108 protein-coding genes, 2 tRNA genes, 1 other RNA gene, 2 pseudogenes and 1 riboswitch are annotated in these 112,382 nt (G+C 67.1%); of the genes and pseudogenes, 67 read left to right on the forward strand and 46 right to left on the reverse strand.

Annotated features, from left to right (window positions below; translation table 11 throughout):
• A pseudogene (locus tag EEB19_RS16610) lies at positions 1-296 on the forward strand (mammalian cell entry protein); the annotation flags it as partial.
• Positions 297-407: 111 nt separating this feature from the next.
• Positions 408-481: transfer RNA gene (locus EEB19_RS16615), tRNA-Met, on the forward strand.
• A gap of 80 nt (positions 482-561) precedes the next feature.
• On the opposite strand, the gene EEB19_RS16620 is transcribed toward EEB19_RS16615, so the two are convergent.
• Together EEB19_RS16620 and EEB19_RS16625 are read right to left on the reverse strand one after the other, a co-directional pair.
• The gene (locus EEB19_RS16620) at positions 562-1,068 is read right to left on the reverse strand and encodes a hypothetical protein (protein ID WP_187588252.1); all 507 of its coding nucleotides are present in this window, start codon (positions 1,066-1,068) and stop codon (positions 562-564) included.
• 61 nt (positions 1,069-1,129) lie between these two features.
• Positions 1,130-1,399 carry a DUF4235 domain-containing protein gene (locus tag EEB19_RS16625; protein ID WP_187588254.1) on the reverse strand — a complete coding sequence of 90 codons (270 nt, stop codon included), beginning with the start codon at positions 1,397-1,399 and terminating at the stop codon, positions 1,130-1,132.
• 95 nt (positions 1,400-1,494) lie between these two features.
• Between EEB19_RS16625 and EEB19_RS16630 the strand changes: the two genes are divergently transcribed.
• Entirely contained in the window at positions 1,495-2,106 is a 612-nt protein-coding gene (locus tag EEB19_RS16630) for a pyridoxamine 5'-phosphate oxidase family protein (protein ID WP_187588256.1), read from the forward strand.
• Between the two features lie 12 nt (positions 2,107-2,118).
• Here the strand turns inward: EEB19_RS16630 and EEB19_RS16635 are convergent, their stop codons facing one another.
• Positions 2,119-3,261 (reverse strand): serine hydrolase, encoded by a 1,143-nt coding sequence (locus EEB19_RS16635; protein ID WP_187588258.1) that lies wholly within the window; start codon positions 3,259-3,261, stop codon positions 2,119-2,121.
• A gap of 104 nt (positions 3,262-3,365) precedes the next feature.
• On the opposite strand from EEB19_RS16635, the gene EEB19_RS16640 reads away from it, so the two are divergent.
• From EEB19_RS16640 to crcB (EEB19_RS16660), 5 genes are all read left to right on the forward strand, one after another.
• Positions 3,366-3,614, forward strand: a complete 249-nt coding sequence (locus tag EEB19_RS16640) for a DUF2630 family protein (protein WP_187588260.1) — start codon at positions 3,366-3,368, stop codon at positions 3,612-3,614.
• 121 nt (positions 3,615-3,735) lie between these two features.
• Complete coding sequence (locus EEB19_RS16645; protein WP_187588262.1) at positions 3,736-5,616, forward strand: propionyl-CoA synthetase; 1,881 nt, start codon at positions 3,736-3,738, stop codon at positions 5,614-5,616.
• Positions 5,617-5,632: 16 nt separating this feature from the next.
• Positions 5,633-6,130 carry a DUF6790 family protein gene (locus tag EEB19_RS16650; RefSeq protein ID WP_187588429.1) on the forward strand — a complete coding sequence of 166 codons (498 nt, stop codon included), beginning with the start codon at positions 5,633-5,635 and terminating at the stop codon, positions 6,128-6,130.
• 40 nt (positions 6,131-6,170) lie between these two features.
• A complete protein-coding gene (gene crcB, locus EEB19_RS16655; RefSeq protein ID WP_187588264.1) occupies positions 6,171-6,671 on the forward strand; it encodes a fluoride efflux transporter CrcB in 501 nt (166 codons plus the stop codon).
• Positions 6,668-7,033 carry a fluoride efflux transporter CrcB gene (crcB, locus tag EEB19_RS16660; protein ID WP_187588266.1) on the forward strand — a complete coding sequence of 122 codons (366 nt, stop codon included), beginning with the start codon at positions 6,668-6,670 and terminating at the stop codon, positions 7,031-7,033. The genes crcB (EEB19_RS16655) and crcB (EEB19_RS16660) overlap by 4 nt, the downstream gene beginning before the upstream one ends.
• A gap of 81 nt (positions 7,034-7,114) precedes the next feature.
• Here the strand turns inward: crcB (EEB19_RS16660) and EEB19_RS16665 are convergent, their stop codons facing one another.
• Together EEB19_RS16665 and EEB19_RS16670 are read right to left on the reverse strand one after the other, a co-directional pair.
• Positions 7,115-8,338 carry an acyl-CoA dehydrogenase family protein gene (locus tag EEB19_RS16665; RefSeq protein WP_187588268.1) on the reverse strand — a complete coding sequence of 408 codons (1,224 nt, stop codon included), beginning with the start codon at positions 8,336-8,338 and terminating at the stop codon, positions 7,115-7,117.
• 40 nt (positions 8,339-8,378) lie between these two features.
• Positions 8,379-9,773, reverse strand: a complete 1,395-nt coding sequence (locus EEB19_RS16670) for an acyl-CoA dehydrogenase family protein (RefSeq protein WP_187588270.1) — start codon at positions 9,771-9,773, stop codon at positions 8,379-8,381.
• Positions 9,774-9,921: 148 nt separating this feature from the next.
• Here EEB19_RS16670 and EEB19_RS16675 point away from each other — a divergent pair, with 148 nt between their 5' ends.
• Positions 9,922-10,407, forward strand: coding sequence for a DUF2752 domain-containing protein (locus EEB19_RS16675; protein ID WP_262365718.1), 486 nt, complete (start codon positions 9,922-9,924; stop codon positions 10,405-10,407).
• Between the two features lie 61 nt (positions 10,408-10,468).
• Entirely contained in the window at positions 10,469-11,128 is a 660-nt protein-coding gene (locus EEB19_RS16680) for an MBL fold metallo-hydrolase (protein ID WP_187588272.1), read from the forward strand.
• Between the two features lie 48 nt (positions 11,129-11,176).
• On the opposite strand, the gene EEB19_RS16685 is transcribed toward EEB19_RS16680, so the two are convergent.
• Together EEB19_RS16685 and hisN are read right to left on the reverse strand one after the other, a co-directional pair.
• Entirely contained in the window at positions 11,177-11,572 is a 396-nt protein-coding gene (locus tag EEB19_RS16685; protein WP_187588274.1) for a VOC family protein, read from the reverse strand.
• 112 nt (positions 11,573-11,684) lie between these two features.
• A complete protein-coding gene (gene hisN, locus EEB19_RS16690) occupies positions 11,685-12,506 on the reverse strand; it encodes a histidinol-phosphatase (RefSeq protein WP_187588276.1) in 822 nt (273 codons plus the stop codon).
• 221 nt (positions 12,507-12,727) lie between these two features.
• On the opposite strand from hisN, the gene EEB19_RS16695 reads away from it, so the two are divergent.
• From EEB19_RS16695 to EEB19_RS16730, 8 genes are all read left to right on the forward strand, one after another.
• Positions 12,728-13,126: a hypothetical protein gene (locus tag EEB19_RS16695; protein WP_187588278.1), complete on the forward strand. Its 399-nt coding sequence runs from the start codon at positions 12,728-12,730 to the stop codon at positions 13,124-13,126.
• Positions 13,127-13,195: 69 nt separating this feature from the next.
• Positions 13,196-14,311, forward strand: coding sequence for a peptide chain release factor 2 (gene prfB, locus EEB19_RS16700; protein WP_187588280.1), 1,116 nt, complete (start codon positions 13,196-13,198; stop codon positions 14,309-14,311).
• Positions 14,298-15,254, forward strand: coding sequence for a mechanosensitive ion channel family protein (locus EEB19_RS16705; protein WP_187588282.1), 957 nt, complete (start codon positions 14,298-14,300; stop codon positions 15,252-15,254). Before prfB ends, EEB19_RS16705 begins: the two co-directional genes overlap by 14 nt.
• Positions 15,254-15,754 (forward strand): hypothetical protein, encoded by a 501-nt coding sequence (locus EEB19_RS16710; RefSeq protein ID WP_187588284.1) that lies wholly within the window; start codon positions 15,254-15,256, stop codon positions 15,752-15,754. Before EEB19_RS16705 ends, EEB19_RS16710 begins: the two co-directional genes overlap by 1 nt.
• Positions 15,755-15,819: 65 nt before the next feature.
• Positions 15,820-16,506, forward strand: coding sequence for a cell division ATP-binding protein FtsE (ftsE, locus tag EEB19_RS16715; RefSeq protein WP_187588286.1), 687 nt, complete (start codon positions 15,820-15,822; stop codon positions 16,504-16,506).
• Positions 16,507-16,572: 66 nt separating this feature from the next.
• Complete coding sequence (gene ftsX / locus EEB19_RS16720) at positions 16,573-17,481, forward strand: permease-like cell division protein FtsX (protein ID WP_187588288.1); 909 nt, start codon at positions 16,573-16,575, stop codon at positions 17,479-17,481.
• 61 nt (positions 17,482-17,542) lie between these two features.
• On the forward strand, positions 17,543-18,016 hold the full coding sequence (smpB, locus tag EEB19_RS16725) for an SsrA-binding protein SmpB (RefSeq protein ID WP_187588289.1): 474 nt from the start codon (positions 17,543-17,545) through the stop codon (positions 18,014-18,016).
• 4 nt (positions 18,017-18,020) lie between these two features.
• On the forward strand, positions 18,021-19,292 hold the full coding sequence (locus EEB19_RS16730) for a glycoside hydrolase family 27 protein (RefSeq protein WP_187588291.1): 1,272 nt from the start codon (positions 18,021-18,023) through the stop codon (positions 19,290-19,292).
• 24 nt (positions 19,293-19,316) lie between these two features.
• On the opposite strand, the gene EEB19_RS16735 is transcribed toward EEB19_RS16730, so the two are convergent.
• Positions 19,317-20,132, reverse strand: coding sequence for a tyrosine-protein phosphatase (locus tag EEB19_RS16735; RefSeq protein ID WP_187588293.1), 816 nt, complete (start codon positions 20,130-20,132; stop codon positions 19,317-19,319).
• A gap of 444 nt (positions 20,133-20,576) precedes the next feature.
• Here EEB19_RS16735 and EEB19_RS16740 point away from each other — a divergent pair, with 444 nt between their 5' ends.
• The 8 genes from EEB19_RS16740 to ssrA all read left to right on the forward strand — a co-directional run bounded on the left by EEB19_RS16740 (position 20,577) and on the right by ssrA (position 29,572).
• The gene (locus EEB19_RS16740) at positions 20,577-21,860 is read left to right on the forward strand and encodes an amidohydrolase family protein (protein WP_187588295.1); all 1,284 of its coding nucleotides are present in this window, start codon (positions 20,577-20,579) and stop codon (positions 21,858-21,860) included.
• A 5-nt stretch (positions 21,861-21,865) separates the two neighbouring features.
• A complete protein-coding gene (locus EEB19_RS16745) occupies positions 21,866-22,672 on the forward strand; it encodes an ATP-binding cassette domain-containing protein (RefSeq protein WP_262365719.1) in 807 nt (268 codons plus the stop codon).
• Between the two features lies 1 nt (position 22,673).
• Entirely contained in the window at positions 22,674-24,635 is a 1,962-nt protein-coding gene (locus tag EEB19_RS16750) for a YhgE/Pip domain-containing protein (RefSeq protein ID WP_187588297.1), read from the forward strand.
• 126 nt (positions 24,636-24,761) lie between these two features.
• Positions 24,762-26,171: a glutamate decarboxylase gene (locus tag EEB19_RS16755; RefSeq protein ID WP_187588299.1), complete on the forward strand. Its 1,410-nt coding sequence runs from the start codon at positions 24,762-24,764 to the stop codon at positions 26,169-26,171.
• A 77-nt stretch (positions 26,172-26,248) separates the two neighbouring features.
• Positions 26,249-26,905, forward strand: coding sequence for a hypothetical protein (locus EEB19_RS16760; protein ID WP_187588301.1), 657 nt, complete (start codon positions 26,249-26,251; stop codon positions 26,903-26,905).
• A 21-nt stretch (positions 26,906-26,926) separates the two neighbouring features.
• Positions 26,927-27,985 carry an AraC family transcriptional regulator gene (locus EEB19_RS16765; protein WP_187588304.1) on the forward strand — a complete coding sequence of 353 codons (1,059 nt, stop codon included), beginning with the start codon at positions 26,927-26,929 and terminating at the stop codon, positions 27,983-27,985.
• 73 nt (positions 27,986-28,058) lie between these two features.
• Positions 28,059-29,093 carry a linear amide C-N hydrolase gene (locus EEB19_RS16770; RefSeq protein WP_187588306.1) on the forward strand — a complete coding sequence of 345 codons (1,035 nt, stop codon included), beginning with the start codon at positions 28,059-28,061 and terminating at the stop codon, positions 29,091-29,093.
• 107 nt (positions 29,094-29,200) lie between these two features.
• Positions 29,201-29,572, forward strand: a transfer-messenger RNA (tmRNA) gene (gene ssrA, locus EEB19_RS16775).
• A 123-nt stretch (positions 29,573-29,695) separates the two neighbouring features.
• On the opposite strand, the gene EEB19_RS16780 is transcribed toward ssrA, so the two are convergent.
• Positions 29,696-30,307, reverse strand: coding sequence for an alpha/beta hydrolase (locus EEB19_RS16780; RefSeq protein ID WP_187588308.1), 612 nt, complete (start codon positions 30,305-30,307; stop codon positions 29,696-29,698).
• Positions 30,308-30,393: 86 nt separating this feature from the next.
• Here EEB19_RS16780 and pgm point away from each other — a divergent pair, with 86 nt between their 5' ends.
• From pgm to EEB19_RS16800, 4 genes are all read left to right on the forward strand, one after another.
• On the forward strand, positions 30,394-32,034 hold the full coding sequence (gene pgm, locus EEB19_RS16785; protein WP_187588310.1) for a phosphoglucomutase (alpha-D-glucose-1,6-bisphosphate-dependent): 1,641 nt from the start codon (positions 30,394-30,396) through the stop codon (positions 32,032-32,034).
• Between the two features lie 55 nt (positions 32,035-32,089).
• Entirely contained in the window at positions 32,090-32,830 is a 741-nt protein-coding gene (locus EEB19_RS16790; RefSeq protein ID WP_187588312.1) for a thioredoxin domain-containing protein, read from the forward strand.
• 118 nt (positions 32,831-32,948) lie between these two features.
• Positions 32,949-33,021 (forward strand) — tRNA-Ala (locus EEB19_RS16795).
• Between the two features lie 81 nt (positions 33,022-33,102).
• A complete protein-coding gene (locus EEB19_RS16800) occupies positions 33,103-33,699 on the forward strand; it encodes a DUF1707 domain-containing protein (RefSeq protein WP_187588314.1) in 597 nt (198 codons plus the stop codon).
• A 75-nt stretch (positions 33,700-33,774) separates the two neighbouring features.
• Here the strand turns inward: EEB19_RS16800 and EEB19_RS26970 are convergent, their stop codons facing one another.
• From EEB19_RS26970 to EEB19_RS16815, 4 genes are all read right to left on the reverse strand, one after another.
• Entirely contained in the window at positions 33,775-34,524 is a 750-nt protein-coding gene (locus tag EEB19_RS26970; RefSeq protein WP_262365720.1) for a DUF1214 domain-containing protein, read from the reverse strand.
• 41 nt (positions 34,525-34,565) lie between these two features.
• Positions 34,566-35,159 (reverse strand): DUF1254 domain-containing protein, encoded by a 594-nt coding sequence (locus EEB19_RS26975; RefSeq protein WP_262365721.1) that lies wholly within the window; start codon positions 35,157-35,159, stop codon positions 34,566-34,568.
• Between the two features lie 147 nt (positions 35,160-35,306).
• Positions 35,307-36,005, reverse strand: a complete 699-nt coding sequence (locus tag EEB19_RS16810) for an alpha/beta fold hydrolase (protein ID WP_187588316.1) — start codon at positions 36,003-36,005, stop codon at positions 35,307-35,309.
• A gap of 142 nt (positions 36,006-36,147) precedes the next feature.
• Positions 36,148-36,483: an Lsr2 family protein gene (locus EEB19_RS16815; RefSeq protein WP_187588318.1), complete on the reverse strand. Its 336-nt coding sequence runs from the start codon at positions 36,481-36,483 to the stop codon at positions 36,148-36,150.
• Positions 36,484-37,497: 1,014 nt separating this feature from the next.
• On the opposite strand from EEB19_RS16815, the gene EEB19_RS16820 reads away from it, so the two are divergent.
• The 6 genes from EEB19_RS16820 to EEB19_RS16845 all read left to right on the forward strand — a co-directional run bounded on the left by EEB19_RS16820 (position 37,498) and on the right by EEB19_RS16845 (position 43,251).
• Complete coding sequence (locus EEB19_RS16820) at positions 37,498-38,418, forward strand: rhodanese-related sulfurtransferase (protein ID WP_187588320.1); 921 nt, start codon at positions 37,498-37,500, stop codon at positions 38,416-38,418.
• A complete protein-coding gene (locus tag EEB19_RS16825) occupies positions 38,415-39,479 on the forward strand; it encodes a GTP-binding protein (RefSeq protein ID WP_187588322.1) in 1,065 nt (354 codons plus the stop codon). Before EEB19_RS16820 ends, EEB19_RS16825 begins: the two co-directional genes overlap by 4 nt.
• 166 nt (positions 39,480-39,645) lie before the next feature.
• Positions 39,646-40,857 (forward strand): N-acetylmuramoyl-L-alanine amidase, encoded by a 1,212-nt coding sequence (locus EEB19_RS16830; protein WP_262365722.1) that lies wholly within the window; start codon positions 39,646-39,648, stop codon positions 40,855-40,857.
• 64 nt (positions 40,858-40,921) lie between these two features.
• Entirely contained in the window at positions 40,922-41,875 is a 954-nt protein-coding gene (locus tag EEB19_RS16835; protein ID WP_187588324.1) for an SDR family oxidoreductase, read from the forward strand.
• A complete protein-coding gene (locus EEB19_RS16840) occupies positions 41,872-42,645 on the forward strand; it encodes a fructosamine kinase family protein (protein WP_187588325.1) in 774 nt (257 codons plus the stop codon). Before EEB19_RS16835 ends, EEB19_RS16840 begins: the two co-directional genes overlap by 4 nt.
• A 15-nt stretch (positions 42,646-42,660) precedes the next feature.
• Positions 42,661-43,251 (forward strand): nucleosidase, encoded by a 591-nt coding sequence (locus EEB19_RS16845; RefSeq protein ID WP_187588437.1) that lies wholly within the window; start codon positions 42,661-42,663, stop codon positions 43,249-43,251.
• Between the two features lie 61 nt (positions 43,252-43,312).
• Here the strand turns inward: EEB19_RS16845 and EEB19_RS16850 are convergent, their stop codons facing one another.
• From EEB19_RS16850 to EEB19_RS16865, 4 genes are read right to left on the reverse strand one after another with little or no spacing between them, the layout of a single operon-like run.
• Positions 43,313-44,362 (reverse strand): DUF6542 domain-containing protein, encoded by a 1,050-nt coding sequence (locus EEB19_RS16850; RefSeq protein WP_262365723.1) that lies wholly within the window; start codon positions 44,360-44,362, stop codon positions 43,313-43,315.
• A gap of 34 nt (positions 44,363-44,396) precedes the next feature.
• Complete coding sequence (locus tag EEB19_RS16855; protein ID WP_187588327.1) at positions 44,397-45,593, reverse strand: DNA recombination protein RmuC; 1,197 nt, start codon at positions 45,591-45,593, stop codon at positions 44,397-44,399.
• Between the two features lie 59 nt (positions 45,594-45,652).
• The gene (locus EEB19_RS16860) at positions 45,653-46,249 is read right to left on the reverse strand and encodes a methylated-DNA--[protein]-cysteine S-methyltransferase (RefSeq protein WP_187588329.1); all 597 of its coding nucleotides are present in this window, start codon (positions 46,247-46,249) and stop codon (positions 45,653-45,655) included.
• On the reverse strand, positions 46,246-47,877 hold the full coding sequence (locus tag EEB19_RS16865) for a DNA-3-methyladenine glycosylase 2 family protein (RefSeq protein ID WP_262365724.1): 1,632 nt from the start codon (positions 47,875-47,877) through the stop codon (positions 46,246-46,248). Before EEB19_RS16865 ends, EEB19_RS16860 begins: the two co-directional genes overlap by 4 nt.
• A 119-nt stretch (positions 47,878-47,996) precedes the next feature.
• Between EEB19_RS16865 and EEB19_RS16870 the strand changes: the two genes are divergently transcribed.
• The 3 genes from EEB19_RS16870 to ychF all read left to right on the forward strand — a co-directional run bounded on the left by EEB19_RS16870 (position 47,997) and on the right by ychF (position 50,920).
• Positions 47,997-48,359: a hypothetical protein gene (locus EEB19_RS16870; RefSeq protein ID WP_187588333.1), complete on the forward strand. Its 363-nt coding sequence runs from the start codon at positions 47,997-47,999 to the stop codon at positions 48,357-48,359.
• Between the two features lie 202 nt (positions 48,360-48,561).
• Positions 48,562-49,746: an AI-2E family transporter gene (locus tag EEB19_RS16875; protein ID WP_262365734.1), complete on the forward strand. Its 1,185-nt coding sequence runs from the start codon at positions 48,562-48,564 to the stop codon at positions 49,744-49,746.
• A 94-nt stretch (positions 49,747-49,840) separates the two neighbouring features.
• A complete protein-coding gene (ychF, locus tag EEB19_RS16880) occupies positions 49,841-50,920 on the forward strand; it encodes a redox-regulated ATPase YchF (RefSeq protein ID WP_187588337.1) in 1,080 nt (359 codons plus the stop codon).
• Between the two features lie 182 nt (positions 50,921-51,102).
• On the opposite strand, the gene EEB19_RS16885 is transcribed toward ychF, so the two are convergent.
• Positions 51,103-53,181, reverse strand: coding sequence for a P-loop NTPase fold protein (locus tag EEB19_RS16885; protein WP_187588339.1), 2,079 nt, complete (start codon positions 53,179-53,181; stop codon positions 51,103-51,105).
• A 477-nt stretch (positions 53,182-53,658) separates the two neighbouring features.
• Here EEB19_RS16885 and EEB19_RS16890 point away from each other — a divergent pair, with 477 nt between their 5' ends.
• From EEB19_RS16890 to EEB19_RS26985, 7 genes and pseudogenes are all read left to right on the forward strand, one after another.
• Positions 53,659-53,898, forward strand: coding sequence for an AbrB/MazE/SpoVT family DNA-binding domain-containing protein (locus tag EEB19_RS16890; protein ID WP_187588341.1), 240 nt, complete (start codon positions 53,659-53,661; stop codon positions 53,896-53,898).
• Positions 53,895-54,317, forward strand: coding sequence for a type II toxin-antitoxin system VapC family toxin (locus EEB19_RS16895; RefSeq protein WP_187588343.1), 423 nt, complete (start codon positions 53,895-53,897; stop codon positions 54,315-54,317). The genes EEB19_RS16890 and EEB19_RS16895 overlap by 4 nt, the downstream gene beginning before the upstream one ends.
• A 386-nt stretch (positions 54,318-54,703) precedes the next feature.
• Positions 54,704-55,240 carry a putative immunity protein gene (locus EEB19_RS16900; protein ID WP_187588345.1) on the forward strand — a complete coding sequence of 179 codons (537 nt, stop codon included), beginning with the start codon at positions 54,704-54,706 and terminating at the stop codon, positions 55,238-55,240.
• Between the two features lie 4 nt (positions 55,241-55,244).
• Entirely contained in the window at positions 55,245-56,270 is a 1,026-nt protein-coding gene (locus EEB19_RS16905; protein ID WP_187588347.1) for an arabinofuranosidase, read from the forward strand.
• A 167-nt stretch (positions 56,271-56,437) separates the two neighbouring features.
• A complete protein-coding gene (locus tag EEB19_RS16910; RefSeq protein WP_262365725.1) occupies positions 56,438-57,448 on the forward strand; it encodes an alpha/beta hydrolase family protein in 1,011 nt (336 codons plus the stop codon).
• 221 nt (positions 57,449-57,669) lie between these two features.
• Positions 57,670-57,783 (forward strand): annotated as a pseudogene (locus EEB19_RS26980) (AraC family transcriptional regulator); the annotation flags it as partial.
• 394 nt (positions 57,784-58,177) lie between these two features.
• Positions 58,178-58,399, forward strand: a complete 222-nt coding sequence (locus tag EEB19_RS26985) for a GyrI-like domain-containing protein (protein WP_262365735.1) — start codon at positions 58,178-58,180, stop codon at positions 58,397-58,399.
• A 37-nt stretch (positions 58,400-58,436) separates the two neighbouring features.
• Here the strand turns inward: EEB19_RS26985 and EEB19_RS16920 are convergent, their stop codons facing one another.
• Positions 58,437-60,044: a DASS family sodium-coupled anion symporter gene (locus EEB19_RS16920; protein ID WP_187588349.1), complete on the reverse strand. Its 1,608-nt coding sequence runs from the start codon at positions 60,042-60,044 to the stop codon at positions 58,437-58,439.
• Between the two features lie 157 nt (positions 60,045-60,201).
• On the opposite strand from EEB19_RS16920, the gene EEB19_RS16925 reads away from it, so the two are divergent.
• The 3 genes from EEB19_RS16925 to EEB19_RS16935 all read left to right on the forward strand — a co-directional run bounded on the left by EEB19_RS16925 (position 60,202) and on the right by EEB19_RS16935 (position 62,579).
• Positions 60,202-60,543, forward strand: coding sequence for a DUF1801 domain-containing protein (locus EEB19_RS16925; protein WP_187588351.1), 342 nt, complete (start codon positions 60,202-60,204; stop codon positions 60,541-60,543).
• 101 nt (positions 60,544-60,644) lie between these two features.
• The gene (locus tag EEB19_RS16930) at positions 60,645-61,949 is read left to right on the forward strand and encodes a sensor histidine kinase (protein ID WP_187588353.1); all 1,305 of its coding nucleotides are present in this window, start codon (positions 60,645-60,647) and stop codon (positions 61,947-61,949) included.
• Positions 61,950-61,952: 3 nt separating this feature from the next.
• Positions 61,953-62,579, forward strand: coding sequence for a response regulator transcription factor (locus tag EEB19_RS16935; RefSeq protein WP_187588355.1), 627 nt, complete (start codon positions 61,953-61,955; stop codon positions 62,577-62,579).
• Between the two features lie 146 nt (positions 62,580-62,725).
• Here the strand turns inward: EEB19_RS16935 and EEB19_RS16940 are convergent, their stop codons facing one another.
• The 5 genes from EEB19_RS16940 to EEB19_RS16960 all read right to left on the reverse strand — a co-directional run bounded on the left by EEB19_RS16940 (position 62,726) and on the right by EEB19_RS16960 (position 67,734).
• A complete protein-coding gene (locus EEB19_RS16940; RefSeq protein WP_187588357.1) occupies positions 62,726-63,613 on the reverse strand; it encodes a formate/nitrite transporter family protein in 888 nt (295 codons plus the stop codon).
• A 128-nt stretch (positions 63,614-63,741) separates the two neighbouring features.
• Positions 63,742-64,974, reverse strand: coding sequence for a cyclopropane-fatty-acyl-phospholipid synthase family protein (locus EEB19_RS16945; protein ID WP_187588360.1), 1,233 nt, complete (start codon positions 64,972-64,974; stop codon positions 63,742-63,744).
• A 144-nt stretch (positions 64,975-65,118) separates the two neighbouring features.
• Positions 65,119-65,472: a Fe-S protein gene (locus EEB19_RS16950; protein ID WP_187588362.1), complete on the reverse strand. Its 354-nt coding sequence runs from the start codon at positions 65,470-65,472 to the stop codon at positions 65,119-65,121.
• A gap of 13 nt (positions 65,473-65,485) precedes the next feature.
• Entirely contained in the window at positions 65,486-66,250 is a 765-nt protein-coding gene (locus EEB19_RS16955; protein ID WP_187588364.1) for a class I SAM-dependent methyltransferase, read from the reverse strand.
• 62 nt (positions 66,251-66,312) lie between these two features.
• A complete protein-coding gene (locus tag EEB19_RS16960; RefSeq protein WP_187588366.1) occupies positions 66,313-67,734 on the reverse strand; it encodes a diacylglycerol kinase family protein in 1,422 nt (473 codons plus the stop codon).
• Between the two features lie 149 nt (positions 67,735-67,883).
• Between EEB19_RS16960 and cynS the strand changes: the two genes are divergently transcribed.
• Both cynS and EEB19_RS16970 read left to right on the forward strand, forming a co-directional pair.
• Positions 67,884-68,336 (forward strand): cyanase, encoded by a 453-nt coding sequence (cynS, locus tag EEB19_RS16965; RefSeq protein ID WP_187588368.1) that lies wholly within the window; start codon positions 67,884-67,886, stop codon positions 68,334-68,336.
• 172 nt (positions 68,337-68,508) lie between these two features.
• Positions 68,509-69,933 carry an amino acid permease gene (locus EEB19_RS16970; protein ID WP_262365726.1) on the forward strand — a complete coding sequence of 475 codons (1,425 nt, stop codon included), beginning with the start codon at positions 68,509-68,511 and terminating at the stop codon, positions 69,931-69,933.
• 5 nt (positions 69,934-69,938) lie between these two features.
• Here the strand turns inward: EEB19_RS16970 and EEB19_RS16975 are convergent, their stop codons facing one another.
• The gene (locus EEB19_RS16975; RefSeq protein WP_187588370.1) at positions 69,939-70,868 is read right to left on the reverse strand and encodes a saccharopine dehydrogenase; all 930 of its coding nucleotides are present in this window, start codon (positions 70,866-70,868) and stop codon (positions 69,939-69,941) included.
• A 151-nt stretch (positions 70,869-71,019) separates the two neighbouring features.
• On the opposite strand from EEB19_RS16975, the gene EEB19_RS16980 reads away from it, so the two are divergent.
• Positions 71,020-72,435, forward strand: coding sequence for a cytosine permease (locus EEB19_RS16980; RefSeq protein WP_187588372.1), 1,416 nt, complete (start codon positions 71,020-71,022; stop codon positions 72,433-72,435).
• A 49-nt stretch (positions 72,436-72,484) separates the two neighbouring features.
• On the opposite strand, the gene EEB19_RS16985 is transcribed toward EEB19_RS16980, so the two are convergent.
• Complete coding sequence (locus EEB19_RS16985) at positions 72,485-74,053, reverse strand: PucR family transcriptional regulator (protein WP_187588374.1); 1,569 nt, start codon at positions 74,051-74,053, stop codon at positions 72,485-72,487.
• Between the two features lie 88 nt (positions 74,054-74,141).
• On the opposite strand from EEB19_RS16985, the gene EEB19_RS16990 reads away from it, so the two are divergent.
• Entirely contained in the window at positions 74,142-74,657 is a 516-nt protein-coding gene (locus tag EEB19_RS16990) for a nucleoside deaminase (protein ID WP_262365727.1), read from the forward strand.
• Positions 74,654-75,625 (forward strand): isopenicillin N synthase family oxygenase, encoded by a 972-nt coding sequence (locus EEB19_RS16995; protein ID WP_187588376.1) that lies wholly within the window; start codon positions 74,654-74,656, stop codon positions 75,623-75,625. The genes EEB19_RS16990 and EEB19_RS16995 overlap by 4 nt, the downstream gene beginning before the upstream one ends.
• Before the next feature lie 156 nt (positions 75,626-75,781).
• Here EEB19_RS16995 and EEB19_RS17000 read toward each other — a convergent pair whose 3' ends face one another.
• Together EEB19_RS17000 and EEB19_RS17005 are read right to left on the reverse strand one after the other, a co-directional pair.
• On the reverse strand, positions 75,782-77,101 hold the full coding sequence (locus tag EEB19_RS17000) for a S1C family serine protease (RefSeq protein WP_187588378.1): 1,320 nt from the start codon (positions 77,099-77,101) through the stop codon (positions 75,782-75,784).
• Between the two features lie 176 nt (positions 77,102-77,277).
• Positions 77,278-77,994 carry a guanylate cyclase gene (locus EEB19_RS17005; protein ID WP_187588380.1) on the reverse strand — a complete coding sequence of 239 codons (717 nt, stop codon included), beginning with the start codon at positions 77,992-77,994 and terminating at the stop codon, positions 77,278-77,280.
• A gap of 35 nt (positions 77,995-78,029) precedes the next feature.
• Between EEB19_RS17005 and EEB19_RS17010 the strand changes: the two genes are divergently transcribed.
• Both EEB19_RS17010 and EEB19_RS17015 read left to right on the forward strand, forming a co-directional pair.
• Positions 78,030-78,215 carry a hypothetical protein gene (locus EEB19_RS17010; RefSeq protein WP_187588382.1) on the forward strand — a complete coding sequence of 62 codons (186 nt, stop codon included), beginning with the start codon at positions 78,030-78,032 and terminating at the stop codon, positions 78,213-78,215.
• The gene (locus EEB19_RS17015) at positions 78,212-79,267 is read left to right on the forward strand and encodes a PHP domain-containing protein (RefSeq protein ID WP_187588384.1); all 1,056 of its coding nucleotides are present in this window, start codon (positions 78,212-78,214) and stop codon (positions 79,265-79,267) included. Before EEB19_RS17010 ends, EEB19_RS17015 begins: the two co-directional genes overlap by 4 nt.
• Before the next feature lie 124 nt (positions 79,268-79,391).
• Here EEB19_RS17015 and EEB19_RS17020 read toward each other — a convergent pair whose 3' ends face one another.
• Together EEB19_RS17020 and EEB19_RS17025 are read right to left on the reverse strand one after the other, a co-directional pair.
• Positions 79,392-80,216, reverse strand: a complete 825-nt coding sequence (locus EEB19_RS17020; protein WP_187588386.1) for an ABC transporter permease — start codon at positions 80,214-80,216, stop codon at positions 79,392-79,394.
• Complete coding sequence (locus EEB19_RS17025) at positions 80,213-81,136, reverse strand: ABC transporter ATP-binding protein (protein ID WP_262365728.1); 924 nt, start codon at positions 81,134-81,136, stop codon at positions 80,213-80,215. Before EEB19_RS17025 ends, EEB19_RS17020 begins: the two co-directional genes overlap by 4 nt.
• 124 nt (positions 81,137-81,260) lie before the next feature.
• Between EEB19_RS17025 and EEB19_RS17030 the strand changes: the two genes are divergently transcribed.
• From EEB19_RS17030 to EEB19_RS17045, 4 genes are all read left to right on the forward strand, one after another.
• Positions 81,261-82,424, forward strand: coding sequence for a histidine kinase (locus EEB19_RS17030; protein ID WP_187588390.1), 1,164 nt, complete (start codon positions 81,261-81,263; stop codon positions 82,422-82,424).
• A complete protein-coding gene (locus EEB19_RS17035) occupies positions 82,421-83,080 on the forward strand; it encodes a response regulator transcription factor (protein WP_187588391.1) in 660 nt (219 codons plus the stop codon). The genes EEB19_RS17030 and EEB19_RS17035 overlap by 4 nt, the downstream gene beginning before the upstream one ends.
• Before the next feature lie 115 nt (positions 83,081-83,195).
• A complete protein-coding gene (locus EEB19_RS17040; RefSeq protein ID WP_187588447.1) occupies positions 83,196-83,576 on the forward strand; it encodes a hypothetical protein in 381 nt (126 codons plus the stop codon).
• A gap of 23 nt (positions 83,577-83,599) precedes the next feature.
• Positions 83,600-83,663, forward strand: a riboswitch (guanidine-III (ykkC-III) riboswitch).
• A gap of 13 nt (positions 83,664-83,676) precedes the next feature.
• Positions 83,677-83,991, forward strand: a complete 315-nt coding sequence (locus tag EEB19_RS17045) for a multidrug efflux SMR transporter (RefSeq protein ID WP_187588393.1) — start codon at positions 83,677-83,679, stop codon at positions 83,989-83,991.
• Between the two features lie 34 nt (positions 83,992-84,025).
• Here EEB19_RS17045 and EEB19_RS17050 read toward each other — a convergent pair whose 3' ends face one another.
• Together EEB19_RS17050 and EEB19_RS17055 are read right to left on the reverse strand one after the other, a co-directional pair.
• Positions 84,026-84,451: an acyl-CoA thioesterase gene (locus tag EEB19_RS17050; RefSeq protein ID WP_262365736.1), complete on the reverse strand. Its 426-nt coding sequence runs from the start codon at positions 84,449-84,451 to the stop codon at positions 84,026-84,028.
• A gap of 171 nt (positions 84,452-84,622) precedes the next feature.
• Complete coding sequence (locus EEB19_RS17055; protein WP_262365729.1) at positions 84,623-85,357, reverse strand: hypothetical protein; 735 nt, start codon at positions 85,355-85,357, stop codon at positions 84,623-84,625.
• Between the two features lie 131 nt (positions 85,358-85,488).
• Between EEB19_RS17055 and EEB19_RS17060 the strand changes: the two genes are divergently transcribed.
• Complete coding sequence (locus tag EEB19_RS17060; protein WP_187588453.1) at positions 85,489-86,700, forward strand: cation:proton antiporter; 1,212 nt, start codon at positions 85,489-85,491, stop codon at positions 86,698-86,700.
• A 106-nt stretch (positions 86,701-86,806) separates the two neighbouring features.
• Here the strand turns inward: EEB19_RS17060 and EEB19_RS17065 are convergent, their stop codons facing one another.
• The 4 genes from EEB19_RS17065 to EEB19_RS17080 form a co-directional block, all read right to left on the reverse strand.
• Positions 86,807-87,130: a transglycosylase family protein gene (locus EEB19_RS17065; protein ID WP_187588395.1), complete on the reverse strand. Its 324-nt coding sequence runs from the start codon at positions 87,128-87,130 to the stop codon at positions 86,807-86,809.
• Positions 87,131-87,406: 276 nt separating this feature from the next.
• Positions 87,407-88,045 (reverse strand): endonuclease, encoded by a 639-nt coding sequence (locus tag EEB19_RS17070; protein ID WP_187588397.1) that lies wholly within the window; start codon positions 88,043-88,045, stop codon positions 87,407-87,409.
• A 117-nt stretch (positions 88,046-88,162) separates the two neighbouring features.
• Positions 88,163-88,357: a YbdD/YjiX family protein gene (locus tag EEB19_RS17075; RefSeq protein WP_187588399.1), complete on the reverse strand. Its 195-nt coding sequence runs from the start codon at positions 88,355-88,357 to the stop codon at positions 88,163-88,165.
• Entirely contained in the window at positions 88,354-90,681 is a 2,328-nt protein-coding gene (locus EEB19_RS17080; RefSeq protein WP_187588401.1) for a carbon starvation CstA family protein, read from the reverse strand. The genes EEB19_RS17075 and EEB19_RS17080 overlap by 4 nt, the downstream gene beginning before the upstream one ends.
• Before the next feature lie 111 nt (positions 90,682-90,792).
• On the opposite strand from EEB19_RS17080, the gene EEB19_RS17085 reads away from it, so the two are divergent.
• Positions 90,793-93,096 carry a glycoside hydrolase family 3 C-terminal domain-containing protein gene (locus EEB19_RS17085; RefSeq protein ID WP_187588403.1) on the forward strand — a complete coding sequence of 768 codons (2,304 nt, stop codon included), beginning with the start codon at positions 90,793-90,795 and terminating at the stop codon, positions 93,094-93,096.
• An 11-nt stretch (positions 93,097-93,107) separates the two neighbouring features.
• Here the strand turns inward: EEB19_RS17085 and EEB19_RS17090 are convergent, their stop codons facing one another.
• Positions 93,108-94,475, reverse strand: coding sequence for a cytochrome P450 (locus tag EEB19_RS17090; RefSeq protein ID WP_187588405.1), 1,368 nt, complete (start codon positions 94,473-94,475; stop codon positions 93,108-93,110).
• A 106-nt stretch (positions 94,476-94,581) separates the two neighbouring features.
• Here EEB19_RS17090 and EEB19_RS17095 point away from each other — a divergent pair, with 106 nt between their 5' ends.
• Both EEB19_RS17095 and EEB19_RS17100 read left to right on the forward strand, forming a co-directional pair.
• The gene (locus tag EEB19_RS17095; protein ID WP_187588407.1) at positions 94,582-95,226 is read left to right on the forward strand and encodes a TetR/AcrR family transcriptional regulator; all 645 of its coding nucleotides are present in this window, start codon (positions 94,582-94,584) and stop codon (positions 95,224-95,226) included.
• A 14-nt stretch (positions 95,227-95,240) separates the two neighbouring features.
• Positions 95,241-96,074 (forward strand): enoyl-CoA hydratase, encoded by an 834-nt coding sequence (locus EEB19_RS17100; RefSeq protein ID WP_187588409.1) that lies wholly within the window; start codon positions 95,241-95,243, stop codon positions 96,072-96,074.
• Here the strand turns inward: EEB19_RS17100 and EEB19_RS17105 are convergent.
• The gene (locus EEB19_RS17105; RefSeq protein WP_262365731.1) at positions 96,069-99,308 is read right to left on the reverse strand and encodes a BTAD domain-containing putative transcriptional regulator; all 3,240 of its coding nucleotides are present in this window, start codon (positions 99,306-99,308) and stop codon (positions 96,069-96,071) included. The genes EEB19_RS17100 and EEB19_RS17105 overlap by 6 nt on opposite strands.
• A 133-nt stretch (positions 99,309-99,441) precedes the next feature.
• On the opposite strand from EEB19_RS17105, the gene EEB19_RS17110 reads away from it, so the two are divergent.
• Positions 99,442-100,263: a hypothetical protein gene (locus EEB19_RS17110; RefSeq protein WP_262365732.1), complete on the forward strand. Its 822-nt coding sequence runs from the start codon at positions 99,442-99,444 to the stop codon at positions 100,261-100,263.
• Here the strand turns inward: EEB19_RS17110 and EEB19_RS17115 are convergent.
• The 5 genes from EEB19_RS17115 to EEB19_RS17135 all read right to left on the reverse strand — a co-directional run bounded on the left by EEB19_RS17115 (position 100,227) and on the right by EEB19_RS17135 (position 107,120).
• Positions 100,227-101,372 carry an acyl-CoA dehydrogenase family protein gene (locus EEB19_RS17115; RefSeq protein ID WP_187588413.1) on the reverse strand — a complete coding sequence of 382 codons (1,146 nt, stop codon included), beginning with the start codon at positions 101,370-101,372 and terminating at the stop codon, positions 100,227-100,229. The genes EEB19_RS17110 and EEB19_RS17115 overlap by 37 nt on opposite strands.
• A 101-nt stretch (positions 101,373-101,473) precedes the next feature.
• Entirely contained in the window at positions 101,474-102,709 is a 1,236-nt protein-coding gene (locus EEB19_RS17120; protein WP_187588415.1) for an acyl-CoA dehydrogenase family protein, read from the reverse strand.
• Positions 102,710-102,912: 203 nt separating this feature from the next.
• Positions 102,913-103,209: a YiaA/YiaB family inner membrane protein gene (locus EEB19_RS17125; RefSeq protein WP_187588417.1), complete on the reverse strand. Its 297-nt coding sequence runs from the start codon at positions 103,207-103,209 to the stop codon at positions 102,913-102,915.
• 48 nt (positions 103,210-103,257) lie between these two features.
• A complete protein-coding gene (locus tag EEB19_RS17130) occupies positions 103,258-104,589 on the reverse strand; it encodes an AI-2E family transporter (protein WP_187588419.1) in 1,332 nt (443 codons plus the stop codon).
• A gap of 143 nt (positions 104,590-104,732) precedes the next feature.
• A complete protein-coding gene (locus EEB19_RS17135) occupies positions 104,733-107,120 on the reverse strand; it encodes an acetyl-CoA acetyltransferase (protein WP_187588421.1) in 2,388 nt (795 codons plus the stop codon).
• A 186-nt stretch (positions 107,121-107,306) separates the two neighbouring features.
• Here EEB19_RS17135 and EEB19_RS17140 point away from each other — a divergent pair, with 186 nt between their 5' ends.
• The gene (locus EEB19_RS17140) at positions 107,307-107,822 is read left to right on the forward strand and encodes a hypothetical protein (RefSeq protein ID WP_187588423.1); all 516 of its coding nucleotides are present in this window, start codon (positions 107,307-107,309) and stop codon (positions 107,820-107,822) included.
• Between the two features lie 171 nt (positions 107,823-107,993).
• Here the strand turns inward: EEB19_RS17140 and EEB19_RS17145 are convergent, their stop codons facing one another.
• Entirely contained in the window at positions 107,994-109,235 is a 1,242-nt protein-coding gene (locus EEB19_RS17145; RefSeq protein WP_262365733.1) for an HNH endonuclease signature motif containing protein, read from the reverse strand.
• A gap of 715 nt (positions 109,236-109,950) precedes the next feature.
• Here EEB19_RS17145 and EEB19_RS17150 point away from each other — a divergent pair.
• Positions 109,951-111,153 (forward strand): acyl-CoA dehydrogenase family protein, encoded by a 1,203-nt coding sequence (locus EEB19_RS17150; protein ID WP_187588425.1) that lies wholly within the window; start codon positions 109,951-109,953, stop codon positions 111,151-111,153.
• Positions 111,154-111,163: 10 nt separating this feature from the next.
• Here EEB19_RS17150 and EEB19_RS17155 read toward each other — a convergent pair whose 3' ends face one another.
• Positions 111,164-111,631, reverse strand: coding sequence for a hypothetical protein (locus EEB19_RS17155; RefSeq protein WP_187588427.1), 468 nt, complete (start codon positions 111,629-111,631; stop codon positions 111,164-111,166).
• Entirely contained in the window at positions 111,624-112,256 is a 633-nt protein-coding gene (locus tag EEB19_RS17160; protein WP_187588456.1) for an RNA polymerase sigma factor, read from the reverse strand. The genes EEB19_RS17155 and EEB19_RS17160 overlap by 8 nt, the downstream gene beginning before the upstream one ends.
• Positions 112,257-112,382 lie beyond the last annotated feature (126 nt).

Genomic DNA, 112,382 nt, shown 5'->3' on the forward strand with positions numbered 1-112,382 from the left:
ACAATCCGGCGGCGTGTACGCGTGGTTATGAGAGCACCAATGCGATGGTGCAGAAGATGAAGCGTGAGGATCCGTCGTTCGACATCCGTTACGACGACTTCCCGTTCAACACGAACGCGAAATGCACTGTACCGGTGGGTAACCCGACCGGTGTGCGGGGGGCGGCACGTGCGCCGTTGTCGAATCCGGACTATGCGCAGCCGTGGGATTCCACTCCGAAGAAGGACCCGGACAAGCTCAACCTCAACCCGCTGGCCCAGCAGCTCGCGGCATTGATGGGTGTGCACGAGAAGTGATCTCCGCAGGTGCGCAGGTGTCCGCGGTCACACTCGTTTTCGCAGGTCGTCGGCGGTATGGGAGGCGATTTGCATCCGCCGCGAGCGTGTGTGTAACGTTGTGTTCACCAACGCGGGGTGGAGCAGCTCGGTAGCTCGCTGGGCTCATAACCCAGAGGTCGCAGGTTCAAATCCTGTCCCCGCTACGAGGAAAGGCCCTGACCGGCAACATCAAGCCGGTCAGGGCCTTTCGCCTTCTTCAGGGTCTCAAGTCTCTGCTTCCCGCTCAGCGGATCGTGTCGCTGTCGCGCCGCGGCGTCATCGTCACGAACCACGCTTCCTGCACACCGAGGATGACGATCAGGCAGATCAGCAGTCCCTCGAACTCGATCGGGGTCAGAGCCAGTCCGATGGCCTCCGACAACCCCGGCCAGACGGCTCCCAGTGCGACTGCCAGGTAGAGGGGTACCCCCACCACCGCGAAGACCCACGGCAGGACCGTGGACGCCGTGAGACGGGCGAATTGGTTGGCCAGCAGCGCAACCCCGATGGCACCCAGGACGCCCGCCACCGCGAACGCGAACCGCCAGATGGCCGCGATGTCGGGAGCGACTTGTGCGAGCAGGGATACCGCGGCCGGGATGACGAACTGCAGGGACACGAGGTAGGCCATGGTTCGGCCGGGACCGGTGGAACCGTTCAGGTCGTCGCGGTCCTTGATCGCGACCCACCACAGCCCGAGCAGCGTGAAGTTCGTCGCGGCGACGACCCCGTAGAAGGCGGACTGGTCCATGGACCGACGATAATCCGCGCCGGCGTCGGCAGATGGGTGTTCCCTGATCAGAGCCGGTTGATCACTGCGGATCCTCGTGGGTCACGGCCCGATAGCCCTGTGCCCCGGCCCGATCGATCGCGGCGCGGACCAACCCGAAGATCAGGCCCTGCAGCGCGGCCCCGGCGAGAACCTCCGCGGTGCTGCGCTGGAGGTCCTTCGGGTCGGGCACGTCACGGTCGTCGGTGATGCGCTTCCAGACCTGGCCGAAGGCCGCGCCGGCGACGACACCGCCGAGCACGCTCGTGGCGATCGACAGCGGCTTGTACAGGGCTTTGGACGTTGTGCTCATGCTCGGCGGGTACCCGAGCCGACCTCGGGCAAACCGGATCGGGCTCGTCACCAGGTGGTTGTGGTCCACGCCGACGGTGATGCCACCATGGAGGCGTGGAGATCACGACCCCCGAGCAGTTGCGTGAGATCGTCGGCCATCCGCATCCGACGGTCGTCGAGAAGGTCCGTCCGGCGTTGCACCGTGTGCACATCGCGTGGCTGAAGGCCTGTCCGATGGTCTTCCTGGCCACCTCGGACGCCGAAGGACGACTCGACGTGTCCCCGAAGGGAGACCCGGCGGGCAAGGTCGTGCACGTCGTCGACGACCGTCGCATCGCGATCCCGGAACGTCCGGGCAACAAACGCGTCGACGGGTACCTGAACGTCCTGGAGAATCCCCATGTCGGGACGATCGCGGTGATCCCGGGGCGGGGCGACACCCTACGTGTCAACGGCGCCGCGCGGATCGTCGACGACGCCGACTACTTCGACGATCTCGCGGTGAAGGGTCAGCGTCCGATCCTCGCACTCGAGGTGGAGGTCGACGAGGTCTTCTTCCACTGCTCCAAGGCCTTCCTGCGATCGGACCTGTGGCGTCCGGACACCTGGACCCCGGACGCGCTGCCCAGCACCGCGAAGATCACGAAAGCGCTGCTGCCCGAACTCGACGAGGACGAATTGGAGAAGGCCTTCGAGGAGACCGAGTTCCGGAAGTGGCTGTACTGAGCCGCAGCACGCTCAGCCGACCACCGGCACCTCGACCCGATGGCCGGGAAACAGCATGCCGCTGATGTCGCGCAAGATCACGTTGACCGCGGGCTCGGTGCCGATGCGCTTGTCGGTGTTGACCGCCAGCACGATGCTCGACCGCAGACGCGGGTGGTACACGGCATACGTCTCGTAGCCGAAGATCTCGCCGTTGTGGCCGAGCCAGCCGCTGTTCTCCTCGATGCCGAAGGTGTAGTGCCAGGTGGCGGTGTTGTCGCCGATCGGCTTCCACCGCAGCCGTTCCGCCTGCAGACGGGGTCCGACGAGCGCGCCGGTCCCGAGGAGCCGCACCCATCGGGTGAGGTCGCCGATGGTGGAGACCATCTGCCCGGCCGCATTCCCGTAGCTCGGATTCCAGTCGGTGGAGTCGGTGATCGGGCTCCCCGGCAACCACGCGGTGTGTCCGTCGGTGTGCGCTCCGCGGAAGCGATTCGTCGTCGGGTAGTAGGTGTTGGTCAGGCCGTACGGTCGCAGGATGCGGTTGCGAAGCGACACGGCGAACGGTGTGCGGTCCACGTTCTCCACGAGCCGACCCAGCACGACCGTGTTCGCATTGGAGTACGACGAACTCGCCCCCGGCGCGAACTCGGGACCCAGCGCGTAGGACGCCGAGAGCAGCTCGTTGGTCGTCCAGTTGCGATATGGGTTCGCGAACAACGCTTTCCGCAACGCAGGGCTACCCAGGTACTCGCTCAAGCCCGCGGTCATGTCGCCGAGCATCCGGACGGTGATCGATGATCCGCCGGGTACGCCGTCGACGTACCGGGCGATCGGGTCGTCGAGGGCGACTTTGCCCTCGCGCACCAGCTGCAGCACGAGAGTGGTCGTGAACGTCTTGGTGATGCTGCCGATCCGGTGCTGCAGGGTCGTCGACATCGGACGCGGCGGACGATCGGCCGCGAAGCCCTCGGCGGTCGACCACCGGCCGGCCGGGCCCGCGACCTCCACCAGCGCACCGGGGATCTCGCCGCGGGCGATCTTGTCCAGGAGGTAGAGGCGTACCTGGGTCGCCGACGCCGGCGCCGCGACAGCGGGTGCGCACACCGACACGGCGAGAGCGCCGACCACCATGAGCGCGGTCAGGGCGGCCGGCCACCAGACCTTTCCGATCATGACGCTCAGTGTGAACCGGACCGCCACGACCTGTCCGGGGTTCGGCGGAACGATCCGGATGCATCGCGGGGCCCGCCGTCGCCGCGCGGACTACCGTGGGAGACATGGCCACGGACAAGTCCATCCACAAGCACATCACCGAACTGATCTCCGAGGAGCACGAGCTCCGCGAGAAGCTCGGCCGCGGCGAGATCAGCCGGGCGGAGGAGAACAGCCGACTGCAGGAACTCGAGGTCTCACTCGACCAGTGTTGGGATCTGCTCCGGCAGCGGCAGGGTCGACGCGACGCCGGGGCCGATCCCGACGATGCATCGGTGCGTCCCGCCGACGTCGTCGAGAAGTACCTCGACTGACTCGACGCCCGCTGCGGCCGAAGCAACGCCGTGGCAACGGTCACATCGTTAACCTCGAATCGGAACACGGCACCGCCGGATGCGGACGCACGGGCGGCGAGCGAGAGGGATGGCGTAGACGATGGGTCGATACGGCGATGCTTTTGCGCAGGCACGCGATGATCGGGAGACGTTCTGGCTCGACGCCGCCGGAGCCATCGACTGGGTGGCACCGCCGAGCCGCGCCCTCGACGACAGCGCGGCCCCGTTCTACCGCTGGTTCCCCGACGCCACGCTGAACACCTCGTACAACGCGCTCGACCGGCACGTGGACGCCGGACACGGAGACCGCGCCGCCCTCATCTGGGACTCGGCGATGGTGGGGCAGACCCGGACCTACACGTACCGGGAACTGCTGGATGAGGTCTCGCGATTTGCCGGCGTCCTGGCCGCCCACGGGGTGGGCGCAGGCGATCGGGTCATCATCTACATGCCGATGATCCCGGAGGCCGCGGTCGCGATGCTGGCCTGCGCGCGGATCGGTGCCGTGCACTCGGTGGTGTTCGGTGGGTTCGCCGCGCCGGAGTTGGCCACCCGCATCGACGATGCCGAGCCGGCCGCCGTCGTCACGGCCTCGGGTGGGCTCGAGCCGGGTCGCGCCGTCGAGTATCTGCCGATCGTGTCGCGGGCGCTCGAGCTGGCGGAGACGCCGCCCTCGATCGTCATCGTGAAGGATCGGCCCGAGATCGCCGGTCGGGCGGACGATCACGACGGCTGGTCCGACTGGGACACCGAGATGGCGCGAGCCGAACCCGTCGGGCCGACGACAGTGGCGGCCACCGATCCGCTCTACATCCTCTACACCTCCGGCACCACCGGGAAGCCGAAGGGCGTGGTGCGCGACAACGGCGGTCATGCCGTCGCGCTGGCCTGGTCCATGGGCAACATCTACGGCATCTCACCCGGCGACGTGTGGTGGACCGCATCGGATGTCGGCTGGGTCGTCGGGCATTCCTATATCGTGTACGCGCCGTTGCTGATCGGCGCGACGACGGTGATGTACGAGGGAAAGCCGGTCGGCACACCGGACGCCGGGGCGTTCTGGCGGGTCATCGCCGATCACCGGGTCAGTGCCCTGTTCACCGCGCCCACCGCGATCCGGGCCATCCGCAAGATGGACCCGGAGGCCGCCGAACTCGCGAAGTACGACACGACGACCCTGCGCGCGCTCTTCGCCGCGGGCGAGCGGCTCGACCCGGACACCTTCGAGTGGGCCGGCTCGGTCCTCGGTGTGCCCGTCGTGGACCACTGGTGGCAGACCGAGACCGGCTGGGCGATCGCGGCGAATCTGCGTGGTCTGGAGGCGATGCCGATCAAGGCGGGATCCCCCACGGTGCCGGTACCGGGCTACCGGGTGGGGGTGGTCGACGCCGAGGGCGCAGTCCTCGGGACGGGGGAGGAAGGCAGCATCGTCATCGAGTTGCCGTTGCCGCCGGGCACTCTCGCGGGTCTGTGGCGGGACGAGGAGCGGTTCCGCAAGTCCTATCTCTCGGCCTTCGACGGGTATTACCTGACCGGGGACTCCGGGTACATCGACGCCGACGGCTACATCTTCGTGCTCGGCCGCTCGGACGACGTGATCAACGTTGCCGGACACCGATTGTCGACGGGTAGCATCGAAGCCGTCGTCGCTTCGCATCCGGCGGTCGCAGAGTGCGCGGTCATCGGCATCCACGATGACCTGAAGGGCCAGCGGCCCAGCGGCTACGTCGTACTCAAGGCCGGTGCCGATATCGACGCCGACACCCTGCGAAACGAGCTGGTGCGGATGGTGCGGGACGAGATCGGTGCCGTCGCCACGTTCCGCGACGTCACCATCGTGCCCGCCCTCCCGAAGACACGATCCGGCAAGATCCTGCGAAAGACCATGCGGCAGATCGCCGATCACGAGGAGTACACGGTGCCCTCGACCATCGAGGATCCCGATGTGCTGAGCGACCTGGCCGAGCAGCTCGGGCGGTGACCCGGTGCCCGGTTCGATGTCGCCGGCGACCGGGGCGGATCGGGTGCTGCGCCTGTCGATCCGGCTGATCCCGTTCGTCGGACTCCTCGGCACCGTGGTGTCGACGCTGATCGACGCGATGACACCGGGCGGCCACCTCGGGCGGGATCTGTTGGAGAACTCGATCCTGTGGATGATCGGCATTCAGGGCTGGATGACCGGATGCGGTCACATGTTCTTCGGCGTCCCGATCGCCGAGTCGATCGGGTGGCCGGCGCGGACGCCCTGGCAGTGGGAGGTCGGTCTCGCCAGCCTCGCCACGGGCGTCCTGGGCGTGATGGCGAGCGGCTTCGACGACGACTTCGCGCTCGCGACGATCATCGCGTTCGCCGTCTTCTATCTGGGCGCGGCCCTCGGCCACGTGCGGGACATGGTGGTGCGCCGCAACTTCGCGCCGGGCAACGCCGGACCGATCTTCTTCTTCGACGTGATCGTGCCCGTGTACCTGATCGTGTTGTTCGTCGTCGTCACCTGAGGGCGCCGGGCAGGTAGGGTGACGCCGATGGGAGGGACCGATGGCGGCTGATCACGACCGAGCGCACGGCCCCGGCGACGACCGCCCTGCGCTGCCCGTCGATCCCGACACGCCGCCGCGGCCCCTGCATCGGCAGCCGGCGGCGTTGGTGTGGGTCTTCTGCGGAGGCATCGTCGGCACGGGGCTCCGCTACATGATCGAGGAGGCCTGGCCGACGACCAGCGGTGCGTGGCCCTGGGCCACCTTTGCCGTCAATCTGTGCGGCGCGTTCTTGTTGGGAGCGCTGCTCGCCGGCCTCGCGCACCTCGGTTCCGATGAGGGGTGGCGGCAACGGACAAGGCTGCTCGTCGGAACGGGTGTGTGTGGATCGTTCACCACCTACAGCACTTTCGCGCTCGAGATCTCACTGTTGGGACGGGACGGCGCCGTCCCCACCGCGATCGCCTACGCGGTGATCAGCGTGGTCGGGGGCGTCGTGGCTGCGTGGTCGGGGATCGTGCTGGCGGATATCGGCTTCCGTCGTCGAGAGGTGACCACGTGACAGTGATCGCGGTGATGCTGGCAGGTGCGTTCGGCGCGGTCGCCCGATTCGTCGTCGACGGGGCGCTGAAGGGCCGAGGCCCGACGACGTACCCGTGGGCGACGCTGCTCATCAACGTGACGGGGTCGCTGCTGCTGGGAGTGCTCGCCGGTCTGGTGATCTTTCATTCGGCGCCGAACGAGTGGAAGACGATCATCGGGACCGGATTCTGCGGTGGATACACCACGTTCAGCACGGCGAGTTTCGAGACGGTCCGACTGGCCGAGGGCAGCCGGGTGCGATCGCTGGCCTATGCCCTGATGTCCGTGTCGGGCAGTGTGATCGGTTGCGCAGGCGGCTTGTGGTTGTCCTACCTGGTGTGATCCGTCCGACTTCACAGACATAGCGGGAACCGTCGTATGACGACGGTTCCCGCTATGTCTGTGAGAGAGGTTGTGGCAGTGCTACTTCAGCTCGGCGCTGCTCTTGTTCAGCACCCGCCGCGCGATGATCAGCTGCTGGATCTGCTGCGTGCCCTCGAAGATGTCGAGGATCTTCGAATCGCGCGCCCACTTCTCGACGAGCAGGCGCTCCGAGTAGCCCAGCGTGCCGGTGAGTTCGACGACCTTGTTGGTGATGTCGGTGCCGGTGCGTCCGGCCTTGGCCTTCGACATCGACGCCTCGAGTGAGTTCGGCTCCTTGTTGTCGGCCATCCACGCCGCCCGCATCGTGTGCAGATACGAGGCCTCGAAATCGGCTTCCATCCGGATGAACTCGGCTGCGGCGGCGTGCTGATCGGCCGCCGGACGGTCGTAGTCGATCTCGATGCCCGCCTCGTCGAGGATGCGGCGCAATTCCTCCAGCGCCGCGCGGGCCACACCGACCGCCATACCCGCGACCATCGGACGCGTGTTGTCGAAGGTCTGCATGACCCCGCCGAAACCCTTCTTGGTGTCGACCTCGGGAGAGCCCAGCAGGTTGTCCTTGGGGATGCGGCAGTTCTCGAATCGGATGACCGCGGTGTCGGAGACCCGGATGCCGAGCTTGTGCTCCAGCCGGACCACCTCGACCCCCGGATGCTCACGCGGGACGACGAAGCTCTTGATCGCGGCGCGACCCAGGCTCTTGTCGACCGACGCCCAGACCACGATGTGGGTGGCCCGCGACCCCGCGGTGACGAAGATCTTCTCCCCGTTGAGGACGTACTCGTCCCCGTCGAGGGTCGCCGTCGTCGACACGGCGGCCGAGTCCGAACCGAAACTCGGCTCGGTGATCGCCATGGCGGCCCACACCTTGCCGAAGCGTTTCAGCTGATCGTCGGTGGCCACCGCGGCGATCGCCGCGTTGCCGAGTCCCTGGTAGGGGATGGTCAGCATCAGGCCGACGTCGCCCCATGAGGTCTCCATCGTGTTGATGACCGACTGCATGTTGCCGCCGTTGGCCACCGCGCCCTCGGGACGGGGCTTGTCCGAATTCTGTTGGCTGCGACCACCATCGGCGCCGGCGCCGGCCTGACCCGCCTCGGCGAGTCCGTCGTACAGGCTCGCCAGCGTGTCGAGCTCGACCGGGTAGTCGTGCTCGCGCAGGTCGTATTTGCGCGAGATCGGACGGAAGATCTCGGCGGCCGCCTGATGGGCCTGATCGATGGTGACGTTGAGTTTCTTGGGGAGCTCGAGATTGATGCTCATGGTCTGTTCCTCGTCTGAGTCGGCGTGATGTTCCGGTCGCCTAGAGGACGACGATGCCTTCGCCGATGCCAGCGCCGCGCAGGTCGCGGTACCACCGCTCGACCGGGTGCTCCTTGGTGAAGCCGTGGCCGCCGAGGAGTTGCACCCCGTCCAGACCGATCTGCAGACCCTTGTCGATGGTCAGCTTGCGGGCGAGGGCCGCCTCGCGGGCGAATGACAGACCCTGCTCTGCGCGTGCGGCGCCGCGCAGCGTCACCAGACGGATGGAGTCCACCTCGGTGGCGATGGTGGCGACCATGAAGGCCACCGCCTGACGGTTGGAGATCGGCTCGCCGAACGCCTCGCGCTCGTTCACGTAAGGGATGACGTAATCGAGAACGGCCTTGGCGGTACCGGCGGCCAGTGCCGACCAACCGAGCCGCGACAGCCGCACGACATCGCGGTACGCGGCTGCGGCCGAGTCTCCCTCGGCCCCGCCGAGCAACGCCGACGACGGCACCGCGACGTCCTGCAGCAGCAGGCGTCCCATGCCGGCGGCGCGCACGCCCATGCCGGGATCGGCCTCCACGATCAGGCCCTTGGTGTCGGACTCCACGATGAACAGCGCCGGACGCCCGTCGAGCTGGGCGCCGACGATGAACAGTTCCGACGACCCGGCGGCGGGCACGAACGACTTCACGCCGTTGAGGCGGTATCCGCTGGGCACGCGGGTGGCCTTGGTGGCGAGGTCGAACGCGTCGAACAGTGGCTTGGGTTCGGCGATGACGACCGCCGACTGTGGCACGTCCTCGCCGGCGAAGTCCGGCAGGTAGGTGCGCTGCTGCTCGTCGGTGCCGAAGTTCGTCAGGGTGGTCGCGACGCCGCTCGGGGCGAGCAGGGGAAGTGCGAGTCCCATGTCGCCGTAGGCCATCGCCTCGGCGACGAGCGCATTGGTGACGACGCCGCGTTCGGTGGCCGCGCCATCGAAGTCCTCGGGCACGTTGATCATGGTGATGCCGAGTTCCGCGGAACGCTTGAGGATGTCCTCCGGCGTCGCGGCCGCGTGATCGGCGTCGTAGGCGGCCGGTCGCAGGATCTCGACGGCGAACTCGCGCACCGTCTCGGAGATCATCTGCTGCTCGTCGTCGGGGTGGAGGTTGAAGTAGTCCTTGGGTGCCGTCGTCAGGCGCTTGGCCTGACCTGACCCACCACCCTGCGCGGCCTTGAACGCGCGGTTCGCCGCGCCCAGCGTCTGGAATCCGGTCTTGGTGCCCTGGTAGGCGATCCGGTTGATCGGTTCACGGATCTTGTACTTCTCGGCGAACTCGGAACCCGTCACGGTGGTCAGCACGCGCATCGCGGTGCCGATGAAGTTCCGGGGGTGCGGGTTGCGGCCGACGGCGGAGGTGTCGCGCGGTTCGGTGTGCCGCGACTCGGTCTGTGAAGTCATGATCACCAGCTGTTTCTCGGGCGGTTCGGGTCACGTCGTCGTGAGCGATGACTCGATCTTACTCGGTAGTAAGAACAGACCTTACTATCCGGTAAGGAGCTTGTCACGCACTCGACGGACGCAGGTGTCGAGCGCGACCATCTACGCTGGTCAGGTGACGGCAGATCGGGAGGTGGCGCCGGTGTCGGGGACATCATCCACCATGGCGCCGCGGACCCGAGTGGACGGTCGGCGGAACGCGCTCGCGGTGGCCGGTGTCGGGGTCGCGGCGCTCGTCGCGGCAGCGGCGCTGTCGCCCGCGGTCGTCGCGAACGGACCGGAGCTGTGCCCGTTCGCTCGGATGACCGGATTGCCGTGCCCGGCGTGTGGGCTCACGCGCAGTTGGGTGGCCCTCGCCCACGGTGACCTCACGGCGTCGTTCACCGTCAATGCCTTCGGCCCGCTGTTCCTGATGGCGACGATCATCGTCACCGTCGGTGCCGTCGCGGAACTGGTGACGGGCCGGCCGATCCTGGCGCAGATGCGCCGCGCGATCGCGAACCCGGTGGGGCTGTCCGTACTCGTGGTGTGGTTCGGCTACGGCATCGTCCGGGCGGTCGACGCGGCCGCCGGGTGGGGTCTGTTCCCATCGATCGTCTGACGCGACACGTGCGGACACGCCGGACGTGACGTCGGCGGTCCGGGGGAGCAGAGTGGGGCACATGCAGATCACACACTTCGGTCACTCGTGCGTCCTGGTGGAGATCGACGGCACCAGGATCTTGTTCGACCCGGGCAACTTCTCGCATGGTTTCGAGGGCGTCACCGGCCTCGACGCCATCCTTATCACCCACCAGCATCCTGACCACTGCGACGTCGAGCGGCTGCCGGATCTGGTCGCGGCCAATCCCGATGCCGTGCGCTATGCCGATCCGCAGACCGCGGCGCAACTCAACGGCGACGACGTCGCCGGTCCGTGGACGACGGCGAACGCTGGTTCGCATGCCCAGATCGGTGCGGTGACAGCACGATTCACCGGCGGACGGCATGCCGTCATCCATCCGGAGATCCCGGTGATCGACAACGTCGCATACGTACTCGACACCAAGTCGATGACCGGACGGTTCATGCATCCCGGCGACTCGTTCTACATCCCGTTCGAGAAGATCGACGTGCTGGCGCTGCCGTCGGCGGCGCCCTGGATGAAGCTGAGCGAGTCGGTCGACTACCTCCGTGCCATGTCACCGCGGATCGCGGTGCCGATCCACCAGGCGATCCTGTCCGACGCCGGCACCGGGATCCACTACGGCCGGTTGTCGGACATGAAGGCGCCGTCGACCGAGCTGGTGGTGCCCGAGAAGGAGTCGGCGACCGAGGTCTGATCACCCGGTCGACGTCGACGTCGCGATGGTGCTGGGTGGCTGGCGACGTCAGGCCGGCGGCGCGAAGAACTCGAGGGCGATGTTGTCCGGGTCGCGGAACGAGATGCCGGATCCATAGTGCGCGTGCTTGATCCCGCTGTGGGCTATGCCGAGGTCGTCGAGTTTGCGTGTCCAGCCCTCGAGCTCGTCCCGGCCGACGGTGAACGCGATGTGGTCGAGGCCGGTGCGGCGCTCGTCGAACGTGTCGTCCGGGCCCGCGGTGGAATGCGTGTGCAGGCCGAAGAGCATCCCGCCGTCGAGCGCGAAGACGGTGTGGTGGAAGGTGCCCGATTCCTCATCCTCGTCGAGCACCGGCCCGGCGTCGAAAAGTGCTGCGTACCAGCGGGTGCTGGACTCGAGGTCGGTCACCGTCACGGCTACGTGGGTGAGTGCGGGAAATGCCATGGCGCCACTCCTTTGTCGCTGCTTGTGCTCGCCCCGGACTACGACCATAGGCGTCGACGGGCGCGCGCAGAACTCCCCGAACGGACAGGATCGCCCCGCGTGGGCGATGTCCTCAGTGCGGGGACGCCGCGGTGCTGAGGGCGTCCAGGGTGACGGCGTGGAGGCGGCCATTGGTCGCGACGGCGCTGCCGGCGCCGGGGCCCTCGGTGCCGTCGAGACCGGTGAACCGGCCGCCCGCCTCGCGGACGAGGATGTCGAGCGCGGCGAGATCCCACAGGGAGACCTCGGGTTCGGCGGCGATGTCCACGGCTCCCTCGGCCACCAGGCAGTAGTTGTAGAAGTCGCCGTAACCGCGGACGCGCCAGACGGCGTCGGTCAGTGCGATGAAGTCGTCGCGGAGGCCGCGCTCCTTCCAGCCCGACAGGCTGGAGAACGCCAGGCTGGCCGACGCGACGTCGGAGACCCCGGAGACCGACAATCGCCGGGGCATCTCCTGGCCGTCGAACGTCGCGAACGCACCGAGGCCTTCGGCGGCCCACCATCGGCGTCGGAGTGCCGGTGCCGATACGACGCCGACCCGTGGCACACCGTCGACCAGCAGCGCGATGAGTGTGGCCCACACCGGGACACCACGGACGAAATTCTTGGTGCCGTCGATCGGATCGACAACCCACTGCCGACCGGTCAGCGCCACCTCGCCCCCGAACTCCTCGCCGAGGACCGCGTCGTCGACCCTCCGCGCGGAAAGTCGTTGGCGCACCATGGTTTCGCAAGCGAGATCGGCGTCGGAGACCGGGGTCAGATCCGGCTTGTCGTCGACCCGGAGGTCGACGGCGCCGAATCGTTGCATGGTCAGCGCGTCCGCCGAATCGGCGAGGGACAGAGCGAGTTCGAGATCGTCGGAGATCCCGGTCGGCTCGTGGTCGTGGGGCATGCGGGTAGGTTAGCGTCCTCCGGCTCGGGACCGGCCGTGTGTCGGCTGATCGCGGCCGACCCGCAAGACCGCCCCGATGAGCGCCCTCGCAGAGGCGCCGCGCACAGATCGTCGACGGCTCCCGTACAGCGGGTGCATATCGGGGGTGCATATCCGGGAAGCATGTGCCAGCGCATCGCGAACGCCCGGAATGTCCGGACCGGCCCGGTAGGCTGACCGTCATGTGGCTTGCCGTGGCGTTCACCGTGATCCTGGCTGCGCTCGTCGTCGCGCTCGTCGTGCAATGGCAGCGTGGGCGCAATCCCCGGCCCCTCGACGGCACGCGGGCGGCGGCGTTCGTGCAGGGCACCTTCACGATCACCGGCGTCAGCGACCGCCCCGATCAGGGGGACAGCAAGGGAGAGCGCTTCTGCACCATCTCCGGCACCATCGTCGGACCCCAGACCAACCCCGCAGAGGTATACGGCACCCTCGTGCTCGGCGACAGCGACCCGTGGCCGCAGGTCGGCGGCGATCTTCCGGTGGTCTACAAGCCCGGCAAGGCGACCTCGACATGGCGGTTCGGAGAGCTGCCGCCCGTCGATCCGACGATCCCTCCGGGGCCGGTTCCGCCCGCCTGACCCGGCCGGACCCCGTGCGCCAGGACAGGCGCACACCTCGTCCGTTTCGCGGCGGTAGTCTTGAACACCGTGCATCCCGACGTAATCGCAGATCTCGAATCCATCGGCACCACCTTGACCACGGTCGAGAAGGTGCTCGACCTCGACGAGTTGCGTCGTCGTATCGACGAGCTGGAGATGCAGGCGTCGGACCCGGACCTCTGGAACGATCAGGAACACGCGCAGCGCGTGACGAGCGAGTTGTCGCACGCGCAGTCGGAGTTCCGCAAGGTCAGCGAACTGCGCCAGCGCCTCGACGACCTGCCGGTCCACTATGAGCTGGCCGAGGCCGAGGAGGGGGACGACCGCACCGCCGCGCTGGCCGACGCCGACGCCGAGCGCGAGTCGCTGCGGACCGACGTCGAGGCCATGGAGGTCAAGACCATGTTGGCGGGCGAGTACGACTCGCGGGACGCCCTGGTCAACATCCGATCCGGCGCCGGCGGGATCGACGCCGCCGACTGGGCCCAGATGTTGATGCGGATGTACATCCGATGGGCCGAGAAGCACCACTACGGCGTCGAGGTCTACGACACGTCCTACGCCGAGGAGGCCGGCATCAAGAGCGCGACCTTCACGGTGAAGGCGCCGTACATGTACGGCACGTTGTCGGTCGAGCAGGGCACCCACCGGCTCGTGCGGATCAGCCCCTTCGACAACCAGGGGCGTCGTCAGACCTCGTTCGCCGAGGTGGAGGTGTTGCCCGTGGTCGAGACCACCGACCACATCGATGTCGACGAGAACGACGTCAAGGTCGACGTGTACCGGTCCTCCGGTCCGGGCGGTCAGTCGGTCAACACCACCGACTCCGCGGTCCGGCTGACCCACCTCCCGACGGGCATCGTCGTGACCTGCCAGAACGAGAAGAGCCAGCTGCAGAACAAGGCGTCGGCGATGCGCGTCCTGCAGGCCAAGCTGCTCGAGCGCAAGCGCCAGGAGGAGCGGGCGGAGCTCGACGCGCTGAAGGGTGACGGCGGGTCGAGCTGGGGCAACCAGATGCGGTCCTACGTGCTGCACCCGTACCAGATGGTCAAGGATCTGCGCACCAACGTCGAGGACAACAACCCGAGCGCGATCCTCGACGGCGACATCGACAAGTTCATCGAGGCCGGCATCCGTTGGCGGATGGCCGATGCCGATGCATGACGCGTCGACACTCGCCTTCCGAGACGGTGCGACCGAGGCGGTGCTGGGCCGTTTCTACGTGTGGATGGCCACCAACGGCCTGGAGATCCTCATCTGGATCCTCGGCGGGCTGCTGGTCATCCGGTTCATCCGATGGGGCGCAGAGAAGTACGCCTCTCGCGTCGAGTCCCAGTTCCACAACAGTGACCTGATCGTCCAGACCGAGGACGCCAAACATCGGCGGGCCCTCGTCGATGTGGTGGCCTGGACGCTGATCGTGGTGGTCGCGGTCATCGTGATCATCCGCATGCTCGGCATCCTCGGTGTACCCATCACCGGTCTGACCGGACCCGGCGCCGTGATCGGTGCCGCCCTCGGTTTCGGCGCGCAGCGTGTCGTGCAGGACGTGCTCGCGGGCTTCTTCGTCGTCGCCGAACGCCAGTACGGATACGGGGACGTCGTCAGTCTGACGGTGACCGGCAACGGGGAGGCCGACGGCACCGTCGAAGACGTCACCCTGCGCATGACCAAACTGCGAACCGGTGACGGTGAGGTGATCACGGTGCCGAACGGTCAGATCATCAAGGCCACCAACCTCTCCAAGGACTGGGCGCGCGCCGTGGTCGACGTGCCCGTGCCCGCCGAGGCCGACATCGGACTCGTCAACGAGACCCTGGATCGGGTCGGCACCGAGTTCTTCGAGAAGCCGCGGTGGCACGATCTCCTCCTGGACGCCCCGTCGCCGCTCGGTGTGATCGACCTCGAACTGGACTCGGTCACGGTGCGCATGGTGGCCCGGACCCTGCCCGGCAAGCAGTTCGAGGTCAGTCGCGCCCTGCGTATCTCGATCGTCCGTGCCCTCGCCCGCGAGGGGATCACGGTGGCTCCGGGTCGCGACGCGCAGGCCGGTGGCGGACCGCCGGCCACGCTGGCCGATCAGGGCGCCCGGGACGGTGATCAGTGATGGCCGACGAACCCACGACGCAACCGACTCCGGCGAACCGCCCGCCGGCCGACCAGCAGCCGACGACCGGTCCGCAGCCGACGGCGGAACACCAGGTCCCACGGCATCGCGAGTGGCGGCACATCTACAAGACCCGGATTCGGACCAGTACCGCGATTCTCGTCGCGGTGTTCCTCGCCTCGATGGTCCTCTACGGCTACACGTCGCAGCGATACGGCGTGGTCGCCCCGCCGCCGACGCCGGTGCGCACCACGCAGACGCCGACGACGACCGAACCCCCGACGACCTCGTGGTCGAGCTCGACCACGACGACCGAGACCTCGTCGTCGACGACGGACTCGTTCGAGGATGAGCCCGGCGCCCCGGGCGAGGAGGGCGGGACCCAGGGCACGGGTCGACAGACCACGACCACCACCACGGCCACCATCCCGGGTCTGCCCGGAGTGCCGCTGCCCAACTTCGGCGGAACGCAGACGACGTCGCCCGTGCCCACCCGCTGACCGTCGCGACATGCGGCTTTGTACCTGAGCGGATGTCTCAGGCGCCGTGGTTACACTGGCTTCTCGTGATCAAGCTGGAGAACGTCACGATGAAGTACAAGGCTTCCAGCCGACCGGCCCTGTCCGATCTCTCCCTCGAGGTCGACAAGGGCGAGTTCGCGTTCCTCATCGGACCGTCCGGCTCGGGCAAGTCGACCTTCTTCCGTCTGCTGCTGAAGGAGGACAAGCCCACGTCGGGGCAGGTCTACGTGGGTGACTTCCACGTCAACACGCTGAGCGGTCGGATGGTGCCGAAGCTGCGGCAGTCGATCGGATGTGTGTTCCAGGACTTCCGGCTGCTGCAGCAGAAGTCGGTGTCGGAGAACGTCGCGTTCGCGCTCGAGGTCATCGGCAAGTCGCCGTCGACGATTCGGCGGATCGTCCCGGAGGTGCTCGACTACGTCGGGCTGGCCGGCAAGGCCGACCGGATGCCCTACGAGTTGTCCGGTGGCGAGATGCAGCGTGTGGCCATTGCGCGGGCCATCGTCAACCGGCCGTTGCTGCTGTTGGCCGACGAGCCGACCGGAAACCTGGACCCGGAGACCAGCGAGGAGATCGTCGACGTCCTCGACCGGGTGAACCGTCGCGGCACGACCGTCGTCATGGCCACCCACGACCGTCACATCGTCGACGCGATGCGTCGGCGGGTTCTCGAGTTCGACAACGGCCGGCTCGTCCGCAATGACCCGCAAGGCGTGTACGGCATCGGCTGAGCACGGTCCGGCCGACGGCCCGCACCCGACTCCTTCGCACTCGACTTCTAGGAAGCGCACCCACCCATGCGAGCGAACTTCATCATCAGCGAGGTCCTCAACGGCCTGCGCCGCAATGTGACCATGACGATCGCGATGATCCTCACGACGGCGATCACGCTGGGCATGTTCGGCGGCGGTCTGCTCGTCATCCAGATGGCCGACAAGAGTCAGAAGATCTTCCTCGACCGTGTCGAGATGCAGTTCTTCATCAACGACTCGGTCTCCGACGCCGACCCGAACTGCCGGCAGGCGCCGTGTTCGGTGCTGCGGACAGAGATCGAGAACCATCCCGGTGTGGGGTCGGTGACCTTCATCGACCGGGAGGAAGCCTTCGAGGCGGCCAAGCAGACGTTCAAGGACAATCCGGACATCGCCGACAACATCCGCGAGGGCACGATCCCGGCTTCGCTGAAGGTGCGGATGTCCGATCCCGATCAGTTCGGGGCGGTCCTCGACGAGTTCAAGGACCGCAAGGATCTCGGTGTCGACGGCGCGCTCGATCAACGAGAACTCGTGAAACGCATCTTCAGCGTCCTCGACGGAACCCGCAATGCCGCGTTCGCCGTCGCGTTGGTGCTCGCGCTCGCGGCGATCCTGCTGATCGTGAACACCGTGCAGATCGCGGCGTTCACGCGACGGACGGAGGTGTCGATCATGAGACTGGTCGGCGCTACCCGGTGGTACACGCAGTTGCCGTTCCTCCTCGAGGCCGTCGTCGCCGCGATCATCGGCGCCTTCCTGGCGATCGCGGGTCTGTTCGCGGCGAAGGTGTTCTTCTTCGACAACGCATTGCGTGATCTGTACGGTGTGAACATCCTGGCGCGGATCGGGGTCTCCGACGTCTTGTTCGTGTCGCCCTTCCTGCTCCTCGGCGGAATTCTGTTGTCAGGGATCACGGCATATGTGACGCTTCGGGTGTATGTCCGGGAATGACGATGTTCGTGGGTGATCCGGGACGAACCGGGACCGTGGTGGACGAGGAGGAGGTGTGTGCATGACCAAGGAGAAGGGGCGGTCGGTGATCGCGACCAACCGCAAGGCGCGGCACAACTACGCCATCCTCGACACCTACGAGGCCGGGATCGCGTTGGTGGGCACCGAGGTGAAGAGTCTGCGCGAGGGCAAGGCCTCGCTCGCCGACTCGTTCGCGACCGTCGACGACGGTGAGATCTGGCTGCGCGCGTTGCACATCCCCGAGTACGGCAGCGGCTCGTGGACGAATCACGCTCCCCGGCGCAACCGGAAACTGTTGATGCACCGGCGCGAGATCGACAATCTCATCGGCAAGATCCGCGACGGCAACCTCACCCTGGTGCCGCTGTCGATGTACTTCAACGACGGCAAGGTGAAGGTGGAGTTGGCGCTCGCCCGCGGCAAGCAGGCGCACGACAAGCGTCAGGACATCGCCCGCCGCACCGCGCAGCGTGAGGTCGCCCGAGAGATTGGCCGTCGCGTCAAGGGCATGTGATCCGGTGCGCAGACCACGGCCTCGACGACGACTCCTCGGCGCTCTGCTCGCCGCGGTGACCCTGCTCGCCATCGCGGCCTGCACTCCCGATCCCGAAGCGCGGATCGGAGGAGAGGGCACGGCGATCGACGGTCTGCCGCCCACGCCGCCGATGGGATGGAACAGCTGGAACACCTTCGGATGCAACGTCACCGAGCAGATCGTCCGTGAGCAGGCGGATGCGCTGGTGTCGAGCGGGCTGCGCGACGCCGGATACCGCTACGTGATCGTCGACGACTGTTGGACCGCCGATCGCCGCGCCGACGACGGCACCCTGCAGGCGGACCCGCGACGATTCCCGTCCGGCATGGCCGCACTCGGCAGGTACCTGCACGACCGCGGTCTGCAGTTCGGCCTGTACTCCGGCGCGAGCGACAAGACCTGCGCGCAGTTCGTCGGCAACCATCCGGGGGCGACGGGCAGCAAGGGCCACGAGGTCACGGATGCGCAGACGTTCGCCGACTGGAAGGTGGACTATCTGAAGTACGACTGGTGCTCGGGCGATTCCGACCACGATCGGCAGGTCGAGTCGTTCACCGCGATGCGTGACGCCATCCGCGACACCGGGCGTCCGATGGTCTACAGCATCAATCCCAACAGCGGGGTGAGCGGATCGGTGCCGGGAACCGAATACGACTGGGGCGGAGTCGCGACGATGACCCGGGCCACCAACGACATCGCCGCCGCATGGGCGACGAACGCGGACCCGTCGGGATCGCAGGGGATCGTCGAGATCGTCGATGCCGTCGCGCCGTTGGCATCCCGGGTGCGCGCGGGGTCGTTCAACGATCCCGACATGCTCGTCGTCGGGGTCGACAGCCGCCCGGGACTCACGATGGCCCAGCAGCGCACCCAATTGTCGATGTGGGCGATGATGGCCGCGCCGCTGATCGCCGGCAACGACCTCACGCGCATGTCTTCGCAGACCCTCGCGCTGCTCCGCAATCGGGCGATCATCGACATCGACCAGGACCATCGGGTCAGTGCGGGCGCGCCCGTCGGTGACGACATGGAGGTGTGGACCCGTGCGATCGGGGACAAGGGACTCGTCGTGTCGATGACAAACCGGGACGACCACCCGAGGACCATGTCGGTGTCTTTGACGAGTCTCGGGCTCTCGGGCGACGACACCGTCACCGCGGTCGACGCCTGGACGGGTCGTCGATATCGGGCCGCCAAGGGCGAACTCGCGGTCGACGTCGGGGTCAACGACACCGTGCTGCTGCAGATCGTCTGAGGCCTCCGGGGCGCCCCGGAGGGGTCACGCTCCGACGAGATGATCCCGACGGAGATCCTGCACATCCGTGGCCGACAGATCGAGGCCGTCGTGCACGTACTCGCTCATGCCGCCGAACGCCGTGTCGGCCTCGGCGAAGGCCGCATCCAGGTAGCTCCGGTCCACACCGAGGAGTGCGCGCAGGACGGAACGATCACCTCCCGCCGCGGCGAACTCGACGAACACCGGCTCCAACGCGGGGAGCAGTTGCTCGTTGGTCAGCAGGTAGTCGCGATACACGTCATCGCGCGACACACCGAGAATGCTCAGGAAGGTCGCGGCCGCCCAGCCCGTCCGGTCCTTGCCGGTGGTGCAGTGGAACAGTGACGGTCCCGGATGGTCGCCGAGCAGACCGCGGAACAGCGCCCGATAGGAGGTCAGGGCACTGTCTGTGGACACCAGACTGCGATAGGTGTCGGCGATCAATGCGGCAGCGCGACCGTCGCCGAGCGAGTCGTCGATCGAGGCCACGGCTGCCGGGTCATGGAGCAGCGAGGGCAGATTCGCCGGAACGGCATCGCCCTGATCGGCGAGGACGTCGAGGTGGATGTCGTCGACGCCGTCGAATGTGGGATCGGGTGCGGCACTGCGTTCTGCCGCTGTCCGCAGGTCGTAGATCGTCCTGATGCCCAGGCCCGTGAAGGCTTCCCGATCCGTGTCGTCGAGCCGGTCGAGTTCGGTGGATCGGAACACGACGCCGGACCTCACGCGCCGACGGTCCGCAGTGATCCACCCGCCGAGGTCGCGCAGGTTGGGAAGCGTGGCCAGCGTGACGGTCTGGCGTTCGGTGTGCTCATCCACCCGGCCATGCAATCAGATGGGTCGACCGGCCGAGGTGTCGCTGTGACGAGGTGGGGGAATGTGGCACGAGTCTGCCGTTCCGATGGCACGAAGGTGATCACGGGGAGCCGTCGAGGCAGGGATTCGAGGGTGTGACACGTAGGCGAAAAGGCAAAATCGAGACACCTCAACCGCAAAATCGTGTCAATTCCGGTGTCACAAATCTGAGCGTTCGTCCATGAGATGTTCGGTCGATTCGGTCGCACGATCGAGCATTCTCGGCCATTTCGTCGCGATATGCGCGAACTCGGATGTCTCTGTGTTATTGTGCCGCGCCGCGTTTCCGTGAGCCTCGATCGGCACCCGAAAACGTGAACAGCGCAAAAGATCTCGGGACTTTGGTCCCCAACCGGATGGGGATTGCGGAGGTCGACAATCCGGGACATGCGACGTTAGCTTTTGCACATGAGCAGCACATCCACCGCGGGCAAGCGACTCGTCATCCGAAATGTCGCCGTGTTCGACGGCATTTCCGATCAGGTCACCGAGAATTGTGACGTCGTCATCTCCGGCGCCACGATCACGGCGGTGTCGACGTCGCCGGTGGGTGATGAGCCCGGTGTCGAGACCACCGAGATCGACGGTCGGGGAAAGTTCCTCATGCCCGGAATGAGTGACGCCCACGTCCATCTGATGGGCAATGCCAACAACTATCTGGACTTCGTCATGGGGCCGACGGGACTCCTGTTCGCGAACACGATCTCCGAGGCGAAGCGGATGCTCCACCGCGGCTTCACGTCGGTGCGCGACATGGGCGGGGACACCGCGCCAGTGAAGACGGTCATCGACCGGGGTGACTTCGAGGGACCGCGGATCTTCCCGAGTCAGGCGATGATCTCGCAGACCTCGGGTCACGGTGATTTCGCCTTCGTCTACGAGACCCCCTACGAGTTCGGTGGGGGTCCCAGCCGGACCGATTCGATCGGATTCACCCGGACCGCCGACGGCGTCGAGCGGGTTCTCACCGCCGTCCGCGAGCAGCTGCGCAAGGGGGCGTCGCAGATCAAGCTGACAATCGGTGGTGGTGCCGCGTCGATGTATGACCCGCTCTACACACTGCAGTTCACGCCGGACGAGATGCGGGCGGCCGTTCAGGCCGCCGAGGACTACGGCACGTATGTCGCGACGCACGTGTACACGGTCCCGGGTATCACCCGCGCGATCGAGGCGGGTGTCCGGTCCATCGAGCACGGCCATCTGGCCGACGAGGCGACGGTTGCGCTCATCGGGGAGAAGGGCATCTGGCTGTCGATGCAGCCGTTCGCCGAGGACGACCATCACTACCCCGACCCCGATCGCGCCGGCAAGAACACCCAGATCTGCAACGGGACCTCCGACGTCTACGGCTGGGCCAAGAAGCACGGCGTGAAGACCGCATTCGGCACCGACCTCTTGTTGGAGCCGGAATCGGCTGCGCGACAGAGTGTCATGGCGGCGCGGCTGGGGGAGTTCTACAGCAACGTCGAAGCGCTGACGATGCTCACGTCGGGCAACGCGTCGTTGTTCGAGATGGCCGGTGAGCGCAACCCCTACGGCAGCGCTCGTCTGGGCGTGATCGCCGAGGGTGCCTGGGCCGATCTGTTGATCTTCGACGGCAACCCGGTCCAGGACATCTCCGTGATCGCCGATCCCGAGAAGAACCTCGAGCTGATCGTCAAGGGCGGCTCGATCGTCAAGAACACCCTCTGATCGCGATGGACGTGCGCGAGACCCCCGGCGACGACTCCGTCGGCGACGACGCCGTGACCGGCCCGATCCCGGCAGTGCACACCGCACCCACTCCGTCGGTGCACACCGGCGATGTCGATGACCTCGTGATCGAGGCGATCGACATCGGTGTCCGGGCGACGTGGGGTCACATCTACGGTCCGACCTCTCTCCGCGTCCGCGCCGGAGGGGTGACCGTTCTCGTCGGTTCCGGCGGGCGCGGCCGGACGGCACTGCTGCTCACCCTGGCCGGCCGGATGGCACCGTCCTCGGGAACCTTGCACGCCTTCGGTCGTACCGATGACGCCCGCCATCTCTTCTCCCAGGCGGCGATCGCCGACGTCGACGAGGTCGATGGCATCGACCAAACGATTCGCGTCAGCGACGTGGTGACCGAGCAGATCCGTTGGGCTGCACCGTGGTACAGGTGGGTCCGACCGTCACGGCCCGCCGACCTCGAGCGGCTGTGCCGCCCGGTGTTCGGCGACCTCGCGCTGCCGAGCATGGACGCCTACGTCGAGGAGCTGCCCGAGCTGACGAGTGCACTGTTTCGGATCGCGATGGCCAACGTCCGACGGCCACCGTTGCTGGTCGTCGGCGGGGTCGACCGACTCACCCGGATCGAGAGCGCCCACACACTGCTCGCGCGACTCGTCGCACTGGGCCACGAACAGACGGTGATCACCGCCGACGTCAACGGAGTGTTCCCCGATCTCGGTGTGCGCGACGTCATCGAGGTCCATCACCTGACCGACGACGAGTTCGTCCGGCTCGAACAACAGGATCGGAACTGACATGCTTGCCGCTTTCTCACCGGGCAGCGACTTCAAGCGCTACTACCGCGGCCGCATGCCGCGGCTCGCCCTGGCCGTCATCATCGTGATGCCGCTGCTCTACGGCGCGCTGTACCTGTGGGCGTTCTGGAATCCGTTCAACGCGGTGGACAAGATCCCGGTCGCACTCGTCAACGCCGACCAGGGCGCCACAGTGGCGGGCAAACCACTCGACGCCGGTGAGCAGGTGGCGCAGGGGCTGATCGAGTCGAAACAGCTCGACCTCCATCTCGTGTCGGCCGAGGAGGCACGCGACGGCGTCGCACACGGCAAGTACTACTTCTCGATCACCCTGCCAACCGATTTCAGTGCCGCCGTCGCATCGCCGACGGGCTCGGACCCACGATCCGCCGAACTGATCTTCACCTACAACGACGCGAACAACTACCTGTCGACGGTGATGGGGCAGGACGCGGCGGAGCAAGTCGTGAACAAGGTGGGCGCCCAGGTCGGTGCGCAGACGTTCGACATCGTGCTCAACGATGTCAGCGGATTGATGCCCAAACTCAAGCAAGCGCAGGACGGGGTCAACGAGCTCAACGACGGCATGCAGACCGCGAACACGGGCTCACACGAACTGGCGACGAACCTGGTCACCGCCAAGGACGGCGCGGGCGAACTCGCCGGCGGTCTCACCCAGCTCGACACTGCCGTCACCTCGGCCACCGACCCGATCCTCAACGCGCTGAACAATTCCGGCGGTGGACTGTCGCCGGCCGAACTGAACACCACCGTGCAGCGTCTGAGCTCCACCACGTCGACGCTCAACGACCAGCTCGCTGTCGCGAGCAACACCCAATCGCAGGCCAGTCGGGTCGTGTCAGGCGTGGTCTCACAGTTGCGCGCGAACCCGGACCCGAACGTCCGACGGCTGGCGGATGCCCTGGCCCCCGCCCAGAGCTTCTTGACGACTCAGGGGCTCGGGCCGGACGCGAACAATCAACTGACGCAGGTGCGTGCAGATTCCCAGGTGCTGTCCCAGCAACTCGGCAACCCGCAGAGCCCGGCCCGAATCGCCCTGTCCCTCTTCGAGAGCGGCACCCTGCGCAACGACATCATGGCCGCCCGCGGCGCCGCCGACGAACTCAGCTCCGGCGCATCACAATTGAGTACCGGACTGGTCGAGCTCAGCAACGGGGCGAACCAACTCGCCGCCGGGACCACGCAGCTGGCGTCCGGCACCCAGGAACTCGCCACCCAGGTGGACGAAGGGGTGAAGGCCGTACCGCAGTGGTCCCAGAACCAGAAGAACGCGCTGGCCAACACGCTCTCACAGCCGGTGGCGCTCACCGAGGACACGCTCAACGAGGCGAAGACCTTCGGGACCGGGTTCACCCCGTTCTTCTTCGGCCTCGCGCTGTTCGTCGGCAGCATCATCGCGTGGATGTTGTTCACGCCGTTGCAGTCACGACCGATCGCCCAGGGACTGAGCTCGCTGCGCGTGGTGCTCGCGTCGTACGCGCCGACGTTCTTCGTCGGGTTCCTGCAGGCCGCGCTCCTGTACCTGGTCGTGGTGTTCGCCGTCGGCCTGCGACCTGCCCATCCCGTGGCCACCTTCGGGTTCATGCTGTTGATGGTCGCGGTGTTCCTCGCCATGATCCAGATGTTCAACGCCCTGTTCGGGCCTGCTGTCGGCCGCGTCGTGACCTTGGCGTTCCTGATGATCATGCTGACCTCCGCCGGCGGCATCTATCCCGTTCCGACGACGACGCTGCCGTTCCAGTACATCCACTGGGTGGACCCGATGACCTACACCGTGACCGGGCTGCGACAACTCACGCTCGGCGGTGTCGATCACAGATTCTGGATCGCGCTGGCGGTCCTGGTCGGCCTGACAGTGGTCTGCCTCGCGGTCTCCACCTGGGCGGCGAGACGCAATCGGCAGTACAACATGGACCGGCTCTACCCGCCGGTCGAGGTCTAGGAGGCCGACCGCCACGACCCGACTCACCGGACCGATCCCCGACATATCGACCCACACGTCCTTACCGTGATCGGTGACCGATCGCGATCCATCCCCAACGACCGTCGACCCGCACGAGGAGCAGACATGTCCGACCGCACGCACACCAATGCCCGACACACCACGAACATCGGTGAGACGCTTTCGCTGAACCCGGTGTTCGTCCGGCCGGGGGAGTCCACCGAGCTGCCGAAGTTCACCATCCCGGACGGCATGAGCCTGCCCGAGACGGCGTATCAGATCGTGCACGACGAGGCCATGCTCGACGGCAACGCGCGACTGAATCTCGCGACGTTCGTGTCGACGTGGATGGACGACGAGGCGCGCAAGCTCTACGCCGAGACCTACGACAAGAACATGATCGACAAGGATGAGTACCCGCAGACGGCGGCGATCGAGGACCGGTGCTGGAAGATCATCGCCGATCTGTGGCACGTCCCCGATGTCGAGAACTCGATCGGGACGTCGACGATCGGGTCGTCGGAGGCGGCGATGCTCGGTGGTCTGGCGCTCAAGCGGCACTGGCAGGCGCGGCGCAAGGCCGAGGGCAAGTCGATCGAGAAGCCGAACCTGGTGCTGTCCACCGCCGTTCAGGTGTGCTGGGAGAAGTTTCTGAACTACTTCGAGGTCGAGCCGCGCTGGGTTCCGGTCAGCGAGGAGCACTTCATCTTCGACGGCCACGACCTCGACAAGTATGTCGACGAGAACACCATCGGAGTGGTCGCCATCCTGGGCGTCACGTACAACGGACTCTACGAACCGGTCAAGGAGATCTCCGAGAAGCTCGACGAGATCCAGGAGAAGACCGGCCTCGACGTCAAGATCCACGTCGACGGCGCGTCCGGCGCGATGATCGCGCCCTTCTGCCAGCCGGACCTGGAGTGGGACTTCCGGGTGCCGCGCGTCGTCTCCATCAACACCTCGGGGCACAAGTACGGACTCGTGTACCCCGGTCTGGGCTGGATCATTTGGCGGGACACCGAGGCACTGCCCGAGAGCATGATCTTCCACTGCAGCTACCTCGGTGGGGACATGCCGACCCTGGCGCTCAACTTCTCGCGGCCCGGAGCGCAGGTGCTGTTGCAGTACTACAACTTCCTGCGACTCGGCCGCGAGGGTTACCGTCAGGTCCAGCAGGGCTCGCTCGATGTGGCGCAGTATCTCTCGGCGCGTATCGGCGAGATGGGGCCGTTCGATCTGGTGAGCAAGGGCGACACCATCCCGGTGTTCGCGTGGAAGCTCAAGAACGGCTACACCGACAAGTGGACCCTGTTCGATCTGTCGGATCGCCTGCGCATGAAGGGGTGGCTCGTCCCCGCGTATCCGATGGCCGATGATCTCGCGGACATGACCTTGCAGCGCATCGTCGTCCGCGCCGGGCTGAGTCACGACCTCGCCAACGCACTGTTGCGCGACATCGAGAGTGAGATCGCGTTCCTCGACAACCTGGAGGCGCCGATGCCGCGCGAGGGCACCGGGTCGCACTTCCACCACTGAGGGATTCTCGGGTCGGCGGGTCGTCATGACGACGATCCGCCACTCGTCGACGCCGGCCGCCGGAGGAGGAACCACCGATGAGCATCGCAGACGCCCCGGATCGTCGGCTGGGTGTGCTACTGACCCCCACGTTGCGGAAGCAATGCTGGGGCTTCATGATCGGGTCGGCTCTGTTCGCGCTCGGCGCGGCACCGGGGTTCGGCCACTGGGCCGGGGCGGCGGCGTCGAATCTCTGCTACTTCATCGGTGCGTGGTTCTTCACCGCGGCCGGTCTGGTGCAACTTCTGCTCAGCGGGGATCGGACGGTCGCCGTGCCCTATGGGACGGGTCGCATGGTGCGTGCCGAATGGCTTTGCGCCGCCTCGCAATCACTGGGGACGGTGCTGTTCAATGTCAGCACCACCGCGGCCATCGCGGCGCACTCCATCCCGGCCGAACGACATCTGGTCTGGAGCCCGGACGCCGGTGGGTCGATCGCGTTCCTGGTCAGCGGCGTTGTCGCCTATGTCGCCTTCTACCGGACGACCGGAACGTACTGGGCTCCACGGCAAGCTGATTGGTGGTCGGTTCAGGTCAACTGGATCGGCTGCGTGGCCTTCGCCGTGTCGGCGATCGGCGCCTACATCACCCCGGCCGGGGTCACGGTCGACACCGTCATCGCGAACGTCGGTACCTTCGTCGGCGCCCTCTGCTTCTTCGTGGCCTCACTCGTCGTCCTGCCACGACGGTCCTGACGCCACCGGAGGATTGTCGTGATGTCGCAGCAACGCCCCGACGACCGGCCGAACCGGCTCAGTACGGGACTCGTCGCGCAGTGGCGATCACGACTGGGTTCTCAGATCGGCGCTCGCGCACCCGATCCGCCGTTCCAACGTTGTGGGGTCGACGGTATGGCCGACTACAACCCGCTCGTCGAACTGAGTGCCGACGAACCGGACGAGTTCGGTGCGATGATGTACGCGCGCACCTTGTCGAAGGTGACCACCTACTGCGCCCTCCACACCCCGCTGCGGCTCGAGCGCACGTCGGAGCTGGTGCGCGATCGGCCGTATGAGAACCTCGTCGTGTTGGTGAGCTCCCTGCGCGGCCACACGACGGTCCGTCAGGGCACACGCGATTTCGCCTATCTCCCAGGTCAGCTGGTGTTCGTGAACTTCGCCGTCCCGTACAGCCATTACTGCGATTCGGTCACCGACCCGATGGGCCTCATCATCCCGATCGATCTGCTCGGTCGGCAACGGCACACCGCGGAGCGCGCCCGACGACCGGTCGCCTCACACACGTTGCTGTCGCGCGCGGCCGCCGGTTTCGTCACCCGGTTCGCGGTGGACACGGCTATCTCCGTCGCACCCGCACCGCCCCTCGACACCGAGCTCGCGGCGGTCGACCTCATCACCGCGGCCCTGGCCGAACTCAACTTCGAGAGCTATCGCCTCGAGGACAACGCGCTGTTCGTTCACGAGGCGGCGATGGACCTCATCGAACGACACCATCGGGATCCGGAGTTCTCCCCGGACGTGATCGCTGAGGAACTGCATCTGAGTCGCCGGCAGGTGTACCGCAACTTCGAGAAGGCCGGGGAATCGGTCGCCGGACTCATCGCGGCGCGCCGTGTCGAGACGGCGCGCGAAATGCTGGCGCTCGATCCCGACCTGTCGATCGGAGAGGTGGCGGTGGCGGCCGGGTTCCCAACCGTCGCCACGTTCCGCAACCGGTTCCGGTCGCACTACGGCGTCGGTCCCCGAGAGTTCCGCAAACTCGTCGAGGAGGGCGGCGTCGACCCGGACCCGATCCCCGGGGACGGGGATCGGTGACGGGCTCATGGCATCCCGACGATCTGGAGCTCACGGACATGTCGAGAAACATTGTCGAGAAGGAGAAACCGAAATGTGTACACGGGTGATCTGGCCTGACGCCAACGGTTCCGTCGTGGTGGGGCGGAACATGGACTTCCACAAGGATCTGATGACCAACCTGTGGAAGCAGCCGCGCGGGGTCAGCCGAGACGACGGGGTGACAGGCGCACTGACCTGGACCTCCAAGTACGGCAGCGTCATCGCCGCAGCCTTCGACATCATCTCGGTCGACGGTCTGAACGAGGCAGGGCTCGGCGGACATGTCCTGTGGCTCGCCGAATCGACGTACGGCGAGCACGATCCCTCGCGGCCGGCGCTCAGTCAGGCCGTATGGCTGCAGTACTTCCTGGACAACTTCGCGACGGTCGCCGAGGCCGTCGACTGGATCCGGGAGACCGATGTCCAGGTGATCCAGATGCCCGACCCCACCGGAGGGAATCCGCCGACCATCCATCTGGCCCTCGACGATCCCAGCGGTGACTCGGCGATCATCGAATACATCGACGGACACGCGAAGGTCTACCACGACCGCGGTCACCACGTGATGACGAACTCACCCACCTACGATCAGCAGCTCGAGTTGCTGAAGCGGTGGGAGGGCCTCGGCGGTGACGAGCCGCTGCCCGGAGACACGATGGCCGAACACCGATTCGCCCGGGCGGCCTACTACGCGAGCCGTCTGCCCCAACCGACCAGTCAGCTCGAGGCCATCTCCAGTATGTTCAGCGTGATCCGCAACACGGCCCAGCCGTTCCGGCTGCCGGATCCGGGAAAGCCGGATGCGTCGCAGACGATCTGGCAGGTGGTCCTGGACCTGACGAACAGGCGGTACGTGTTCGAGTCCACGACGCGACCGAACATCGTCTGGGTCGACCTCGCCGATCTGGATTTCGCCGAGGGCACGCCGCAGCTCAAACTCGATCTGCTGAGCAAGCTCTCGCTGGAGGGCGGAATCGCCGGCAATGTCGGCGAGCACTTCGCCGACTCCGGTTCGATGACGTTCCTGTCGTTCCAGCTCCTGGCCCAACTGGAGCAAGCGCAAAAGGCCCAGGATGCGCCTGCGTGACGCCCGTGGCCGACGGGCGGACGAACACCGGCCGATACCGGGATGAATTAGTCGGCACGCGTTGTTAGACTGAAGTGCTCGTCGAGAAATCGGCGGGTTCCTGTCTCGGGGCTGATCGGTTTCGACTGCGTGCGTCGAGGTAGGGGAAGCGTGTCGGTGCAGGCTGGAGACCACCGTAAGCGTCGCAGCAACCAATTAAGCGCCGATAAGAATCAGCGCGACTACGCCCTCGCTGCCTGATCAGCGACGGCTAGTCTGTCGGCCCGGGTCTGCTCCCAGCCCGGTCCCCGGCATCATCTCAGGGAGCTCACCGTCCTCGCCGGTCGCGGGTGGGGACGGGACAACCAACAGCGACTGGGATCGTCATCTCGGCTTGTTCGCGTGACCGAGAGATCCGAGTAGAGGCCTAGCGGACTGCACACGGAGAAGCCCTACTGACACGACGGAGGACCCGGGTTCAATTCCCGGCAGCTCCACGGCCGAGGCCCCCGATCCGGATTCCGGATCGGGGGCCTTCGTCATGAATCGTTCGTCATGAATCGTTCGTCATGAATCATTCGTCCGGATTGCCTCGTCCTGAGTCTCCGGGCTCCTACCGACGGTCACCGAGAGCGGACCGCCGCCAGCGACGAGCCGACGAACGCCAGTGCGGCTCCCTGCCACAACCGGATGTGGTCGAGCATGGCGTGATCGCCGTCGGCAACCGGTACGAAGGTGGCGTCCATGCCCTTCGCGGCCATCTCGCGCACGCCCTTCTCGGTCCGGCTGGGGTAGGTCCGCGTGTCGGCGGTGCCGTGTATCGCGACGACCCGGACACCGTCGCGGATGAATCGCCAATCCGCGTGCTGCCACCAGGGCGCCAACGCGAGAAGGCCGACCACTCGGTCGTCGGCGGCGAGATGAGCGCCGACACGGCCGCCCATCGAATGCCCGATGAGCACGACCGGCACCCCCGGGTACGACGCGGTGAGGGTCTCGAGCGCCTCGCGGGCGTGGGGCATCGGACTCGCCTGAGCGTCGTTCCAGCCGTACACGCCGTACCGGACCTGCCGGACGCGGACCGCGCGCCCGAAGCGGGCCCGGATCGACCAGGTGAACGGATACATCCGCAGCGCCGACGGCTGGCGTGGGGTGAACGGTCGGTCGCTGCGGTCGGTACCACCGGGCAACACGAGGACCAGCAGGGCGGGGGTCGTCGGTTCACGTTTCAGCACGGCACCTCGCAGGTCGGATCCTGATCACACTAACTGTTCGTTCGTTGTCGCCGATCGGATGGCTGCACCGGTGGCAGAATTGCGCCATGGCACATCCGAGAGCAGGAACACCGGCGCTTCCCGAGGATCTGATCGATGTCGAGGCCGTCGAACGCGCCTACTACGACACGGTGCCCGACCCCCACGACCCGCTCCAACAGGTGCTGTTCGGTACCTCCGGCCATCGCGGTTCCAGCCTCGACGGCGCATTCAACGAGGCACACATCCTCGCCACGACCCAGGCGATCGTCGAGTACCGCACCTCCGCCGGGATCACCGGGCCGCTGTTCATCGGTTTCGACACCCACGCCTTGTCGATCCCGGCGTGGCGCAGTGCGTTGGAGGTGCTGACCGCCAACGAGGTCACGGTCTACATCGCGGAGAACGAGAAGTTCACGCCGACACCGGCGATCAGCTTCGCGATCCTGAGGTTCAACCAGGCGAATCCCGGCGTGCTCGCGGACGGCATCGTGGTCACCCCGTCCCACAACCCGCCCCGCGACGGCGGTTTCAAGTACAACCCGCCGAGCGGAGGGCCGGCCGACACCAGCATCACGTCGGTGGTCGCCAAGCGCGCCAACGAACTGCTCGCCGACGATCTGCGCGGAGTCAAGCGCATCCCGTTCGAGCGTGCCCGGCGCAGCGAGTTCATCCACGAGTTCCCCTACACCGCGACCTATGTCGATCACCTGCACGAGGTCATCGACATGACCGCCATTCGTGACGCCGGCATCCGGATCGGTGCCGACCCTCTCGGTGGTGCCTCGGTCGGGTATTGGGCCGAGATCGGCTTCCGCTACAACCTGCAGAACCTGACCGTCGTCAACCCCACCGTCGATCCCACCTTCCGGTTCATGACGCTGGACACCGACGGCAAGATCCGGATGGACTGCTCCTCGCCCAATGCGATGGCGTCGCTGATCTCGGCCCGCGACAGCTACGACATCGCCACCGGCAACGACGCTGACTCCGACCGTCACGGCATCGTGACCCCGGACGCCGGGCTGATGAACCCCAACCACTACCTCGCGGTCGCCATCGACTATCTGTTCACCCATCGACCCGGGTGGAAACCCGGTGCCGCCGTGGGCAAGACGTTGGTGAGCTCGTCGCTGATCGACCGTGTCGTCGCGGGGATCGACCGCCGACTCCTCGAGGTGCCGGTCGGGTTCAAATGGTTCGTCGACGGTCTGCTGGACGGCAGCATCGCCTTCGGCGGCGAGGAGAGCGCCGGTGCGTCCTTCCTGACCTTCGACGGTGGACCGTGGTCGACCGACAAGGACGGCATCATCATGGCGTTGCTCGCCTCGGAGATGCTCGCGACGACGGGACAGACGCCGTCGCAGCGGTACCGCGAACTGGCCGAGCGCTACGGCGAGAGCGCCTACGCCCGGATCGACGCGCCTGCGTCGCGCGAGCAGAAGGCTCTGCTGGCCAAGCTGTCCGCCGATCAGGTCAGCGCGACAGAGCTCGCCGGTGAACCCATCACCGCGATCCTCACCGAGGCGCCCGGCAACGGCGCACCGATCGGCGGGCTCAAGGTCACCACCGAGAACGCCTGGTTCGCGGCGCGTCCGTCCGGGACCGAGGACGTGTACAAGATCTACGCGGAATCGTTCAATTGTGCCGATCATCTGGCCACCGTGCAGGCGCAGGCGCAGGAATTGGTGGACTCGGTCCTCGTCTGACCTGCACGCATCGTCTCAGGCTGTTCTCATCGGCCGGGCATTACAGTCATCAGGTGTGAGCAACAAGCGCAAGCCGGAACCGAAGACGTCGTCGAAGTACCAGCCGCGGGCCACGTCGAGCCGCACGACCTACATCCTGGCGGGTGCCGCGATCGTCGTCATCGCCGCTCTGGTGGTGGGTGGCGTCCTGTGGAACACCCAGCGCGACAAGGGCGGTGCCGACGAGGCCGTGCTCAGCGAGAACGCGGCGCTCATCATCGGAGCGCCGTCGGCGCCGCAGACGATCGATGTGTTCGAGGACTTCATGTGCCCGGTCTGCCGCGAGTTCGAGCAGCAGTCGGGCGCGGCGATCACCAAGGCGATCGACGACGGCCGGCTACGCGTGCGCTATCACATGCTGACATTCCTCGACGACGAGTCGTCGTCGGGCGACTATTCATCTCGCGCGGCGGGCGCGGCCCAGTGCGTCGGGTCCGGCGAGGACAAGGACGTCTTCTCGAAGTTCCACACCGCGCTGTTCGCCGATCAGCCCAAGGAAGGTGGCAGCAGCGACCTGAGCAATGCCGATCTGGCGCGGATCGCGGGCGCGCAGGGTGCGTCTGCGCAGACACAGACATGCATTTCCGACGGGGCGAAGGTCGACGAGGCCAAGGCCGCGGCCGAACAGTCCCAGACGCAACTGCAGAAGGCGGCAGGCCAGGTCGGGACTCCTACCGTCCTGGCAGGCGGTGAGCCCGTCGACGGCATCATGAGCGGCACGGGATGGCTCGATCAGCTCCTCGCGAACAAGGGCTGACGGGCGTCGCAGGCGATTTGGTCGGACTCCGGCCGATGGTGTAGTTTCGCCTTTGCCCATGAAACGGCGATGACCACTCTGGACAGGGTGTCACCGACGGGGCGACACAACTACACACGGGGCTATGGCGCAGCTGGTAGCGCACCACACTGGCAGTGTGGGGGTCAGGGGTTCGAGTCCCCTTAGCTCCACTGGCCGACACCCGTCGCGACCGTCAGGTCGCGGCGGGTGTCGTCGTTTCGGCGGGTGCGCGATGTCCTAGGGTGGCAGACATGGCCGACAGTCTCGGAGACCAGGATGTCCGAGTCGGGCACCCGGAGCGTGAGCGGGCGACCAGCTTGCTCAGTGACGCGTTCTCATCCGGGTATCTGGAGATCGTCGAGTTCGAGGAACGCACGGAGTCCGTCATCGCCGCCCGCACCCGCGGGGACCTGCGTGCGGTGCTCGCCGACCTGCCGAACGCCGGGATGCTGTTCCCGGACAGCCGCGCCGTCACGTCCCCGACCGATGCGCCGGTCGTGCCGACGGCACGCACGGAGTGGGACGTCGACTGGACGACCCTGCGACGCAAAGGCGGATGGCAGGTCCCGTCGGAGATCCTGGTCACCGGTTCCTGGGGCACACTCGATCTCGACTTCTCGAATGCGGCATTCACCACGGCGACAGTCGATCTGGCGCTTCAGGTCTCGACATGCACGGTGAAGCTGCGTCTCGGGGCCGACCACGAGGTCCGGACCGAGCGCCTGACGACGACCGGATGGTCATCGCTCAAGGACAAGGCCGGCCCGCCGACGAGGACCGGTGGGCCGGTGATCGTCCTGTCCGGCGCGCTGTCGGCGATGACCGGGCTGGTGATCAAGCGGGTGTGAGGTCCGGCGGAACATGCCACTGTCCGCGCATCGGGTGGTGCGCGACGACGTGGCCGACGTGGCCGGACGACACCGCTAGCCGACGCGTCGGACGACGGGCGGCACCCACGTCCCCTCGGTGATGCCGGACCGTCCTCCGTACGCCCTGAGGTAGAGCGAGAACGTGGTCGGTGGGGCTGGAAGCCAGTTGCTCTCAGAGTCCGGACCGGGAGATCGGTGCCCGACCAGGATGGTCAGCGATCCGTCGTCGTCGAACGCGAGGGTCGTGTTCTTGGTGCCGAGCGAGTAACGCCGCAACTCGTTGGGATAGAAGAAGTGGTCGTCGTCGTACATGGTGAGAGACCAGAACCCGTCGACCGGCGGTAGATCACCCGTCGCGAAGGTGACCGCGTAGGCAGCCGAACCGGTCAGTTGTTCGGAGTCGGAGTCGGTGTCGGTGTAGAAGTACTGGGTCTCGTTGGGACGGTTCTCGAACATGTTCGAGCGCGCCGTCGCCGCGCGGTTGTGGTAGTCCAGGCCCCACTGCGAGTTGTTGACCGACCGATTCCACCCGTTACCGGCGTTCTTGCCGTTGTACTTCCACTTCATGGCGTTCGTCACGAAGGACGAGTCGGCCGCGGCGAAGGCGGCATCGATGTGCGCCTTGATCTCCGGATCGGCGGCACCGGCCTCAAGGAGCGCGGTGAACTGGGCGTAGAGCGCCGTCTCACCGGCCTGCGGGCGGGTCGTGCGCAGCACTTCGCCGAGCTGGTCGAAGAACGTCTCCGGTCGTACCCACTTCGTCTCCCCTCCGCTCGAACCGGAGCCGGCGTCGAATGAGGGCACGTGCGCCCAGTCCTTGGCGCGCATCTCGCCGGTGAACTCGCTCAGGGGTAGACCATCACCTGATCGACGAGTGGCTGGATCGCGGCGCGGTCATCCGCTGTGTCGTCCATGAAGATCCGGGGTATGGCGTTGGCCAGCGCGGTCGGGCTGCGGAAGACGTCGACGATCCCGGCCGGGACCTCGCCGTCCCAGTTCGGTCCGACGAGCAGATAGTGCCCGGGGACGGAATCGTACGGCGACCCCAGATGGCCGAACTGGTCGGTACGGGCGTCGTAGAACGCATAGACGTAGAAACGGTCGCCGAAGTCCGGCACCTGGACGACCACCGGTTGCTCGTCCAGGGAGAAGAAGCCGAGTCCGTAGACGACGTCCTGATTCGGGCACGCGATGAAACGCTCGGCGGGTTCGATGTAGTCGTTCAACATCGCGATCTGTCCCGTGGGTGACGCGGGAAGCACACCACCGAGACGTCCGGGCTCCGGCGCCGCGCTCAGTCGCGCACAGCGGTTCATCATGTTCACCATCGGATAGCCCCACACGTACGCCAAGTGCGCCAGCGACGAGAGATAAGACGGCTCGAAAGCCGAGTCGCCTTGGGGCAGAGCCAAACTTGTGTTGTCGCTTGTCGAGCTCATCGGATGTGTCCTCCGTGGTGTATGGCGTGGCTGCCCCGACCGAGGCAACGCCTGACCGCCCTCATGCTAGTGGCGAGCATGGTGCCCGACGAGGCATCTGTGTGGACACGGTGTGGTGCCTGGCCTTCGTTCGTGGTGTCAGCGCGATCATCGGACCCGGAGCAGCGCGTCGGTGACCTCGGCGGGCCGGCTCAATCCCATCAGGTGGCCGCCCGGCACGATCATCGGCTCCACGCCCAGACGCTCGCGTGCGATTCGTTGCTGGAAGTCCGGTGGGAAGAAGCGGTCGTCACGCCCGCTGATGACCGTCACCGGGGCCGGCCAGGCGTCGAATGGGGTCTCGCACCCCATGATCGCGTCCGCCTGCTCGGGTTCGGGACGACTCATGGCCTCCGCCACGAGGTCTGCGGGTACGTCATGGAAGAACTCGGCCATCACGTCCATGTCGTCACCGAGGGCGCGGCCCTGCTCCGCGGCCAATGCGGCGCGGGCGGGTCCGGCGCCGCTTGTGGAGAACCAGTGGCCGGGGGTCTCGCGCGGGTGGGGGATCATCGCATTCGCCAGCACGATTCGCGTGGCGCCGACGCGGGCGGCCAGGATCGGGGCGGTGAACCCGCCCAACGAGAGTCCGACGACCACGATGTCGTCGTCGGAGATGATATCGACGCCTGCCGTGGCGAGCTGGTCGACGCATGCATCGGTATAGGTGTCGAAGTCGGCATCGGGGTCCGCAGCAGGAAGAGCGAGCGCGACGGCTCGGTGTCCGCGCCCGGTCAGTTCTGCGGTGACCCGATGCCAGTCCCACGCATCTCCGCCGGCCCCTGGGATGAGCGCGAATGTCGCCACCGGGTCATCGTAGGCCGGGTCGTATCGGTCACGACGCCGAACGATCCCTGCGGTCGCTCATGACGACAGGCCCCGGTCCGTGAGTACGGACCGGGGCCTGACGGGCTCAACGGTGGCGGGTGGCCCGCCGCGCCATGGACGGTCAGTGGGCGGCCTCGAATGCCTCGATGACGCTGAGCGGGATACGGCCACGATCGCTGACGTCATATCCATTCTTGTTCGCCCAGTCGCGAATCGCCTTCGTCTGTTCTTTGCTCCGCGTTGTCGAGATCGGCGTCGTACGCTTCGCGCCGCGCGATGAGGTGACCCGCGATACCGATACGTACTTCGTCAGTGAATCGCGGAACTGCGCGGCATGTTTCGCGGATGTGTCGAATTCGTATGTCTTTCCGTCCAGCGACCAGCGCACGGTCTCGTAATCGTCGAGGACCTTGCCGTCGATGTCATCAATGACTTGAACGATTTCCTTCTTCGCCATGGTGAACTCCCTGTCCTCGTGGTGAGAATCTGTTCTCGCGTGAATTGTCCCGACCAACGAGTCGTGGTACGCAAAGTCTGGGCTGACGGGCAACAACCTTTGATTCACTTTGTTGGTCGAATACATACTAGACGTCAAAAATTAAGGAGTTGCTGAGAACCCCCACCATTCCTCTGGGTATGCAAAGAACGCATCTTGGGGCATAGGTGGATCGATCACGAAGTAGGTGGAGGAGTGTTTCTGATCCCGGATTCAGAACGGTTTGCCGACCCGTCGTCGGCGGTCGTTGATCCGGGTATGCCGACCAGTGCGGCGGGCGCGCGGTCGGCGGCCTCGATGGCGCGGTAACCCGTTGGCGTGAGGGCGAATCCGGATTTCGAGCGCGACTCAAGACAGAACACTCCGGACACCTCGACAAGGCAGGAGAACCGCGACACGGAAATCGTGTACCCGTAGTCCACGATTGAACTCCGGTAGAGAACCGGATAGCGGTTCGAGCAGGCCCCGTCCTCGGCGCCATCCGAGTCGAGGGTGACGAGATTACCGGCCCAGCGACACGTCGTCGGCGTGTCGGGAGGTGGGTTCCCGCGCCTTTCGGTGTTGATGCGACAAGCCAGTGTTGCTGTTCCATTGGTTCCCGTCGAACAGTTCACGCTTCGACTGGGATTCGAGAAGTGAAACCGCGAGGTGTCGACCAATGCGGATTCCGGGGTGACCGACCCCTGGTGATACCGAGAATTGTCCACCCGTGGGGCGAGCGCGATAACCCGTCCGTAGGTCCAGTTGGGCAATGCGGCAACCGGTGTGTCGACGTCGGAGGGTTGCGATGCCTCCGTGGTGGTCGCGATCTCGGATTCCGTCGACAACACATCGGTGGGTGGGATCACGATCTCCGACGGTGTCGTCTCCGTCGGTACCGAGCACGCGGACAACACTCCCGCGGCGAGAACCGTGCCGACGACAATGCCCCAGATGCGTCGCGACCGGCGTCCCGGGTGTCCGTACCCTTGCACTGTGTCGACCCCCAAGATCGTGTTGTTCTATGTGTTCACGCCGTTGTCGGATCCGGAGGCGATCCGGCTGTGGCAGCAAGCGGTCTGTGAACAGCACGGGCTCCGGGGCAGGATCATCGTGTCACCTCACGGCATCAACAGCACGGTCGGTGGCGACATCACCCAGGTCAAAAAATACGTGAAGGCGACACGGTCATATCCCGCGTTCAAGAATGCGGACATCAAATGGTCGGACGGCGCCGGCGACGATTTCCCGCGCCTGAGCGTCCGAGTGCGGCCGGAGATCGTGACGTTCGGCGTCCCCGACGAGGTCGCGGTCGACGGAGACGGTGTCGTCGGAGGTGGTGCCCGACTCAGTCCGCAGGAGGTGCATGCTCTGGTCGCCGACCGGGGCGGGGAAGTCGTCTTCTTCGACGGTCGCAACCGGATCGAGGCCGAGGTGGGTCATTTCGACGGTGCCGTGATCACCGAGGCCACCTCCACGCGCGATTTCGTCCCGTTGCTCGACAGCGGACGCTACGACGACCTCAAAGACCGTCCGGTCGTCACCTACTGCACCGGCGGCGTGCGGTGCGAGGTGCTCACGAGCCTCATGCGCGCGCGGGGATTCCAGGAGGTGTACCAACTCGACGGCGGCATCGTGCGATACGGCGAGGAGTTCGGCGACGGCGGACTGTGGCAGGGCTCCCTCTATGTGTTCGACGATCGGATGACGATCGACTTCTCGGATGATGCGGCCATCGTCGGCAGCTGCGCCCGATGCGGCACTGCCACGAACGCGGTCGCCAACTTCCCGGATGCCCTGGGTCGTGAGTTGGCAGTGCTGTGCCCGTCGTGTCAGTCCGAGGTAGCCGGTGAGGCCGGTCGGGTCCACGAGACCGGCGGAACCGCCGAGAACGCACCGGGGATGCGGCAGCGGTGAGTCGTCGGCAGGTGCCGGTCATCGTGGTGGCCGGATTTCTGGGATCCGGGAAGACGACGCTGCTCAATCATCTGTTGCGTCGGGCGTCCGGATCGCGGATCGGGGTGTTGGTGAACGACTTCGGTTCCATCAACATCGACGCCATGCTGATCGCCGGGCAGGCGGACGGAACGGTGAGTCTGTCGAACGGGTGCATGTGTTGCAGCGTCGACGTCGACGGTGTCGAGGAGGCGCTGACCCGTCTGCTGCGGCCGTCGGCGCAGATCGATGCCATCGTGATCGAGGCCAGCGGGATCGCCGAACCCCGGGCGCTGATCCGGATGATCACCGGTTTCGCCGACCCGCGACTGCGCTACGGCGGTCTGGTCTACGTCGTCGACGCCGCACAGTTCGTCGATCTGCGTGCGCGCCATCCCGAGATCGACCGGCACATCGAGATCGCCGATCTGATCATCGTCAACAAGACCGACCTCGTCGGTGAGGCCGAGATCGCCGAGGTCCGTGCACTGGTGGCGGCGAGCAACGACACCGCTCCGCTGATCGCGACGGCCGATGCCGCCATCGATCCCGAGATGCTCTTCGACGCCCGCCGCCGAACGGACGACGCCGGGCCGCGCCTCGGGCAGCTGACGCTCGATGAGCTCCTGGCCGAGGACACATCGGAATCGCACGCGCACCCGACCACTGACGGTGAGGACCACCGAGGACACCTGCACGAGTCCTATCAGTCGGTCGAGTTCACCTCGGAGGCGCCGATGAATCCGCGGCGACTGGCCAGGTTTCTCGAACGGCCGCCGGTGGGGTGCTACCGCATCAAGGGGGTGGTCGCGTTCGACGTCCCCGGTCATCGGCAGAAGTTCGTGGTCCACGCCGTGGGCGGGTTCGTTCGCGTCGAGCGGCAGGCGTGGAGCGGGGACGAGCGGGTCACGTCCATCGTGGTGATCGGGGCCGGGGTGGAGCCCGACACGGTCCACACGGCCCTGACCGGCGCCGTCGACGACGGCACACCTGACGAGCACGGGATTCTCAGCATCACCCGGCACCTGGTCACAGCTCCCTAACGGTTTCGATCGGCCCAGGTCGCGAATTTTCCAAACAGGCAACAGCCTGTTTCACTTGTTACGAATGTGACTAATGTGGCCAGTGTTGCATCTTGGAAGGGAGTGTGGCGCCCGATCCGACCGCAGGTCGGCCGACGGCGTCCGGTGTGTGATGACCCAGCGACGCATGATGACCCAGAGCTCGACCACCAGCAGGGTGACCCGGCGTGACGGGACCGAGCGCGCCCCGACGCGTTTGTCGGGCGGCCCGACCGTCCGGGCCCGCGCGACCGACCGGCGGGGAGGGCGCATCCGCCGGCGGGCGTTGGCGACCGCCGTATCGGCGCTGACCGTCGCGGCCGGCTCGATCGCGATCACAACGGCGACGGCGCCCGCCGCGTCCGCGGCGCCGGGGGCGAACATCCTGGCCGGCAAGACGATCTTCCTCGATCCAGGTCATCAGGGCAGTGCAGCCGGGCACAGCCTCAACGCGCAGGTGCCCGACGGTCGCGGCGGGAAGAAGGACTGCCAGACCACCGGGGCCACGGGCGTGAACGGCGCCAAAGAGCACACGGTGAACTGGCAGATCACGCAGCTGGTGAAGTCGGGGCTCGAGAGTCAGGGCGCGCGTGTCGTGCTCAGCCGTCCCGATGACACGGGTTGGGGTGGATGCGTCGATCAGCGCGCGGCGGCTGCGAGTCGGTCCGGAGCGGCGGTGGCGGTCAGCCTCCACGCCGACTCGACGAGCGCAGGGTCCGACGGATCGAAGAAGGGCTTCCACATGATCGTCCCGTCCCTGCCGGTACCGGACGCGACGGTCAACCGCGTACAGGGTGGGGAAGGGCGCAAGGCGTCGTCGACGATGCGCGACGCCTTTGTGAAGGCGGGATTCCCGGCAGCCAATTACGCCGGCGTCGACAAGGGGATTCAGACGCGATCGGACATCGCCGCGGTGAACCTGACGAAGGTGCCCGCGGTGTTCATCGAGATGGGCAACCTGTCCAATCCTGGTGAGGCTGCGGCACTCTCGGGCAAGGACGGCCAACTCAAGTACGCCATGGCCATCACCGACGGCATCATGAACTACGTGCGTGGTCCGGCCGCTGCACCTGCGGCACCCAACAGCGCGGCACCCAACAGCGCGGCACCGAACACGTCGACACCGGGTGGGGCGTCGGGAACGGCGAACCCGCCGACGACGACGGCACCGAGCGGCACCGCCGACGACTCGGGTCTGGCGTCGGTGATCCCCTTCGTGCAGCAACTCCTCGGCACCGAGGACCCGCAGGCCATCGCCCAGTTGCTCCTCGGCCAGGGGCAGGACGTGTCGGCCGAGGTGCTGCGGGCCATGCTCTCCATCGTCTACGGGCTGTTCGGTGGCAAACTGCCGATCGGCTGACGGGCCCGGGCCGTCGTCGTCGAAGGTCGATGCCGGCGATCGTGATCGCCACTAGGGTGGGGCCATGGGGCTCAAAGATCTGATCGTGATGACGACGCCGGTGCCCACCCTGGCGGGCCGTACTGTCCTGATCACGGGCGCGGCAAGCGGAATCGGGCGTGCCACGGCGAAGGCTGCAGCGGCCGCCGGTGCGCATCTGGTGCTGACCGATCTCCATCCGGACGCTCTCGACACGACGGTGGCCGAGATCGGCGCCGACGGCGGCTCCGTCGTCTATCACCAGGCGGGCGACATCGCCGACCACGACTGGGTGCGGTCGTTCGCCAACCAGGTCGACGCCGAGGTCGGCGTGATGGATGTGGTGATGAACATCGCGGGAGTCTCGGCATGGGGGACCGTGGAGAACCTCGAGCATCGGCATTGGCGCACGATGGTCGACGTCAACCTGATGGGGCCGATCCACATCATCGAATGCTTTGTGCCGCAGATGGTCCGGCGCGGACAGGGTGGACACCTCGTCAACGTGTCGTCGGCGGCGGGATTGCTCGCCCTGCCGTGGCATGCGGCCTACAGTGCGAGCAAGTTCGGCCTGCGCGGTGTGTCAGAGGTGTTGCGATTCGACCTGCGCCGGCACGGAATCGGCGTGTCGCTGGTATGCCCCGGCGGCGTGGACACCCCGCTGGTCGACTCCGTCGACATCGTCGGCATCAACCGGGACGATCGACGGGTGAAGGCCGCGATCAACCACTTCCACAAGTCCGCGGTCACGCCGGAGAAGGCTGCTGATGCCATCCTGAAAGGCGTTCGCAAGAACCACTTCCTGGTCTACACGTCCTTCGACATCCGGTTCGGGTACTGGTGGTCGCGCAAGTTCGCACTGCCCTACGAGATCGCGATGCGCGTCGCGAACGACCAGTTCGACCGGCTGGCGAAGGCCGCCGCACGATCGTCGGAACACGCCGACCGGACCGCACCCGACGGCAGCGCCCCCGACGACACCGATGTCACCTCGGGATGACACGGGTCTTCCGCAAACAGCGTCGCGACGTCGACCCCGACTTCTTCCGTGCCGAGGCGGCCGGCCTGCGCTGGCTGGGCGCCGGCGGTGGACCGGTGGTGGACGTCATCGACGTCGGTGAGGACTTCATCGAACTCGCCCGCTTGGAGTCCGCACGCCCGACCAGCCGTGCGGCGCGGGCTTTCGGTGGTGCGCTGGCCCGGATGCACGACTCCGGTGCGGCCGAATTCGGCTCCGCACCCGAAGGTTTCGACGGCAGGCAGTTCATCGGTGAGCGACCACTGAGTTCGCGGACACACACCGGTTGGGGCGAGTTCTACGCCGCCGAACGCGTGCTGCCGTATCTCGGGCCTGCGATCGACGCGGGCAACATCGGCGCCGCCGACGCCGATGCGACGAGGCAGGCCTGCGCTCTCGTCGCCGAAGGGGTCTTCGACGACGGCGACGCCCCGTCCCGCATCCACGGAGACCTGTGGACCGGCAACGTCGTCTGGACCCCGGACGGCGCGGTCATGATCGATCCCGCCGCTCACGGCGGACACCGGGAGACCGACCTGGGGATGCTTGCGCTGTTCGGATGTCCACTGCTCGACGACATCCTGGCCGGCTACCAGGCGGAGCACCCGCTGCGGACGGGATGGCAGGACCGGGTGCCGCTGCACCAGCTGCATCCACTCGCCGTCCACGCCGCCGGACACGGTCCGTCGTACGGAACGGCTCTGGGTCGCGCGGCGCGGGCCTGCGTCGCGCTCGCCGACGGTGGGCGCTAGCGTCTGTCCGTGCCCATCGATCGTTCCGTCCTGGTCGTCGCCGCCACGCGGGCCGAGGCGAAATACGTCCCGCCCGGTGCCCGACTCCTCATCACCGGCATCGGCAAGGTCCGTGCCGCGTCCGCCCTCACCCGGGTGCTCACCGAATCCGCGTCATCACATGACCACCGCCCGGGCGGGGACCGCGAGCCCCCGGTGCGCAGCGTCGTGAATGTCGGTACCGCGGGGGCCCTGCACGATCATCACGTCGGTCTGTTCCGCCCGTCGGTCGTCGTCGAGCACGACATCAGCAGCGCGGAACTCCGGTCGATGGGCTATCCGGTCGTCGACCGATGGGAACTGCCGGACGGCGACGGCACCGTCCTCGCCTCCGGCGACACGTTCGTCGCCGATCCCATACGGCGCGCGGGGTTGGCGCAGATCGCCGACCTCGTGGACATGGAAGGGTGCGCCCTGGCGCACGTGAGCGCCGAATTCGGTGTGCCGTGCCGCATGGTCAAGGTGGTCAGCGACGGCGCCGACGAGGGCGCGCTGGACTGGCCGACACTCGTGGACGCCGCGGCGCGGCAGCTGGGTGAGTGGCTGGACGTCGAATGGGCGTGGTGAGTGATCGTCTGCCGGCGGGTGCGCGCCCGGGAGGTACTCGGCGGGCCCGGTGACCGGATGATCAGCCGCGGTTGCGCGCCCGGGTCGATGGGTAGCCGGGTGCCGAGGCCTGCCGGCTCGGTGCCTGGCGTGTGGTCGCCTGCCGGGCCGACGACTCGTATCGTGCGTGGTCACCGGCGGCCGACGTCGGTCGCGGGCGGACTGCCGCGGCGGTGGGTCGCGGATCGGCCGCGGTCTGGGCGTCCGGGTTCGCGAGATCCTCGTCGATGCCGTTGATGCGCTCACCCGCCTCGGCGCGGTACACCGCGCCTGCGGTGGCCCGGCGTTTGGGAGCGGGCGCGGCGGGTGCGGCTGCGGCGCCGTCTGCTTCCGGACGCGGTGCCGGGGTCCGGCGAGGCTTCGCGTCGGCGGTCGGTCCGGGCGTCGTCGTGCGCTCACCGGATTCGGTCGGGCGCGTGCGCGGCTTGGCCGGCCGGGCCGCGCGTTTCGCTGTTGTCCGCGACCGTCGTTCGGTGCCCGGTGCGGCTTGGTCGGCGTCCTTCGCCCGCGACGTGGCCGTGGTGGCGCCTGCCTGAGTCGGAGTGGATCGCTTCTTGGGAGCGGACCTCTGCTTCGGCGTGGATGCCTGCTTCGACGTCGCCGGCGAACCGGCGGCACGCCTGCGCGTCCCCGTCGATCGATCGCGCGTGAGATACCACCGGGCGACGACCAGCGCGAGCGTGACCAGGAAGGTGAGTGCCATCCACGGGAAGGCGTTCGCGATGGGCAGCAGCACGCGGAAGATGAGACTCTTCAGTCCGGACGATGCCTGGTCGGCGTTGAGCGTGTAGAGCGCGATGATGCCGACGAGAAAGGCGATCAGCGGAGGCTGGGCGGCCGCAGTGAACAGGGCGCGCCGACGAACGGCCAGGGCCGCGGCGACACAGCCGACGAGATAGCAGAACTTGAAGATGGCGCCGAGAGCGTCGGTGTTGCTCGCGTCGATCACCGCACCGATGCCGGTGATGACCGTCGCCACGAGCACCGCACCCCACCAGGGAAGACCGCGGACCGTGGGGAGCACGGACTGCTGATCCAGCGGCACGGCTGAACGCTGTTGGGCAGAAGACACATGTTGACGGTACCGGGTCAACCCCCGATTTCCGCTAACCCCCGGGTGATGTTGCCCATCGGTCGTCGCGATCGGTGTCCTCGCTGGTCCGGATACCTCCTGCGTTGCGGACGGCGATGTCGATCGGCGCGGCGACGGTGTGTTCGGACTCACCCTCGAGGGCGTCCAGCTCGGCCAGCTTGCGCGCCGTTACCGCGACGCGGCTGTCCACGGCACCGACCGTGGAGTTGAAGGAGTCGACGGCCCGGCGGAGCGAACCGCCCAGCCGGTCGAGATGGCCGAGGACACCGCCGATGCGATGGTGCAACTCGGTGCCGAGCTGATGGATGGCGGCGGCGTCACGGGCCATCGCGTCGTGGCGCCAGCCCAGGGCGACGGTGCGCAGCAGTGCGACGAGGGTGGCGGGGGTGGTGAGCACGACGTTCTTCGTGAAGCCGAATTCGATCAGTTCGGCGTCGGCGCGAACGGCCGCCTCGAGGACCGGGTCGCTGGGCAGGAAGAGCACGACCATCTCCGGAGTGTTCTCGAAGGCCGACCAGTAGGCCTTCGACGACAGGCGGCCGATATGGGCGCGGACGGCGCGCGCGTGCTCGGCGAGATGACGCGCGGCGACGGCGGTGTCACCGGCCTCGATGGCTGCGAGATAGGCCTGCAGCGGGACCTTGGCGTCGACGACGATGTCGCGGCCACCGGCGAGGTGGACCACCATGTCCGGCCGTACCGCCCCCGACGGTCCGTCGGCGGACACCTGCGTGCTGAAGTCGCAGTGGCGCGACATTCCGGCGAGCTCCACCACGCGTTCCAGTTGCACTTCGCCCCATCGCCCGCGAATGTGCGGGGTGTGCAGGGCATTGGAGAGTTGGCGTGTCTGGTCCGACAACTGTGCCGACATCGCATGCATGCCCCGCACCTGCTCGGTGAGCCCCGCGTAGGCGCTGACCCGATGGTGCTCTGTCCGTCGCAGCTCCTCGGAGAGCTGGGCGAGCACCCCGCGCAGTGGGTCGACGATGTGGGCGACCTGGGAGCCGATCGCCGACGACTGGCGACGCGCCGCCTCCTCGGAGGCCGACGACAGCGAGTGCGTCGCCATCGCCTGGGCCTCCCGGATGCCGTCGAGCTCGGCCCGGGCGGCGGCCAGCGCCGCGGCGGACCGCGAGGCGTTGGCCAGCCACCCGATGACGAGCCCGACGAGCATGCCGGCGATCAGGGCGATGACGACCGAGGGGTTCATGGCCGTCATCGTGCTCGACGGGTACGACAGTCCCGGTCCTGTTCGGTTGCCCGAGTCCCTCAGCTCGCGGGGCCGTCGGACTCCCGCTGCGCTTCGCGATCGAGGAGCGACTGCTTGATCGGCAGGCCGTACCGGAATCCGCCGAGGGTTCCGTCGCTGCGCAACACCCGGTGGCACGGGACGAACAGAGCCGCGGCGTTGCGAGCGCAGGCGGCGGCCGCGGCGCGGACCGCGGTGGGTTCGCCGGACAGTTCGGCGAACGCGGTGTAGGTCACCGGAGCTCCCGGGGCGACGGTCCGCAGCTCGGTCCAGGCACGCATCAGGAACGGGCCCGACTGCTGGCGTACCTCGATGGCCTCGATCGCCGAGAAGGTGCCGGCGTAATAGGACTCGACGGCGTCGCGGATCGTGGCGAGTCCGTCGGTGCGGTGCACGGTCTCGGGGCGCAGGGTGCGATGGACAAGTGCGACGAGGTAGTCGGGATCGTCGGTCCAGCCGGATGCGAGGACACGGTCCTCGGCATCGGCCACGACGGTGAAGGTGCCGTCGGCAGTGGTGACCGAGGTCCACTGTGCAGTCGTGGTGTCGTCGGGCTTCGTCATCGCCGCGGTACCGGCGGGGGTGGTGTCGGTCGGGGTGATGATGGTGGAGGTCATCGTGCTCCTTGTGCCGGCTCGACCGGTGTCGACCGGCGAGGTGAGGTGGTCGATCGCCGAGGCGATCGGTGGGTTGCCCGCGTGGGTTGTCGCGTCGACGTCGGCACACTCGATATCTCTGTGCCCAGTATTGCCTCGGTCACCGACAATCGGTGACGCCACAGATGCATCGATGCGTACGAACGCCATGGAGACCACCTGGATGCGCCCCCGGGCAGGTCGACGCCGAGCTCCTCGGCCGCGCGGGCGACCACGAGGTCACGATCCAGCAGGATGTCGGGGTCGCCGGTGACGCGCATCGCGACATAGTCGGCCGTCCACCGGCCGACGCCGGGGAGTGCCAGCAGGGCCGCACGCATGTCGTCGGTGGAGCAGCCGGGGTGCAGCTCGATCCGGCGTTCTGCGAGCGCGGTCGCAGCACCGACGACGGCGTCGATCCGGCGGCGCGGGCCGGTGAGGATGCGGTGCCCGTGTTCGGCGATCGTGGCGGAATCCGGGAACAGCATCCAGTCCTCGGCGTCGCCGTCGGTCGCACATGAGGGCGTCCGACCGAGTTCGCCGGTCAGGCGGTTGATGTGATGACGGGCGGCCTTGACGCTGATCTGCTGGCCGATCATGGTGCGGATGAGCGTCTCCGCGGGGTCGATCGCCCCGGGCACCCGCAGGCCGGGTGCGGCGGCGACGAGCGGGGCGAGCACGGGGTCGCGTCCGAGCGCGGCGTCGGTGCTCTGGGCGTCGGCATCGAGGTCGAGCAGCCGACGGATCCGATTGACGGCGACGGCGAGATCACGCATGTCGAGGTGCGCGACGCGGGCGACGATGTGCGCCGTCGCCGGCTCCACCGTGATCAGCGCCGGACCATGGGGGAGCTCGACAGCACGCCGGTACCGCCATCGGCCGTCGTCGAGTGTGTCGACGATCTCGACACCCGCAGTCGCGTGCGACGCGAGAAACCAATGAAGCCAACGGGTGTCGAGGGGCGGTCGATAGGCGAGGCGGAGCGTCACCTCGCCGACCGCCGACGTGGCCGGCGTCCGCGAGGGCGACGGCAGCGTCCGCAACCGGCTCGGGGTCAGGCCGAACACCTCGCGGATCGTGTCGTTGAACTGCCGCACGCTGGTGAACCCGGCCGCAAAGGCGATGTCGGACATCGGCATCGCCGTGCACTGGATCAGCACCCGGGCGGTCGCGGCGCGATGGGCGCGGGCGAGTGCGAGAGGGCCGGCTCCGAGGTGCTCGGTCAGAACCCGGTTGAGATGGCGCGGGGTGTACCCGAGCCGCGTCGCGAGACCGTCGACCCCGTCGCGCTCGACCACCCCGTCGGTGATCAGCCGCATGGCGCGCGACGACAGGTCCGCCCCGCTGTTCCACAGTGGCGAGCCGGGCACGGCATCGGGAGCACACCGACGGCACGCGCGGAAGCCCTCCTGCTGTGCGGCGGCCGCGGTCAGGACGAAGTGCACGTTCCGGGGTCGCGGGGTCTGCGCCGGACACGACGGCCGGCAGTAGATGCCGGTGGTGTGCACGGCGACGAAGAACTGGCCGTCGAACCGCGCGTCTCGGGAGGAGACCGCCCGGTAGCAGCGGTCGAACTCGAGGGTCTCCGGGGTTCGGATCGCGGTGGTCACCACACCACTGTGACAGTGATCGGCCGAGAATCCTGGCGGGAATCGGACATGACGATCCGACGACGCGCTCATCCGCGATTCGAGTGACGTAGCTAACATTCCCTGGCACGATGTTGCTCATGAGCACACCGTTCGATGGTGACCGACAATGGCGTCGGAGCCGCGAACCAGCCCTGTCCGAACTCCCGGCATGGGGACTGGAGATCATGATGGGTCTGTACGGGCCCGAGACCATCGAGAAGGCCTGTGGTCACGAGGCGCAACGCCAGGCTTCTGCTCGTGGCGGACGAGGTCGGTGGGTGTCGTCCATCGACGACGTCTCGGCCCGCACCTCGGCGCCGACGACGATCCGGCGCGACGATGCGGCACCGACGACGCTCGACCCGATCTGCTCGGCACAGCCGATCTCGCCGATGGTGCTCCAACTCGAGGCGGTCAACGAATTGGTCCGCTACGTCGAGCGCAAGTTCAAGCGACACTGACGCGTCGCTCTGTGTGCGCGGAGGCGGTGCGCCGTCGTCGCGCCCGCCGTGACGCGTCCGACGGACGACACACCGTCGGAACGACTCGCGCGCGCAGCGAGTATGTGACGATCTCTGCGTGACAGAAGAATCGGATGTACCCGGCACATCGGATACGTCGAACCGATCCGGGCGACCGTCGGGCACGTCGTCGACGAGTTCGGTGACCGCACCTCCGACCCGCGCGCAGGTGGTCCTGTCGGGCCTGCGGTCGTCGGCGGTCGTCAGTCTTCAAATCGTCCTGGTCGTCGCGGCCTTCTGGGTGCTGATGTGGGTCCTCGGGAAGCTCTGGGTGATTCTGCTCCCGGTCTTGTTCGCCATCATCGTGTGCACCGTGCTCTGGCCGCCGGCGCGGTGGATGCGCAACCGCGGCGTTCCCGCGGCAGCGGCATCGCTGGTGATGATGCTCGTCGCCGTCGGCGTGTTCGCCGGGGTCATCAGCCTCATCGTGCCGAGCATCGTGAGCCAGGCGCCCGAGCTCGCGTCGCGCGCCACCGACGGTGTGCACAAGCTCCAGGACTGGGTTCAGGGGCCGCCGCTGAACATCAAGGACGAACAGCTCGACAACATGGTCGGCACCGTGACCGGCAAACTGCAGTCGAGCGCGTCGAGCATCGCCGCGGGCGTGTTCAGCGGTGTCGGCACCGCGACCTCGATCCTGGTCACCCTGTTCACCGCGCTGATCCTGGTGTTCTTCTTCCTCAAGGACGGTCCCAAGTTCATCCCGTGGCTCGACCGCACCGTCGGCAAGCCGTCCGGTACGCACATCGGTGAGGTGCTGACCCGGATGTGGAACAGCCTCGGTGGTTTCATCCGCACCCAGGCCATCGTGAGTTTCGTCGACGCCGCCCTGATCGGTGCCGGCCTGTTCATCCTCGGCGTCCCGCTCGCCGGGGTGCTGGTGGTCATCACGTTCCTCGGTGGCTTCATCCCGATCGTCGGTGCCTTCGTCGCGGGCGCGCTCGCCGTGTTGATCGCGCTCGTCTCCAACGGGTTGACGACAGCGCTCATCGTGCTCGGCATCATCCTCGCCGTGCAGCAACTCGAGGGCAACGTGCTGCAGCCGTGGCTGCAGTCGAAGTCGATGGATCTGCATGCGGTGATCGTCCTGCTGGCCGTCACGCTCGGCGGCACCCTGTTCGGCATCACCGGCGCGTTCCTCGCCGTGCCGGCCGCCGCGGCGCTGGCCGTGATCCTGCGGTATCTCAACGAGCAGATCGCGGAACGGGCCGGGGAGACGCTGCCTCCGACGAACACCCCGGTCAGTGCGCACGCCGGTGAGGTGCGTGACGACGACCCGCCCGACGACGCCCCGGCCGGGGATCCCGGGACGTCGACAGCGTCCTGACGTCACGCAGCACGCCCGCCGGCGGCGCCGACTCGGTGACATCCGACGACTGCGCCCGCCATGAGCCTGATCGCGGCCGATAGACTGGTCGCCCGTGAGTCTCACCCTCGGAATCGTCGGCCTGCCCAACGTCGGCAAGTCGACCCTGTTCAACGCTCTGACCCGCAACGACGTGCTCGCCGCGAACTACCCGTTCGCCACCATCGAGCCGAACATCGGTGTCGTCGAGCTCCCGGACAAGCGCCTCGACCGCCTCGCGGAGATCTTCTCCAGCGAGCGCATCCTGCCGGCGACGGTGTCGTTCGTCGACATCGCGGGCATCGTGAAGGGTGCCTCCGAGGGCGAGGGGATGGGCAATCAGTTCCTCGCGAACATCCGCGAGGCCGACGCCATCTGCCAGGTGGTCCGCGTCTTCGCCGACGACGACGTCGTGCACGTCGACGGGCGCGTCGACCCGCTCTCCGACATCGGCGTCATCGAGACCGAGCTGATCCTCGCCGACCTGCAGACCATCGAGAAGGCGCTGCCGCGGCTGGAGAAGGATTCCCGAAAGAACAAGGACCTCGTCGAGACGGTCGCCGCCGCGCAGAAGGCCCAGGAGATCCTCAACTCCGGTAAGACCCTGTTCTCGCAGAAGGATTCGTTCGACCTGGCCGCGGTTCGCGAACTGCACCTGATGACCGCCAAGCCGTTCCTCTATGTGTTCAACGCCGACGAGGGAGTGCTGACCGACGACGCCCGCAAGGATGAACTGAAGGCCGCGATCGCACCGGCCGACGCCGTGTTCCTCGACGCCAAGGTCGAGAGCGAACTGCTCGAACTCGACGAGGCGGACGCGCAGGAGCTTCTCGATTCGATCGGGCAGGACGAGCCGGGCCTGCGCTCACTGGCTCGCGCTGGTTTCCACACCCTGGGTCTGCAGACCTATCTGACGGCGGGGCCCAAGGAATCGCGTGCGTGGACCATCCACCGTGGCGACACCGCTCCCAAGGCGGCGGGTGTCATCCACACCGACTTCGAGAAGGGCTTCATCAAGGCCGAGATCGTCTCCTTCGACGACCTCGACGCCGCCGGCACGATGGCCGCCGCCAAGGCCGCGGGCAAGGTGCGCATGGAGGGCAAGGACTACGTGATGGCCGACGGTGATGTGGTCGAGTTCCGGTTCAACGTATAGCGAGCCGGTCTGACCACAGTATTTGTCACTTGTGCCCGTGTGAAAACGGGCTCCAAGTGTTCCGGTCCAACGTCTGGCGGTAGGCCTAGTGGCACTTTCCCGCGGTCGGGGCCGGTCCGTGGTGGCCGTGGTCGCGGCAGAGAAATAGCCACGAGCCTCCCTTTAGCTTGTGAGTCGGCGTCCTAGAGGCTCTCCGGTCGCCAGCCCGATAGATACTTGTCCGCGAGCTGAAGAGCTTCGTCGTCTCCCAGTGCGCTGCGCACGCGACCTACGACCTCCTCTACGGCGGATTCAGATCCGAACACTTGGACGAGGAGTTCCCAAGCGAGACGATCTTCAGATCTGACCTCTCGAGAGCCCATCGACTGCGATCGTGCAGTGGACCTGAGCGAGTGCAGCACCGCTCGTAGCAGAACGGGATCGTCACTCGGCTTGAGCGGCACTTCGCCCGTCTCTGTCTGGACAGCGTCATAGATGCGCCAGGCATCCCATTCCCGCGATGGCTCGGATGGTGGGGTTGCTCTGAGGTGTGCGACAAAATCCGCGTGGACTTGCGTTGCGAACTCTTCACTGACGAGTTTGAGTCCGGCCCCTTCGCGGTAGCCCACGCTGTGGATGAAGTCGAGTTGAGACGAGTACGTCTCGATACCGTCCAAGATCTGTGAGACCAGGGCCTCTCGCTCTGCCTCATCTTCTACACGCCGTAGGAGTCGAAGGATCACGCGCCCAACCGTGATGTCGCGGCGTCCGATGTCGAAGAAACCGCGCTGCTTCTTCTCGGGAATGGCGTCGATAAGGTTCAGCAGTGTGATTGATGCCGGAACGATCATGTCGGTCGCGAACTTTGACTCGTACGAGGTGAGACCTTCTATGACGGCCTCAAGATCCTCAGGGTCCAAGCCGGTCAGATACACCCTGAGCGCTGCTCCATCGCTCAGAAGCTCAAAGGCCTGCTCAGAGTTTCGGAACGCGACGAGTTCATCTGGCGCGACTCGATCGAAGTAGAGACTGAGAAAGTCAGTGTGAGCCATCCGGTGTGCGGTTCGCCAGGTGCTGAGCCAGTCAGGTCCATAGTGATTGTTCTCGATGTATTGCAGCGCGACTGGGAACACACGATTGAACAGCGCTCGAATCACTTCCTCGTCGTCAGGGAACATCGCGAGCAATGCAGCGATGGCTATCTGCGCCCGTTCGTCCTTGCGCCCCATGATGTCGCGTGTGTTCGTGAGCTCACATCGAAGCTTCGACAATTGCTGGAAGAGTTCAGGGCGGAAGACGCGAAGCGCCTCTAGTGCGAGAAGATCGACAAGATCGACTTCATCGCCGAGGCTCTTAATCGTTGACCTGGCGGAGATCGCGTAACGCGTGACATCACGCATGTTTGAGACCAGCGGATCGATCACTTCCCAGTAGACGTCGCTCCATCGGCTGTCGTCGAGTGTGGCGTTCGCGACCGGGGTGAGGATGCGATCCAACTCTTCGACGACCTGAGACCGAAGCAACTTCTCTGGCGCATGCGGGACGTCGAAGCTCAACTGGACGATCTTCTCGAGGTACGCCCGTCCGGGAATGCCGTCCTCGGTGAGGGCTTGCTCCACGCGTTCTCTGTCGAATGCCAGCACGTAAATGATGTTCGGGAAGCTCGCCGTGAGACGAACGAGCTTGAAGATTTCGCGGATCTCGATAGTGGTGAGCCGGTCGATATCGTCAATGACGACCACGATAGGTTGCGTGAGTGAGGTGAGCTCCTTGGTGATTTCTTCCCGCACCTTCTTCGCGCTGCGGTCCGCATTCGTTGTCACAGACAATCCACCGAGTGCTGCTGCGGCGACTTCTCCGACGGCTGCGGCACCCGGGAGCGGGATGAACTGCGATACAGGCTTGAGGATGCCGGCGTACTGAGTGAGCCAGTCTGCTGTCATACCGAAGCGACTCTTGTTGCGGACGTTGAGTTCCGCCCCAATTTCAGTGAAGAAGAAGTTCACGAGCTGATTCGAGCCGGAGAACATCCAAGGGTTGAAGTCGACGACAGTGAGGGTGGGTTCGGTCTCAAACTGTTCGCGCATCAGGTTGATGAATGAACTCTTGCCGTGCCCCCATGGCCCCAAGATGCCCACCACGAGCCCTTGGCTCGCGTCGAGGTCCCGGATCGACTCCGCGAAGTCGTGTGCGACCGGAGCCCGCCCGAGGTCGTCTTCGCCCGAAGAGGTGATCGGCGCGTCGATCGGAGGTTTCTCCTGAGAGTGACCGGTGATGTTCACAGTGCTACCAAAGCACAGCCGCATTGAAAACTTGCGGGTGTGGCAGTGGCGCAAGCAACGAAGTCTACGCAAGCCATTTCCGACTGGACCGTAGCTGCCTCTTGTGGCGCAGACATGGCGGACGATTCGGCGTCTCTTTCAGATAGCTGTGGCCGCTTGCTGGGAGTACATTCGCGGACCGCTCGCCGAGAGACCCTCGTCACATCGGTAGACCTCTGCGGAGTCGACTCGGAGGCCGCTAGTCCGCACGAGGGTGAGTTTCGAGTCATCTACCGAGTATTCGATGATCGAGTGGTGTTCCGTGTCATCCATATGCGCATCGCCGTGATGTTTATCGGTAACGCGAATTGGTGGAGTTCCGCTTCAACGTCTAACGGCGCGAACAACTGGTTGCGCCATGAGCAGCGACGACGCGCAGGTCGCCGATGGATCCCATCGACGCTCCCGACGATGGGATTGCGCTGGTAGTCTGTTCCCATGGAAGCCACGATTGATTCGGGCGGGCGATTGCTCTTGCCGAAGGCCCTTCGGGAACTGTTGGGGATAACGCCGGGCTCGACCGTGGACATCTCGCTGTACGGCGGGGGTCTGCAGGTGACTCCAGGCGGACGAACGGCACGGTTGGTGAAGAGTGCCGACGGGCACCTGGTCACCGAGTCTGACACCACTGTGACCGACGAGGTCATGTTCGCGTTGATCGATTCCACCAGACGGTGACCACGAGTCGGCGATTCGCCGTCGATACCAGTGTCGCGGTGCCCCTACTCGTGGCGTCTCACGCCGCTCACGATGTGGTTCGATCCCACGTTGACGGCCGGTCGCTTGCGCTCAGCGGACATGCCCTGCCGGAGACGTATTCAGTGTTGACTCGTCTGCCGGGGGACGCGCGAGTGGCTCCGTCTGACGCCGTACTCCTCATCGACGACAACTTCGTGGAGGCGCTGGTTCTCCCCACTGGTGTTGTGGCCGAGGCTCATCGGCTCCTCGCCCGTATGGGCGTGGCAGGTGGGGCGACGTACGACGGCCTGGTCGCGCTCGCCGCCAGAGAGAACGATGCCATCTTGCTCACAAGAGATGCACGGGCGCGGCCCACATATGACGCGGTGGGTGCTCGGGTAGAAGAAATCGTTGGATGACACGAATCGTGTGGCGCAGCACCGTCGACGCCATGCATGACTTCCTCGAGTCGCAGCACCGGGATGAGACCGAGCTGACGCTCGTCACGCAACACCTGCCGAACATCCGTCTCACGGTCGCTGGGAAAGCCGCGGTTTCGCTGGACCGAAGTCGGGAAGGTCGAATGCACCTACCCGCACGCTGTCGCCGGGCCCCGATCACGTCGTTCCGCCGAACACCAGGCGCAGGAGCACCCACCGCGTCCCGCGGAACGTCAGGGCCGCTACCTCAGCGACACCCCTCGCCACCGGAGAACATCGAGTCGTGCAGTGCGGCGGTGGCGGCAACGGCCAGGCGGACGCCCAGTTCCCGCTCGGCCTTCGCCGGCCATGACACCATCGGTGCCATGGCCTCGGATCAGACCCTCAGCGACGTGGAACGGCGCCTCCTCGCAGGGTGGGCCGCCGACTGTGCGAGCCGGGTCCTCCCGCTGTTCGAGGCGGACCCGCCGGCGGACGAGCAGATACGCGACGCCCTCGCCCGCGCCCGGGCATATGGCGACGGTGAGAGCACGGCCGCCGAGGAGATCCGCAAGCGGATGATCGCCGTGAAGGCGGCAGGAGCTGCCACGACCACTGCGGGTGCCGCGGCCGCGCGCTCCGTGGGACAGGCTGCGGCAGTAGCGCACATGGGCGCCCACGCATTCGGCGCCGCGGCCTACGCCGTCAAAGCGGTGTCGCTGGCGAATCCGCAACGGCCGGAGGCGATCGAGGAAGAGGTGTCCTGGCAGGTGGCACATGCGCGTGACGATGCACGGGCGGCCCTGCGGTTACTGCCTCCGGTCGGAGAGGGTTCCGGCGGTCCGCTCGGCCCCGGGCTCCTGTCCCGCGGTCTGCTGGGGGCGGTCATCCGAGATCTGCAGACGCGGATTCGTGTCGACTGAGTGGATGTTCTGGCGCCAAACCCGCGCGTCAGGCGTTCGCGTGGTCGATACTGCATCCGTGATCCGTACACAGCAAAGTGTGTTCTGCGCCGTGACGATGGTGGCGCTGGCCGTCGCGGGTCTGGTGGTGGCAGCACCGGCGACTGCGGCCCCGTCCGGTTGGCGCTACACGATGGTGGCGTTCAGCAACGCCAGCGATCGCGACATGGACGTCTATCAGTCGGGTGACGGCACACGGTTCCAGTTGCTCCGGAAGTCCGCGTATCGGCCGCCGGCCGGGCGTGTGCGAGACGCGAGCATCTTCCGGAACACCGACGGTCTGTACTACATCACCTATACGACGGCCTCCGGAGCGAACATCGGCTTCGCGCGCAGTGCCGACCGCGTCAATTGGACGCCGCTGGGGAACTGGCCGGTCCCGTTCTGCTGCGCCCTGCTGCCGGGTACCGGAGACGGACGCGGTCTGGGCTCCTCGAGCGGACCGGGTTCCTCCGGGTCGGCGGGATCGAGCGATGGCCCGTCGCTGTCACCGTTCACCACCAAGGCATGGGCGCCCGAATGGTTCGTCGAAGGCGGGCGCGTCAACATCATCCTGTCGATGTCGACGGGCGGCGGCTTCGTGCCGTATCTGATGACCGCGCTCGATCCGGGGCTGCGGGTGTGGAGCCCGCCCGTCCCGCTCGCCGGGATCGGCGCCGACCACATCGACACCACTGTGGTGAAGGTGGGGGCGACGTATCACGCCTTCACCAAGAACGAGACCAAGAAGTTCATCCAGCACGCGGTCGCGCCCACCTTGGTCGGACCGTACCGTTTCGTCCCACCCGGGAATTGGGGCACCTTCGTGGAGGGACCGGCCGTCGTCCAGCTGCCGAACGGGACGTGGCGCATGTACCTCGACGCCTACCGTCGCGGACGGCACCTCTACTCCGACAGCCGGGACGGCCTGCGCACCTGGACTCCGGTGAAGGAGCTCCCGGGACTGTCCGGGATCGCGCGGCACGTCGGCGTGATGCGCGAACCTGCGTAGTAGCTGCGCAGCTCGGGGTGAACGAGGCCGCCAGTTCGCTGAATCTGGGACAACAGGCGTTGTAATCACTATGCTCAACCCGGTCGACGGGGGACATCCCGGCCGGTGATGTGCTGCGCCCAGCCGTCGGCGGGCTCCGCGGTCGACGCGGACATGGGGGAGCAACAGTGTTTCGGATAATCTTGCGCGCGACCGCCGCCAAATGCGTCACCGTCGTGTGTCTCATCGCCATGGGTGTCATGACCGCGGGTGTCGCGACCGCCGGTGTCGCGGCGGCCGCGCCCGGGCGCGCGCACATCACCTCGATCACCCAGGAGACGCCGACCCGGGCCGGGGTATGGGTGTACTCGGCCGCCATGAACAAGAAGATCAAGGTCTTCATCCTCACGCCGCGTCACTCGACCGGGCCACGGCCGATGCTCTACATGCTCGACGGCGCCGGGGCCCGCGGCCAGACCAGTGGCTGGCTCGAGGCGACCGACATCGAGAAGTACTTCGCCGACAAGAACGTGACCGTCGTGCTCCCGACGGGGGCCTACGGAACCTTCTACGCCGACTGGGAGCGGCACGACCCCAAGGTGGGCAAGCCGCAGTGGGAGACGTTCTTGACCAAGGAGCTGCCGCCGCTGCTCGACGCTCGATTCGACTCGAACGGGTCCCGGGGGATCGCCGGTGTCTCGATGGGTGGGCAGGCGGCCTTCACGCTCGCGTCCCGGGCGCCGGACCTGTACCGGGCCGTGGCCTCGCTCAGCGGCTGTCCGCCCGTGTCCACCCCGGAGGGCGAGAGCTACGTGCGGGCAACGCTCGCGCGAGGTGGCGCCAATGCCGAGAACATGTGGGGGCCGTTCGGCTCACAGGGCTGGCGCGATCATGATCCCGCGCTGCGCCTCGACGCGCTGCGCGGCAAGAAGCTGTACCTCTACTCGGGTGCAGGGCAACTCGGGCCCGCCGACATGAACCGCGACGTGACACCCGAGGAAGGCCTCTACCAGGTTGTCCTCGCCGCCTCGGCCACGTTCGAGATCGCCACGAGTCAGTGCTCGCATCGGTTCGCCGGTCAGTTGCGTGACGCGGGGCTGCCGTACACCGATGCGTTGCAGGTCGTCGGAACCCATCATTGGTACTACTGGGCGAAGGAACTGCCCCGGATGTGGCAGGCGATCTCGCCCGCATTGTGATCGGCGCGATCTGATCGATTCGGGCACGGATCGTCGGGCGGAGGCCAAGTGGTGCGAGAAGGATCGTGGGGGTAAGGAGGACCCCCATGATCGGCACACTCAACGATCTCGTGGAACTCGTCGAACACCACACCGACGAGGCCATCGACGTCGCAGGCTTCGCCCGCGCGCACGGCACGACCGAGTATCACCTGCGGCGGATGTTCGCCGCGCTGGCGACGATGCCGCTGTCGGAGTACGTACGTCGCCGTCGGATGACACTCGCCGGCACCGACTTGGTGAGCAGTGACGTCGGCCTGCTGGACGTCGCGGTACGGCACGGATACTCCTCGGTCGAGGCGTTCGGCCGCGCGTTCCGGGCCGTGCACGGTGCCGGACCGTCCGACGTGCGCCGACACGGAGGTCCGCTCAGTACACAACCCATGCTCAGGTTCCGCCTGAGCGTGGAAGGGAGCAACCCCATGAATGTCACCATCACCGACCGTCCTGCCGTCACCCTCGTCGGCCACGCTGCCGAGGTTCCGCTCATCTATCGCGGCGTCAACCCGCATATCCAGCAACACATCGCGTCGATCGCCCCCGAGGAACACCGACGTTTGTCAGCCTTGAGCGACACCGAGCCCGGAGGCATTCTCGCGGTCACCCTGGGTCAGGAACCGGATGCGCCCGAAGGGTCTCCGATCACCTATCTGCACGGGGTGGCGGTGACGGCGGAGACTGAGATCCCGGATGATCTCGACACCGTTCAGCGTGGAGGGCGGCAGTTGGGTGATCTTCCATTCGAGCGGACCGTCCCCGGACGCCCTGCAGCAGACGTGGGCGGCGACCGCGACCGAGTGGTTCCCGTCGAACCCGTGGCGACTGCGCCCCGGCCCGACGATCCTGCGATACCTCGAACTGACGGAAACGCATGCGGTGTCCGAGATCTGGATGCCGATCGAGAGATCGTGATCGGGCCGGGATCGGGGGTCGGATGCCTGCATCCGACCTACAGCGAGATACCCAGCGACCAGGTGAACAGGGTGTAGGTGGCAATGGTGATCAGGACGATCCCGATCAGGTTCAGCCATATCCCGCCGCGGATCATCTGGCCGATGGTCACATATCCGCTGCCGAAGGCGACCGCGTTGGGCGGTGTCGCCACCGGCAGCATGAAGGCGCAGGTGGCCGCCAAGGCCACCGGAACCGTGAGCAGCAACGGGTCCAGGGACATGCCCATGGCCACGCCGCCGGCGACCGGGAGGAAGGTCGCGGCCGTGGCCGTGTTGCTGGTGATCTCGGTCAGGAAGATAATCGCCGCCGTCACCACGATGACCAGCAACACCACCGGGATGCCGTCGAGCCCGGATGCCTCCTCGCCGATCCAGTCCGTCAGTCCGCTGGAATTGAACTGCTCGGACAACGCGAGCCCACCGCCGAACAGTAGGAGCACACCCCACGGGAGTCGGATCGCAGTGTCCCAGTCGAGAAGTCGAACACCGGGCGTGACCCCGCTGGGCAGCAGGAACAGCAGGACGGCCGCGGTCATCGCGATGCCGGTGTCGGAGATGGGCGGGTTCTCATCCCAGATCAGCGGGACCGCGATCCACGAGACGGCGGCGAGGCAGAAGATCACCGCCACCCGGATCTCGCCCTGCGACATCGGGCCCAGGGCGCTCAGTTCATCTTTGATGAGTTGCCGACCGCCCGGGATGTCGTCGATCTCCGGTTTGAACAGCACGTGGGTGAGCAGGAACCAGCAGATGACCAGGAACACCACGGCCACGGGCACTCCCGCGATCATCCACTCCAGAAAGCCGATGTCGATGCCTTCGCCCTCGAGGTAGCCCACCAGCAGTGCGTTTGGCGGAGTGCCGATGATGGTGCCGAGCGACCCGATCGACGCCGCGTAGGCGATGCCCAGCATGAGCGCGGTGCCGAAGTTGCTCTTGATCACCATCGTGGTGATCTGTTCGTCCTTCGATTCCGCTGCGCTGCCGGATGTCTCGTCCTCGTCGACCTTCCGGTTCATGTCGAGCACCAGGACGAGCACCGACACCCCGATCGGAATCATCATGACCGCGGTCGCGGTGTTGGACACCCACATCGACAGGAAGCCGGTGGCGATCATGAAACCGGCGACGACCATGGTCGGTCGGGTGCCGACGGCGCCGACCGTCACCAGGGCGATCCGCCGGTGCAGATTCCAGCGCTGCATGGCGAGCGCGAGCAGGAATCCGCCCATGAACAGGAAGATGATGTTGTTGCCGTAGGACGCGCCGACGTCGTTGACCGAGACCTCGGAATCGAACACCGGGAAGATCACCAGCGGGATCAGCGCTGTCGCCGGGATCGGGATGGCCTCGGTCATCCACCACAGGCCCATCAGGACCGCGGTAGCGGCGGTCAGCCGAGCGTTGTGATCGACGTTGTCGGGCATGACCACATACACGAGAACAGCAAGGACGACGCCGGCGCCCAGCCCGATCCACTGTCGTCTCCGCCGGCCGCGTGTGGGCTGTTCGGCGCGTTCGCCGGCCGACTTCTGGTCGATCTCCGAGTCGTCGTCCGCTACGGTCGCGCGTCCCGCCTGCTCGGGACCCTGCCTGTTCGCCATCGAACCTCCTCGAGCTGTCATCGTCGCCAGCCTATCGTCCCTTTTGTCCGATATTCGCGGATATGGCGAAGCGCGGTGCCGGCAGCGGCGTCGGAGGATAACCCGTGTTCGCACAGAAGGATTCGTTCGGCACTGGTCGTCGACTATCCTGACCTGCATGGGAGATGACTGGCGAGAATCCAAGGTCGCCGACGTCCGGGCACTCATCATGCGCGCCGACCCGAACATCGTCGAAGAGATCAAGTGGCGCAAGCCCTCCAACCCGGACGGCGTGCCGACCTTCTCGCTCGATGGTCTGCTGTGCACTCTCGAGACCTACAAGGACAAGGTCAAGGTGACCTTCGCGAAGGGGGCCTCCTTGCCGGACCCGACCGAACTGTTCAATGCCAGTCTCGGGGCGGGCGTCCGGCGAGCGATCGACGTCCGGGAGGACGACGCCCTCGACGATGACGCCTTCGTCGCCCTTGTTCAGGCGGCGGTCGCAATCAACCGCGAGTGATCCGCGGTGTGGTGCGGACGGAGCGGGGTGGTGCTGGGACCACCCCCGATGTACCGCCAACGCCAGTGAGGTCACGTCGACACCGGCCTAACGTCGCCGTCATGACGGAAACAACGACGTTCGATGACCCGACACCGAGCCCGACCACACTGCCCTCGCCGCCATACGACGCTCCCGACGACAGAGCTCGATCTGCGTGGACATCGTTGGCGCGCAACCCTCTTCGCTACCTGATCTCTGCCGATCCATGGCGCGCGCTCGTGCACCTGGCAATGTCACTCGTATTCGGATGGCTCTGCTTCGGCCTCTACGTGGTGATCATCCTGCTGCCGTTCGCGCCGGCATGGTCCTATCTGCTGGCCAAGGTGGAGCGGCAACGGATCGTCCTGCTCGGTGTCGTGCCGATCGTGAACCCACATCCGCCGCTCCGGGAGCGCGCGTTCACCGCACGGATCGGTGACCGTCTCGGCGAGGCGGCGACCTGGCGGGAGACCGGATATTCGCTCATCATCGCCGCTGCGGCGCCGTTCCTCTCGATCGGGCTGTTGGTCGCGGGCGCCGTCGTCGGTGCGTGCCTCCTCGCGCCGTGGCTGATCACCATGGAACCGGTGATGATGTTCGGCGGGTGGGTCATCGACACGCAGCCAGAGGCATGGACGCTGACCGCCGTCGGTGTGCCGCTGGCAGGCATCCTGCTCTACCTGTGCGCCGGGGTCTCCGCTGCGCTGGCCACGCTCGCCCAGGCGTTGCTGGGCCCGCGCGAGGAGGAACTCGCCGCTCGCCTCGCCGAGTTGCATGCCTCACGCGGCATCCTGGTCACGTCTTTCGAAGGAGAACGCCGCCGCATCGAGCGCGATCTGCACGATGGCCCGCAGCGCGATCTGGTCGGTCTGTCGATGCACCTCGGGGAACTGCAACTCGCCGTGGAGGACGAGAAGATCCGAGCCCAGGTCGCCGTGGCGCAGGACCGCGTCGAGCAGGTGCTGGCCAGCCTGCGGGACACTGTCCGCGGGGTTCATCCACAGGTTCTCGACGACCACGGGGTGGCGGCTGCCTGTGTGGAGCTCGGGCGGGGCCCGCTGCCGGTCCGGGTGATCTGCCGAGCAGGCTGGTATGACGGGCTCCGGCTACCCGCGGAGATCGAGAAAACGATGTACTACACGGCGAGCGAAGCGGTGACCAATGCGACCAAGCATGCGCATGCCACTGTCGTCACCATCACCCTGAGTGAGTTCGACGGGATCGCCTCCATGGAGATAGTCGACGACGGGGTGGGCGGGGCCGACATCGGACACGGCTCCGGATTGTCGGGTCTGATCGAGCGGGCTGCCGCGGTCGGAGCGGAACTGAGCGTCGCCAGCCCGCAGGGTGGACCCACCCGCCTGTTCTGGACGACGAGGAGGTGACGGTTGCGCATCGTCGTGGCGGAGGACTCGGTCCTGCTGGCCGAAGGTCTCACCCGTATTCTGCGAGCGGCCGGCCATGACGTGACGGCGACCGTCACCGATGCCGGCGAGTTGCGTCGGGTGGTCTCCGACGAAACCGATCTCGTGGTCACCGACGTCCGCATGCCGCCGGGACACGGCGACGACGGGCTGCGGGCCGCCCTTGAGATCCGCTCGCGCAGAACCGGTTTGCCCGTCCTGGTGCTGTCGCAGTATGTCGCGTCGGCGTACGCCCGTGAACTGCTCGACTCGGGTGGCGCCGTTGGCTACCTCCTCAAGGAGAGGGTCGGTCGCGTCACGGATTTCCTCCGCGCCATCGATACGGTGGCGGATGGGGGAGTGATCGTCGACCCGGAGGTCATCGGCACGATGCTGCGTCCGTCGGTCCTCGACCGACTCACGCCGCGCGAAACAGACGTCCTCCGGGCCATGTCCGAGGGATGCGCGAATGCCGAGATCGCCTCCCGTCTGTCGGTGTCCGACGCGGCGGTCGCCAAACATGTCGCGAACATCTTCGCCAAACTCGATCTGCCCCCACAAGAAGGCAATCGCCGGGTTCGAGCGATCCTCACCTATCTCGCGGAACACTGAGCCCCGAGATCGACGCCCCGGGAGTAGAGCGCCGAGAACCGAACGCGGGTGTTCGCAACGCGCCCCAACACAGATGACGGTGAACGTAACGCTCAGCGTTACGTTCACCGTCACCTCATGTCAGGCGTGCCCGAGGAGATCCGGCGTCACGATCGGGAAGCCGCAGAGTCGTCGGCCTTCTCGGCCGACACCGGCGCCTGCACGTCGATCTCCGTGGTTCCCTCGGGCAGTTTGCGCGACGGGGCGGTCCGAGCGTGTGTGATGTAGAGCGTCAATCCCACGAAGGTGAGTCCGCCGACCAGATTTCCTACGACGGTGGGGATCTCGTTCCACACGAGATAGTCGCCGATCGAGAAATCTCCACCGAGCATCAGTCCGGACGGGAACAGGAACATGTTGACGATGGAGTGCTCGAAACCCATGTAGAAGAACAGCATGATCGGCATCCACATCCCGATCACCTTGCCGGTCAACGACGTCGACATCATCGCCGCGACGACACCGGTCGAGACCATCCAGTTGCACAGGACTCCGCGGATGAACAGCGTGAGCATGCCCGCCGCGCCGTGCTCGGCGTAGCCGAGGGTGCGTGATTCGCCGATCTGACCGAGTTGCTGACCGATGGCGTCTGGTTCGACGCTGAAGCCGTAGGTGACGATGATCGCCATCATCACCGCCACGGTGAACGCACCCAGGAAGTTCCCGAGGAACACGAGACCGAAGTTGCGCAGCATGCTCCTGAAGGTCACACCACGTCGTCTGTCGATGAGCGCGAGAGGGACGAGGGTGAAGACACCGGTCAACAGGTCGAAACCCATCAGGTAGAGAAGGCAGAATCCGACCGGGAAGAGCACAGCGCCGAGCAGGGGCTCGCCGGTCCGCACGGTGACGGTGACCGCGAACGCTGCGGCCAGGGCGAGGATGGCGCCGGCCATGTAGGAGCGGATCAGGGTGTCTCGCGTGGACATGAACGATTTCGCCTCGCCGGCGTCGACCATCGCCTTCACGAAGTCGGCCGGCTTCACATACGACATGAGTACTCCTCAGGTGGACAGTGATCGCCCGACAGTGAACCCACCCGGAATGTCGCGTTTGTGTCATCCGTACGAACCGGTGTTACGACCTTCTCACCATGTCCGCCGGCTGTTGTGATGTCGAGCTGTCACCCCGGCCGACGTGCAGTGATCTGGTCGACACCCATGCGTCCGTCACGGAACGCCATTCGTCCACCGACGAGATAGAGCCGCCAAACCCGCGCCACCTCGTCCCCGACGAGATCGACGACCTGCGCCCAGTTCTTCTCGAAGGTCTCGTACCAGACGTCGACGGTGCGGACGTAGTGCTCACGCATGGCCTCGGTGTCGCGGACCTCGAGCCCGGCATCCTCGAGCATCTCGACGGTCTGGCCGAGCGGACGCATGTACATGTCCGGTGCGATGAACGATTCGATGAACGGCCCACCGCCCGGATGGTTGCCCGCCGGCCGCGACATCTGCTGGATACACACGAGTCCGCCGGGAGCCACCTTGTCGTGCAGCGTCTGGGCATACACGGGGTAGTTCCGTTGGCCGACATGCTCGCCCATCTCCACGGAGGCCACTGCGTCGAACGGTCCGTCGGGGATCGCGCGGTAATCCTGTACCCGGATCTCCACCTGATCGGTGAGACCGCGTTCGGCGACCCGCGCGTCGATGAAGGCCTTCTGCTCGGCCGAGATCGTCACGCCGACGACCTGGGCGCCGAACTGTTCGGCTGCGCGAAGACTCAGCGATCCCCAGCCGCAACCGATGTCGAGGAGCCGCATGCCGGGCCGTCGATCGAGACCGACCTTGCGGCACACGAGATCGAGCTTGTCCGCCTGGGCGTCGTCGAGGGTGTAGCCGGGGTCCGTCGACGTCCAGTAGGCGCTCGAATACGCCATGTGGCTGTCGAGGATCAATTCGTAGAAATCGTTGGACAGGTCGTAGTGGTGGCTGATGGCGGCACGGTCCCGGGTCATCGAATGCAACCTGCCGCGCACCTTCGCCTGGGACGCCGGCGCCGGGGTGGGAAGACCGAGCACGTCGAGCCGCCACGCGAGGCGCGCCACGTCGAGCAGCAGGCGCGGGGTCACGCGCCGACCGGGCAGTTGTCGAGTACGCGCCCAGTCCCAGACGTGGGTCAGCGCGATGTCGAGATCGTCGCGGACGTCGAGTTCGCCGGTGACATAGGCCTGCGCGGCACCGAGTTCGCCGGGATGCCACAGGATTCGGCGGACCGCATCCGGGCTGTACAACACCACGCGCGGGGCGTCGGCCGGCCCGGCCGAACTCCCGTCCCACGCGGTCAGATGAACCGGCAGCTCACCGCCCAGATGACGCGCGAGCGTCTCTGCGATCTCCGACGCAACCGACATGTGAGTTCCTCCGTGCGCTCGCCCTCCGCCACCCGGTTCTCCCGGGCGGCCAACGTCCTGACCGGTGTTCGGCGCGCGCATGCCGTCGGATGGGTCGGGAGGCGCAGGCGTCACCGGGAAAGTCTCGCGCACCGCCTCCGGTGGTCACCAGATGACGGCGACGGCGGCGGCCGTCAACGACAACAAACCGGCCGCGATGAACAGGGGGCGCGGGACTGCGGTGCCCGACCGTCGTTGTCGCGCGCTGCCCATGCCGAGGACACCGCCCAGGGCCACGAGGAGTGCGAGTTTGACGGCGATCTTGGCATGGTTCAGGTCGATGCCGGCAGGCCACGGTGCGGAGAGCGCTATTCCGGTCAGCAGGGAGAGGAGAAGGCCGTAGTCCATGACTCGCGTGAACCGGAAGCGACGTGCCGCCGCTTCGCTCGTCAACGCACCGAAGGTGATCGCGAAGCCGACAATGTGAACGAGAACGACCATGTCGCGCACCGTGTCCATGATGTCGTTCCGGTTACCGGGCGCGTCGGAGATTCATCCGGAGTTGATAAAAGGCGAACGTCCCGGGACTGCCGATCAGGTCGGTGTAGCGGTCGACGACGTCGTCGACGAAGGCATCGGCGTCCGCCGGTGACAGGCGGCCGGTCCAGTCGCCGAATCCGACCGCACACCAGTCCCGGAAGGCCTCGCGCGATCCGAAGTCCCAACTCTTGTCGGCGACGGTCTGATCGGTCACCTCGAGGCCGGCCGCGGTGACCAGCGCGGCGAACTCCGCTGGAACCGGATGGACGAAAGGCGCTCGGAAGTCCCGGAACTCGTCGACCCAGCGGGGTTCGGCGGTGACGTCCATCGCGACGTCCTCGAGGCTGCGTCGTGGGCCGGCGCAGACGAACACGAGCAGTGATCGACCGTCGGGTCGCAGCGCAGCGGCGATGTTGCGCATCGCGGTTGCCTGATCATGCACCCAGTGCAACGCGTTGAACGATGTCACCACATCGAATTCGCCGCTCGCGTCCACGGTCATCACGTTGCCGGCGTCGAAGGTCGCCGTGGTGTCACGACGGCGCGCGGCCTCGATCATCCGGGGACTCGGGTCGATACCGACGATCGAACCGTGCGGGAGGCGGTCGGCGATCTGGGCGGTGACGAATCCGTCGCCGCAGCCGATGTCGAGCACCTTCTCATCGCCGTCGAGATCGAGGAGTCGCAAGGACTCGTCGGCCATCACCCGCTGGAGTTCACCGACCACGCCATACTGCGTTCCGTCCCAGTCCGTCATCCGATCATCGTCGTCGTGGGCCGCCGAAAGGGCAAGGGATGTCGTCGACGCGTCGGGGCCGGTCACACGTCCGGTCGCCGGCCACGGGCGACGTCGAGCAACGCCCGCATGTGTACGCCGCGCGCGCGGCGCAGCGCTGTGACGGCGTGATTGTCGGCCGGCACCAGCAGCCGCAGACCACCGGGATGGCTACGGAATCGCAGCGGCGTCGGCATCTCGCCCGCCTCGCCGTCGACCCCGACGAGAGCCGTCCCGCTGCGTGAGCGGATCTCCACGGCGTCCGTGGCGAACTCGTGCCAGTACGGACTCGATCGGCGGAGGCCGAGCGCCGAGCGTGCGGTCAACCGGGCGGCCTCGGCGGCCGTGGTCGCCGACACGGCGATCACCCCGAGCGTGCCGGTGTCGAGCCGGGGCCGGGTGACCGCATCGAGCGATGCCGTGGTGGCGTACGGGTTGTTCGACACCATGATGAGGTAGGCGCCATCGACGTCGGTTCCGGACGGTGTCGTGAACTGCAGGTCGAACGGTGTCGAGTCGGGACCGATCAACTCGGGCAACATCGCGGCCGCGGTCTGGGTCTTCTCTCCCCGGTACGACTCCTGTTGGACGATGGTCGCATACACCCCGAGTGACACATTGTTGACGAAGAGTCGACCGTTGACGGTGGCATGGTCCACCCGCCGCTCGACGGCGTCGCCGAAGGCCCGCAGCGTCGTACGCGGATCGTCCCGGTGGAGGCCGAGATCGAGTGCGAAGTGATTGCGGGTGCCCGCGCTGACGCACACGAAGGGCACGTCGTGCTCGACGGCGACCGAGGCGACCAGTGCCTGTGACCCGTCCCCGCCGGCCATCCCGAGGCAGTCCGCGCCGCGCGCGATCGCGTCACGGGCCAATTTCTCGAGGTCGTCGCCCGGTTCGAGAACGACTGTCTCCACGCCCATCTCGTGTGCGGCGGACACCAGGCCGAAGCGCTCGACCTTTCCGTCCCCGGAGCGTGGATTGCAGATCAGCACCGGCCGCCGTGGATGGTGAGTTCGCCGTTCTCGGTCGAGCTCGTGGAGTTCGGGTACAAGCGCGTATCGCGTGCCGGCCGAGGCGACTCCCATCAGGATGACCATCGCCCCCAGCCGGATCACCACGGTGTCGGCTCCGCTGAGCGCGAGTGCCAGCGACGTCGCGACGATCACGAAACCGAGCACGACGGCGATCGTTCCACCGATCCGCCGACGTCCCGCTTCGGTCACCATCCACCACGCCCCGGCGCCGGCGAGTGCCACACCGGCGAGGCCGAGCACGATGTGAACCCCACTGTGGATGAGGAAGAGCAGGATCAGCACGGCACACGAGGCGATCGCCGCGAGTGCGATGATCGCGCTCAGACGGCGGCCGGGTGTGGGGCGGCTGCCGGCGCCCGTGCGTTCCCGGTTGGTCTGCGACAACGGGTTTCCGCCCGGCGTCACCGCGGTCTCATCGTGCGCGGCCATGCCGGTGTGCATTCGGTCACAGTCTCGAGATTACCCGAGCTGACATGGCACAACGCCCCGGAGACGGTTCCGATGCCGCCGGTCGCGTGGCGCCGTGATCCGTGGCGGGTGAAGGTTGATCGATCCGACCCCCACCGAGAGGAACTGCCATGAACGCGCCCATCATGCCGAAGGACGATGCCGCCGAACTGATCGTCGCGGCCCGGATACGGCAAGGACTCTCCTGGGCCGACATCGCCGAGAGGATCGACGCGCCGCTCGTCTGGACCGTTGCGGCACTGCTCGGTCAGCATCCGGTGCCTGCCGACAAGGCCACCCTGGTATGCGAGCTACTCGGACTCGGGGAGGGCGTCGTCGAGAGCCTCACACGCCAGCCGACCCGGGTCGCCCACGACGCCGCGGCATCGGACCCGACCATCTACCGCTTCCACGAGGCGCTCGCGGTGTACGGCCCTGCCCTCAAGGAGCTCATCCACGAGGAGTTCGGCGACGGCATCATGAGCGCGATCAACTTCAAGGTCGACATCGCCCGCCGTGCCGACCCGGACGGTGATCGCGTCGTGGTGACCTTCGACGGAAAATTCCTCGATTACCGCTGGTGAACGCGCGGCGAACCATGCTGATCGGCGAAACCGCCACGATGCCGATCGGCCGGTCGTAGAGTCTGTCGTCGGCCACACCCGGCCGGCACCCGGCGCCGTCGATCACGGCACCGAACTCGGACAATACGCGCGATCGGCGCACATCGGTCGCGCAGAGGGGACCGATCTGACGATGACGGATTTCCATCCACCCCAGGACGCCACAGCCTCCGGCGACGCACCGCCGGGGCAGCTCGGCTCGGGCCTCAAACCCCGTCACATCACCATGATCTCCATCGCCGGCGTGATCGGCGCGGGCCTCTTCGTCGGTTCGGCGAACGCGATCGAGGAAGCCGGGCCGGCGGTTCTCATCTCCTACGCGTTGGCCGGCTCCCTGGTGGTGCTCGTGATGCGCATGCTCGGGGAGATGGCGACGTCGAGTCCCGACACCGGGTCCTTCTCGGTGTACGCCGATCGCGCCCTCGGCCGGTGGGCCGGCTTCTCGGTCGGCTGGTTGTACTGGTGGTTCTGGGTGCTGGTGATTCCCGTGGAGGCGACGGCCGCGGCGGAGATCCTCACGAATCTCGTGGGTGGCGCCCAATGGATCTGGGCTTTGGCAGTCACCGTCGCGTTGACCGTCACGAACCTGATCAGCGTCGGCAACTACGGCGAGTTCGAGTTCTGGTTCGCGCTCATCAAGGTGGTCGCCATCGTCGCGTTCATCGCGATCGGCCTGCTGGCCATCCTCGGCCTCATCCCGAGTTCGGAGGTCAGCGGAATACACCACCTGTGGGAGCCGGATGGGTTCATGCCCAACGGTTTCGGCGCGGTCATCGCCGGGATGCTCGTGACGATGTTCTCGTTCATGGGCACCGAGATCGTGACGATCGCAGCCGCCGAATCGCCGAACCCGGAGCGGGGGATCACCAAGGCGGTCAACTCGGTCATCTGGCGGATCTCGCTGTTCTACATCGGGTCGATCTTCGTGGTCGTCGCCCTGATGCCCTACGACCAACTCGACGACGGGTCCTACCAATCGGTGTTGGAGGCGATCGGCATTCCCGGGTCGGCGTTGATCATGGACATCGTGATCCTCACGGCCGTGGCGTCGTGTCTGAACTCCGCGCTCTACACCGCATCGCGGATGCTCTACTCACTCGGCAGCCGCCACGACGCACCGCAGGCCGTCAAGAGGTTGACGTCCGCCGGGGTGCCGTGGGTCGCGGTCCTCGCGTCGATGGTGGTCGGCTTCGTCGCCGTCATCGGCAACTATGCGCTGCCGGACAAGATCTTCGGCTATCTGCTGTCCACGAGCGGTGCTGTCGCGCTGTTCGTCTACCTCAGCGTGTCGGCCAGCCAGCTCGTGCTCGGGCGGACGATCCGCGCCGACGGGCAGCGACCTGCCGTGCGGATGTGGCTGTTCCCGTACCTGACGATCGTGGTCATGGCGTTCATCGTGGGCGTGCTCGTCCTCATGGTGTTCGACGACGACCAACGTCAGGCGATCGGCTTCTCGGTGCTGTCCCTGGTGATCATCGTGATCCTCGGGGTCGCGGTGCAGCGCCGTCACGCGGGGCAGGACAGGGACGTCGAGGTGGGCGCCGGCGGCGGGACCTGAACGCGTCAGCCCAGGTCGATCCGGACACCGGGCACCGATCGCAGGTCGTCGGCGTCCATCACATCGGCCATCGTGACCGGGCCGAGAGACGACGACGTCGCGGCGGCGATCGCCGCGCGGGCGACCAACCTTCCCGTCGTCGTCGACTGACCGCGTCCGACAGCCGAGATCTGTTGTCCTGCTCGACGGTTGGCCACTACGACACTCCACCTGTCATCGCCCAGATGAGGTGCGCGATCGAGCAGCGGACGAAGCCGTGGCAGCCGTCCGACGATGCCCAGGCCGATCGTGGACAGGCGATCGCCGAGCGCCAGATAGCTGCGGACGGAGATACCGCCGGGATGTCCGACGAGAACGTGATCGGGGAAGTCGGCCCGCAGGTAGGTGCACGGGCCGCTGCCGGCATCGAAGCGGCGGCGTTCGCGGAAGTTGACCACCGGCGACGGCTCCGGCGCGGCGTACAGGGCCCGCCCGGCGAGGCCGGCCGTCCACGCCACCGCGGCCGCACCATGGGTTTCACCGGAACCGAGGAGGATCGCCACGTCGACCGAGTCGCCGGGCCGGTGGTCGAGCGCGGCGACCAGCACGGTGGTCAGACCGGGCGCGAGTCCCGCGCCGAGTACGGTCGCCGTCGGGACCGGTAGGTCGGCCAGCCGGTCGAGATAGTCACCCGATGCCGACATGTCGACGAATGGAATCGCCTCGCACGCCTGGCGAATGGCGACGTCCTCGATGCCTGAGGCATTGACGACGACGTCGTGATCGGCCGCGGCGGAGGCGAGCGTACGGAGACCGGGCGGTGTCCGGAGATCGATCCGCAGGCCGCGGATTCCGACGGATCGACCGGTCGGCACGACGTCGTGTCCCAGGGCGCCCAATTCCGCGCCGACGACGCTCCCGACCGCGCCACGACCCCCGAGGACGAGAGCTCTCATTCCGGTCACCGTACCGGTCCTCCCTCGACCACACCACGAACGATCGGTACTTGGGTCGGCGACGGGTGCGGTCGATCTGTCTACCACTACGCGGCCCGCACCGGACATTCCGTCGGTTGCCGGACCGTCGTCGGGGCAGCAGAGTTGCGCCATGACCCTCGGTGCACCCATCCACGATCCCGACGCGGCGGCTCCGCAGGCCGGCTACGGCGACAAGGTGCTCGCCGTCGAGCCGGGAGGTAACGAGCCCATCCCGCTCGACGCGCGGCACGGCTCGCCACGCGGGCTGTTCTGGACCTGGACCGCACCGAACCTCGAGTTCGCGACCATCTTCGTCGGCGTGATCTCGATCCTCTACTTCGGCCTGTCGTTCTGGCAGGCCGTCGTCGCGATGGCACTCGGCAACCTACTCGGTGCCATCGCGCACTTCCTGTTGTCGGCGGAGGGGCCACTGCACGGTGTGCCGCAGATGGTTCTGGGGCGCTTGTCCTTCGGATACCGCGGCAACGTGCTGCCGGCGACCTTCATGGCGATCATGTGCGGGGTCGGGTGGTTCGCCACGAACAGCGTCAGCGGCGCATTCGCGCTCTCCACCCTGTTCGGGATCACGCCGTTGCTCGGCCTCGTCGTGATCGTGGTGGCGCAGACCGCGTTCGCGTTCTTCGGCCACAATCTCGTGCAGCGGTTCGAGCGGTTGGCGGCACCCGTGCTGGCCGTTGTCTTCGTGATCGCGGCCGTCATCATCTTCAGCAAATCTCACGTGTCGGCTCCCGCCGCGGACGGCGGATTCTCGATGGGAGGCTTCCTGCTGACCGTGGGCGCCGCCTTCGGTTACACGGCCGGCTGGACCCCGTACGCCGCCGACTACACGCGCTACCTCCCGCCGACGGTGTCGAAGATGCAGACCGGCCTGTTCGCGTCGGCGGGTTTGTTCCTCTCGTGCACGTTCCTGATGGTGGTCGGCGCCGCCTCGGTCACCATCGGTGATCCCGCATCGGACAACCCGACCGAGGCCTTCACCGCGAATCTTCCCTCGGCCGTCGCCGATCTCACCTTGCTCGCGATCGCCGTCGGCGCCGTCGCCGCCAACGCGATCAACGTCTACTCGGGGGCGATGGCGTTCGTCACCATGGGCTTCCGGCTCCCGGTAGGACTGCAGCGTGCGCTGGTCAGCGTGTTCTTCGGTGTCGTCGGATTCCTCGTCGCCTGGTGGGCGCTGGCCGACGCCGCCGCATCGTATGAGGCCTTCCTGCTCCTGGTCGCCTACTGGATCGGACCGTGGCTGGGGGTGGTCTTCGCCGACCGCCTGCTGCGCCGGGAGCCACCGTCGTTGGCGATGCTCTACGACACCCGCTACACCAACTGGGGCGGCGTGGCGGCCTTCGTGATCGCGCTCGCCGCATCGGTCCTGCTGTTCTGCAATCAGGAACGATTCGTCGGCTTCGTCGTCCGAGCGGTCCCGGAACTCGGTGACGTCGGTGCATTCGTCGGGTTCGCCCTCGCGTTCGTCGGCTACCTCGTGCTGGCCCGCCGCACGGTCGCCCGCTCGGAGACCGCGTACCACTGAGGCGTACCTCGGCCGCAGCGGTTCTCACGGGAGTCGCCGGCCACCGTCGTCATCGGCGATCGTCCGACAGTCGGTCGCTCGCACGAAAGGTGCTGAGCGCCAGCAACATCGACGGATACATCGCCGCCGAGGTCGGATCGAAGCCGAGGAGACCGCGGATTCGCTCGAGGCGCTGATACAGACTCTGGCGGCCGATGTGCAGTGCCTCGGCCGACCGCGTCGCGCTGCACCCGTGCCGAAGGTGGGTCTCCAGGGTGACGATCAGACGGGACGAGTGGACGGCGTCATGCGCGGTGAGTGGTCCCACCAGTTCGAGAAGTTCCTGTCGGACGGCCGGATCGGTTGTCCGGACAGCGGCGTCGACCGCCAGCTCGCGCCCGGTGAACACACTCCGGCCGCCCCGGGTCGTGGCGCCGTCGAGTCGTCCCGCGTTGCGGATCAATGATCCGCTGATGGCCGCGGACAGTTCCAGGCCCGATGGGACGGCGCCGAGGTGAAGACCGTCACCGACAACCGCCGTGATCCGTGCACTCGGGTCGACAGCGGCGGCGATGGCCGCGGCGACACGCTCGACCGGGTCGTCGCCGGTGGGGGAGACCGTCACCGCGACAAGGGCGTACACCGTGGCGTCGACGGTGGCGAGCACCGTACCGGCCGACGCCGCGACGCGTGACAGGATCGCCTCGGCCATCCGCGGGTCCGGCGCCTCGGCGGCGACGGTGACCAGCACGACGGAATCCGACACCGGCACACCGGAACCCGCCATCCGCGAGAGCAGGTCGGCGCGACGAATGGGGCGGCCGGCGACGAGTTCGGACACCAGCCGGGTGCCGAGCGCGGAGCCGCGTGTGCCCGAACGCGTGAGCGCCGAGGCCAGCGGGCCGGCGGCCACCGACAGCAGGGTCGCCACCTGATCGTCGGGCACGCCGGGTGCGCCGGCCGTGCCGGGGCCCGCGACCAATCGCGCGATGTCACGTCCGCGAACCTCGACCGGAGCCGACGCGACCGCCGAATCGACGATGCGCCAGGCCGATCGGTCGTCGTCCACGCCGTGGGCCGCGAGGAGGGCGCCCCCGGAGCCGACCAGTACGACGGACCGACCGGTCACCGTCGCGACATGGGCGAGCATGCCGGCCACCCCGCCGGCGCCGGTCAGGTCCCGGTGCAGCGCGTCATCGAGTTCCGAGCGCAGCCGCAGTCCCGCGAGTTCGCCGGAGACGATGGCCGTGTTGGCCTCGCGGCAGACCTCGATGAACGGCAACACGCGTCGCAGTTCGATGATCGGGAGGCGTGCCGAGGATCCCTCGCGCAGCATCTCGTCGGGAACGGCGTCGAAGGTGCGACCGATCTCGAACGCGAGGCCCGCGACCCCGCGCTCGGCGAGGTCGCGGACGTAGTGCCGGCGGGTCCCGGCGTCGAGTCCGCCGAGTCCGAGCCCGGTGGTCAGGAGGAGCTCGCCACCCGCCAGGAGCGGACCGATCTCGAAGATCTCGCTCGAATGCACCCAGCCGACGGACACGTCGAGACGGTCGTGGGCGGTCAGCACGTGCGGATCCGCTCGTCGCAGATGCCGGTCGATGACCTGCCGGAGGGTCGGGAAAGCGGGTGTCGACGTCATGCCGTCAGACGATATGCACGTCTGGGGTTCATCGCAGGGCGACGGACTGTCAGTTGTCGCGGCACGCGGTGGCGGGCACGCTCGATGCATGAGCATCCGCACCGACGCCCTGTCGGGACTCGATCCGGCCGTCCTGCTCGACACCGCCTATCGGCAGGCCCGTCTCGGCCTCGACGAGGGCGGGATCCCGATCGGCGCGGCCCTCGTCGCCGCCGACGGCACGATGCTGGGAGAGGGACGCAATCGCCGTGTGCAACAAGCGGACCCGTCGGTCCACGGTGAGACCGATGCGTTCCGGGCGGCGGGGCGGCAGCGCGACTATTCGTCGACCATCATGGTCACCACCCTGGCGCCGTGCTGGTACTGCAGTGGACTCATCCGACAGTTCGGAATCGGAGCTGTCGTCGTCGGCGAGAATCGCACGTTCAGCGGTGGTGAACAGTGGCTGATCGACCTCGGCATCCCCGTCACGATCGTCGACGACGAGCGGTGCACCACGATGATGACCGACTTCATCCAGACGTACCCGGCGCTGTGGAACGAGGACATCGGGGTGCCGGACGCCGACGGCGACCCCATCGACACCGCCGGAGGCCCCGCATGACCCGCAGTCCCATCCTCACCGTCGACCTGTCTCAGTGGCGCGCGGGCGGGCCGGCCGCCGACCAGGTGTGCGCGGCAGTCGACGAGTCGTTGCAGAAGGCCGGCTTCCTGCTGGTCACGGGCCATGGGATCGACCCGGGGCTGCCCGCTGCGCTCCGAGCGGCGGCACGTGAGTTCTTCGCGCTGCCCTCCGAGGTCAAGTCGCAGTACGCGGTCGGTGTCGGTGGGCGGGGGTGGATCGGGCCGGGCATGGAGGCCAACGGGTACTCCGAGGGCACCGATACACCCCCGGACCTCAAGGAGACCTACAACTCGGGTGCGCAGACGCCGGTGGGAATTCCCGACGTGGACGACTACTGGTTCGCCCCGGACGTGTGGCCCGCGGAGGCACCACACTTGCGTGAGTTGTTCACGACCTGGACGGCTCAGGTGAAGGCGCTGTCGGACGATCTGTTGGCGCTGATGTCCGCGTCGCTGGGACTCTCGGGCTCCGCGAATCCGTTTCGCGGCCTGGCCGGCAACGCGACCTGGACCTCGAACATCAACCACTATCCACCGATGGCGGTGGTGGGCGAACCCGAACCCGGACAGTTCCGCATCGGACCGCACACCGACTTCGGGACGGTGACCGTCCTCGACCGGGAGCCGGGCGCCGGAGGTCTGCAGGTCTACAGCGACGAGGGGGGTTGGGCGGATGCGCCGTACGATCCGTCGGCGCTGACGATCAACATCGGCGATCTGCTCGAGTACTGGTCGGGTGGCCGGTGGCCGGCGGGGCGTCACCGCGTCCTGCCGCCGCAGGTCGATGCCCCGGAAGAGGATCTCGTGTCCCTGATCTTCTTCTACGAACTCGACCACGACGCCGTCGTGACGCCCATCGAACCTCCGATCGGGCGGCGAGCCGGTCTGCCACCGGTGGTCTCCGGCGAGTTCATCAAGGAGCGACTCGACGCGATCACCGTCGGCTGACCCGGAGATCTACCGGGAAGCACCACGATCGGGCACCGAGCAAGCGGGCACCGAGCGATGTGGCACAGAGCAGTCAGGCCGACCGTCCGGGCGGAGACGACAAACGGCTCCGCCGATCCGATGATCGACGGAGCCGCCCCGCTCCCCGGGGTCTTGTCAGGGCACCAGCCCGAAGGGGCTGCCGCCTCCGAAGGGCGATTGAGGCCGGCCGGACTGGCCGCCGTCGCCGGATTCGGGAATGGTGGTCTGTTCCTTGTCCACCGTGCTGCCCAGCTTCACCTGGACGGTCCGCGCGTCGTCGCCGGAGCCGATGGTGACCGGCACCGTCTCGCCCGGCGAGTGGGTCAGGACCTGCGCCATCAGATCTGCGTAGTTGCTGATCGGGGTGTTTCCGATCTTGGTGACGACGTCACCGGACTTGATGCCCGCGTCGGCTGCCGCGCCGTCCCGCTGGACCGAGGTGATCTGGGCGCCGGTGGTCTTGCTCTCTGATGCGAGTGAACCCGACACGCCGAGAACGGGTTTGGTGGCCTTTCCGTCCTGGAGCAACTCGTTGGCGACCCGCTTCGCCGCATTGACCGGGATCGCGAAGCCCAGGCCGTAGGCCTGCGGGCCTCCGTTCGCGGCCTGCCCGGTGTCGACGGCGGAGTTCACGCCGACGACCTGGCCCTGCAGATTCACCAGCGGCCCACCCGAATTGCCGGGATTGATCGGGGTGTCGGTCTGCAGTCCGTTGTAGACGGTCAGTCCGGAGCCGCTCTCGTCACCGGCGGTCACCGTCCGCGACAGTGCGCTGACAATGCCCGATGTGACCGTGTTGGAGAGGTTCTCGGGGCTGCCGACGGCGACGACCTGCTCGCCGACCTGCAGGCTGCTCGAGTCGCCGAGTGCGGCCGGGGTGAGCCCGGAGGCGCCGTCGAGTTTGATCACGGCGAGGTCATAGGAGGGGGAGGAGCCGGTGACCTTCGCGCTGTGGGTCGCGCCGTCGCTGGTCGTCACCTGAATCGTGCTGCCCTGACCTGCGGCGGCGACGACGTGGTGATTGGTCAGCACGTATCCGTCGGGGGAGAGCACGATCCCGCTGCCGACCGCGGTGCCCTGGGACGTCTCGACCTTGATGTCGGCGGCCGACTTCGAGGCGACCTGCGCCGCATAGGTCACCGAGCCGGGCTTCACGTCGGCGGCGTTGGCCGCATCCGCGGGTTGCGAATTGAGCACCGGCACAGACGACGTCGAGTCGTGGTCGAGGAGGGCGCTGCCGCCGACGCCGACGGCTCCACCGATCAGACCGGCGAGGAGAGCGGTGGCGATGATCGGCTTCGTCATCCCACCACGCTGACGGGCGGGGGCGGGCGGCGGATACGCTGCGCCGGCATGACTGTCCCACGGCTGATACGGCGGGAGATGGGGACCCTGCTGGTGGAGGGGTTCGGTGACCGGGCTGGAATGTCCGTCGGTCGGCTGGGATTCGTTCACGACACCACGATGCCGGGCCGGTATGAGAGAAGGGCAAGAGAGAAGGTAGCGATTTCCTGGCAGTTCGCTGGCCGGGTTCTCAGGGAAATCCGAGAAACCTTCCGCCCGCGACACTTCCGATCTGCCGCAGACGTAGCCGGAATCCTTGCCCCGCAGAGATGACGGCCATGTCGGGTTCAGCGGTCTCGACGCACCGCGATCTCGTCGCCCAGGCGGGAACCCGAGATCAGGGGGAGGTCGTCGCCGCTCCAGAACCGCCCGGGGTCGAACCAGTTCGAGTCCTTCGTCGTGTCGAGCAGACCGATCTCGGCGTAGGTGATCGCCACGACCTCGGCGCAATAGGCGGCCTGCAGCGACGCCGTCTGCTCGTGGCGGCGGGCGCGTCGTTCGCGGGCGCGGCGGTCGAGGACAGGGATGCCGCGTACGAGGTCCACACTGTTGGGGACTCGGCCGCGGAACCAGCGCCCGGCGAGCCGGGCGGTCGCCGGGAACGGCGTGCCGTCCAATCGGGCGATCACCTTCAGGAGGGCATCCTCCTGGGCTGTCGTGACGTCGGGCGTCAGTTGCCGGAGCCAGCAGTCCTGACCGTAGCGGTCCATCCACTGCATCACCGCTTCGCGTCCGTCGTGGAGCTGGACGCCGCGATGATGGTCGCCGGTCCACACATCGGTCAGCTTGTCGCCGAGTTCGGCATGCCACAGCAGCGGCGGCAGGTCGTCGATGGCCACGGTCATGGCGACGTGGTTGACCGGTGCGTTGGTCAGCGTCTGGATCGCCCGGTCAGGACCTGACCGGCCACGGAACAGCCAGACGTCGCCGGTGCGGGTCGCCTCGAGCGCCTCCTCGAGGCCGATCCCTGCTCCTGCGCCGGTGAGGTCGTGTCCTGTACGCACATGGGCAGGGTAGAACAGCAACTATCCTCGGGCACATGCGCAGCGCATGGAAATGGTTGGGTCTGGCCGGTGCCGTCGGCGTCGCTGCGGGTGGCGTGCTCGTCGCCCGCGATCAACGCCAACGCAATTCCTACAGTGCCGACGATGTCCGGGAGCGGCTGCACCGTCGTCATGCCGAGGCGAATGCACGCGACGTCGACGGCGGCGACGAGGCGCCGTGAATCCGCTTGCGGCGCTCGAGGCGCCGGTCGATCCGGTGACTGCCCTGACCCGCATCTCCTGGCTGCTCGAGCGGGATCGGCAGAGCACCTATCGTGTGGAGGCGTTCCGAAAGGCCGCGGCCGCGGCTCGCGGTGTCGGTCGCGACGAGCTCGCCCGGCGGACATCGGCGCGGACCCTGACCGACATCCCGGGGGTCGGCAAGACCACCGCGGAGGTCATCGCCGAGGCGGTGGACGGACGGCTTCCCCGGTACCTCGCCGATCTGCAGGGTGCAGCGCCGGTCTCACTCGCCGACGGGGGAGACGATCTCTACCGCACGATCCGCGGGGACCTGCACGCCCACACCGAGTGGAGCGACGGCGGCGCGCCGCTCGAGGAGATGGCCGCCGCGGCAACAGCTCTCGGCCACGAATGGATCGCCATCACCGATCACTCGCCGCGTCTGACGGTCGCCAACGGGTTGAGTGCCGAACGGCTCGACCAGCAGATCGGGCGGATCGAGGAGCTCAACGGCGAACGCGGCCGCGGTGACGGGAGCTGCCGCATTCTGAGCGGGATCGAGGTGGACATCCTCGACGACGGCGCGCTCGACCAGACCGACGAGATGCTGGCACGACTCGACATCGTCACGGCGTCGGTGCATTCCAAGCTGCGAATGGATGCCGCGCCGATGACCCGACGGATGGTCGCCGCGGCGTCCGATCCGCGGGTGAACGTGCTCGGGCATTGCACGGGTCGTCGCGTCGGCTCCGGTCGTGGCGCCCGGCCCCAGTCGGTTTTCGACGCGCGCGCGGTGTTCGGGGCCTGTCTCGACAATCAGACGGCGGTGGAGATCAATTCGCGTCCGGAGCGTGTCGACCCACCCGACGAGCTCATCGAGCTCGCCCGTGACCTCGGATGTCTGTTCGCGATCGACTCCGATGCCCATGCGCCGGGCCAGCTCGATTTCAAGGCGCTCGGTGCGGAGCGGGCTGAACGGCTCGGCATCGACGCCGACCGGATCGTCACCACCTGGCCCGTGGATCGACTGCTGGAGTGGGTGTCCCGATAGTTCGCCCCCCGATGGTGGGGTGCACCCTGCGGACACGAAAGACGCCGACCGGCGGGCCTTCGGGGGCAGGCCCACCGGTCGACGTTTCGCGCACGGTGGTCGTTCGGTTCGGACCATGTCCGAACTATTTGACCTCCGAGCGCAGTACGCGGATCACCCCCAGCGTCAATGGGATGGCGATCCACACGACTGCGGACACGACCAGGCGCGTCCATTCGCCGCCCGTCGCCCAGTCACCGGACTGGAACGGGGCATTGGTGGCGCTGGTGTCGACCCACTCGCCGAGGTTGTCCTTGAACCACGGTACGAGTTCACTCACCAGGGTGAGCGCGGTCGGCATCGCGAAGTAGGCGACGATCGCTCCGGGCGTGTTGAGAATCAGTGCGGCGAAACCGAATCCGAGCAGCAGACCGAAGATCTGCAGGATGGCCGAGTTCACCAGTCCGGCCGCGGTGAACGACCAGGACCCGGCCGGATCGGTGTAGACGATGCCTGCGATCACGTTGCCGACGGCCCCGAGTACCAGCGACAGGGCGACGGCCCCGACCCCGGCGATCAGCGCAGCCAAGAGCTTGGCGCCGACGACACGTTCGCGGCGTGGCTCCATGGTGAACGTGGTGAGCGCGGTCCGCTGGCTCCATTCCCCGGTCACCAGGAGGATGGCGAGGATCGGCAGGATCACCCCGGTGGGGATGTTCATCATCCCGAAGAACTGTCCGTAGGTGAGGTTCTCGGGACTTGTGCGGTTGGCGATGAGCATCGCGACGACGACCACCACCGAGATCACGCCGATCGACGCGGTGAGCCAGAAGCCGGCTCGGGTGTCGACGAGCTTGCGGAGTTCGACGGCGGTCAGGCGTGTCAGCGGGATCGGTGAGCTGCGCCGGTCGGGTCGTGCGCCGCCGGCGGTGTCGCGGGCGGGTGCGCTGTGGGCGTGGGCGGTGGTCATGACGGAGCTCCCTGGAGGACGGGTTGTTCACGCTGGGTCTGTGCGGTGAGTTGCAGGAACATCTCTTCGAGCTGTGCACCGTCTCCGGGACGGAGCTCCACCAGCACGATGCCGGTGGCGGCGGCGACCCGGCCGACGTCCTCCGGCGACGCCGCGGTGGTGAAGCCGCCGCCGTCGGACGGTGTGGCGTCGATCCCTGCCGACCCGAGCGCGGTGGCGAGAGCAGAGTCGTCGAGCGATCGGACGCGGGTCCCACCGGCGGCCAGCAGCTCGGATTTGGTGCCCTGGGCGACGATCCGGCCCTGCCCGATGACCAGGATCTCGTCGGCGATGATCTCGATCTCGTGCAGCAGGTGCGAGGAGAGCAGAACGGTGCCACCGCGATTCGCGTAATCGCGGAGCAGGGTGCGCATCCAGTGGATGCCGGCCGGGTCGAGACCGTTCGCCGGTTCGTCGAGGATGAGGATGTGCGGGTCGCCGAGCAGTGCGTTGGCGATGCCGAGTCGCTGGCGCATGCCCAGCGAGTAGTTGCGCACCCGGCGATCCGCCTCGGTCGGGGTGAGACTCACCATCTCCAGCATCTCGTCGACGCGAGAGCGTGGGACGCCCAGCGTCATCGCGCTCAGTCGCAGGATCTCGGCCCCGGTCCGGCCGGCGTGCTGGGCCGACGCATCGAGCAGCACACCGACCTGCGTTGCCGGATTGGGGATCTCCCGGTACGACTTCCCGCCGACGGTCGCCGAACCGGAGGTGGGTGGGGTCAGTCCGGCGATGATGCGCATGGTCGTCGACTTCCCCGCCCCGTTGGGTCCGAGGAAGCCGGTGACCTGTCCGGGCGCGCAGGCGAACGAGACATCATCGACGGCCGTGTGGTCGCCGTATCTCTTGGTGAGGTTCTCGACGGTGATCATGTCGTCCATCGTGCTCGGGCGGGGTGCCCGTGCACATCGGACGGGAGGCCATGCCGACCCCCTACCGAAGTCGGAGGCGGGTGTGGCCGACGGGATGAGGTGACCCCGAGGAACCGCCGATTACGGTAGGGGTGTGCGACCCGAGGACTATCAGCCGACATTGACGTGGTGGAGCCACATCTGGCGGTTGAGCCTCATGCTGCTGATCTCCGGCATCGCCTGGGGCACCCGCGTCGGATATCAATGGGAACACGCACGCTGGTGGTTCGTGTTGGATCTGGGCCTCGGCGTGCTCACCTACATCGCGGTCTGGTGGCGCCGATCCCATCCGGTGGCGGTCGCCACCCTCGGGAACGTCGCGAGCATGGTGTCCACCAGTTCGGCCGGGGCCGGTGCGCTCGCGATGGTCTCGCTCTCCACCCGACGTCAGTGGCGCGAGATCATCCCGCAGGTCGGTCTGTCCCTCGTGTGTGGTGTCCTCGGCGAGGAGTTCTTCAATGTCCCCGACGTCGAGGAACCACTGGTCTTGCGCTACGGGATCATGGTGGCGGTCATCGCGACGATGGTGGCCTGGGGTATGTACATCGGGTCGCGCCGCGAACTGCTCGCGAGCTGGCGCGCGCGGGCGATGCTGGCCGAGGCCGAACGGGACGCGGAGGTCCGGCAGGCCCGGTCGGTCGAGCGGGCGCGGATCGCCCGGGAGATGCATGATGTCCTGGCACACCGGATCTCGACGATCAGCATGTATGCGGGCGCATTGTCCTACCGCGACGACCTCGATCGCGCCCAGATCCGCGACACCGCGCAGACCATCCGTGAGACGTCCCATCGGGCGCTGACCGAGCTCCGCGAGGTGCTCGGTGTTCTGCGGGAGGGGCCGGGTGACGCCGAACCGGAACAGCCGCAAGCACTTCCGGAGGATCTCGAGGTCCTCGTCGAGGAGAACCGTGCCAGCGGAATGCGGATCGAGTATCACTGCTCCGCCGATCTGACGCAGATGTCGCCCGCCAGGTTCCGCACTCTGTACCGGTGCCTGCAGGAGGCCTTGACCAACGCCCGCAAACACGCCCCCGCCGCGACGGTCACCGTCCGTATCAAGGGTGACGAGGAGGCGGGCGTCGATCTGCTCGTCGACAATCCTCTGCCCCTTCGTGCCGACGACATGGCGCTGCCACGGTCGGGACTCGGTCTGGTCGGCGTCGCCGAGCGCGTGGCACTCAGCGGTGGCCGGCAGTCGGCGCTACGCACCGACGATCGTCACTTCGTCCTGCACGTCTGGCTACCGTGGCAATCATGACCGCGCGCATCATGATCGTCGACGACGATCCGCTCGTCCGTTCCGGCCTGCGCCTGCTGCTCGGCGGTGACGCCGACCTCGACGTGGTCGCCGAGGCCGGGAACGGTCAGGAGGCGGTGGACCGGTATGCGACAGATCCGGTCGACATGCTGTTGATGGACCTGCGGATGCCGGTGATGGACGGGATCGCCGCCACGACCGCGCTGAAGGCGCTCGACGTCCCTCCCGCGGTCATCGTGCTGACTACATTCGATGCCGACGACTACGTCGTCCGGGCGCTCGCGGTCGGCGCGGACGGCTTCCTGCTCAAGGACACCCCGCCACACGACATCGTCGCCGCGATCAAGAACGTGCTCGGCGGGCAGCCGGCACTGAGTCCGTCGGTGACGGCGGCGCTGATCAAACAGGTGGTCGCCGGCGATGCCGGTGCGGCCGGGCGCACCACCGACGCCCACGCCGCGCTGGCCGTGCTGACCGGGCGTGAGCGCGACGTCGCGATCTGCCTGGCCACGGGTGCGTCGAACGCGGAGATCGCCGCGCAGCTGTACATGAGCGTAGCGACCGTGAAGGCCCACATCTCGCACATCTTCACCAAACTCGGTACCTCGAACCGGGTGCAGGTGGCGATCCTGCTGCATGATGCCGGCCTGGCCTGACGGGCGTCGTCCGGGCAGGATACGGCCGGTGGCGGGCATGTCCGATTCTGTGGACACTGGAGGCCACACGGCGTCAGGTCACGCCGACGCCGACCCGCTACCTCAGGAGGACACGATGGCGGAGAACAACGGACCGTTCGGGATGAGCCCGGAGGACTTCGACAGATTCGCCCGCGAGGCCTCGGACGGCGTCCGCGACATGGTCGGCAAGTTCCTGTCCAACCCCGGCGGGCAGGCCACGTGGTCGACGCTGTTCTCCGAGACCGGACGCAGCCCCCGTCCCGAGCCGGAGACCACCGGGGAGACAGGCACCGGGGTCTGGGCCGTCTTCGTGGTGAGCGACGACGGCGGGGCGCGTGTCGAACAGGTCTACGCCACCGAACTCGATGCGCTGCGCGCCAACAAACACAACACTGATCCGCGCCGCAAGGTCCGCTTCCTGCCGTACGGCATCGCGGTGAGCGCGCTCGACGAGGACGACTCGCCGGAGGCCTGATCGCGGCCGACGTTGCTACCCTGGACGGGTCGACGATGACAATCCGGACGAGCCCGCCGTACCCGGCCCGCGACAAGACGGTGGCGTGGAGGTCTGTGCCATGTCGTGGCTCGTTCTCGTCATCTCCGGTGTGCTCGAAGCGGTCTGGGCGACCGCGATGGGCAAGTCCGAGGGTTTCACCAAGCTGGCGCCGAGCGTTGTCTTCGCCGCCGCGCTCGTCGCGAGCATGGGTGGACTCGCCTACGCGATGCGTGAATTGCCCACCGGCACCGCCTATGCGGTCTGGGTCGGGATCGGCGCGACCCTGACCGTCGTCTACGCGATGATGACCGGCGAGGAGTCGGTCAGCGTGATCAAGGTCGTGTGCATCGTGGCGATCGTCGGCGGTGTCGTCGGACTCAAGATGGCCGGCTGAGCCGTCACCCACACCGACCGCGAACCTCCGCCGATCACTGAGCGGATCGCAGCGCCGCGCGTCGGTCCTGCGCCTCCCGGAAGCGGCGTTGTTGGACGTCGGTGACCGGGACGAGTTGCGGGACCGGGTGCGGTCTGCCGTCGTCGTCGGTCGCCACCATGGTGAAGTAGCAGCTGTTGGTGTGCCGGCGTTCACCGGTGAGCACGTTCTCCGTGTCCACCCGGATGCCGACCTCCATCGACGTGCGTCCGGTGTAGTTGACCGACGCCGACAGGGTGAGGACCTCACCCACCCGGATCGGCTCGCGGAAGATCACCCGGTCCACCGACAACGTGACGGCGTAACGCCGCGAGTATCTGCTCGCGCAGGCATATGCCACCTGGTCGAGCAGTTTGAGCAGCGTCCCGCCGTGCACGTTGCCGGCGAAGTTGGCCATGTCGGGTGTCATCAACAACGACATCGACAGACTGATCCGGTCGCCGCCGGAGTCGGCCCCGGTGTCGATCCGGGTCCCACCGCCGGTCTCCTCGGTGATCTCCATCCGCTGCTCCCGTCGACTGAGTGAGGTGATCGCACATCACCTTGTCAGCTACCGACGGGTTGTGCCGGGGAGTCGGGGAGAGGGAACCGGTCAGCGCCGCGGCGGCTCCGCGAGACCCTGGGCGAGTCCGACGCCGGCACCGACCCCCGCGCCGATGGCGGTGAACGGCGCAGCGGTCACGGCCGCACCGATGGCGGCTCCGGCGACCGGACCGACGACGAGGCCCGCCGGCAGGAAGGGGACGCCCGCGACAAGTCCGGCGACACCGCCGACCACCCCGCCGGCGGCCGCCAGCGGCGCGCCGATGGTACCCGTGGCCACCGCGGCGCCGGTGGCTGCGCCGGCGACGGTCGCCGCGGCCACCCGATCCGAGCGGGCCGGGTCGAGCCCGACGGAATCACCGACGGTCGCGATCTGAGCCTCGGCCCCGGCGGCTGCGTCATTGACCTGGTCGGTCTGCTCGGCGGGCAACCACTGGGGGGCCGGCGCCTGCACATCTCCGATGCGAACGGTGCCGGTCGGCGGTGCGATGGGCCGGACCGGTGCCGCAGGCGTCGGGGCGTGCAGCGCGCCGAAGTCGACCGGCTGCAGGGAGCGCCCCTGGGGTAGTGGACGTGTCCCCGGTCCGACGCGGTTCGCGTCGGCGTCGGCGTGGTCGGCGACGGGACGTGCTGCGTCGTACCGATGATCGGTGCCCGACGCCGCCGAGGCGATGCCGGCTCCGGCGAACGCCAGGACGGCGGGTGCCGACCCGGCGGCCACCCAGGTCGCCATCCGCGATCGCCGTTGCGGCGCGCGATGACGACCGTGCGTGCGTGTGCTCACGAGTACCTCCGTTGTTGAACGTGTTGCTCTGGCATACGGGGTTCGCGTGGGGGAGATCACCGGATGGGTCGTGCGGTGTTGGGCGGTCGGTCGTCGGCGGTGTGGAACGCCGGGTGTGTGAAGATGTCCGAATGCTGCTGCTCGCCGAGGCCACGACGGCGCCGGACACCGCGATCATCTCGCTGTTCTGGGTCACACTGGCCGTGGCGCTCTCGCCGATTCTCGCCAAGGCGTTGCGCGGTTACGTGCCCGATGTGGTGGTGCTGCTCGTGTTCGGAATGGTCCTCGGACCGTTCCTGCTGGACTGGGCGGATCCGGACGCGCTGGAACTCCTCGGGCAACTCGGCCTCGGGATGCTGTTCCTGCTGGCCGGTTACGAGCTCGACCCGAAGCTGCTCGGGGGCAGGTCCGGGCGCGTTGCGCGCTTGACGTGGGTGGCGAGTCTGGCTCTCGCCCTGGGAATCGTCACGCTGATCGCGTCGACGGCGGATTTCACCGCGCGGATCGCGGTCGCCATCGCCGTCACGTCGACGGCTCTGGGCACGCTCCTGCCGATCATCAAACAGCTCGGTCTCCTGGACAAGCCGCTGGGCCGAGCGGTGATGGCCAACGGTGCGGTCGGTGAGCTCGGTCCGATCCTGGCGATGTCGCTGCTGCTGACGAGCCGGAGTGTGGGAGCCGCTCTCGTGGTCGTCGCGCTCTTCGTCGTCGCGGCGGTCTTGATCTGGCTCGTGCCACAGCGAATGTTGACGAACATCCCCGGACTCGGTCGTGCGTTGGCCGGCATGGGTGGCGGGACGACGCAGTTGCCGGTCCGGATCGTCCTGTTGCTGTTGCTGGCGCTGATGGCCGTCGCCGCGGAGTTCGGGCTCGACGTCGTCCTGGGAGCGTTCGCGGCCGGGGCGATCCTGCGCAGGCTGATCGGTCCCGAACATCCGCAGATGGGCGGTTCGCTGGATGTCATCGGCTACGGCGTGTTCATCCCGATCTTCTTCGTGACCTCGGGGATGGGGATCGATGTGGACGCCGTGATCGGCCATCCGTTGATGTGGGTGGTGCTCGTCGTCGGCATCGCCGTCGCGCGCGGGCTACCGGTGTGGCTCAGCGAGAGGTTCGTCTCGCACGGGGCGAACCTGTCGGCTGAGCCCGAGCGCGTCCAGTTGGCGCTCTACGCAGCCACCGGGCTCCCCATCATCGTGGCGGTGACGCAGTTCGCGACCGAGGCCGGACTGATGTCGAACGATCTGGCATCGACTCTGGTCGCGGCGGGCGCCACGACGGTGTTGTTGTTCCCGATGATCGCGCGCCTGATCGGTTCGCGCGCCGGGACGGTCCGTGCCTGACGTCCGCGGCCGCAACGGCGCATAGAGGGGCACAGACGACGAACGCCGGGCCGACGCGTCAGTACTGACGCGAGGGCCCGGCGTCCGCCGGTGTCGGTGAACCGACTCAGAGGTTGGAGCCGCAGACCGGCCACGCGCCCGGACCCTGGGTCGCGAGCACGTTCTCGGCGACGCGGATCTGCTCTTCACGCGAGGCGTTGGCCGGGTTGCCGCTGCCGCCGTTGGCCTCCCAGGTGCTCTGCGTGAACTGCAGGCCGCCGTAGAACCCGTTGCCGGTGTTGGTGGACCAGTTGCCACCGCTCTCGCACTGTGCGACGGCGTCCCAGTTGCCGGCCGCCGATGCGGTTCCGGCGAACGCTGCGAGCGGGGCCAGGGTCATCGCGCCGACGAGTCCGGCGCGCACTGCGAGCTTCTTCATGCTGATGGTCATCGTTCCTCCTATCGCCGCCCCGTAGCGGGCTGGGCAGCTGATCTTCGGACCGGTGGCGACCGTACAAGCTGATAACGGAAAGGTCACGTCACATCGATGACCTGCGGTATTGCTATCACGTGTGGATAACAGCGATATCATTCCTGTGAATTGCCTGCGCATCACGCAATTCCGCCGTAGATGTCGCGCTTTTCGCAATTCCTATTATGGTGACGAAGGACACACATTTCGTGTGCAGTGGATCACTGCTTCGGGCCGGACGACGCCGGTGGTGGATCAGGCCAGTTCGGCACGGAGTCCGTCGTCGAGGGAGGCACGCACGAGGGCCGCGGCGAGGACTGCGGGCCGGCCGTCGGCGAGGCTGCCCAACTCCGCGGGAGTGTCGGGCAGGCCGAGGTCGGACGCCGCCGTCAGGGCCCGCTCGTCGAAGTAGGGCGAGACCCAGGTCCAGACGTCCTGTACCTCGCGCAGGAACACGTCGGCCCCGACCGGGCCGATGCCGGTGAACTCCTGCAGGAGGCCCGCCGCCTGCGCGGTGTCGTGCCCGGATCGGTCCGCCAGCTCACGCAGGTCCCCGTGATACTCGTCCAGGACCCGTCGGGCGGCGTCACCGAGCCGGGTGGCCGTGCTCTCGTCGTAGCGGACGTAGTGTCCTCGCCCGAGTGCGTCCACGAGGTCCTGCCACGACGCATCGGCCATCTTCTGCGGCGTCCGGTGGTCGGAGGTGAACAGTTCGCGTGCCGCCGCGACCGCGATGTCGGCCGAGATGCGGGTGCTCAGCAGCAGCGACAGCACCAGAAGTTCGAACAACGGTGACGGGGTGTCCTTGAGCGTGATCCCGGCCTCGTCGGCGTAGGTACGCCCTGCGCGCTCGACAAGTGCCGTGGCGGTTCTCTGCTGGGCTCGGGTGCTCACCGGGTTCCTCTCGTCGTCGGGGCGGCCGAGGAGTTGCGCCTCGACCGCAGTCGGAACCCGGGGGTACCCGACGACGAGACGATCAATCCCGGTGTCCCGGCGCGATGGCGGTGACTGTCAACAGCAGCGGGCCCCCGGATTGCGATCCTGGTCGGCATAGCGGTTGCGCCAGTAGTCGCGCTCGGACAGCATCGGCTCGCCCGGATGCGTCCGTGCCCGGTGCTCCACATAGCGGCGGTAGTCGTGGTCTCCCATCACGCTGCCCACGTACCAGGACACCGCGGCCACGCCCCGTCGCAGACCGTCGATCATGGTGACCTCGTATCGGATCCGCCCGCCGGCCCGTCATCGGTGCCCGCGCCCGGGGCCGACGTCGCTCCGGCGAGGTCCGCTCTGCTCGCCTCGTATTCGTCCCACTCTCGCTGAACCTGCTTCTCCGCAGGTGTGGCGATCAACCCCTTCGGTCCGAAGATGTGTGACGGAACCGGTTCGTCCTCGGTCGTCGGCAGACCGCGCTTGCGGATCGCCTGCACGCAGATGTACGCGCCGACCACGGCGACGATCAGCACCAGCACGGCGAAGATGATCGACAGGGTGCCCTGGATGAAGGTGTTCCGGATGACGGCGTCGATCTCGTCGGCGGTCTTGGCCGTCTTGAAGGTGGTGAGACCCTGATCCCGGGCGTCGACGAACGCCCGGTGCTGCGCCCAGTAACCGATGGACGGATTGCTGGAGAAGATCTTCTGCCACGAGGCCGACATCGTGACGATCAGGTCCCACACGAGGGGAATACCGGAGACCCACGCCCACTTGACCTGTCCGCGTTTGACCAGCACGACGGTCACCACGGTCAGCGCGACCGCGGCGAGGAGCTGGTTGGCGATGCCGAAGAGCGGGAACAAGGTGTTGATGCCGCCCAGCGGGTCGGTCACACCCATCAGCAGGATCGAACCCCACCCGGCGCAGACGAGCAACGTGCACAACCAGGCGCCCGGACGCCACGACGGATCCTTGAAACGCTTGGCGCCGGGCAGGTTGCCGATCCCGTCCGACAGCATGAACCGCGCCACGCGGGTGCCGGCGTCGACCGTGGTCAGGATGAACAGTGCCTCGAACATGATCGCGAAGTGATACCAGAAGGACCGCAGCGATTCGCCGCCGATCGCGTCCTGCAGTGTGTCGGCCATGCCCATCGCAAGTGTGGGCGCGCCGCCGGTCTTCGAGACGATCGACGCCTCCTCGACTCCGTCGGCCGCCTGCTGGAAGTACTCCCCGGACACCGGCGGACCCGACAGGCCCAGGCCGTTGACGTAGTCGGCTGCGCCCTCCGGCGTACCGCCGGTGACCGCCTTCGGCGCGTTCATGCCGAAGTAGAGGTGCTGATCGAGGATGCACGCCGTGATGAGTGCCATGATCGCGACGAACGATTCGGTGAGCATGCCGCCGTAGCCGATGATCCGGGCCTGGCCCTCCTTCGCGAGCATCTTCGGGGTGGTCCCCGAGGCGATGAGGGAGTGGAATCCGGAGAGCGCGCCGCAGGCGATGGTGATGAACAAGAACGGGAAGAGTGCGCCGGCGAAGGCGGGGCCCTGACCGTTCCAGGCGAAGTCACTGACCGCCGGTGCCTGCATGACCGGGCGGACCAGCAGGATCCCGAGTGCGAGCAACACGATGGTGCCGACCTTCATGAAGGTCGACAGGTAATCGCGCGGAGCGAGCAGCAACCACACCGGGAGGACGGCGGCGGCGATGCCGTAGATGATGATCGCCCAGCTGAGAAAGACCGGCGACAGGCTGAACCAGTCGTGCCCCCACGATGATTCACCGACATAGCGTCCCGCGACGATCGCGGCGAGCAGCAGGACGACGCCGATCGCGGAGACCTCGGAGACCCGGCCCGGCCGCAGGTATCGCAGGTAGACGCCCATGAAGAGTGCGATGGGAATGGTCATCGCGATGGAGAACACGCCCCACGGACTCTCGGCCAGCGCGTTGACGACGACGAGCGCGAGCACGGCGATCAGGATGATCATGATGACGAAGACCGCGACGATGGCCGCCGTCCCGCCGACGGCACCGAGTTCGTCGCGCGCCATCTGACCCAGACTGCGCCCGCGACGCCGCGTCGAGATCGACAGCACCAGGTAGTCCTGCACACATCCGGCGAGGACGGCACCGACGATGATCCAGATGGTGCCCGGCAGATAACCCATCTGGGCGGCCAGCACGGGGCCGACGAGCGGTCCGGCCCCGGCGATCGCCGCGAAGTGATGACCGAAGAGCACCCGACGGTCGGTGGGCATGTAGTCGCGCGAGTTGTCGAGGACCTCGGCCGGCGTCGCGTGGTCGTCGCGCGGCTTGACGACCTTCATCTCGATCAACCGGGCGTAGAACCGGTAGGCGATGACGTAGGTGCAGACCGCGGCGAGGACGAACCAGACCGCGTTCACCGTCTCCCCGCGGACGAAGGCGACGATCGCCCATGAAATGGCGCCGATCAGACCGATCACCGCGAAGAGGATCTTCTTCGGCGTGGTCATCGGGGAGCGGTCGATGATCGCCACAGGTGGTGCATCCGGGTCGGTTCTGACGAACTCGATGTTCGGGTCGCCCGCGCGTTCGTCGGTAATCGTCATCAGCGCAACCTTCCTCGTGGCGAGTGTGGCCCGCGTCACTATACATCTCGCCTCTCGGCAGGGACGTGGGGGACATTGAAACGAGACGAACCCTCCGGCAGTCTGGGCGGTATGTCGAGCACTGCGCCCTCGGGTGGTCCAGACGAACGTGATGGGCGGGCGCCGATCGCGCTCGATGGACCGATCGGGCATCGGCGGCGCGCACAGGAGATCGTCGCCGGATGCACCGTCGCGGAGAAGGCCTCCCTGACGTCGGGGGCCTCGTTCTGGCATACGGTCGGGCTGCCCGATGCCGGAGTCGAGTCGGTGATGATGACCGACGGCCCGCATGGGATCCGCAAGCAGAGTGGGGACGCGGATGCGCTGGGACTGAACGATTCCGTTGCAGCCGTGTGTTTTCCGCCGGCAGTGGCGATGGCGTCGTCCTTTGACCCGGATCTGGTCGAACTCGTCGGTGACGCGATCGGGACCGAGTGCGTCGCCGAGGGTGTGGGGGTGATCCTCGGCCCGGGGATCAACATCAAGAGGTCACCGCTGGGCGGCCGGAACTTCGAGTACCTTTCCGAGGATCCGTTTCTCACCGGCCGGATCGGGGCGGCCCTGGTGCGGGGTGTGCAGCGGCACGGGATCGGTACGTCGGTCAAGCATTTCGCCGTCAACAACCAGGAACACGAACGGCTCCGGGTCAGTGCCGACGTCGACGACCGCCCCCTGCACGAGATCTACCTCCGCGCGTTCGAGCACATCGTCCGGACCGAACAGCCGTGGACGGTCATGGCGGCCTACAACAAGATCAACGGCGTCTACGCGACCCAGAATGCGTGGCTGTTGACCGAGACCCTGCGCGACCGATGGGATTTCGACGGCCTGGTGGTGTCCGACTGGATGGCCGTCGACGACCGGGTCGCGGCTCTCGCGGCGGGTCTGGACCTCGAGATGCCCTCGAGCGGGGACATCGGACCCGGTGCGGTGCGCGATGCCGTCGCCGACGGACGCGTCCCTGCGGAGCTGCTCGACGAGTCGGCGACCCGCGTCGTCGAGCTCGCGCTCGCGTCCGCCCAGGCGGCCGATCCCGACGCCTCCTACGACCGCGATGCCCACCACCGACTGGCCCGCGACGTGGCACGCCGATGTGCGGTGTTGCTGCGCAACGACGAGGTCGACGCAGCCGGTGCGCTCCTGCCGCTGTCGCCGTCGACGTCGGTGGCCGTCATCGGTGAGTTCGCTCGGACGCCGCGCATCCAGGGTGGCGGCAGTTCACGGATCAATCCGTTCCGGGTCGACGTCGCGCTCGACGAGATGGCCGAGATCGCGGACGCGGACACGATCGAGTTCGCGCCCGGATTCCTCATCGGCGCAACGGAACCCGATCCGCGTCTGGTCGACGAGGCTGTCGCGGCCGCGCGTCGTGCCGATGTCGCGGTGGTGTTCGTCGGGCTCGGCGACGACGACGAGTCCGAGGGCTTCGACCGGACCGACTGGGCTCTGCCCGCCCCGCAGATCGATCTGGTGGTCCGGGTTCTCGAGGCCAATCCACGCACCGTCGTGGTGGTGTCCAACGGGGGTGTCGTCGACCTCGCCGAAGTGGACACGGCGCCGGCGATCCTGGAGGCGTGGCTGCTCGGACAGGCCGGCGGCGGCGCGATCGCCGACATCCTCTACGGTCTGGCCGACCCGTCGGGTCGTCTCGCCGAGACGATCCCGATGCGCCTCGAGGACAGCCCCGCATTCCTGGACTTCGGTGACGAGCACCTCCATGTGCGCTACGGCGAGGGGGTTTTCGTGGGCTACCGCTGGTATGACGCCCGCAGGCTCACCGTGCGATACCCGTTCGGACACGGCTTGTCCTACACCACCTTCGAGTTCGCCGATCTCCGGGTGGACACCACCGACGACGGTGTGCGGGTCGAGATGACGGTCCGCAACACCGGCGATCGACCGGGGCGGGCGGTCGCACAGGTCTACATCGGGCACGTCTCCTCGGCGGTCGCGCGTGCACCGCGTGAGCTGGCGGGCATCGGGATCGCCGATCTGGAGCCCGCCGAGAGCAGGCGGATCGCCGTCGACGTGCCGAGAAGCGAACTCGCCTACTGGGACCGGTCGGTCGACGACTGGGTTGTCGAAGGTGGCGACCACCGTGTCGAGGTCGGCGCATCGAGTCGCGACATCCGCCTGACGACGACGGTGCGGATCGCCGGCGATGCGCGTGACCAACCGCTCAACCCGTCGTCGACGTTGGGTGAGATCCTCGATCACCCCACCGCGGGCCCGCGACTCCGGGCACGCATCGCCGCGACGATGGGGGTCGACGACCTCGATCCGACGATGCTGATGATGGTGTCGTCGTTCCCGCTCGGCCGGGTGGCGCCGATGTTGGGTCTGGACGCCGACTCGGTCCTCGCCGAACTGGCGTGATGTGGTGCGCGTCAGGGCGTTCGACGCCGGACCGTGACCATCCCGCCGCGACGCGGAGCGTAGGCGACCCCACGCGAGTGCCACGCCTCGTCGCGCGCCGTACTCGGCTGGATGGTGAAGTCGCGCAGCAGGGTTCGTAGCACCACGTCCATCTCCATCTGGGCGAACGCGGCGCCGATGCATCGTCGGGTGCCGCCGCCGAACGGCAGCCACGCCGCCGACGGTGGCGTACCGAGAAATCGGGTCGGATCGAACCGCTCCGGGTCGCGGAACTGGGCGCTGTCGTCGTGTAGCAGTGAAATCGCGACGAAGATGTTGCAGCCTTTGGGGATTCGGTAGGGACCCAGCTCCACCGACTCGGCGACGACGTGACGTCCGGCGAAGTCGATCACCGGTCGACTCCGCTGGACCTCCATGATCGTCGCGTGGCGGTAGTCGCTGCCGCCGGCATCGACCTCCGCGGTCAGCTCGGCCAGCGCGTGCGGGCTGCGCTGCAGGCGTTCGATCGCCCACGCCAGGGTGGTGGCCGTCGTCTCGTGTCCGGCGACGAGAAGGGTCAGCAGTTCGTCGGCGATCTCGGAGTCGGTCATCGCGGTGCCGTCGTCATATCGGCTCTGCAGCATCAACGCCAGGATGTCACCGCGCTCGTCGAGGCAATCGTCGGCGCGGGCCCGTGCGATCAGTTGGGCGATCGTGGCGTCGTAGGTCGCGCGTCGGGCGACGAACTGTCGTCGCGGATCGAGGCGACCGAACGAGACGCCGATGTCGGGGATGGTGGCGAGACGAGAGCCGACGGTGACCATCGGCGGGATGATCTCCCGCAACGTGTCGAGCGCGCCGCCCTCGGCGCCGAACACCGTCCGCAGGATCACGTTGAGAGTCACGCGATTCATCGGTTCCAGCGTCGGGAACGGCGTCCCGGACGGCCAGTTCCTCGACTCGTTCTCGAACTCCTCCTCGACGATCGCCTCGTATGCGGCGATCCTCTTGCCGTGCAGTGGCGGCGTCAGGAGCTTGCGTCGCCGGCGGTGATCGGTGCCCTCGAGGGCGAAGACCGAACCGTCGCCCAGGATGCGGCCGAGGTTCGGTCGGACATTGTTCACCTGATCGGTCGGCGTGGTGAACAACTGTCGGGCCATCGTCGGGTCGGCGATGAGGACGACGCGGCCGAAGAGTGGGACACCGATGGTGAAGGCGTTGCCGTATCGGGCGCGCAGGGCCGCGATCGTCTGGCGTCGGCGCGCCACGAATGCCACGCCCTGGAGGAGGGCCGGCAGTCGGGGACCGGGCGGGAGGTGCGCCTGGTGGTCTCGGGTGGTTGATCTGGCGTCGTCGGTGCGGTCGTCATCGGTGGTGTCGATCGGCTGTGCGGTGCTCATACCGCACCCCCTTCCCGGGCCGGATCGGTGGTACAGCTTCGTACCACCTCGACGGTACGCCTGCGTACCAGGGCTCGGCAAGGTTCTCGCGTCGTATCGTTGTGGGATGCCCGATGCAGCCGTGTCCGACGGAGTCTCCGCCGGGGAGCGGGCGGGGTCGTCGGTGGCCCCGCCCACCGGGGGAGTGCGTGAGCGTCTCCTCGACGCGATGGCCACCTGTCTGATGCAACGCGGATATCGCGAGACCACCGTCGCCGATGTCGTGCGCGTCGCCCGGACGTCGCGGAGGTCGTTCTATCAGGAGTTCACCGACAAACAGGCGTGCTTCGTCGAGCTGTTGCGTTCGGCCAACGACTCGATGATCGCCGCCATCGCGGACGGAGTGGATCGTGAGGCTGCGTGGACGGAGCAGATCCGCCAGGCGGTCGAGGCGTACGTCGGGGTCACCGAGCGGCATCCGGAGATCACCTGGAGTTGGATCCGCGAGTTGCCCGCGTTGGGGCACTCGGCACGTCAGGTCCAGGTCGACGCCATGGAATCGCTGATCGAGGTACTCGTGCCGCTGACGGACTCACCGGCCATGCGGGCTGCCGGGATCAGCCCGATGAGCCATGCGACCGCGGTCATGATCTGGGGTGGCATACGTGAACTGGCCGCGTCCGCGGTCGAGGAGAAGCGATCGCTGTACACGATCGTCGAGCCCGCCGTGTCGGCGTGTGTGGCCCTCATCGGCGCGAACATCCAGAGTTGACGGAGGTCCACACCATGTCGCAGCACGTGTCACAGCGTCCGGATGTGCCACCCGCGGGCAGCCCCGATGCGCAGGCCGAGGAGTGGGTGGAAGTGGCGACCGACCACCCGCTGGGGATCATCACCCTCACGGCCGCCCGGCGTCGGAATCCGTTGTCGACCACCACGATGCGTGCCGTCGCGGACGGGTTGGGCCGGCTCGACGCCGACCCGGACGTCCGTGTGGTGATCATCCGTGCGATGGGCCCGGCGTTCTCCGCCGGTCACGATCTCGGCGAGTTGGTCGATCGCACTCTGGACGACGAGCGGGCCGTGTTCGCCGCCTGTACCGACCTCATGGCCGCCGTCCACGCAGTCGCGGTGCCGGTGATCGCCGAGGTCGCCGGAATCGCGTTCGCGGCCGGGTGCCAACTGGTCGCCACCTGTGACCTCGCGGTCGCCGGTCGATCGGCCCGATTCAGCACCCCGGGCGTCCGGATCGGGCTGTTCTGTTCGACTCCGATGGTGGCGCTGACCCGGGCGATCGGGCGGAAGCGGGCGATGGCGATGCTCCTCACCGGGGACCCCATCGATGCCGCGACCGCCGCCGACTGGGGGCTGATCAACGACGTCGTCGACGACGACGACCTCACCGATGTCGTTCGCGATCTCGCCTGCCGCATCGCGGCATCGAGTGCGTCGACGCTGGCCATCGGCAAGCGGGCCTTCTATGAGCAGATCGATCTCGCCGAACGCGACGCATATCAGTTGATGCAGGAGACGATGTCGCAGAACGCGATCACCTGCGATGCCCAGGAGGGCATGAGCGCGTTCCTGCAGAAGCGGCCGCCGGTCTGGACCGACTCATGACCCGCGGCGTGGTGTCCCGCCCGACGGTGTGGACTCCGTGCCCGACGACGTGATCGCGGCCAGTCGCCTTTCGGCGCGCCGCTGATACGGCAGCGCCCCGACGTCCCGGGCGAGCCGAACCGCCGCGCGTAGGTCGCCGGCTCCGTCGTCACCGAGGATCTGCCGTGCGGTGCCGCGATACAGCACCGCCGGTCCCAGGCACACCAGACCGGGCCACTGGACGATCAGACCGGACGACCATGAAGCGACGAGATGCTCGATCCGCGAACAGATCTCGGCTGCACTCGCAGCGGTGTCCGGATTGAGGGAGACGGCATGGAGTGTCTCGATCAGCAGTGGGACCCGGGCGACGACCCGTGATCCCGTCCAGCCGTCAGCATCAGCGGTGAGCTCGGTGGCCATGCGCAGGGCTCGCTCATGGTCTCCGGCCTCGGCGGCGCCGAGTGCGATCACCAAGGCGAAGTCGTCGTCGATCTCGTCGACGAGGGTGTCGAAGGTGGGCAGCATCGACGCAAGTTCGCCACGGTGCCAGGCTTCGATCGAGCGGCTCGTCGCCACCGACGCCTCGGCGAGGAGCCGGGCACGGTCCGACAGCGCACCGACCGTCGTGGCGAATCGATCGGTCAGCGAGGCGCTGGTCTCGTAATCACCGCGGAGGAGGGCGAGCATCACCTGCCACCAGACCTGCATGGTGTCGAGGTCACCGCCGGGCCTTCGCGCGACGAGCCGCGCGAACTCGGCGGAGGTTCGTCGGGCCATGCGCAGATCGCCCGCCTCGAGTGCGCACACACGCTGCAGATGCAGCGCGGTGGCCTGCCGGTCGATATCGCCGGCCCACCTGTCGACCAACTCGCCGGCGATCGTTCGGCGCTCCTCGACCAGCGCAGGTTCCCAGCGGACGAGGAAGTCGGCCAACGCGATCTCGTAGTCCTCGAGCCCGCCGCCCGCGGCGACTCTCGCTGCGCTCAGATGATCGTCGGCTCCCGGCGCCCCGAGCACGGTGAGTCGTGCGGCCTCACCCGCGTGGAGTCGCGCCACCGTCGGGGGCCTCACCGTGTCGCTGTGCGACAGTGCTTCTCGGACGAGACGAACGTGAGCCGAGAACACCACACCGAATCCCGACCAATACCCGGCGACCCCGTGCGGCGCCGAGAGCAGTGCGGTCTCGGCCAGTTCCTGCCAGTCGGCGTGCCCACGACTGATCCGTGCTGCGGCGTCGAACGACTCGGTGGCCGAGTCGAAGTCGCCGATACGCGTCGCGGCGGTGCCCGCGACCCGATGCAGGCCGACCGCGATCGTGTCGTCCTGGTGTGTGACGGACAGTCCACGGCTGGCCAGCTCGAGTGCACGGTGGTCGGCGGAGTCGTCGAGCGCTTCCGATGCGGCAGCCAGACACCCATCTGCCGCACGCCGCGACGTCGGCTCGTCGACGGCGCTCGAGGACAGATGCACGGCACGGGATTCGAGATCCCGCGGGCGCACGGTCACGAACGCGTCGGCGAGCCGGGCGTGGACGGCGAGACGGTCTGTTCTCGACAGGTCGGCGAGCACGACGTCCTGCACGACCCGGTGGACCAGGAGGACGGCGTCGTCGGCACGCTCCGCGGTACCCGTCGCCCGCAACTCGTCGACCACGGTCGTGGCGGAGGACGGACCGATCGCCTGGTCGAGGACATCGGCCGGCAGCCCACCCCCGGCCGCTGCCAGGAGGTCGAGCGCATCACGCGCGCCTCGGGTCAGGCTGTCCACCTGCGCCCGGATCAGTGCGGGTACCGACGTCGTGTCGAGTGACCGGCCCAGACGGGCAGCGTCGCACAACGTCACGGCGAGAAGGGGATTGCCGAGGGATTGCTCGGCGATCGACGCCGCGTCGACCGAGGGTGGTACCCCGATCGTACGAAGCCGGTCCGCGATCACCTCGCGGATGTCGTCGGATGCGAGACCCGGGACGCCGATCTCGGCGACCGGTGAGTGACGATTCAGTGCCGACCGGATCACGCTCACCGCTTCGGCGCCGGCCGACCGGCAGGTGGCGAAGACGGTCACCGGACCCGAGGTGATCGCCACGGAGCCGGCCAGCATCTGGGCCGAGTCAGCGTCGAGCCAGTCGAGGTCGTCGAGGATCAGGACCGCGCGTCCGTACTCGGAGATGTCCGACCAGATGCTGGATGTCACATCGCCGATCGTGATCGCCGGGGTCTCCACGGTGCGCGGCCCGTCGCCGAACATCTGCGCGAGCGCGTCAAAAGGTGCACCTGTTCGACCGGGTCTGCCGATGAAGCGACGCGGTGGCACCTCGTGCTGCGAGACGAAATCCTCGATGAGGGTGGTCTTCCCGATTCCCGCTGGGCCGACGAGTACGGCGCCGGCCGGACGGTCCACGCCGGTCGCCCATACCCGCCCGAGCATGTCGATCTCGCCCGAACGGCCGAACAGAGTGCGGCCGAACGGCTTCGGCGTACCTCCGGACGGAACCTGCGGTACGGACCCGAGCAGTTCGGACTCCAGGGCGGTCGTGGCGGGCCCGGGGTCGAGTCCGAGTTCGTCCGACAGGGCCTGTCGGAGCCGACGCAGGACAGACAGAGCATCCGCCGTACGGCCGTCGCTGTGCAACGCGCGGGCCAGAGATCGGGCGGCACCCTCGCGGTAGGGGTTCCGATGGCAGTGGGGAGTCAGCAATCCGATCGCGCGGCGCTGCTCGCCGACGGCGCGGAGGGCATCGGCAGCGGTCTCGGTGAGGTCCGAGCGCATCTCGTCGAGGCGTACCAGTTCGGGAGCGAAGTCGGCGATGTCGGCGATCTCCGGCAGCGGGTCACCTCGCCACAGATCGAGCGCGCGGCACAGCAGCTGAGCGCCGGCCGCGGGGTCTGTCCGCACCTGTTCGAGCCCTTCCTGCCCGAGCCGGTCGACGAGGTCGAGGTCGGTCGCGGCGCCGTCGCACCGAAGGACATAGCCGGCCGCCACGGTGTCGATCCGGACGCGACCGGTGGGGCCGAGGAGCTTGCGCAGACGCGAGATGTAGCCCTGCAGGGTGCTCGCGGCCGACGGCGGCGGAGCGCCACGCCAGAGGAGGTCGGCGACCCGCTCGGCGGAGACTGCGCTGCGTTCGGTCGTCAGGATCGTCAGCAGTTCGGCATGTTTGCGCGCGGTCATCGAGATCGGTGACCCGTCGGCAGCCGTCACCGCGAGTGGGCCCAGAACCCGGATCGAGAGGTGAGTCTCGGGTGATCCCACGCGTGCCGTCCGATCACTCCGCCGGTCGTCGATCGCGCGCACGAACCGTCTTGACCTGGTCTGATGGTGGCCACGAAGAGCGCACCAGTCGCGCACAAGGCTAACACCAGCACGGCCGACGAGCGTGTGGGACATGACAGAGACAACTCGATCGACCCGCCCGGATCAACCCGCCTCCGACGCCGAGATCGGCGCCGATCCCATCCTCGCCGCGGACCTGACCGCCGGCGACATCACCGATGCCGGGCCCGGACCGTTCCGTTCACCGCCATGGGACGCTCTGCGCCGACTGGGCGGCGCCGCGCTGACGATCGGCGGGCTCGCCTGCATCGTCGGCGGCACGCTGCACCCGATCGTCGACGGTGATGCACATTCGGTCGCGGCGCTGCACGGGGCCGGCGCACCGTGGGCGCAGATCCTGCTCGCCGTCGGCACGACGCTGCTCCTGCTGGGCCTACCGGTCATGTACGCGTGGCTCGCGCCGCGCATCGGGATCGTCGGCCTGGTGGGCCTCGTCGCCTACATGGTCGGCAACCTCGTCACCGCGGCCGGTCATCTGACCGTCGAACTGTTTGTCGCGTACCCGTTCGCCCACAACCCGTCAACGGCCGGCCTCATCGCCGATGACGACACGATGCTGGGCACCGCGGAGTTCGCGATGCTCAACACGATCGGCGGACTGGTGATGCTCGGCGGCATGGGCCTGTTGGGTGCCAGCCTGATCCGCCACCGCTGCGTGCCGTTGTGGATCGGTGTGCTGACGGTGATCGGCATGGTCGGGTTCATGGTCCCGATCCCCGCGGTCGAGGGCATCTCCGGGTTCATCTACGAGGCTCCCCGAGGAATCGCGGTGATCGCCATCGGCGTGCTGATGATCCGCCACCGGCACAGCGGCGCACGCCGAGGCGACGAACGGTCTCAGCCCCGCGTCGCCGCTGCGTACCGGGCGAGATGAGCGTCGGCAGAGCCGAACTCGTACTCGATCGCGGTGAGCCGTCGGAAGAAGTGGCCGATCGCCAGTTCTTCGGTCATCCCCATACCGCCGTGCAGCTGCACCGCGTTCTGACCGATGAACCGCGCTGCCCGGCTCACCGTCGCCTTCGCCGCGGACACCGCGGCCGCCCGCTCGGTCGGTGCGGCGTCGAGCGTGAGTACAGCGAAATACTGCGCGGCGACGGCCTGCTCGAGTTCGATGTACATGTCGACCATGCGATGCTGCAGGGCCTGGAAGCTGCCGATGGCCTGGCCGAACTGCTGACGTTGCTTGGCGTACTCGACGGTGTCGGCGAACACCTTGCGCATCGCGCCGACCGCCTCGGACACCACCGCGGCGGTGGCCTCGTCCCAGGCCTGCTCGAGGAGTGGCAGGGCGTCGCCCTCTGGTCCGATGAGGGCGTCGGCGTCGAGTCGCAGATCGGTGAACTCGAGATCTGCTGCGCGGCGGTCGTCGATGGTGCGGACCGGATGCATCGTCAGGCCGTCCGGGGCGGCATCGCCGAGGTCCAGGAGGAACAGCGACACGCCGTCGCGGTCGCGGACGTCACCCGACGTGCGGGCGCTGATGATGAGATGATCCGCGATCGGCGCGGTCGTCACGACTGCCTTGGCGCCGTTCAGGATCCACCCATCGCCATCGCGTTCGGCGCGTGTTGCAACGTGGTTGAGCAGGCCACCCGAGCCGTCCTCGACGGTGGCGAGGGCGGACAGTGCGGCGCCCTCGGCGATCTTCTCGGCGACGGCGAGCGCGCGCTCGTGCTTCGTGCGCTCGAGGAGGCGGGCGCCGAGCACGACCGAATCGACAAACGGTTCGACGACCAGTGCGTATCCGAGTGCCTCGGTGACGACCATCAGCTCCTCGGGCCCGCCGTCGGCGCCGCCGACCGATTCCGGCAGGCAGGCGCCGATAACACCGAGATCCTCGGCGAAGGCACGCCAGATCTCCGGTTGCCATCCGGCGCCGACCTTGGCCGCCTCGCGGCTGGTGTTGAGGTCGTACCGGGCGCCGAGGAATTTGGTGAGCCCGTCGCGGAGGAGTTGCTGTTCAGGGGTGAGGGTGAAGTCCATGTGGGTTCTTCCGATGTCTCAGGTGGCGATGTCTCAGATGCAGGTGGCTCAGATGGCGATGTCTCGGCCGGCCGGGTGGTGGCTGCGCATGGCGAAGAGCCTCAGCCCAGGCCCAGTGCTGCCTTGGCGAGGATGTTGCGCTGGATCTCGTTGCTACCCGCGTAGATCGAGCCGGCGCGATCGTTCATGTAGTGCAGCGGAGCGACCGCTTGCCATGCCTCGCCACTGACATATCCGTCGGCGGGGGGTTCGTACTGGGCGATCGGACCGCCGGGAGCAGCGGCGTGCGGCTGATAGACGCGGCCATGGACACCGGCCGCCTCGAGGTCGAGTTCGGTGATCTTCTGGCTCAGCTCGGTGCCGAGGATCTTGAGCATCGATGCGATCGATCCGGCCTCCGATGCCGTACCGAGCGCGGCGAGCGCCCGGTACTCGAGCACCTCGAGGATCTTGGCACGCACGCGGGCATCCGCCAGTTTGGCTGCGAAAGCGGGCTCCTCGTTCAGCGGTACGCCCGACGGGCCGGTCACGCCGGCGGCGCGCTCGGCGATGTTCTCGCACATGACCTGCAGCGCGGGGGCCGCCGCACCGCCGCCGCGCTCGAAGATCAGCAGGTACTTCGCGACCGTCCAACCCTCGTCGATCGTGCCGAGCACGTTGGCCTTGGGAACGCGCACGCCGTCGAAGAAGACCTGTGCCTGGATCTGTTCGCCCGAGGCCATCACCAGGTTCTGGATCTCGATGCCCGGCGAGCGCATGTCGATCAACAGGAAGGTGATGCCCTGCTGCTTGCGCTCCTGTCGCGAGGTACGGACCAGGCAGAAGATCCAGTTCGCCTCTGCGGCATGGGTGGTCCAGATCTTGCTGCCGGTGACCACGAAGTCGTCGCCGTCGCTGACGGCCGCCATCGACAGCGAGGCGAGGTCCGAACCCGCCTCGGGCTCGGAGTATCCCTGGCAGAAGAACACGCTGCCGTCGAGGATGCCGGGCAGGAAGTGGTCCTTCTGCTCCTGCGTGCCGAACGCCATGATCGCGTGGGACACCATCCGGATTCCCATGGGGGACAGAGCGGGTGCACCCGCGAGGATCGACTCACGGCTGAAGATGTAGTGCTGGGCCTGCGACCAGTCGCAACCGCCGTACTCCACCGGCCAGGCGGGCGCCGCCCATCCTCGTTCGTGCAGGATGGCCTGCCACTTCATCGACGCCTCGTGATCGGCGTAGACGCTCGTGCGTAACCGTCCCGCGGCCCGGAGCTCGGGGGTCAGGTTCGCCTCGAGAAACTCGCGCACTTCGTCGCGGAATGCGATGTCGGCGTCCGACCAGGTCATGTCCATCGAGCCCTCACCCCTCTCTGCATCGCGATCCGACCCCGACGACGGCCGCGTATCAAATATATGTTCGCGCTGAAAATGTACTGCAGGTCACCCGGTGGAGAAAAGTCGGATGCCCGGATCGTCGGAGCCCACGTGTGCGGTGGACCGACGATCCGGGCGATGCGCGCTGGTCAGGGCAGTTGACGGGCACCCGGGGGGGCGACTCACGCGACGCGGTTGAACGGATCGTGCTCGGCCATGATCTTGTCCATGCGCGCCTCGTCGAGACGCGCGCGGACAGTGGTCTGTTCCTGGCGATCGCGGACGACCTTCGCGAGGGTGAAGGTGCTCGAGGTGAGGAACAGCAGCGTGATGCCGAGGAACCCCCGTTGCCAGGGGTCGATCGGCAGATAGAGGATGCCGATGACCGCGGTCGCCAGGCTGACGGCGAAGGCGATCGCGGCCTGGAGGAAGAACGCGGCGGTGGTCGGGGTCTGGGGCGTGTCGTTCGGTGTGGTCATGCCCATCACGGTCCCAGCCCGCGTCCGCCTACGGATGCGTGCGATTACTCAGGTGCTCTGAGTAGACCCGCCGGAATCCTCGGTCGGCGGTTGCTCTCCGGAATCCGATGCCGGCGGTTCGGAGGCTGTCGTCTCGGACGCAGTGGGATCGGACGCAGTGGGATCGGACGCACTCGGCTCGGCGTTGTTCACGGTTGGTGCCGGAGCGGGAGGGCCGGCGTCGACGGCGGGAACCGGATCCCGGGGGAGAGGCTCCTCGGGGCCCGCGGTCGCGGACGTCTGGTCCTTCGGTGCCGACGACGCGAGCAGCACGTCGGCCCAGCGGGTGGCGGGATCGATGTCGATCAACAGGGCCTTCGACATCAGGGTCAACGGCACCGCGAGGATCGCGCCCAGCGGACCGATCACCCAGGCCCAGAACACAAGTGACAGAAAGGTGAGCGTGGTCGAGAGTCCGACGGCATCACCGACGAACTTTGGCTGGATCACCGACTGGATGATCACATTGATCACGCTGTACACGACGATGACCAACAGCATCTGACCCGCGCCGCCGTCGAGGAGTGCCAGGATCGCCGGCGGGATCAGACCGATCACGAAGCCGATGTTGGGGATGTAGTTGGTGATGAACGACAGCAGACCCCACAGGACGGGCAGAGGCACACCGATCAACCAGAGGAAGCCGGTGTCGAAAACGGCCACGATCAGCCCGAAGACCGTCGAGACCAGCAGATAGCTGCGTGTGCCGCGCGCGAAGTTGCTGAATGCCGCTGCGATGTCGGGACGTTGGTCACGCAGCACGCCGATGCGCTTGTCGAAGGAGATGGCATCCGCCGACATGAACAACAGCACGGTCAGGACAAGGATCAGTGCCGACGCGACCGACAGCGTGCTCTCCAGCACCTCGGACACGTAGCCGATGGCTTTGCTGGGGTCCATGTGGGAGATCGCCTGATGGACCTGATCCTGGCTGACCCCGTGATCGGTGAGGAACTTCTGGAAACTGTCGATCATCGACTGGAACTTGTCCGAGTACTCCGGAAGGATCGTGGCGAGCCGAGCGACCGAGAACGCCAGAGATCCGAACAGCCCTAACAGGATTCCGTATACCGCGAGCAGGGTCGCGACGAAGGCGAGCCACGTCGGCAGACCCTTGCGACGCAGCCATGCGGGGATCGGTTGCACGGCCACCGTGAGCATCAGCGCCAGGAACACCGGACCGACGAGACCGGACACCGCCTTCATGCCGCCGACGGTGACGATCAGACCGGCGATCGTGAGGAGCACGATCGTTCCGCGTGGAATCGCCCAGCCCGGCTGCGGGTCAGGCCGTGACTGTCCAGACCCTGTCTGCTCGGGCGCCGTCTGCTCGACCGCCATTCGGTGTACCTCTCGTCCAGACCGTGAATCGTCGATCGACGACCCGACCGCTCTTCGGTGCACAGGCTGCCGTCAGGTCGCGCTGATCGTACCGCCGACTGCCGGTCGGCGGGCTCATCCAGATCGGGTGGTGGGTCGGGCGCTCAGCGACCGGTCCAACGCGGCGACCGCTTCGACACGAACGCGGTGATGCCTTCGATGGTGTCCTGGCTGACGAGGAGCGAGTCGAGGGCGCCGAAGGTCTCCTCGATGGCGTCGATCTCGTCGGGGATCGTCCCGGCGGCGTCCATGGCGCGCAGCGATTCACGCACCGATGTCGGCGAACCGGCGAGGATGTCGTCGGCTACTGCGCGCGCAAGGGCCATCACCTCGCCGGCCGGCGCGACCCGGCTGACGAGACCCGCGGTCATCGCCTCGGTCGCGTCGATGCGGCGTCCGGTCAGGATCATGTCGCGCGCCAGAGCACCGCCCACCGCGGCGGGCAGTCGCACGAGACCGCCGGCCACTGCCGCGAGTCCGACGCGGACCTCGGGCAGGCCGAACGTGGCATGTTCGTCGGCGACGATGATGTGACATGCCATCGCGATCTCGCAGCCTCCACCGAGTGCGTAACCGTTGACTGCCGCGATCACCGGTTTCGGCTTGTGTCGTCGGGAGGTGAGGCCGGCGAACCCGTTCTTCGGGACCTCCAGCCCCGCGCCGGTCGTCTGCGCGAGATCGTTGCCCGCCGAGAACGCCTTGTCCCCGGCGCCGGTGAGGATCGCGACCCAGAGACCAGGGTCGGCGAAATATGCGTCGAAGATGTCATCCAGCTCGGCGTTTGCGGCCGGGTGCAACGCATTTCGTGCGTCCGGCCGGTTGATCGTCACCTCCAGCACGTGGTTCTCGCGGCGGATCGCGACGTGGTCGTATCGGTCGCGGAAGACCGGCTCGGTCGGTGGGTGCCGGTGCACCATCGCCGCGCGACTCGTATAGACCCGGTTGCCGCGGGACGACGACCGGACGTAGATGTCGGAGCCGATCGGATCATTTGTGGCCAGGAGATCGAACATGGCGTCGTCGTCGCTGCCGACGGTGGCGACGAATCGGCTCTGGTCCCGCAGTCGCCCGATGACGATCGCCCGCCGCGCTCCGTCCTTGCCGGGCAGGACGGTGAACGTCTCGAGGGTGGCCGGTCCGTCGGCGTAGTCGCTGGTCGATACGGCCGGCGCGGTGTCGAGTTCCTCTTGGACACCCGCGGAGTCGCCGTCGCTCCACAGGGCGGGCCGGGAACTGTAGACGCCGACCGAGGTCTTGCTGAGGATTCCGCCGTTGGCCACGACCAATGCGTACGCATCGGTGTTGGCGCGGGTGCGCTCGACCGCCTCGGCAATGGCATGCATCGAGTAGTTGTTCCCCGGACCACCGAAGAACGGCAGTCCGCCGGTCAAGGTGAGACCGCGCGGGTCGTCGGGTGCCACACCGAGTGGATCGATGACGTTGGAGACGGCGATGGGGAAGCAGCTGTAGATGTCGATGAACGTGATGTCGTCGAGCGTGACGTCGGCGACGTCGAGGGCATGGCGAACGGCGGCGGCGCCCCCGGGGGCGCGACTGAGATCCGGTCGCTTCATCAGGGTCTGCTCACGGGTGTCGGCATGTCCGTGCAGGAACACCCAGCGAGACGCGTGGATGCCCAGTTCTCGGGCGAGGCCGACCGACATGACGACCACGGCCGCCGCCTGGTTCACCTGATCGCGGGCGACGAGCAGGCGCGTGAACGGGTCGGCGACGACCCGGTTCTCCTGATTGGTGGTGATCAGTTCCTCGACGGTGCGCGCCGTCGGCGCAGCCGCGTGGGGATTGTCGGCCGCGACCGTCGACAGAGGCGCGAAGAGTTCGCCCATCGCCCGGGCATACTCATCGCGACCGAGCCCGAGGCGGTGGCGTCGAGCATTCTCGAGCACCGCGTACTGGGCCAATGGCGCAATGAGCCCATGTCGTGCCTCTTGGTGCGACGTCAATCCGCCGATCGCGAAACCACGATCCTCCAGCTGGCCGCCGACCTGCTCGGAATGGTCGGGACGCTCGGCAGGGTCCACGGCCGACATGAGATGTCGGACCGTCGACATCACCTCGGCGCCGAACAGGACGGCGCCGTTGCTGCGGCCCGCCTGGATCTCGCCGGCGAACTCGGTCAGGAGACTCTGTGGGCTCTGCCCGCCGGTGACACCCAGCACTGCCCGAGCGGGGTCGAGGCCGATCTGCTTGGCGACCGCACGGGGCATGTTGTCCGGCCGGCCGAGCGGTGAGGTGGACAGCGGGCTCGACTCCTCGAACGTTCGCACACCCACGATCGTGTCGATCTCGGCCGCGATGCTGGGTAGCACGATACCGCTGTCTCCCAGTGCGGTCTCGACGGCGAGTGTGGCGAGGTCGACCTCCGCCAGCGCCCGATAATCGGGATCGCCCAATCGTTCGGATGCCTGTCCGACACCGACGATGATCGGCGTACTCGCCGGAAGCTGGGACAGCGGGACGGATCTCGGCATTGTTGACCTTTCCGGGAGACAGTCGGGCGAGGTTCGATCTCACCATTCGTCGATGGCATCGTGCTGGCTCCATTAAGTCATCCGGTGCCACTGCGGCGTACACCGCCCCCGAACATGTTGCATTTCGTCTCCGGCCGACAACTTGCGTGGTAAGAATGATTACAAGTAATCACGAAGGAGCGTCTGATGAGCGACAACGATTCAGTGGCCGGTTGGCTGGCCGGCCGGTTACCCGACGGCCTGTTCGTCGCAGCGCCGGAGGTGCAGGTGGACAGGGAGGAGATCACGGTCATCGGAACGATCTCGCCGCCGGATCTCGACGAGGGGGCTGATGACACTGCTCGACGTCAGGCCGAGGCGGGCAGAATCGCCAGGTTCCGCGAGTCGACCCGAGACCAGAGGATCGAGGTCGCGCGAGAAGCCGAGCACCGTTTTGACCGAAAAGTCGCCTGGGGCATCCGATGTGGCGAGTCCTCACAATTGTTCACTCACCTCGCGGTGCCGGTCATGACCCGTCTGCGCCAACCTCAGCGGCAGGTTCTCGACACCCTCGTCGCCGCGGGCGTGGCCCGTAGTCGCGCGGATGCGTTGTCCTGGTGCGTGAAACTGGTCGGGCAGCATACGGATTCGTGGCTGACGGAGCTTCGGGACGCGATGGAGACCGTCGACAAGGTCCGCGATGCCGGCCCTGTCGTCGATTGATCACTCGCGCGGATCGCCGATCCACCGACCGAACGCAGAAGTGTTGCCTTGCTTCCGCGTTCGGTCGGTAGAGGATCGCCCGTATCACACTGTGGAGTTGTCAAGGTACGGATGCGGTCCCGGCGTGGCCGGGTGCGAGATTGTGGTCGGTGTGGAGAGTCGGTTATGGGGTCAGGCGGCGACGGCGTCGAGGGTCATGGTGCGTCTGCTGTAACTGGGTAACGCTCGTTGCTCGGGGTCGACGGTGGTCGGTGGTGTCAGCCAGGGGTGGTGGTCGGCGCCGATGAACACGTCCCAGCCGTTGTGGTGGATGTCGGCGTGACACGACGGGCACAGCAGGCAGCCGTTCTCCAGGCACGTGTCGCCGCCTTGGCTCCAGTGGTCGATGTGGTGGGCATGACAGCGTTCTGCGGGCGCACCACACTTGATGCAGCATCGGTCGCGGATATAGAGAGCTTTGCGTTGGGCGGGGGTGAACAGGCGTTTGTCTCTGCCGACGTCGAGGGGCACGGTTTCGCCGTCGACGAGTAGTGGTGTGATGGTCGGGTCACAGGCCAGTCGGTTCATCGTGGCGCGGGTGATCGATCCCATGTATTCGAGGGACGATTCTTTGGGGCTGTCGGCGGGGATGGTCAGCAGCACATGGGTTCTCGGAACCATGGTCGCGTCATTTCCGCCGGTGGCGGCGATGTCGAGGATGGTCTCTAATGCGTCGGCGAGGCGTCGTTCGGTGGAACGGGCATCGGGGGAGCCGTCGGGTTCGGGACGGGGTGCACCGTGGCGTTCCATGGCGGCCTGGAACTTCTCGCCGACTTCGACATCGAGGTCGGCCTCGACATGGATGCGTCCGTCTGTGGTCTTACTCTTCGTGAGCGTGTTGATGGTGCGGTCTTCCGCGGCAGGCACGCCGCCGGGAGTGTCGTCGGCGACGAGGTTGCCCAGGGTGCGGGCGCGGTCGACGATTTCGGCGGGGGTGGCGCCGGAGAAGTGTTGTCCGAGAAGATCTGTCACATGGTTTAGACGTTGGGTGTCGTCGATCGGTTCCGGTGATCTTTTCCCGATGTGCTCGATACCGCGGACGATGGCGTCAGCATGTTCTCCGGAGAGGACGCCGTCGGCGGCGTGGGCGGCCAATGTCGGCAGTGCTGTCAGTGATCCGGCGATACGGATGAAGCGTTGGGCCACGGCGGGTGCACATCCCATGACGATCAACAGTTCTCGAGTCGTGCGCCCGTGATCGGTGGCCACGCGCAGTCGTTCGAGCGCTGCGGTCAGGACGGCGGCGTGATGATCTATCAGGTTACGCAGCCTCAGGAGCGCCCGCATCGCGTCGAAGGCCCCCGGCCCGGTCAATTCCTCGTCGTCGAGGCGAAGATCGCGGACAGCGGTAGAGATGTCGTCGATGATGCTCACAGCAGTCCCCCAAGAGTCGACAGATCAGGCCAGCAGGAGACTCATCGGATTCTTGGGACCACACCCAGGGGTGCGGCGGTCACGCACATCAATTTGAACCTGCTGACACCAATCTATCGAACACATGTACGAGGCGCAAGGGATTTCCGAAACTTTTTTGTGATGTACCGGGACATCGGTGACAGTGTGGTCTTAGCGGGCGTGGGCCGTCAGTCCGCGCACGTTTACGCAACTCGTAGAACGACTTCCGGGATATTCCATGTTCAGTCCCGAACGTCGAGATCGCCCCGCGGGTTGCATCCTCAGGCCACTGCGAGATCGCTAGACGCACGACAGGGTCAATGGGTTCATTAACAGCCACCGGCCGAGCATCGATGCAGAAGTGTCGCCACCAAGACCACCCACACTGTCACCGATGTCTTGACAAAGAATTGTCACCGATGTCCTGAGAGATAACCGGAAACTATCTCGGCGAGGTATCGAGCATCGCCACGCGCCGCCAGCCAATGCGTTCATGCAAGGCGCAGAACCACTTTCGGGACTCCTTCTCTTCGGTGGAGAACGGTTGAGGCCGGGGGAGCGGCACTCCGAACCCCAGCCCTACTTTTTCCTCAGCACGGTTCGAAGGGTTCACCTGGCCGCCCGGCGCGACGACACTGTGCTCGCCGACGACACCGCGCTCGCCGACGACCCGTTTCGACGAAAAGGACCTGCCGTGACCGCCACCACCGACCGGAGTTCGTACACGGACACCGAACTCGACGACATCTTCGCTCCCGTCTTCGCACGGATCGCCGACGGCGCCGTCCGCCGCGAGGTCGACCGTTCACTCGCCCACGACGAGGTCGCCTGGCTCAACGATGTCCGCTTCGGCGCGCTCCGGGTACCGGTCGAGTTGGGCGGCTACGGCGCGTCGGTTCGTCAACTCTTCCGCCTGTTGATCGATCTCGCGGCCGCAGAATCCAATCTGCCCCAGGCTTTACGGGTGCACTGGTCGTTCGTCGAAGATCAACTCCTCTCCGACGACCCGTCGGCCCGAGAGGAGTGGCTGCGCACGGTCGCCGGCGGAACCCTCGTCGGAAACGCGATCACCGAGCCGGGGATCGGCGCGATCGACCGCTATCGGACCCGGCTCACCGCCGACGGCGACAAATGGCGGCTCGACGGCACCAAGTACTACAGCACCGGCAGCCTCTACGCCGACCACATCCTCGTGGCCGCCGACAAAGACGGGGAACGTGTCTCGATCCTGGTCGACGCCGATGCCGACGGGGTGACCCAGCACGACGACTGGGACGGCTTCGGACAACGGCTCACCGCGAGCGGAACGACCGAGTTCTCCGGCGTCGCCGTCACCGACGACCGAATCCTCGGACCCGGATACGGTGTCGCCGGCCGAACCTACGCCACCTCGTACTTACAGCTCGTTCAGCTCGCGGTACTCGCGGGCATCGCGCAGCGTGCGCTCGACGACACGGCGGCCTGGGTGCGAGATCGCACCCGCACCTACACGCACGCCGCGGCGGACCTTCCGCGTCACGACCCGCTGGTGCAGCAGGTCGTAGGACGACTGTCGGCGGCGGCGTACACGGCGCGGACGCTCGTCCTCGACATCGCCTCCGAACTGGACGAGCTGCTCGATGCGGGCGGGCAGGACGAGGCGCTGCTCGACCGTGTCGAGTTCGACGTCGCACGTGCGCAGCAGGCGGTCATCAGCACGGTGCTCGACGCGACCACCGAGCTGTTCGAGGTGGGTGGCGCGTCGATCACGTCGGAGGCGTTGCGCCTCGACCGTCACTGGCGCAACGCCCGCACGATCTCGGTGCACAACCCGCTCATCTACAAGGTGCAGGCGATCGGCGACCACGTCCTCAACGGTGCCGACCTGCCCTACGCGTGGAGCGCCGGCTCACGCTGACGCGCACTCCTCAGGTCAGCCACTCCCGCGTGTAGACGTCCTGCCACCGCACGGTGATGTTGTGCCGTGCGGTGGTCGTCGTCCGCTCACCCAACGCGGTCGCCAACACATCCCCGACGACGTCCCGTACCTCGTCGGACCGGATCAACAACGCGTCCTGGTAGCGGGCGATCAGCCCGATGCGGATACCCGACACTTCGTCGTCGTCGCCGTCGACCGCGACGAACACCACCAGTCGGCCCACCGCGGAACGGACGCGGATCGACAAGAGCTGCTTGAGGATCCGATCACTCACCCGAATGCCGTCGACGTCGGTCGAGAGAGTCCGTGCGGGTCGTCGGACGCGGCTCAGGTTCGCCGAGATCGCCGAGATCAGGCGGTTGACATCGCCGTCGGGTTCGTCGAGGCGGCGACTCGCCTCGACCAGCCAGGCGTCGGTCTCATCGGAGTGCTCGTCGTCGACGTAGATGTCATTCACGGCTGCGCTCCTCTCCCCGGGTGGTCGATCGTGCGGATGTCTGCTCGGTGCGATCTGGCGGCCCTCCACGTGACGGTCCTGGTGGACCTCCGGGGCGCCACGGCGCCAACCGTATCGACAGATAGCGGCGACTCCGTTGCAGATGACCGCGCACCGAGCCGGTGGAGATCTGCAACACCCGCGATATCTCGTCCAGCGACAGGCCCTCCGACTCGCGCAGCCACCATGCCGCACGGGATGTCTCCGGAAGCGAGGCCAATTCCTGGCGCAGGGCCTCCACGAGCGAGGACTGTTCGGCTCGCTCGGCCGGAAGCGGTGCCGGGTCCGCGAGGTCGACGAAGCGGTCATCGACGGTGGGGACGTCGCGACGTCGGCGTCGATGGTCGATCGTCCGGCGATGTGCGATGGCGAACATCCAGGTACGGAACGAACTGCGGAAACCGAAGTCGGGCAGACTCTTCCACGCGTGTAGCAGAGTCTCCTGTGCGAGATCCTCGGCGGTCTGCGGGTCGGCGACCATGCGTCGCAGGTAGCCCAGCAGGCCAGGCGAGACCCTCGTGACCAGGACGGCGAACGCCTCCTTGTCGCCGACTGCTGCCGCTGCCGCCAACTCGTCGTCCGACATCTCGGACAGGACGATCCCCGAACCCGATGCAGGTCCGTCCGGACTGCGTCGGACCAGACGATCCGGGACGGGAAACGCCGCGACGTTTCCGCTCGCCGACGCAGTCCGGACGGACCTGCATCGGGT

The sequence above is a fragment of the Gordonia sp. OPL2 genome (assembly GCF_003797825.1).
In the GTDB taxonomy this organism is placed as follows: domain Bacteria; phylum Actinomycetota; class Actinomycetes; order Mycobacteriales; family Mycobacteriaceae; genus Gordonia.

What these genes read in the sequence shown, in the direction of transcription:
- EEB19_RS16620 (WP_187588252.1), bottom strand. Translation starts at nt 1,068, where the DNA reads ATGGACCAGTCCGCCTTCTACGGGGTCGTCGCCGCGACGAACTTCACG.
- EEB19_RS16625 (WP_187588254.1), bottom strand. Translation starts at nt 1,399, where the DNA reads ATGAGCACAACGTCCAAAGCCCTGTACAAGCCGCTGTCGATCGCCACG.
- EEB19_RS16635 (WP_187588258.1), bottom strand. Translation starts at nt 3,261, where the DNA reads ATGATCGGAAAGGTCTGGTGGCCGGCCGCCCTGACCGCGCTCATGGTG.
- EEB19_RS16640 (WP_187588260.1), top strand. Translation starts at nt 3,366, where the DNA reads ATGGCCACGGACAAGTCCATCCACAAGCACATCACCGAACTGATCTCC.
- EEB19_RS16645 (WP_187588262.1), top strand. Translation starts at nt 3,736, where the DNA reads ATGGGTCGATACGGCGATGCTTTTGCGCAGGCACGCGATGATCGGGAG.
- EEB19_RS16650 (WP_187588429.1), top strand. Translation starts at nt 5,633, where the DNA reads ATGTCGCCGGCGACCGGGGCGGATCGGGTGCTGCGCCTGTCGATCCGG.
- crcB (WP_187588264.1), top strand. Translation starts at nt 6,171, where the DNA reads ATGGCGGCTGATCACGACCGAGCGCACGGCCCCGGCGACGACCGCCCT.
- EEB19_RS16665 (WP_187588268.1), bottom strand. Translation starts at nt 8,338, where the DNA reads ATGAGCATCAATCTCGAGCTCCCCAAGAAACTCAACGTCACCATCGAT.
- EEB19_RS16680 (WP_187588272.1), top strand. Translation starts at nt 10,469, where the DNA reads ATGCAGATCACACACTTCGGTCACTCGTGCGTCCTGGTGGAGATCGAC.
- EEB19_RS16685 (WP_187588274.1), bottom strand. Translation starts at nt 11,572, where the DNA reads ATGGCATTTCCCGCACTCACCCACGTAGCCGTGACGGTGACCGACCTC.
- hisN (WP_187588276.1), bottom strand. Translation starts at nt 12,506, where the DNA reads ATGCCCCACGACCACGAGCCGACCGGGATCTCCGACGATCTCGAACTC.
- EEB19_RS16695 (WP_187588278.1), top strand. Translation starts at nt 12,728, where the DNA reads ATGTGGCTTGCCGTGGCGTTCACCGTGATCCTGGCTGCGCTCGTCGTC.
- EEB19_RS16705 (WP_187588282.1), top strand. Translation starts at nt 14,298, where the DNA reads ATGCCGATGCATGACGCGTCGACACTCGCCTTCCGAGACGGTGCGACC.
- EEB19_RS16710 (WP_187588284.1), top strand. Translation starts at nt 15,254, where the DNA reads ATGGCCGACGAACCCACGACGCAACCGACTCCGGCGAACCGCCCGCCG.
- ftsX (WP_187588288.1), top strand. Translation starts at nt 16,573, where the DNA reads ATGCGAGCGAACTTCATCATCAGCGAGGTCCTCAACGGCCTGCGCCGC.
- smpB (WP_187588289.1), top strand. Translation starts at nt 17,543, where the DNA reads ATGACCAAGGAGAAGGGGCGGTCGGTGATCGCGACCAACCGCAAGGCG.
- EEB19_RS16740 (WP_187588295.1), top strand. Translation starts at nt 20,577, where the DNA reads ATGAGCAGCACATCCACCGCGGGCAAGCGACTCGTCATCCGAAATGTC.
- EEB19_RS16745 (WP_262365719.1), top strand. Translation starts at nt 21,866, where the DNA reads ATGGACGTGCGCGAGACCCCCGGCGACGACTCCGTCGGCGACGACGCC.
- EEB19_RS16750 (WP_187588297.1), top strand. Translation starts at nt 22,674, where the DNA reads ATGCTTGCCGCTTTCTCACCGGGCAGCGACTTCAAGCGCTACTACCGC.
- EEB19_RS16755 (WP_187588299.1), top strand. Translation starts at nt 24,762, where the DNA reads ATGTCCGACCGCACGCACACCAATGCCCGACACACCACGAACATCGGT.
- EEB19_RS16760 (WP_187588301.1), top strand. Translation starts at nt 26,249, where the DNA reads ATGAGCATCGCAGACGCCCCGGATCGTCGGCTGGGTGTGCTACTGACC.
- EEB19_RS16765 (WP_187588304.1), top strand. Translation starts at nt 26,927, where the DNA reads ATGTCGCAGCAACGCCCCGACGACCGGCCGAACCGGCTCAGTACGGGA.
- EEB19_RS16770 (WP_187588306.1), top strand. Translation starts at nt 28,059, where the DNA reads ATGTGTACACGGGTGATCTGGCCTGACGCCAACGGTTCCGTCGTGGTG.
- pgm (WP_187588310.1), top strand. Translation starts at nt 30,394, where the DNA reads ATGGCACATCCGAGAGCAGGAACACCGGCGCTTCCCGAGGATCTGATC.
- EEB19_RS16800 (WP_187588314.1), top strand. Translation starts at nt 33,103, where the DNA reads ATGGCCGACAGTCTCGGAGACCAGGATGTCCGAGTCGGGCACCCGGAG.
- EEB19_RS26975 (WP_262365721.1), bottom strand. Translation starts at nt 35,159, where the DNA reads ATGAGCTCGACAAGCGACAACACAAGTTTGGCTCTGCCCCAAGGCGAC.
- EEB19_RS16815 (WP_187588318.1), bottom strand. Translation starts at nt 36,483, where the DNA reads ATGGCGAAGAAGGAAATCGTTCAAGTCATTGATGACATCGACGGCAAG.
- EEB19_RS16830 (WP_262365722.1), top strand. Translation starts at nt 39,646, where the DNA reads ATGATGACCCAGAGCTCGACCACCAGCAGGGTGACCCGGCGTGACGGG.
- EEB19_RS16835 (WP_187588324.1), top strand. Translation starts at nt 40,922, where the DNA reads ATGGGGCTCAAAGATCTGATCGTGATGACGACGCCGGTGCCCACCCTG.
- EEB19_RS16840 (WP_187588325.1), top strand. Translation starts at nt 41,872, where the DNA reads ATGACACGGGTCTTCCGCAAACAGCGTCGCGACGTCGACCCCGACTTC.
- EEB19_RS16855 (WP_187588327.1), bottom strand. Translation starts at nt 45,593, where the DNA reads ATGAACCCCTCGGTCGTCATCGCCCTGATCGCCGGCATGCTCGTCGGG.
- EEB19_RS16860 (WP_187588329.1), bottom strand. Translation starts at nt 46,249, where the DNA reads ATGACCTCCACCATCATCACCCCGACCGACACCACCCCCGCCGGTACC.
- EEB19_RS16870 (WP_187588333.1), top strand. Translation starts at nt 47,997, where the DNA reads ATGAGCACACCGTTCGATGGTGACCGACAATGGCGTCGGAGCCGCGAA.
- EEB19_RS16890 (WP_187588341.1), top strand. Translation starts at nt 53,659, where the DNA reads ATGGAAGCCACGATTGATTCGGGCGGGCGATTGCTCTTGCCGAAGGCC.
- EEB19_RS16900 (WP_187588345.1), top strand. Translation starts at nt 54,704, where the DNA reads ATGGCCTCGGATCAGACCCTCAGCGACGTGGAACGGCGCCTCCTCGCA.
- EEB19_RS16905 (WP_187588347.1), top strand. Translation starts at nt 55,245, where the DNA reads ATGTTCTGGCGCCAAACCCGCGCGTCAGGCGTTCGCGTGGTCGATACT.
- EEB19_RS26985 (WP_262365735.1), top strand. Translation starts at nt 58,178, where the DNA reads ATGATCTCGACACCGTTCAGCGTGGAGGGCGGCAGTTGGGTGATCTTC.
- EEB19_RS16920 (WP_187588349.1), bottom strand. Translation starts at nt 60,044, where the DNA reads ATGGCGAACAGGCAGGGTCCCGAGCAGGCGGGACGCGCGACCGTAGCG.
- EEB19_RS16925 (WP_187588351.1), top strand. Translation starts at nt 60,202, where the DNA reads ATGGGAGATGACTGGCGAGAATCCAAGGTCGCCGACGTCCGGGCACTC.
- EEB19_RS16930 (WP_187588353.1), top strand. Translation starts at nt 60,645, where the DNA reads ATGACGGAAACAACGACGTTCGATGACCCGACACCGAGCCCGACCACA.
- EEB19_RS16940 (WP_187588357.1), bottom strand. Translation starts at nt 63,613, where the DNA reads ATGTCGTATGTGAAGCCGGCCGACTTCGTGAAGGCGATGGTCGACGCC.
- EEB19_RS16945 (WP_187588360.1), bottom strand. Translation starts at nt 64,974, where the DNA reads ATGTCGGTTGCGTCGGAGATCGCAGAGACGCTCGCGCGTCATCTGGGC.
- EEB19_RS16950 (WP_187588362.1), bottom strand. Translation starts at nt 65,472, where the DNA reads ATGGACACGGTGCGCGACATGGTCGTTCTCGTTCACATTGTCGGCTTC.
- EEB19_RS16955 (WP_187588364.1), bottom strand. Translation starts at nt 66,250, where the DNA reads ATGACGGACTGGGACGGAACGCAGTATGGCGTGGTCGGTGAACTCCAG.
- EEB19_RS16960 (WP_187588366.1), bottom strand. Translation starts at nt 67,734, where the DNA reads ATGGCCGCGCACGATGAGACCGCGGTGACGCCGGGCGGAAACCCGTTG.
- cynS (WP_187588368.1), top strand. Translation starts at nt 67,884, where the DNA reads ATGAACGCGCCCATCATGCCGAAGGACGATGCCGCCGAACTGATCGTC.
- EEB19_RS16970 (WP_262365726.1), top strand. Translation starts at nt 68,509, where the DNA reads ATGACGGATTTCCATCCACCCCAGGACGCCACAGCCTCCGGCGACGCA.
- EEB19_RS16975 (WP_187588370.1), bottom strand. Translation starts at nt 70,868, where the DNA reads ATGAGAGCTCTCGTCCTCGGGGGTCGTGGCGCGGTCGGGAGCGTCGTC.
- EEB19_RS16980 (WP_187588372.1), top strand. Translation starts at nt 71,020, where the DNA reads ATGACCCTCGGTGCACCCATCCACGATCCCGACGCGGCGGCTCCGCAG.
- EEB19_RS16985 (WP_187588374.1), bottom strand. Translation starts at nt 74,053, where the DNA reads ATGACGTCGACACCCGCTTTCCCGACCCTCCGGCAGGTCATCGACCGG.
- EEB19_RS16990 (WP_262365727.1), top strand. Translation starts at nt 74,142, where the DNA reads ATGAGCATCCGCACCGACGCCCTGTCGGGACTCGATCCGGCCGTCCTG.
- EEB19_RS16995 (WP_187588376.1), top strand. Translation starts at nt 74,654, where the DNA reads ATGACCCGCAGTCCCATCCTCACCGTCGACCTGTCTCAGTGGCGCGCG.
- EEB19_RS17010 (WP_187588382.1), top strand. Translation starts at nt 78,030, where the DNA reads ATGCGCAGCGCATGGAAATGGTTGGGTCTGGCCGGTGCCGTCGGCGTC.
- EEB19_RS17020 (WP_187588386.1), bottom strand. Translation starts at nt 80,216, where the DNA reads ATGACCACCGCCCACGCCCACAGCGCACCCGCCCGCGACACCGCCGGC.
- EEB19_RS17025 (WP_262365728.1), bottom strand. Translation starts at nt 81,136, where the DNA reads ATGGACGACATGATCACCGTCGAGAACCTCACCAAGAGATACGGCGAC.
- EEB19_RS17035 (WP_187588391.1), top strand. Translation starts at nt 82,421, where the DNA reads ATGACCGCGCGCATCATGATCGTCGACGACGATCCGCTCGTCCGTTCC.
- EEB19_RS17040 (WP_187588447.1), top strand. Translation starts at nt 83,196, where the DNA reads ATGGCGGAGAACAACGGACCGTTCGGGATGAGCCCGGAGGACTTCGAC.
- EEB19_RS17045 (WP_187588393.1), top strand. Translation starts at nt 83,677, where the DNA reads ATGTCGTGGCTCGTTCTCGTCATCTCCGGTGTGCTCGAAGCGGTCTGG.
- EEB19_RS17050 (WP_262365736.1), bottom strand. Translation starts at nt 84,451, where the DNA reads ATGTCGTTGTTGATGACACCCGACATGGCCAACTTCGCCGGCAACGTG.
- EEB19_RS17060 (WP_187588453.1), top strand. Translation starts at nt 85,489, where the DNA reads ATGCTGCTGCTCGCCGAGGCCACGACGGCGCCGGACACCGCGATCATC.
- EEB19_RS17065 (WP_187588395.1), bottom strand. Translation starts at nt 87,130, where the DNA reads ATGACCATCAGCATGAAGAAGCTCGCAGTGCGCGCCGGACTCGTCGGC.
- EEB19_RS17075 (WP_187588399.1), bottom strand. Translation starts at nt 88,357, where the DNA reads ATGATCGACGGTCTGCGACGGGGCGTGGCCGCGGTGTCCTGGTACGTG.
- EEB19_RS17080 (WP_187588401.1), bottom strand. Translation starts at nt 90,681, where the DNA reads ATGACGATTACCGACGAACGCGCGGGCGACCCGAACATCGAGTTCGTC.
- EEB19_RS17085 (WP_187588403.1), top strand. Translation starts at nt 90,793, where the DNA reads ATGTCGAGCACTGCGCCCTCGGGTGGTCCAGACGAACGTGATGGGCGG.
- EEB19_RS17090 (WP_187588405.1), bottom strand. Translation starts at nt 94,475, where the DNA reads ATGAGCACCGCACAGCCGATCGACACCACCGATGACGACCGCACCGAC.
- EEB19_RS17095 (WP_187588407.1), top strand. Translation starts at nt 94,582, where the DNA reads ATGCCCGATGCAGCCGTGTCCGACGGAGTCTCCGCCGGGGAGCGGGCG.
- EEB19_RS17100 (WP_187588409.1), top strand. Translation starts at nt 95,241, where the DNA reads ATGTCGCAGCACGTGTCACAGCGTCCGGATGTGCCACCCGCGGGCAGC.
- EEB19_RS17110 (WP_262365732.1), top strand. Translation starts at nt 99,442, where the DNA reads ATGACAGAGACAACTCGATCGACCCGCCCGGATCAACCCGCCTCCGAC.
- EEB19_RS17115 (WP_187588413.1), bottom strand. Translation starts at nt 101,372, where the DNA reads ATGGACTTCACCCTCACCCCTGAACAGCAACTCCTCCGCGACGGGCTC.
- EEB19_RS17120 (WP_187588415.1), bottom strand. Translation starts at nt 102,709, where the DNA reads ATGGACATGACCTGGTCGGACGCCGACATCGCATTCCGCGACGAAGTG.
- EEB19_RS17125 (WP_187588417.1), bottom strand. Translation starts at nt 103,209, where the DNA reads ATGACCACACCGAACGACACGCCCCAGACCCCGACCACCGCCGCGTTC.
- EEB19_RS17130 (WP_187588419.1), bottom strand. Translation starts at nt 104,589, where the DNA reads ATGGCGGTCGAGCAGACGGCGCCCGAGCAGACAGGGTCTGGACAGTCA.
- EEB19_RS17135 (WP_187588421.1), bottom strand. Translation starts at nt 107,120, where the DNA reads ATGCCGAGATCCGTCCCGCTGTCCCAGCTTCCGGCGAGTACGCCGATC.
- EEB19_RS17140 (WP_187588423.1), top strand. Translation starts at nt 107,307, where the DNA reads ATGAGCGACAACGATTCAGTGGCCGGTTGGCTGGCCGGCCGGTTACCC.
- EEB19_RS17160 (WP_187588456.1), bottom strand. Translation starts at nt 112,256, where the DNA reads ATGTCGGACGACGAGTTGGCGGCAGCGGCAGCAGTCGGCGACAAGGAG.